At 67.4% G+C, this 114,038-nt stretch carries 93 protein-coding genes and 2 pseudogenes (2 of these 95 running past the window's edge); 55 read left to right on the forward strand and 40 right to left on the reverse strand.

The annotated features are described in order from the left end of the window. The 17 genes from VARPA_RS21090 to VARPA_RS21170 all read left to right on the forward strand — a co-directional run. A protein-coding gene (locus VARPA_RS21090; RefSeq protein WP_013542614.1) for an MFS transporter crosses the window boundary here: on the forward strand, nt 1-829 show its 3' portion. It extends 506 nt beyond the left edge of the window; the window shows 829 of its 1,335 coding nt (coding positions 507-1,335); the start codon falls outside the window, past its left edge; it ends in the stop codon at nt 827-829. A gap of 105 nt (nt 830-934) precedes the next feature. Continuing rightward, entirely contained in the window at nt 935-1,702 is a 768-nt protein-coding gene (locus VARPA_RS21095) for a GntR family transcriptional regulator (RefSeq protein ID WP_013542615.1), read from the forward strand. Beyond that, nucleotides 1,699-2,499 (forward strand): transporter substrate-binding domain-containing protein, encoded by an 801-nt coding sequence (locus VARPA_RS21100; RefSeq protein ID WP_013542616.1) that lies wholly within the window; start codon nt 1,699-1,701, stop codon nt 2,497-2,499. Before VARPA_RS21095 ends, VARPA_RS21100 begins: the two co-directional genes overlap by 4 nt. A 15-nt stretch (nt 2,500-2,514) precedes the next feature. After that, nucleotides 2,515-3,177, forward strand: a complete 663-nt coding sequence (locus VARPA_RS21105; protein WP_013542617.1) for an amino acid ABC transporter permease — start codon at nt 2,515-2,517, stop codon at nt 3,175-3,177. Nucleotides 3,178-3,203: 26 nt separating this feature from the next. Next, nucleotides 3,204-3,857: an amino acid ABC transporter permease gene (locus VARPA_RS21110; RefSeq protein ID WP_013542618.1), complete on the forward strand. Its 654-nt coding sequence runs from the start codon at nt 3,204-3,206 to the stop codon at nt 3,855-3,857. Then, nucleotides 3,841-4,626, forward strand: a complete 786-nt coding sequence (locus VARPA_RS21115) for an amino acid ABC transporter ATP-binding protein (RefSeq protein ID WP_013542619.1) — start codon at nt 3,841-3,843, stop codon at nt 4,624-4,626. Before VARPA_RS21110 ends, VARPA_RS21115 begins: the two co-directional genes overlap by 17 nt. A 193-nt stretch (nt 4,627-4,819) precedes the next feature. Then, complete coding sequence (locus VARPA_RS21120) at nt 4,820-5,305, forward strand: AAA family ATPase (protein ID WP_013542620.1); 486 nt, start codon at nt 4,820-4,822, stop codon at nt 5,303-5,305. A gap of 15 nt (nt 5,306-5,320) precedes the next feature. After that, on the forward strand, nt 5,321-5,830 hold the full coding sequence (locus VARPA_RS21125) for a GNAT family N-acetyltransferase (protein ID WP_013542621.1): 510 nt from the start codon (nt 5,321-5,323) through the stop codon (nt 5,828-5,830). 54 nt (nt 5,831-5,884) lie between these two features. Then, nucleotides 5,885-6,466, forward strand: coding sequence for a DUF1439 domain-containing protein (locus VARPA_RS21130; protein WP_041942982.1), 582 nt, complete (start codon nt 5,885-5,887; stop codon nt 6,464-6,466). After that, on the forward strand, nt 6,463-7,455 hold the full coding sequence (locus tag VARPA_RS21135) for a glycerophosphodiester phosphodiesterase (RefSeq protein ID WP_013542623.1): 993 nt from the start codon (nt 6,463-6,465) through the stop codon (nt 7,453-7,455). The genes VARPA_RS21130 and VARPA_RS21135 overlap by 4 nt, the downstream gene beginning before the upstream one ends. Next, entirely contained in the window at nt 7,452-7,730 is a 279-nt protein-coding gene (locus tag VARPA_RS21140; protein ID WP_013542624.1) for a hypothetical protein, read from the forward strand. Before VARPA_RS21135 ends, VARPA_RS21140 begins: the two co-directional genes overlap by 4 nt. A 24-nt stretch (nt 7,731-7,754) precedes the next feature. Beyond that, a complete protein-coding gene (locus VARPA_RS21145) occupies nt 7,755-8,180 on the forward strand; it encodes a hypothetical protein (RefSeq protein WP_013542625.1) in 426 nt (141 codons plus the stop codon). A 77-nt stretch (nt 8,181-8,257) separates the two neighbouring features. Then, nucleotides 8,258-9,727, forward strand: a complete 1,470-nt coding sequence (locus tag VARPA_RS21150; RefSeq protein WP_013542626.1) for a TolC family protein — start codon at nt 8,258-8,260, stop codon at nt 9,725-9,727. 139 nt (nt 9,728-9,866) lie between these two features. Then, nucleotides 9,867-11,246: a multicopper oxidase family protein gene (locus VARPA_RS21155; RefSeq protein WP_013542627.1), complete on the forward strand. Its 1,380-nt coding sequence runs from the start codon at nt 9,867-9,869 to the stop codon at nt 11,244-11,246. Nucleotides 11,247-11,277: 31 nt separating this feature from the next. After that, complete coding sequence (locus VARPA_RS21160; RefSeq protein ID WP_013542628.1) at nt 11,278-11,793, forward strand: cupredoxin domain-containing protein; 516 nt, start codon at nt 11,278-11,280, stop codon at nt 11,791-11,793. Between the two features lie 34 nt (nt 11,794-11,827). Then, complete coding sequence (locus tag VARPA_RS21165) at nt 11,828-12,295, forward strand: DUF411 domain-containing protein (protein WP_013542629.1); 468 nt, start codon at nt 11,828-11,830, stop codon at nt 12,293-12,295. A gap of 12 nt (nt 12,296-12,307) precedes the next feature. Further along, on the forward strand, nt 12,308-12,604 hold the full coding sequence (locus VARPA_RS21170) for a copper-binding protein (protein ID WP_013542630.1): 297 nt from the start codon (nt 12,308-12,310) through the stop codon (nt 12,602-12,604). Here the strand turns inward: VARPA_RS21170 and VARPA_RS21175 are convergent. Then, complete coding sequence (locus VARPA_RS21175; protein ID WP_049794544.1) at nt 12,597-13,904, reverse strand: NAD(P)/FAD-dependent oxidoreductase; 1,308 nt, start codon at nt 13,902-13,904, stop codon at nt 12,597-12,599. The two genes, VARPA_RS21170 and VARPA_RS21175, sit on opposite strands and share 8 nt — an antisense overlap. Nucleotides 13,905-13,952: 48 nt before the next feature. Between VARPA_RS21175 and VARPA_RS21180 the strand changes: the two genes are divergently transcribed. The 5 genes and pseudogenes from VARPA_RS21180 (at nt 13,953) to VARPA_RS21205 (ending at nt 19,129) form a co-directional block, all read left to right on the forward strand. Beyond that, nucleotides 13,953-14,987 carry a P1 family peptidase gene (locus VARPA_RS21180; RefSeq protein WP_013542632.1) on the forward strand — a complete coding sequence of 345 codons (1,035 nt, stop codon included), beginning with the start codon at nt 13,953-13,955 and terminating at the stop codon, nt 14,985-14,987. A gap of 25 nt (nt 14,988-15,012) precedes the next feature. Continuing rightward, nucleotides 15,013-16,413, forward strand: coding sequence for a TAXI family TRAP transporter solute-binding subunit (locus VARPA_RS21185; RefSeq protein ID WP_013542633.1), 1,401 nt, complete (start codon nt 15,013-15,015; stop codon nt 16,411-16,413). A gap of 4 nt (nt 16,414-16,417) precedes the next feature. Next, a pseudogene (pabB, locus tag VARPA_RS30290) lies at nt 16,418-18,186 on the forward strand (aminodeoxychorismate synthase component I). Nucleotides 18,187-18,237: 51 nt separating this feature from the next. Further along, nucleotides 18,238-18,756 carry a MerR family transcriptional regulator gene (locus VARPA_RS21200; protein WP_013542634.1) on the forward strand — a complete coding sequence of 173 codons (519 nt, stop codon included), beginning with the start codon at nt 18,238-18,240 and terminating at the stop codon, nt 18,754-18,756. Next, on the forward strand, nt 18,671-19,129 hold the full coding sequence (locus VARPA_RS21205) for a carboxymuconolactone decarboxylase family protein (protein WP_013542635.1): 459 nt from the start codon (nt 18,671-18,673) through the stop codon (nt 19,127-19,129). Before VARPA_RS21200 ends, VARPA_RS21205 begins: the two co-directional genes overlap by 86 nt. Nucleotides 19,130-19,132: 3 nt before the next feature. On the opposite strand, the gene ettA is transcribed toward VARPA_RS21205, so the two are convergent. Next, nucleotides 19,133-20,794: an energy-dependent translational throttle protein EttA gene (ettA, locus tag VARPA_RS21210; RefSeq protein ID WP_013542636.1), complete on the reverse strand. Its 1,662-nt coding sequence runs from the start codon at nt 20,792-20,794 to the stop codon at nt 19,133-19,135. Nucleotides 20,795-21,094: 300 nt separating this feature from the next. Here ettA and VARPA_RS21215 point away from each other — a divergent pair, with 300 nt between their 5' ends. Beyond that, on the forward strand, nt 21,095-22,912 hold the full coding sequence (locus tag VARPA_RS21215) for a DEAD/DEAH box helicase (RefSeq protein WP_013542637.1): 1,818 nt from the start codon (nt 21,095-21,097) through the stop codon (nt 22,910-22,912). Nucleotides 22,913-22,998: 86 nt separating this feature from the next. Continuing rightward, complete coding sequence (locus VARPA_RS21220) at nt 22,999-24,039, forward strand: endonuclease/exonuclease/phosphatase family protein (protein WP_013542638.1); 1,041 nt, start codon at nt 22,999-23,001, stop codon at nt 24,037-24,039. 18 nt (nt 24,040-24,057) lie between these two features. Here VARPA_RS21220 and VARPA_RS21225 read toward each other — a convergent pair whose 3' ends face one another. From VARPA_RS21225 to VARPA_RS21245, 5 genes are all read right to left on the reverse strand, one after another. After that, nucleotides 24,058-25,131 (reverse strand): ABC transporter ATP-binding protein, encoded by a 1,074-nt coding sequence (locus VARPA_RS21225; RefSeq protein ID WP_013542639.1) that lies wholly within the window; start codon nt 25,129-25,131, stop codon nt 24,058-24,060. 19 nt (nt 25,132-25,150) lie between these two features. Further along, nucleotides 25,151-26,002 (reverse strand): carbohydrate ABC transporter permease, encoded by an 852-nt coding sequence (locus VARPA_RS21230; protein ID WP_013542640.1) that lies wholly within the window; start codon nt 26,000-26,002, stop codon nt 25,151-25,153. Between the two features lie 82 nt (nt 26,003-26,084). After that, nucleotides 26,085-26,957 (reverse strand): carbohydrate ABC transporter permease, encoded by an 873-nt coding sequence (locus VARPA_RS21235; RefSeq protein WP_013542641.1) that lies wholly within the window; start codon nt 26,955-26,957, stop codon nt 26,085-26,087. Between the two features lie 59 nt (nt 26,958-27,016). Further along, the gene (locus VARPA_RS21240) at nt 27,017-28,402 is read right to left on the reverse strand and encodes an ABC transporter substrate-binding protein (RefSeq protein WP_013542642.1); all 1,386 of its coding nucleotides are present in this window, start codon (nt 28,400-28,402) and stop codon (nt 27,017-27,019) included. Between the two features lie 106 nt (nt 28,403-28,508). Continuing rightward, nucleotides 28,509-29,258 (reverse strand): FadR/GntR family transcriptional regulator, encoded by a 750-nt coding sequence (locus VARPA_RS21245; protein ID WP_013542643.1) that lies wholly within the window; start codon nt 29,256-29,258, stop codon nt 28,509-28,511. 152 nt (nt 29,259-29,410) lie between these two features. On the opposite strand from VARPA_RS21245, the gene VARPA_RS21250 reads away from it, so the two are divergent. From VARPA_RS21250 to VARPA_RS21270, 5 genes and pseudogenes are all read left to right on the forward strand, one after another. Continuing rightward, nucleotides 29,411-31,147 carry an IlvD/Edd family dehydratase gene (locus tag VARPA_RS21250; RefSeq protein WP_013542644.1) on the forward strand — a complete coding sequence of 579 codons (1,737 nt, stop codon included), beginning with the start codon at nt 29,411-29,413 and terminating at the stop codon, nt 31,145-31,147. Nucleotide 31,148: 1 nt separating this feature from the next. Next, nucleotides 31,149-32,066: a 2-dehydro-3-deoxygalactonokinase gene (locus VARPA_RS21255; protein WP_013542645.1), complete on the forward strand. Its 918-nt coding sequence runs from the start codon at nt 31,149-31,151 to the stop codon at nt 32,064-32,066. Then, nucleotides 32,063-32,710 (forward strand): 2-dehydro-3-deoxy-6-phosphogalactonate aldolase, encoded by a 648-nt coding sequence (locus tag VARPA_RS21260; protein WP_013542646.1) that lies wholly within the window; start codon nt 32,063-32,065, stop codon nt 32,708-32,710. Before VARPA_RS21255 ends, VARPA_RS21260 begins: the two co-directional genes overlap by 4 nt. A 46-nt stretch (nt 32,711-32,756) precedes the next feature. Then, nucleotides 32,757-33,497, forward strand: a pseudogene (locus VARPA_RS21265) (aldolase); the annotation flags it as partial. Between the two features lie 244 nt (nt 33,498-33,741). Beyond that, nucleotides 33,742-34,062 (forward strand): hypothetical protein, encoded by a 321-nt coding sequence (locus VARPA_RS21270; RefSeq protein ID WP_013542648.1) that lies wholly within the window; start codon nt 33,742-33,744, stop codon nt 34,060-34,062. Nucleotides 34,063-34,125: 63 nt separating this feature from the next. On the opposite strand, the gene VARPA_RS21275 is transcribed toward VARPA_RS21270, so the two are convergent. The 3 genes from VARPA_RS21275 to VARPA_RS21285 form a co-directional block, all read right to left on the reverse strand. Further along, a complete protein-coding gene (locus tag VARPA_RS21275) occupies nt 34,126-35,544 on the reverse strand; it encodes an MATE family efflux transporter (protein WP_013542649.1) in 1,419 nt (472 codons plus the stop codon). A 19-nt stretch (nt 35,545-35,563) separates the two neighbouring features. Further along, nucleotides 35,564-36,883: an MFS transporter gene (locus VARPA_RS21280; protein ID WP_013542650.1), complete on the reverse strand. Its 1,320-nt coding sequence runs from the start codon at nt 36,881-36,883 to the stop codon at nt 35,564-35,566. A 94-nt stretch (nt 36,884-36,977) separates the two neighbouring features. Then, entirely contained in the window at nt 36,978-37,433 is a 456-nt protein-coding gene (locus VARPA_RS21285) for a MarR family winged helix-turn-helix transcriptional regulator (protein WP_013542651.1), read from the reverse strand. A gap of 75 nt (nt 37,434-37,508) precedes the next feature. Between VARPA_RS21285 and VARPA_RS21290 the strand changes: the two genes are divergently transcribed. Beyond that, a complete protein-coding gene (locus VARPA_RS21290; RefSeq protein WP_013542652.1) occupies nt 37,509-38,057 on the forward strand; it encodes a PaaI family thioesterase in 549 nt (182 codons plus the stop codon). 229 nt (nt 38,058-38,286) lie between these two features. After that, nucleotides 38,287-39,042, forward strand: coding sequence for a hypothetical protein (locus tag VARPA_RS30730; RefSeq protein WP_013542653.1), 756 nt, complete (start codon nt 38,287-38,289; stop codon nt 39,040-39,042). A 33-nt stretch (nt 39,043-39,075) separates the two neighbouring features. Here VARPA_RS30730 and VARPA_RS21295 read toward each other — a convergent pair whose 3' ends face one another. Both VARPA_RS21295 and VARPA_RS21300 read right to left on the reverse strand, forming a co-directional pair. Next, the gene (locus VARPA_RS21295) at nt 39,076-40,209 is read right to left on the reverse strand and encodes a PAS domain-containing sensor histidine kinase (protein WP_013542654.1); all 1,134 of its coding nucleotides are present in this window, start codon (nt 40,207-40,209) and stop codon (nt 39,076-39,078) included. Further along, nucleotides 40,206-41,021, reverse strand: coding sequence for an alpha/beta fold hydrolase (locus VARPA_RS21300; RefSeq protein WP_013542655.1), 816 nt, complete (start codon nt 41,019-41,021; stop codon nt 40,206-40,208). Before VARPA_RS21300 ends, VARPA_RS21295 begins: the two co-directional genes overlap by 4 nt. 232 nt (nt 41,022-41,253) lie before the next feature. On the opposite strand from VARPA_RS21300, the gene VARPA_RS21305 reads away from it, so the two are divergent. The 6 genes from VARPA_RS21305 to VARPA_RS21330 all read left to right on the forward strand — a co-directional run bounded on the left by VARPA_RS21305 (nt 41,254) and on the right by VARPA_RS21330 (nt 46,589). Further along, the gene (locus VARPA_RS21305; protein WP_013542656.1) at nt 41,254-42,324 is read left to right on the forward strand and encodes a Fe(3+) ABC transporter substrate-binding protein; all 1,071 of its coding nucleotides are present in this window, start codon (nt 41,254-41,256) and stop codon (nt 42,322-42,324) included. A 46-nt stretch (nt 42,325-42,370) separates the two neighbouring features. After that, nucleotides 42,371-44,044 (forward strand): ABC transporter permease, encoded by a 1,674-nt coding sequence (locus VARPA_RS21310; protein WP_086011065.1) that lies wholly within the window; start codon nt 42,371-42,373, stop codon nt 44,042-44,044. Continuing rightward, a complete protein-coding gene (locus VARPA_RS21315; protein ID WP_013542658.1) occupies nt 44,041-44,724 on the forward strand; it encodes an ABC transporter ATP-binding protein in 684 nt (227 codons plus the stop codon). The genes VARPA_RS21310 and VARPA_RS21315 overlap by 4 nt, the downstream gene beginning before the upstream one ends. 101 nt (nt 44,725-44,825) lie before the next feature. Further along, the gene (locus tag VARPA_RS21320) at nt 44,826-45,524 is read left to right on the forward strand and encodes a glutathione S-transferase family protein (RefSeq protein ID WP_013542659.1); all 699 of its coding nucleotides are present in this window, start codon (nt 44,826-44,828) and stop codon (nt 45,522-45,524) included. 63 nt (nt 45,525-45,587) lie between these two features. Beyond that, nucleotides 45,588-46,001, forward strand: coding sequence for a lactoylglutathione lyase (gene gloA, locus VARPA_RS21325; RefSeq protein WP_013542660.1), 414 nt, complete (start codon nt 45,588-45,590; stop codon nt 45,999-46,001). An 18-nt stretch (nt 46,002-46,019) separates the two neighbouring features. After that, nucleotides 46,020-46,589: a DUF1697 domain-containing protein gene (locus tag VARPA_RS21330; protein WP_013542661.1), complete on the forward strand. Its 570-nt coding sequence runs from the start codon at nt 46,020-46,022 to the stop codon at nt 46,587-46,589. Here the strand turns inward: VARPA_RS21330 and VARPA_RS21335 are convergent, their stop codons facing one another. The 5 genes from VARPA_RS21335 to VARPA_RS21355 all read right to left on the reverse strand — a co-directional run bounded on the left by VARPA_RS21335 (nt 46,590) and on the right by VARPA_RS21355 (nt 52,025). After that, a complete protein-coding gene (locus VARPA_RS21335) occupies nt 46,590-47,318 on the reverse strand; it encodes a haloacid dehalogenase type II (RefSeq protein ID WP_013542662.1) in 729 nt (242 codons plus the stop codon). It abuts the gene before it with no gap. Between the two features lies 1 nt (nt 47,319). Then, nucleotides 47,320-47,964, reverse strand: coding sequence for a bifunctional 4-hydroxy-2-oxoglutarate aldolase/2-dehydro-3-deoxy-phosphogluconate aldolase (gene eda / locus VARPA_RS21340; RefSeq protein WP_013542663.1), 645 nt, complete (start codon nt 47,962-47,964; stop codon nt 47,320-47,322). Continuing rightward, complete coding sequence (gene edd, locus VARPA_RS21345) at nt 47,955-49,790, reverse strand: phosphogluconate dehydratase (protein WP_013542664.1); 1,836 nt, start codon at nt 49,788-49,790, stop codon at nt 47,955-47,957. Before edd ends, eda begins: the two co-directional genes overlap by 10 nt. A gap of 157 nt (nt 49,791-49,947) precedes the next feature. Then, complete coding sequence (gene chrA / locus VARPA_RS21350) at nt 49,948-51,330, reverse strand: chromate efflux transporter (protein ID WP_013542665.1); 1,383 nt, start codon at nt 51,328-51,330, stop codon at nt 49,948-49,950. Between the two features lie 134 nt (nt 51,331-51,464). Further along, complete coding sequence (locus tag VARPA_RS21355; protein ID WP_013542666.1) at nt 51,465-52,025, reverse strand: OmpA family protein; 561 nt, start codon at nt 52,023-52,025, stop codon at nt 51,465-51,467. 135 nt (nt 52,026-52,160) lie between these two features. Between VARPA_RS21355 and VARPA_RS21360 the strand changes: the two genes are divergently transcribed. Continuing rightward, on the forward strand, nt 52,161-52,889 hold the full coding sequence (locus VARPA_RS21360) for a gamma-glutamylcyclotransferase (RefSeq protein WP_013542667.1): 729 nt from the start codon (nt 52,161-52,163) through the stop codon (nt 52,887-52,889). Further along, complete coding sequence (locus tag VARPA_RS21365; RefSeq protein ID WP_013542668.1) at nt 52,886-53,425, forward strand: superoxide dismutase family protein; 540 nt, start codon at nt 52,886-52,888, stop codon at nt 53,423-53,425. Before VARPA_RS21360 ends, VARPA_RS21365 begins: the two co-directional genes overlap by 4 nt. Nucleotides 53,426-53,434: 9 nt before the next feature. Here VARPA_RS21365 and VARPA_RS21370 read toward each other — a convergent pair whose 3' ends face one another. After that, nucleotides 53,435-54,010, reverse strand: a complete 576-nt coding sequence (locus tag VARPA_RS21370) for a nucleotidyltransferase family protein (RefSeq protein ID WP_013542669.1) — start codon at nt 54,008-54,010, stop codon at nt 53,435-53,437. 29 nt (nt 54,011-54,039) lie between these two features. Here VARPA_RS21370 and pdxH point away from each other — a divergent pair, with 29 nt between their 5' ends. Then, entirely contained in the window at nt 54,040-54,693 is a 654-nt protein-coding gene (gene pdxH, locus VARPA_RS21375; RefSeq protein ID WP_013542670.1) for a pyridoxamine 5'-phosphate oxidase, read from the forward strand. A gap of 6 nt (nt 54,694-54,699) precedes the next feature. Here pdxH and VARPA_RS21380 read toward each other — a convergent pair whose 3' ends face one another. Next, entirely contained in the window at nt 54,700-55,908 is a 1,209-nt protein-coding gene (locus VARPA_RS21380) for an OmpA family protein (protein ID WP_013542671.1), read from the reverse strand. A gap of 24 nt (nt 55,909-55,932) precedes the next feature. Between VARPA_RS21380 and VARPA_RS21385 the strand changes: the two genes are divergently transcribed. Further along, nucleotides 55,933-56,298 carry a hypothetical protein gene (locus tag VARPA_RS21385; RefSeq protein WP_041942987.1) on the forward strand — a complete coding sequence of 122 codons (366 nt, stop codon included), beginning with the start codon at nt 55,933-55,935 and terminating at the stop codon, nt 56,296-56,298. Between the two features lie 158 nt (nt 56,299-56,456). On the opposite strand, the gene VARPA_RS21390 is transcribed toward VARPA_RS21385, so the two are convergent. From VARPA_RS21390 to msrA, 4 genes are all read right to left on the reverse strand, one after another. Then, nucleotides 56,457-57,407 carry an AEC family transporter gene (locus VARPA_RS21390; protein ID WP_013542672.1) on the reverse strand — a complete coding sequence of 317 codons (951 nt, stop codon included), beginning with the start codon at nt 57,405-57,407 and terminating at the stop codon, nt 56,457-56,459. 160 nt (nt 57,408-57,567) lie between these two features. Beyond that, the gene (locus tag VARPA_RS21395; RefSeq protein WP_013542673.1) at nt 57,568-59,673 is read right to left on the reverse strand and encodes a TonB-dependent receptor; all 2,106 of its coding nucleotides are present in this window, start codon (nt 59,671-59,673) and stop codon (nt 57,568-57,570) included. 78 nt (nt 59,674-59,751) lie between these two features. Next, nucleotides 59,752-60,138 (reverse strand): hypothetical protein, encoded by a 387-nt coding sequence (locus VARPA_RS21400; RefSeq protein ID WP_013542674.1) that lies wholly within the window; start codon nt 60,136-60,138, stop codon nt 59,752-59,754. A gap of 20 nt (nt 60,139-60,158) precedes the next feature. Further along, a complete protein-coding gene (gene msrA / locus VARPA_RS21405) occupies nt 60,159-60,710 on the reverse strand; it encodes a peptide-methionine (S)-S-oxide reductase MsrA (protein WP_013542675.1) in 552 nt (183 codons plus the stop codon). Between the two features lie 105 nt (nt 60,711-60,815). On the opposite strand from msrA, the gene VARPA_RS21410 reads away from it, so the two are divergent. From VARPA_RS21410 to VARPA_RS21425, 4 genes are all read left to right on the forward strand, one after another. Beyond that, on the forward strand, nt 60,816-61,493 hold the full coding sequence (locus VARPA_RS21410) for a TetR/AcrR family transcriptional regulator (protein ID WP_013542676.1): 678 nt from the start codon (nt 60,816-60,818) through the stop codon (nt 61,491-61,493). Nucleotides 61,494-61,585: 92 nt separating this feature from the next. Further along, entirely contained in the window at nt 61,586-62,263 is a 678-nt protein-coding gene (locus tag VARPA_RS21415) for a protein-L-isoaspartate O-methyltransferase family protein (protein ID WP_013542677.1), read from the forward strand. Between the two features lie 13 nt (nt 62,264-62,276). Then, on the forward strand, nt 62,277-62,612 hold the full coding sequence (locus VARPA_RS21420) for a rhodanese-like domain-containing protein (RefSeq protein ID WP_013542678.1): 336 nt from the start codon (nt 62,277-62,279) through the stop codon (nt 62,610-62,612). Nucleotides 62,613-62,634: 22 nt separating this feature from the next. Next, nucleotides 62,635-64,182 carry a TolC family outer membrane protein gene (locus VARPA_RS21425; protein WP_013542679.1) on the forward strand — a complete coding sequence of 516 codons (1,548 nt, stop codon included), beginning with the start codon at nt 62,635-62,637 and terminating at the stop codon, nt 64,180-64,182. A gap of 57 nt (nt 64,183-64,239) precedes the next feature. On the opposite strand, the gene VARPA_RS21430 is transcribed toward VARPA_RS21425, so the two are convergent. The 3 genes from VARPA_RS21430 to VARPA_RS21440 all read right to left on the reverse strand — a co-directional run bounded on the left by VARPA_RS21430 (nt 64,240) and on the right by VARPA_RS21440 (nt 68,254). Continuing rightward, nucleotides 64,240-65,205 (reverse strand): IS110 family transposase, encoded by a 966-nt coding sequence (locus tag VARPA_RS21430; protein WP_013541048.1) that lies wholly within the window; start codon nt 65,203-65,205, stop codon nt 64,240-64,242. A gap of 281 nt (nt 65,206-65,486) precedes the next feature. Then, entirely contained in the window at nt 65,487-66,866 is a 1,380-nt protein-coding gene (locus VARPA_RS21435; RefSeq protein WP_013542680.1) for a 3-deoxy-D-manno-octulosonic acid transferase, read from the reverse strand. 5 nt (nt 66,867-66,871) lie between these two features. After that, the gene (locus VARPA_RS21440) at nt 66,872-68,254 is read right to left on the reverse strand and encodes a phosphomannomutase/phosphoglucomutase (RefSeq protein WP_013542681.1); all 1,383 of its coding nucleotides are present in this window, start codon (nt 68,252-68,254) and stop codon (nt 66,872-66,874) included. Between the two features lie 110 nt (nt 68,255-68,364). Between VARPA_RS21440 and VARPA_RS21445 the strand changes: the two genes are divergently transcribed. From VARPA_RS21445 to VARPA_RS21455, 3 genes are read left to right on the forward strand one after another with little or no spacing between them, the layout of a single operon-like run. Then, on the forward strand, nt 68,365-69,963 hold the full coding sequence (locus VARPA_RS21445; protein ID WP_013542682.1) for a DNA-3-methyladenine glycosylase 2 family protein: 1,599 nt from the start codon (nt 68,365-68,367) through the stop codon (nt 69,961-69,963). 6 nt (nt 69,964-69,969) lie between these two features. Beyond that, nucleotides 69,970-70,467, forward strand: a complete 498-nt coding sequence (locus VARPA_RS21450; protein WP_013542683.1) for a methylated-DNA--[protein]-cysteine S-methyltransferase — start codon at nt 69,970-69,972, stop codon at nt 70,465-70,467. Between the two features lie 18 nt (nt 70,468-70,485). Then, nucleotides 70,486-71,418, forward strand: coding sequence for a DMT family transporter (locus VARPA_RS21455; protein WP_013542684.1), 933 nt, complete (start codon nt 70,486-70,488; stop codon nt 71,416-71,418). A gap of 9 nt (nt 71,419-71,427) precedes the next feature. Here VARPA_RS21455 and VARPA_RS21460 read toward each other — a convergent pair whose 3' ends face one another. Further along, complete coding sequence (locus VARPA_RS21460; RefSeq protein ID WP_013542685.1) at nt 71,428-72,081, reverse strand: DUF1345 domain-containing protein; 654 nt, start codon at nt 72,079-72,081, stop codon at nt 71,428-71,430. Nucleotides 72,082-72,243: 162 nt separating this feature from the next. Here VARPA_RS21460 and VARPA_RS21465 point away from each other — a divergent pair, with 162 nt between their 5' ends. Then, complete coding sequence (locus VARPA_RS21465) at nt 72,244-73,083, forward strand: hypothetical protein (protein ID WP_013542686.1); 840 nt, start codon at nt 72,244-72,246, stop codon at nt 73,081-73,083. Between the two features lie 153 nt (nt 73,084-73,236). After that, entirely contained in the window at nt 73,237-74,853 is a 1,617-nt protein-coding gene (locus VARPA_RS21470; protein WP_013542687.1) for a class I adenylate-forming enzyme family protein, read from the forward strand. Here VARPA_RS21470 and VARPA_RS21475 read toward each other — a convergent pair. The 4 genes from VARPA_RS21475 to VARPA_RS21490 form a co-directional block, all read right to left on the reverse strand. Continuing rightward, a complete protein-coding gene (locus VARPA_RS21475) occupies nt 74,838-75,851 on the reverse strand; it encodes a LysR substrate-binding domain-containing protein (RefSeq protein WP_013542688.1) in 1,014 nt (337 codons plus the stop codon). The genes VARPA_RS21470 and VARPA_RS21475 overlap by 16 nt on opposite strands. An 80-nt stretch (nt 75,852-75,931) precedes the next feature. Beyond that, entirely contained in the window at nt 75,932-77,569 is a 1,638-nt protein-coding gene (locus VARPA_RS21480; protein WP_013542689.1) for a tannase/feruloyl esterase family alpha/beta hydrolase, read from the reverse strand. 3 nt (nt 77,570-77,572) lie between these two features. Next, complete coding sequence (locus VARPA_RS21485; protein WP_013542690.1) at nt 77,573-79,021, reverse strand: FAD-binding oxidoreductase; 1,449 nt, start codon at nt 79,019-79,021, stop codon at nt 77,573-77,575. A gap of 67 nt (nt 79,022-79,088) precedes the next feature. Continuing rightward, nucleotides 79,089-80,408: an MFS transporter gene (locus tag VARPA_RS21490; RefSeq protein ID WP_041942988.1), complete on the reverse strand. Its 1,320-nt coding sequence runs from the start codon at nt 80,406-80,408 to the stop codon at nt 79,089-79,091. 255 nt (nt 80,409-80,663) lie between these two features. On the opposite strand from VARPA_RS21490, the gene VARPA_RS21495 reads away from it, so the two are divergent. Together VARPA_RS21495 and VARPA_RS21500 are read left to right on the forward strand one after the other, a co-directional pair. Further along, on the forward strand, nt 80,664-81,500 hold the full coding sequence (locus VARPA_RS21495; RefSeq protein ID WP_013542692.1) for a phosphate/phosphite/phosphonate ABC transporter substrate-binding protein: 837 nt from the start codon (nt 80,664-80,666) through the stop codon (nt 81,498-81,500). A 66-nt stretch (nt 81,501-81,566) separates the two neighbouring features. Next, nucleotides 81,567-82,271 carry a glutathione S-transferase N-terminal domain-containing protein gene (locus tag VARPA_RS21500; RefSeq protein ID WP_013542693.1) on the forward strand — a complete coding sequence of 235 codons (705 nt, stop codon included), beginning with the start codon at nt 81,567-81,569 and terminating at the stop codon, nt 82,269-82,271. Between the two features lie 25 nt (nt 82,272-82,296). Here the strand turns inward: VARPA_RS21500 and VARPA_RS21505 are convergent, their stop codons facing one another. The 7 genes from VARPA_RS21505 to VARPA_RS21535 form a co-directional block, all read right to left on the reverse strand. Continuing rightward, nucleotides 82,297-84,747, reverse strand: coding sequence for a penicillin acylase family protein (locus VARPA_RS21505; protein ID WP_234974804.1), 2,451 nt, complete (start codon nt 84,745-84,747; stop codon nt 82,297-82,299). Between the two features lie 58 nt (nt 84,748-84,805). Next, nucleotides 84,806-85,045 (reverse strand): hypothetical protein, encoded by a 240-nt coding sequence (locus VARPA_RS21510; protein ID WP_013542695.1) that lies wholly within the window; start codon nt 85,043-85,045, stop codon nt 84,806-84,808. 140 nt (nt 85,046-85,185) lie between these two features. Then, nucleotides 85,186-86,616 (reverse strand): efflux transporter outer membrane subunit, encoded by a 1,431-nt coding sequence (locus VARPA_RS21515; RefSeq protein WP_013542696.1) that lies wholly within the window; start codon nt 86,614-86,616, stop codon nt 85,186-85,188. Between the two features lie 17 nt (nt 86,617-86,633). Continuing rightward, the gene (locus tag VARPA_RS21520; RefSeq protein ID WP_013542697.1) at nt 86,634-88,640 is read right to left on the reverse strand and encodes a MacB family efflux pump subunit; all 2,007 of its coding nucleotides are present in this window, start codon (nt 88,638-88,640) and stop codon (nt 86,634-86,636) included. Then, nucleotides 88,637-89,785: an efflux RND transporter periplasmic adaptor subunit gene (locus VARPA_RS21525; RefSeq protein WP_013542698.1), complete on the reverse strand. Its 1,149-nt coding sequence runs from the start codon at nt 89,783-89,785 to the stop codon at nt 88,637-88,639. The genes VARPA_RS21520 and VARPA_RS21525 overlap by 4 nt, the downstream gene beginning before the upstream one ends. Nucleotides 89,786-89,873: 88 nt before the next feature. Then, nucleotides 89,874-91,175 carry a lysine N(6)-hydroxylase/L-ornithine N(5)-oxygenase family protein gene (locus tag VARPA_RS21530; RefSeq protein WP_013542699.1) on the reverse strand — a complete coding sequence of 434 codons (1,302 nt, stop codon included), beginning with the start codon at nt 91,173-91,175 and terminating at the stop codon, nt 89,874-89,876. A 50-nt stretch (nt 91,176-91,225) separates the two neighbouring features. Further along, nucleotides 91,226-92,905 (reverse strand): cyclic peptide export ABC transporter, encoded by a 1,680-nt coding sequence (locus VARPA_RS21535; RefSeq protein WP_013542700.1) that lies wholly within the window; start codon nt 92,903-92,905, stop codon nt 91,226-91,228. Between the two features lie 281 nt (nt 92,906-93,186). On the opposite strand from VARPA_RS21535, the gene fhuF reads away from it, so the two are divergent. From fhuF to VARPA_RS21550, 3 genes are all read left to right on the forward strand, one after another. Further along, nucleotides 93,187-93,981 (forward strand): siderophore-iron reductase FhuF, encoded by a 795-nt coding sequence (gene fhuF, locus VARPA_RS21540; RefSeq protein WP_041942989.1) that lies wholly within the window; start codon nt 93,187-93,189, stop codon nt 93,979-93,981. A 121-nt stretch (nt 93,982-94,102) separates the two neighbouring features. Further along, nucleotides 94,103-94,945, forward strand: a complete 843-nt coding sequence (locus VARPA_RS21545; RefSeq protein WP_013542702.1) for a hypothetical protein — start codon at nt 94,103-94,105, stop codon at nt 94,943-94,945. A 323-nt stretch (nt 94,946-95,268) separates the two neighbouring features. After that, the gene (locus VARPA_RS21550; protein WP_234974805.1) at nt 95,269-97,332 is read left to right on the forward strand and encodes a TonB-dependent siderophore receptor; all 2,064 of its coding nucleotides are present in this window, start codon (nt 95,269-95,271) and stop codon (nt 97,330-97,332) included. A gap of 120 nt (nt 97,333-97,452) precedes the next feature. Here VARPA_RS21550 and VARPA_RS31710 read toward each other — a convergent pair whose 3' ends face one another. Together VARPA_RS31710 and VARPA_RS21560 are read right to left on the reverse strand one after the other, a co-directional pair. Beyond that, on the reverse strand, nt 97,453-111,354 hold the full coding sequence (locus VARPA_RS31710) for a non-ribosomal peptide synthetase (protein WP_013542704.1): 13,902 nt from the start codon (nt 111,352-111,354) through the stop codon (nt 97,453-97,455). Then, nucleotides 111,354-114,038: the 3' end of a non-ribosomal peptide synthase/polyketide synthase gene (locus VARPA_RS21560; protein ID WP_013542705.1), read on the reverse strand. Its footprint extends 10,257 nt past the window's final position; the window shows 2,685 of its 12,942 coding nt (coding positions 10,258-12,942); its start codon lies off the right edge, out of view — the gene reads right to left on this strand; its stop codon occupies nt 111,354-111,356. The genes VARPA_RS31710 and VARPA_RS21560 overlap by 1 nt, the downstream gene beginning before the upstream one ends.

The raw sequence follows: 114,038 nt of genomic DNA on the forward strand, positions 1-114,038 counted from the left end.
GATCGTCGCGGGGCCTATCGCCGGGCTCACGATGACCTACCTCGACGGGGTGCTCGCGCTGCGTGGCTGGCAGTGGCTGTTTCTGCTCGAAGGGCTGCCGAGCGTGCTGCTGGGCATTGCGGCCTTCCGCTGGCTCTCGAACAGCCCGGCGCAGGCGCCATGGCTCACCGCCACCGAGAAGCAGCGCGTGGCGCGTCTGCTGGCCGAGGACCAGGCCGCGCACGGTGCCGCCGAGCGGCACACCTTCGGTGCGGCCATGCGCGACGGGCGCGTCTGGCTGATCGGCTTCATGTCGTTCCTGATCATCCTGGGCATCTATGCGCTGTCGTTCTGGCAGCCGACCATCCTGAAATCGATGGGGCTGAGCGTGCTGCAGATCGGCTTCTATTCGGTCATTCCGGCGGTCGCGGGCATCGCGGCCAACATCGTGGTCGGGCGGCATTCCGACCGGAAGAAGGAACGGCGCTGGCACTTCGCCATCGGTGCGCTGGTGGGTGCGGCGGGCCTCGCGCTGACCACGCTCTTCATGCAGAGCCCGTTCGCGGCCGTGCTGTGCCTGGCGCTGGCGTCGATGGGCATCTCGAGCGCGTTCACCGTGCTGTGGGCCATTCCGGGCAACTTCATGTCCAGGAGCGCGGCGGCCGCGGGCATTGCGCTCATCAGCACCATCGGCGGCAGCGCGGGGCTGGTCGCACCGATGATGGTCGGCGCGCTCAAGACACTGACGGGCGGCTTCACGGCCAGCCTTTATGTGCTGAGCGGAGCACTGGTGCTGTCGGCGCTGTTGATGTTGCTGGCCCTGCCCGCGAGCGCCGTGGCCAAACGGTAGCGCGCACGCGGCGCACGCGCCGCACCAACGGCGCCCGGCACCGATCCATTTCGGTGCACAGATCTTGCATACCAGTTGGCACAAAAGCTGCTGGTATGCAGGCGAATGTCTACATCCGCATCCGAAATCAGTGCACGCATCGTCGAAGCGGTGATGGCGCAGAAGCTCGCGCCGGGCTCGCGCCTGGGCGAGCAGCAACTGGCCATGCTCTTCGACTGCAGCCGCACCATCGTGCGCGAGGCCCTCACCCGGCTGGCGGCGCGCGGCATCGTCACCGTGAGCGCCCGGCGCGGCTGGTTCGTGATCGAACCCTCGCAGGAAGAAGCACGCGAAGCCTTCGAGGCGCGGCGCGTCATCGAGCTGGGCCTCATCCGAAGCGCAGGCACCACCGGCAAGCTCGACAAGACGGCCCTGCGCCAATTGAAGGCGCACCTTCAGCGTGAAAAGGCCGCACTGAAAGAGAGCGACGTCGGCAACCGCAGCTTCTTGCTCGGCGATTTTCACGTGTGCCTGGCCGAGTGCCTGGGCAACACGCTCCTGGCCGACACGCTGCGCGACTTCACCGCGCGCACCACGTTGATCGCCATGCTCTACCAGAGCACGCACGACGCGGTGCAGTCGTGCGAAGACCACGTGCAGATCGTCGCGGCGCTGGAGCGCGGCGACCATGCCGCCGCCGAGGCGCTGATGGCCACGCACATCGGCACGGTGCAGTCGGCGCTGCGCGTGCAGGCGCCGACCGATCCGCTCGCGCAACTGCGCGATGCGCTGGCACCGCTGCAGAACACGGCTTCGACGAAACCCAAGCGCCGCAAGCCCTCGCCTTCCACCAACGACCCCGATTCATCGACTTACCTAGGAGCCCTGCTATGACTTTCTCTGCATCGAAACGCCACCTCGCCCTCGCGTTCGCTTCCGTCGCCCTGCTGGCCACGGCCGGCGGCGCGCACGCCCAGAACGCGCTGGACAACGTGCTCAAGGCCAAGACCATCAAGATCGCCGTGCCGACCGACTACCCGCCCTACGGCTCGGTCGACAAGAACATGAAGCCGCAGGGCCTGGACGTGGAAATGGCCGAGCTCATCGCCACCAAGCTGGGCGTGAAGATCGAGTTGGTGCCCGTGACCAGCGCCAACCGCATTCCGTACCTGCAGACGCGCAAGGCCGACCTCGTGATCTCCACGCTCGGCAAGAACCCCGAGCGCGAGAAGGTGATCGAGTTCTCCTCGGCCTATGCGCCCTTCTTCCAGGCCGTGTACGCCGCCAAGAGCATGAAGCTCACCGCCTTTTCCGACATGGCCGGCAAGACCGTCGCCGTGACGCGCGGCGCGATGGAAGACCAGGAGCTGAACAAGGTGGCGCCGGCGAACGTCGACTACCGCCGCTTCGAGGACAACAACGCGACCATCGCGGCCTTCGTGGCCGGCCAGACGCAAACCCTCGCAACCAGCGCGGCGGTCGCCGGCGACATGCTCGCCAAGAATCCGAAGGTCAGCGCCGAGTTCAAGCTGCTGCTGAAAGACAGCCCCTGCTTCGTGGGTGTCGCCAAGGGCGAAACCGCCTTGAAGACCAAGGTCAACGAGATCATTGCCGCCGCCAAGAAGGACGGCACGCTGGACGCCATGTCGAAGAAGTGGCTCGGCAAGGCAGCCGGCGACCTGCCGGTCTGATCGAGCCACGCGGCCATGAACATCGAGTTTGACTTTGGCGCGGTGCTCGCCGAATGGCCGCTGCTGCTGCGCGGCGTGGCGTGGACCGTCGGCCTCACCGCCATCGGCACCGTGCTCGGCATGATCGTGGGCACACTCTGCGCCTGGGCCCGCTCGGGCGGGCCGGCGTGGCTGCGCGCCATCGTGGGCACTTACGTGGAGCTGATCCGCAACACGCCCTTCATCGTGCAGTTGTTCTTCATCTTCTTCGGGCTGCCGGCGGCGGGCGTGAAGCTCTCGCCCGAGGTGGCGTCGGTGATCGCGATGGTGATGAACCTGGGCGCCTATTCGACCGAGATCATCCGCGCGGGCATCGAGGCCACGCCGAAAGGTCAGATCGAAGCGGCCGTGAGTCTCGCGCTCAGCAAGTCGCAGGTGTTCCTGCGCGTGGTGCTGCCGCCCGCGCTCAAGAAGGTGTGGCCCTCGATGGTGAGCCAGATCATCATCGTGATGCTGGGCTCGGCGGTGTGCGGCCAGATCTCGACCGAGGAGCTGAGCTACGCGGCCAACCTGATCCAGAGCCGCAACTTCCGCGCGTTCGAGGCTTTCATCATCGCCACGCTGATCTATCTCGCGCTGTCGGTGGCGCTGCGGCGTTTGCTCAATTGGGCGGGGCCGAAGTTCTTCTTCGGCCGCTGAACGCACACAGAAGGAAACCCATCGTCATGAGTGATTTTTCTCTGTGGGACATCCTGCGCAACCTGCTGATGGCGCTGCGCTGGACCGTCGTGCTCTCGCTGATCGCCTTCGTCGGCGGCGGCATCGTGGGCGGGCTGCTGCTGTTCCTGCGGCTGCGCGGCGGCAAGATCGCCGGCACGGCCGTCGGCCTCTACGTGCAGCTCTTCCAGGGCACGCCGCTGCTGATGCAGCTGTTTCTCGCCTACTTCGGCATTGCGCTGTTCGGCATCGACGTCTCGGCGTGGACCGCGGCGAGCGTGGCGCTCACGCTCTACACCAGCGCCTTTCTCACTGAAATCTGGCGCGGCTGCGTGGCCTCGATCCCGAAGGGCCAGTGGGAAGCCTCGGGCAGCCTGGCCTTGAGCTTCGGCGAACAGATGCGCCATGTGATCCTGCCGCAGGCCGTGAAGATCGCGATCGCACCGACCGTCGGTTTTCTGGTGCAGGTCATCAAAGGAACTGCGCTCGCCTCGGTGATCGGCTTTGTCGAACTCACCAAGGCCGGCAGCATGATTTCGAATGCCACCTTCCAGCCCTTCGTGGTGTTCAGCTGCGTGGCGCTGCTTTACTTCGTGCTGTGCTTTCCCGTGAGCCTGTACGCCAAGAACCTCGAGAGGAAGACCCATGGCCGCCGTGCTTGACCAACCCCACACCGAAGCCGCGAACACGTTCGCAGCGCCCATCGTGCGCATCACGGCGCTGCGCAAGTCCTATGGCACGAACGAAGTGCTGAAGGGCATCGACCTCGACGTGAAGCGCGGCGAGGTGATCGCCATCATCGGCAAGAGCGGCTCGGGCAAGAGCACGCTGCTGCGCTGCATCAACGGGCTGGAGGTGTTCCAGGAAGGCTCGCTCACCGTCGACAGCAAGCCGCTGCTGCACGAGAGCGCGATGGCCATGCGCGAGCTGCGCCAGCGCGTCGGGATGATCTTCCAGAGCTTCAATCTTTTTCCGCACCTCACGGTCGGCAAGAACGTGATGCTCGCGCCCACGCTGGTGAAGAAGCGCGGGTCGATGGAAGCCGCCTCGCAGGCGCGCAAGCTGCTCGACCGCGTCGGCCTCGCCGAGAAGTTCGATGCCATGCCCGACCAGCTTTCGGGCGGCCAGCAGCAGCGCGTGGCGATCGCCCGCGCGCTCGCGATGGAGCCGGCCGTGCTGCTGTGCGACGAGATCACCTCGGCGCTCGACCCCGAACTGGTGGGCGAGGTGCTGCGCGTGGTGGAGTCGCTGGCCGACGAAGGCATGACGCTTTTGATGGTGACGCACGAGATGAGCTTCGCGCGCAAGGTGAGCGACCGGGTGATCTTCATGCACCAGGGGCGCGTGCACGAGATGGGGCCGCCGGCGGAGCTGTTCGGGAATCCGCAGACGGCGGAGTTGAAGCAGTTTCTTTCTTCTCTGCACGACTGAGGGTTTCGCCTCCGACGGGCCTCGGCTATTCTCGGCCCATGGCCTTTGTGCAGAACGCGTCGATTATTCGCACCATCGAAAAGATGGTGGGTTAGCGCGCGATCCGAAAGAAATTCACGCCATGCAACCCGCCCCACGAGGCGGGTTTCTTTTTGCCTCCTGGGGTCTTGATCCACGTCACAGGAGAAAAGAAATGACCCCCATGCTCCACATGGTCTGCGGCAAGATCGGCGCCGGAAAATCGACGCTCACCCGGCGCCTGGCGGATGCACCCGCCACGGTGCTCATCAGCGAGGATGCGTGGCTTGCCGCGCTGTACCCCGGAGAAATCGTCGACCTGCCCGACTACGTGCGGACCTCAACCCGGCTCAAGCAGGTCATGGCGGAGCACGTCGTGGCGCTCCTGGCAGCCGGGGTGTCCGTGGTGCTCGACTTTCCCGCCAACACCGCGAGCAGCCGGGCCTGGGCGCGCGGCATCTTCGAGAAGGCGGGGGTGGCGCACCGGCTCCATTTCCTGGATGTGCCCGACGAGGTCTGCAAGGCGCGGCTTCGCGCGCGCAATGCAAGCGGCGAGCACCCTTTCGAGACGACCGATGCCGAGTTCGACCTCATCACCCGCCACTTCGTTGCGCCCTCGGAGGCGGAAGGCTTTCACGTGGTCCACGCCGCGCAAGCCTGATTAAGATCCGCCGCGATGCACATCGACCAAGCCTTCCCTGCCGAAGCGGCCACCGTCGCCGCCGTCCTCGACGAAGCCGCCCAATGGCTCGCCGCCGAAGGCCGCCCGCTATGGTCGGCTGCCGATGTCGACATCGAACGCGTGCAGCGCGACACCGATGCCGGCCGCTATTTCATCGCTCGCGAGAACGGCGACGTGGCCGGGGTCGTGCGGATCGACATGGAAGACCCGTTCTTCTGGCCCGAGATCGAACCCGGAAGCTCCGCGTTCGTGCACAAGCTGGCTGTTCGCAGGTCTTGGGGCGGCAAGGGCGTGTCGACCACCCTCCTGGCCTTCGCGCGCGAACGCACCTGCAGCCTGGGCCGCCCGTACCTGCGCCTACTCGATTGCGTGGCCGACCGGCAGGCGTTGCGCACGCTCTACGAGGGCTTCGGCTTCGTGCTGCACAGCGTCATCCAGAAGGGAAACGGGTCCTTCGCCCGCTATGAATTGCGCATCGACGGCTCACCGTCCGACAGGCGGTAGCGCCGCCCAGGCGCTGGCGGGAACGCGTCGGCCTGTGGCAAGCTCGGAATCCCTATGAACCTCCGCACTCCGTCCCTCACCTCCCGTCGCCGGATGCTGCAGGCCCTGCTCGGCACGGCCGCCCTGCAGGCCCCGTTCGCGGCGCTGGCCGGCTTCAACTTCTTCACCAGCGAATACACCGCGAGCCGCGATGAGCTGCAGGCGATGATCGCCAAGCGCTTTCCGGTGGCCGAGCGCTATGCCGAGATCTTCATGGTCGGGCTGCGCGATCCGCAACTGGGGCTGGATGCCGGTGCCAACCGCGCGGCGCTTACCGCCACGCTGACGATCGCAAGCCCCCTCTTGGCCGCGTCGCCGGTGCAGGGTGTCGTATCGATGAGCAGCGCGCTGCGCTACGACGCGCCCACGCGCACCCTGCGGCTCGATCACCCGAAGTCCGAGCGCCTCGAACTGCAGGGCGTGGAGGGCCGCGATGCCGAGCGGCTGCAGAAGGTCGGCTCGATCGTCGCGCAGGAATTGCTGCAGGGCCAGGTGCTGCGCAGCTTCACCGCCGACGAACTCACCGTGGGCCGCAAGACCTACGAGATCGGTGACATCACCGTGCAAGACAACGGCATCAAGGTGCAGCTCAAATGAAATACCCCCTGCTCGTCGCCGCGCTGTTGATTGCGGGCTGTGCCGCCATCGTCCCCACCGCGAAGCAGCACTTCGACCTGCAGGCGCACCGCGGCGGCCGCGGGCTCGCACCCGAGAACACGCTGGCGGCGTTCTCGAACGCGATCGACCTCGGCGTGACCACGCTGGAGCTGGACATCGGGCTCACCGCCGACAACGTGGTCGTGATCTCGCACGACACTGCGCTCAACCCCGATCACACACGCGATGCCGGTGGCAACTGGCTCGCGGCGAAGAGCGGTGCCGCGGTGCGCTCGCTCACCCTCGCGCAATTGCAGACCTACGACGTAGGACGCCTGAACCCCGCGAGCAACTACGGCAAGCAGTTCGCGCTGCAGCAGCCGCGCGACGGCGAGCGCATCCCGACACTCGCTTCGCTCTTCGCGATGGTGCAGGCACGCGGCGCCGCGGCGGCGACGGTGCGCTTCAACATCGAGACCAAGATCGATCCGAACAAACCCGACGAAACCGCTGCGCCCGAGCCCATGGTGCGCGCGCTGCTCGCCGAAATCGACAAGGCGAAGATGGCCGACCGCGTGACCATCCAGAGCTTCGACTGGCGCACGTTGGCGCTGGTCGGCCAGCTCGCGCCGCAGTTGCCGCGCGCCTACCTCAGCACGGCTCGCACGTTGAAGGACAGCCGCTGGACCGCGGGCCTCGATGCGGCCGGCTTCGCTTCGGTGCCGCAGTTGGTCCAGGCCGCTGCGGGCAAGAGCGCAGGTCCCGTGATCTGGTCGCCGGCCTATGCGGACCTGACGCCCGCCGTCATCAAGGAAGCGCAGAAGCTCGGCATGAAAGTGCTGCCCTGGACCGTGAACCAGCGCGCCGACATGCTGCGGCTGATGGACTGGGGCGCGGACGGGATCATCACGGACTACCCCGACGTGCTGCGCGACCTGATGCGCGAGCGCGGGCTGTCGACGCCGCCCTCGGGAAAGGCATCGTCATGAGCAGCGCGACACAGCAGCTCGACGCCATCGCCGTACGCATCGCCGCGCTCGGCGGCGGCAGCGGATCGGTCACCGCGCTATCGGACGAAGCACTCGGCAGTACCGAACTGCTCGGCGCCCTGCCGCCGCGCTATGGCGAGGTCTTGCTGAACCTGCTCGATCGGCTCGAATCGAGCGCGCTCTTCAGCGAAGAGAGTTGTTCCTTCAGCCAGAAGGACCTGCTGGACAACCTGCAGGTGTGGGTCGACAAGGCCCGCGGGCAACTGGTGTCTTAGGGCACCCGTTTATCATCCCGCCCCATGCGCACCCTGCTGCTCGCCCTCATGATCGCCCTGCTGCCCATCCGCGGCTGGCTCGGCGATGCGATGGCGGTGGAGATGGTGCGGCACTCGCTGCCGGCCGCGTCGCTCGTCGCACAAGAGGCCTCCCCGGCCTCGGTGGCAGCGGATGCGCATTGCCATGAAGCCATGGGCGCAGCCGACGACAGCGGCATGGACACCATGGCGCACCACCATGACGACGGCAACAGCAGCGGCAATGACCACGGCACCGACCACCAGGGCTGCGGCACCTGCACCGCCTGCCAGGTCTGCCACACGGTGGCGCTCGGCGGCATGCCTCTGGTCGACATTGCACACAGCGCCCCCCAGGCGCCGCCGGCCGCCCGTGCGGCCCGCTTCGCGAGCGCAGAGCCCGTCCTGGGCCTGAAGCCGCCCATTTCCTGATCTCCCTGCCCGTAGTCCGTCCGCAGTGAGCCTTTTCCGGCTCTCGGCGTTGGTCGTATTGCTCATGGAGATCGAGCGTGAACCCCTTTGTCCGCCGGCAGCTTGCCGGCCCCCTTTGCTATCGAAGAAGTAGCAGCGCACTGCTCAAGCGCGCCGCCGCACTCGGCAGCGCTTTCGTGCTGGCCGGCTGCGCCAGCCTTTCGCCCGACGGCGGCGCTGCCGATGTGCAGGCGCTGGTCGGCAACAACCCGCTGATGGCGGGCAGCACCGCGCAACGCGTGCCCGACGAGGCCTCGCAGAAGAACGTCGACGCGCTGCTCGCCAAGCCGCTCGACGCCGAGGCAGCCGTGCGCATCGCGCTAGTCAACAGCCCGCGTGTGCAGGACGCCTTTGCCACGCTGCAGATCAGCGATGCCGACCGCGTGCAGGCCGCGAGCCTGCCGAACCCGGTGCTCTCGTTCAGCCGCCTCGCGCAAGGCCGCGAGCGCGAGTTCGAGCGGATGCTGAGCTTCAACGTGATCGGGCTGGTCACGCTGCCGTGGCAGGCCCGCTGGGCCGGCCAGCGGCACGAGGCCGCCAAGCTGCAGGCCGCGCAGAGCGTGCTGCTGCTGGCCGCCGACACGCGCCGTGCCTGGGTGCGCGCGGTGTCAGCGCAGCAGAGCGTCGCGTACCTGCGCGATGCGAAGGACGCGGCCGAAGCCGGCGCCGAGCTCGCGCACCGCATGGCCCAGGTCGGCAACTGGAGCGCGCTGCAGCGCACGCGCGAACAGCTGCTGCTGGCCGACGCGGCAGCGCAACTCGCGCGCGCCGAGCAGACCGCCGTTGCCATGCGCGAGCAGCTGACGCGGCTGCTCGGCCTCCGCGGCGAGCGCATCGGCTACACGCTGCCCGATCGCCTGCCCCCGCTGCCGCAATCCGCGCCCGACTTGGGCGACGTGCAGGCCCGCGCGCTGCGCGACCGGCTCGACGTGCGCTCGGCGCAAGCGCAGAACACGGCGGTGGCCGATTCACTCGGCCTCACGCGCGCCACCCGCGTGATCAACGCGATGGAGATCGGCGTGGTGCGCAACACCACGTTCGAGAACGACGCCGACCGCTCGCGCTCGACGCAGCGCGGCTTCGAGTTGGACCTGCCGCTGCCGCTGTTCGACTGGGGCCAGGCCCGCACCGGCCGTGCCGAGGCGCAGTACATGCAGTCGGCCGCCCGCGTGCGCGATGTCGGCGTGCTGGCCGCGAGCGAGGCGCGCGAGGCTTGGCAAGGCTGGAACACGTCGTACGCCCTGGCGCGCCGCTACCGCGACGAAGTGCTGCCGCTGCGCAAGAAGATCAACGAGGAAATGGTGCTGCGCTACAACGGCATGCTCGCGAGCGTGTGGGAGTTGCTCGGCGAAACCCGCGCGAGCATGCTCGTGGTGAATGCGGGCATGGAGGCGCAGCGTGATTTCTGGCTCGCCGACACCGACCTGCAATTCGCGCTCACGGGCAGTTCGCCCGGCGGCATGACGGCGCTGCAGACGGCCGCCTCGACAGGAGGGCCCACCCAATGAGCCCCGTGCATTCGCATTCGCTCCCTCCCCCTCTGGGGGAGGGCTGGGGTGGGGGCAAGCGGCCTTCGCACCGCCAACAAACCAACCGCCGCCGAGCCCCCATCCCAACCTTCCCCCAGAGGGGGAAGGAGCAAACACCATGAACCGCCGCAACTTCTTCGCGGGCACGGCAACGGCCGTCGCCGCGACCACCGTCAGCCGTGTCGCGATGGCCGCGTTGCCCGAGCCCGTGACGCAAAGCTCCACCGCCACCGCGCCACCGCTCGCGCCGCCGAACGGCCGTCCCTACAACCCCGTCGTCACCCTCAACGGCTGGACGCTCCCCTGGCGCATGAACGCCGGCGTCAAGGAATTCCACCTCGTCGCCGAACCCGTTGTGCGCGAGATGGCGCCCGGCTTCAAGGTCAACATGTGGGGCTACAACGGTCAGTCGCCGGGGCCGACCATCGAGGTGGTCGAAGGCGACCGCGTGCGCATCTACGTGACCAACAAGCTGCCCGAGCACACGACGGTGCACTGGCACGGCCAGCGCCTGCCCAACGGCATGGATGGCGTGGGCGGCATCACGCAGCCGCACATTCCGCCGGGCAAGACCTTCGTCTACGAGTTCACCGCGCGCCGCCCCGGCACCTTCATGTACCACCCGCATGCCGACGAGATGGTGCAGATGGCGATGGGGATGATGGGCTTCTGGGTCACGCATCCGAAGGAAAACCATCCGCTCATCGAGCCCGTGCAGCGCGACTTCTGCTTTTTGCTCGGCAGCTTCGACGTGGAGCCCGGGAGTGCGACGCCCAAGGTCAACACCATGACCGACTTCAACATCTGGAGCTTCAACAGCCGCGTGTTCCCGGGCATCGACACGCTCAATGTGCGCAAGGGCGACCGCGTGCGCATCCGCGTGGGCAACCTCACGATGACCAACCACCCGATTCATATCCACGGCCACGAGTTCGAGGTGACCGGCACCGACGGCGGCCCCGTGCCGCGCAGCGCGCGCTGGCCCGAGGTGTCGGTAGACGTGGCAGTGGGCCAGATGCGGCAGATGGAATTCATCGCCGACGAGGAAGGCGACTGGTCGCTGCACTGCCACAAGGCGCACCACACCATGGGACCGATGGGCCACGAGGTGCCCACCATGATCGGCGTGGACCACAAGGGCGTGGCCGAGAAGATCAGGAAGCTCGTGCCCGACTACATGGTGATGGGCGACAAGGGCATGGCCGACATGGGCGCGATGGAGATGCCCATTCCCGACAACACGATGCCGATGATGACCGGCGCGGGCCCGTTCGGCTCGGCGGAGATGGGCGGCATGTTCACGCTCTTGAAGGTGCGGCGCGACCAGAAGCCCGGGGACTACAAGGACCCGGGCTGGTTCAAGCACCCGGCCGGCACGGTGGCGCGCGAAGTGCCCGGTGCCGCCGTGCCGCCGGCCACGCGCAATGCGCCATCGCCGGGCAGCAGCAACAACACCGATGCCACCGTGCGCAAGCCCTCGGGCGGGCACAACCACTGACCTCATTCACTTTCATTCTGGAGTTCAACTCATGAACAAGACCTTCAAGTCCATCGCCCTGTGCGTCGCGCTAGCAGCCGCTGCGACCGCTTCGCAAGCCCATGAAAACCACACGCCGAAACCGAAGGGCACGGCCACGCTCGCCCCAGAGCAAAAGCCCTGGGGCATCGAGGGCAAGGCGAGCAACGTGCGCCGCACCATCGACATCGCGATGGCCGACGACATGACCTTCACGCCGTCGGTCATCGAAGTGCGCGAGGGCGACACCATCCGCCTGCGCCTGAAGAACAAGGGCAAGGAACTGCACGAACTCGTGCTCGGCACCGAGTCGGAGATCGCGAACCACGCGGCCATGATGAAGAAGTTTCCGGACATGGAGCACGACGATCCGTGGATGGTGCATGTGCCCGCGGGCAAGACCGGCGAAATGGTCTGGACCTTCAACCGCGCCGGCGACTTCGACTTCGCCTGCCTCGTGAAAGACCACTTCGAACTCGGCATGGCCGGCCGCATCCGCGTGCTGGCGGCCGCGCCCAAGAAATCCTGAACGAATGAACGAACGAACCAAGGAGATCACCACCATGCAACGACGAACCCTCTTGAAGCGTGCAGCACCGCTGTTTGCGCTCGCATCCACCGCCACCTTGCCGCTCGCCGCTTTTGCCGCAGCACCGATGGTCGAGATCTGGAAAGACCCGAACTGCGGCTGCTGCCAGGACTGGGTAAAGCACCTCAACAAGAACGGCTTCGCCACCAAGGTGCACGACGAAGGCAACACGGCCGCGCGCACGCGGCTCGGCGTGCCCGCCAAGCTGGGCTCGTGCCACACGGGCCTCATCGGCGGATACGCCCTCGAAGGCCACGTGCCCGCACGCGAAGTGCAGCGTTTGCTGAAGGAAAAGCCCAAGGCCGTCGGCCTTGCAGTGCCCGGCATGCCGGTCGGCTCGCCCGGCATGGACGGTCCGGCCTACGGCGACCAGCGCGATCCGTACGACGTGCTGCTCGTGCTGGCCGATGGCAGCACGCGCGTCTATCAAAGCTATCGCTGAGGGAAGACGACCATGAAAAAACTCCTCACCGCCCTTTCCGCAACCCTTCTCGCTGCAGCCGCCTTCGCGCAGGCCGCCCTGCCCGCCGTCGAAGGCGAGGTGCGCAAGATCGACACCGACGCGAAGAAGATCACGCTCGAGCACGGCGACATCCCGAACCTCGAGATGACCGGCATGACGATGGTCTTCCGTGTGAAAGACCCCGAGCTGCTGAGCAAGGTGAAGCCGGGGGACAAGGTGCGCTTTACGGCCGACAAGGTCGATGGGGCGCTCACGGTGTTGTCGATCGAGCCGGAACCGGCTAGCTGAAGCGTCGCAGGTCGAATGGCGCAAGCGGCGTCTCGGGTTCGATCCCTGCCAGCAACTGCGCCGCCAGTCGGCCCGTGCGCGCCGAGCCGCACAGCCCCACATGCCCATGGCCGAACGCGAGCACGATGTCCGCGCTTGCGGCCGAGGGCCCGATGCAGGGCAATCCGTCGGGCAGGCTGGGGCGGCGGCCGAGCCAGTGGTTGAAGGTCTTGGCGCCGCCCCTTTCTGTTGTTGCAAGCGCGGGAAACATCGACAGCAGATGGCGGTGCAGGATCTCCGCGCGGCGCCAGTCGGGCTCTGCGTCCAGTCCGCCGATCTCGACCTGGCCCGCTGCGCGCAGGCCGCCATCCATCCAGTGCGCGATGAGCTTGCCGTCGGCCACCATCACCGGCGTGCGCGGGCCGACGGTCGCGTCGTCGATCACCACGTGGTAGCCGCGTTCGGTGTCGAGCGGCACGGAAGAACCCGCAGCCGCGGCCAGCGGGCCGGAATACGCGCCGGCGCAGATGGCGGCTGCATCGCAGGCGATCTCGCCGTCGTTCGTGCGCACCGCGCGCAGCCGGCCGCCTTCGATGCGAAAGCCCGTGGCGCGGCCGAAGACCCGTTCCGCTCCAGCGTTCACCGCGTGCTGCGCCAACGCGGCCACATAGGCGCCCGGATCCCGGCAGTGGCCGGCCTCGGGCACGAAGATGCCGAGCGTGTAGCGCGCATCGAGGTCGGGCTCGCGGCGGCGTAGCTCGTCGGCCGACCACTCGTCCCACTGCACGCCCACGCGCCCGCGCACGCGCCAGCCCAGTGCGTCGTCTTCGAACTCGGCGCGCGAGCGATAGGCATGCAGCAGTCCGCGCCGTTCGATGAGCTCCGACACGCCGGCCTCGGCCGCGAGTTGCGCATGCAGCGCGGGCGCATCCACCAGCAGGGTGCGCAGCGCATCGGCGGTGCGCTGCACGCGCGCCTCGGTCCAGCCTGAAGCCAGGTAGCGCAGCAGCCACGGCAGCGCGCGCGGCAGATAACGCCAACGCACCGCGAGCGGCCCCAGCGGATCGGCCAGCCAGCCCGGCACCTTGCGCCAGGCGCCGGGGAGCGCGGGCGGCACCACCGAATGCGACGAGAGCCAGCCCGCGTTGCCATAGCTCGTCGCGTGCAGGCCGCCGGGTGCCTCGGGTTCGAGGAGAGTCACGCGCAGTCCCGCGCGCAACGCCTCGATGGCCGTGGCGCAGCCCACCGCGCCCGCGCCGATCACCACCACGTGGCGGCGCGCATCGCCCCCGGGGGCGAAACCACTTCTTGCAACTGTCATGGCGCCCATCGTAGAGGGCGCGAAGGTGCGGTCCCATAATCGGCCGCCATGCCAGCCCCGTCTTCCCCCTCTTCCTCCTCCCATCCCGCCGGTGCCATCACCGACGTCGCCGGCATCGAAGTCGGTCATTTTTCCGACACCCGCCGCCCCACGGGCTGCACCGTCGTCATGGCGCGCGAAGGCGCGGTGGCCGGTGTCGATGTGCGCGGCGCCGCTCCCGGCACGCGCGAGACCGACCTGCTCTCGCCCGGCAACCTCGTGCAGCAGGTGCATGCGGTGATGCTCGCGGGCGGCAGCGCCTGGGGCCTGGCGGCCGCGGAAGGCGCGATGCGCTGGCTCGAGGAACGCGACATCGGCATGGACGTGCGCTTCGGCACCCTGCCCATCGTGCCCGCGGCCGTGCTGTTCGATTTGCCGATGGGCGATGCGCGCATCCGCCCCGATGCGGCGGCCGGCTATGCAGCTTGCGATGCGGCCTCGAACGCCGCGCCGGCCGAAGGCAACGTGGGCGCCGGCAGCGGTGCGCTGGTGGGCAAGCTCTTCGGCGTGCACCGCGCGATGAAGGGCGGCATCGGCACCGCATCGGTCACCGTCGGCGGCGTCACGGTGGGTGCGCTGATCGCGGTCAATTCGCTGGGCGACGTGATCGACCACAACACCGCGCAGCCCGTGGCCGGCGCGCGCACCGAAGACGGCACCGCCTTGCTCGACACCCGCCGCGCCCTGCTGCGCGGCGACCTGCCCAAGCCCCTGCTCGCAGGCACCAACACCACGCTGGGCGTGGTCGCGACCGACGCGGTGCTCACCAAGGTGCAGGCCAATCGCCTGGCCAATGTGGCGCACGACGGCCTCGCGCGCGCCATCAACCCGGTGCACACGATGAGCGACGGCGACACGCTGTTCGCGCTGGCCACCGGCCGCGTGCCGCTCCAAGGCAACGCACCGGGCATGACGGTGCTCGGCACCATGGCGGCCGAAGCCGTGGCCATTGCCACGCTGCGCGCCGTGCGCGCGGCGCAATCGGTGACTGTGGGCGACCTGCACATTCCGTCGGCGACCGACTTCGCCGCAGCGCACCCCTGACGCATCCAACAAAGAAAGGACCACCATGGCGTTCCCCAGAACCCTGAAGCTGATCCTGCTGTCGATCCGCGACCTGATCGCCTCGGCCGGGCCCATCATCTTTCTCGTGATCGGCCTGCTGATTGCCGCTTACTGGTACCTGCAGCCGCAGCCGCCCAAGCACGTGACGCTGGCCACCGGCCCCACCGGCAGCGCCTATGCGGAGTTCGGCAAGCGCTATGCGGCGGCGCTCAAGGCCAGCGGCATCACGGTCGAGCTCAAGCCCACCTCGGGCTCCTCGGAAAACCTGGAGCTGCTGCGCAAGGGCGGTGCTGACGTGGGTTTCGTGCGCGGCGGCGGCAGCGCCGACCCGGTGGCCGACGAAGAGGCGGGGCTCAGCTCGCTCGGCAGCCTGTTCTTCGAGCCGATCTGGCTCTTCTACCGTGCCGACAGCGCGCTGAAGGTCGACAAGAAGACCGGCACGCTGACCTCGCTGACGCAACTGCGCGGCCTGCGCGTGAACGTCGACATGGCCGGCAGCGGGCTGCCCGAGATCATGGAACGGCTCTTCAAGGCCAACCGGATCGGGCCCGACGACGTGCTGCTGTCGAATCTTGAGCAAGCCGCAGCCGCCGAGGCGCTGCAGGCCGGACTGCTCGATGCGATCGTGCTGTCTTCGGCGCCGCAATCGCCGCAGGTGCAGCGGCTCTTGCGCGCAGGCGACATCAAGCTGATGGACTTCGGCCAGGCCGATGCGTACTCGCGGCGCTTCCCGTTCCTCTCGGCGGTGACGCTGCCGCGCGGCGTGGTCGACCTGTCGAAAGACCTGCCGCCGTCGGACGTCTCGCTGCTCGCGGCCACCACCTCGCTGCTGTCGCGCGAGGAAACCCACCCTGCCCTGCGCCAGCTGTTCGCGCAATCGGCGCAGACGGTGCACAGCGACGCGGGCTGGTTCAACCGGGCGCGCGATTTTCCGAACACGCGCACCAGCGAACTGCCGGTAAGCCCCGAGGGTGACCGCGCGATCAACGGCACGCCGCCCTTCTGGCAGCGCTACCTGCCCTTCTGGGCCAGCAACCTCGTCGAGCGCATGTGGCTGGTGCTCGGCGGTCTGCTGGTGCTGATGCTGCCGCTGAGCCGCGTGATTCCGCCGCTCTACCAGTTTCGCGTGCGGCGGCGCGTGTTCCGCTGGTATGCGCGGCTGCGCGACATCGAGGGCAAGGTCGATGGCAAGACGGGCGAGCGCGACACGCTGCTGAAGGAACTCGATGACCTCGATCGCGTGGTCAACAAGGTGGCGGTGCCGCTGTCGTATGCGGACGAGCTCTATGCGCTGCGCAACAACATCTACGCGGTGCGCAAGCGCGTGCTGGCCGGTTCGGCCAAGGGCGCCGCCGCATCGACGGAAGCGCCTGCCGTGCCGCCGAAGCCTGCGGAATCTGTCTGACGCCTTGGTCTTTCAAACGCTGATCGATTTCGCCGAGCCGCGCGGCGACGGCGCGACGCGGCTGCGCGTGGCTTTCGGCGCTCCTTCGCGGGTGTTCGTTGCGCGCACCGCTGAAGAAGTGAAGCCGGTGCTGGAGGCCGTCGAGGCGCTGTCGCGCGAGGGGCGCTGGTGCGTGGGCTATCTGCGCTACGAGGCAGCTGCGGCTTTCGACGATGCATTCGCGGTGCATGCGGGCGACGGCCCGCTGGCGTGGTTCGGTGTGCACGATGCCGCCGAGCCCTGGCCCGAATCCGTGGCCGGCGATGTGCCTGCCGTCGATTGGCAAGCCGGCCTGTCGCGGGCCAGCTTCGACCGGAACATGCAGGCCATCCACCGCGCAATCGCGAACGGCGAGCTGTACCAGCTCAACTACACCGCGCCGCTGCGCGCCGAATTCCGGGGCGACGCGCGCGACTGGTTCGCGAGTTTGCTGAAGGCGCAACCCGATGGCTACGCCGCCTTCATCGACACCGGCGACGAGCAGGTGCTGTCGGTGTCGCCCGAGCTGTTCTTCGACTGGCAAGGCGACCGGATCCTCGCCCGCCCCATGAAGGGCACCGCCCCGCGCGGCGCGACCGCCGCAGAAGACGAAGCAATGGCGCAGCGGCTGCGCACTGTGCCCAAGGAGCGCGCCGAGAACGTGATGATCGTGGACCTGATCCGCAACGATCTCTCGCGCATCTCTCAACCTTTTTCGGTGCGCGTGCCGCGGCTCTTTCATACCGAGGCGCTGCCCACTGTGTGGCAGATGACATCCGACGTCGAGGCGCGAGTGCGCGATGGCGTCACGTTGGTGGAGGTGTTCTCGGCGCTGTTCCCCTGCGGCTCGATCACGGGCGCGCCCAAGGTCAGTGCGATGCGCATGATCCGCGAACTGGAGCCCGAGGCACGTGGCGTGTACTGCGGCGCTGTCGGCGTGGTGCGGCCCGGCGGTCATGCGACCTTCAACGTGCCGATCCGCACCGTGACGCTGCGCGGCAGCCAGGCGCGCTGCGGCATCGGCAGCGGCATCACCGCCGATGCGCAGGCGGATGCGGAGTGGGATGAGTGGCGGCACAAGCGAGCCTTCCTGGCACAGCGCCACGCGCCTGTATCGTCCAAGCCATGAGTTCTTTCGAATTGCTCGAAACCCTTGCACTGATCGACGGTGCGTTGCGCGATGCGCCCGCGCATCTGGTGCGAATGCAGAAGGCGGCTGCGCATTTTGTTTATGCATGGAACGAGGCAGACGTGACGGCATGTCTGGGTCGCCTGACCGACGCGCATTCGACGGGTTCATGGCGCGTGCGCCTTCTGCTCGATGCGCAAGGCCAACCGCGCGCAGAAGCCTTCGCAATGGACGTACCACCGCCCCGCGTGCAACTGCAACTGGCGGCCCGCGCATTCGACGAGGCCCACAGCGAGTTCTCCCGCTTCAAGACCACGCGCCGCGCGCACTACGAGGCTTTCGCGCCCACATCGACGGGCGTCTTCGACACCTTGCTTTGGAACCGCCACGGCGAGATCACCGAATGCACGCGCGGCAACATCGCCCTGCGGATCGACGGCCGCTGGGTCACGCCGCCGCTGCGCTGCGGGCTACTCGATGGCATCGGCCGCGCCCATCGCCTGCACAGCGGCGAGCTTGCCGAAACCGTCGTGCGGGTGGACGATCTGCCCCGCGTGCAGGCTTTCGCCTTCGTCAACAGCCTGCGCGGCTGGCTCGATGCCGATCTTCTGGCCCCGCAAAAATAGTTCGCTAAAGCGCTTGACTTAGAGCGCGCTCCAACTTTGAGAATCGATGCCATGGAAACCAGCCTGACCATCGCGGAAGTCGCGCAGCGCACCGGCCTCACGGCCCACACGCTGCGCTACTACGAGCGCATCGGCCTGATCGCCGCGGTGTCTCGCGCACCCGGCGGCCAGCGCCGCTATGCGAGCGCCGACATGGACTGGCTGGCCTTCCTGTTGCGCCTGCGCGAGACCGGCATGCCCATCCAGGGCATGCAGGCCTTCGCCGGGCTTCGAAGCCAGGGGGACGCCAGCGTCGGCGAACGGCGCGAGATGCTCGAAGCGCATCTCGCCGAGGTCCAGGCCCGGGTGGAGGCGCTGCAGCAATCGATGCAGGTGCTTTCGACCAAGATCGCGCACTACCGCGCGATCGAGGCCAAGGTCAAGACCACGCCAAAGACGAAGCGTCCCTCGTTGTCGGGCACTGCCCCGGAAAGAAAGACGAGCGATGACGAACACACAAGCAAACCAGACCAACAACGGCAACCTGCGCTACGAGCGCGGGCTGGCCAAGCTGCAGGAAATCGACGGTGAAGGCGGCGTCAAGGTCGTCGAGAGCCTGGCGGACATCGCGCCCGACTTCGCCCGCCTGCTGATCGAATTTCCCTTCGGCGACGTCTACTCGCGCCCCGGTCTGGACCTGCGCTCCCGCGAGATCGCGGTGGTGGCAGCGCTCACGGCCATGGGCAATGCGGCGCCGCAACTGAAGGTGCATATCCAGGGCGCGCTGAATGTCGGCGTCACGCGCACCGAAGTGATCGAAATCATCATGCAGATGGCGGTGTACGCGGGCTTTCCAGCGGCGCTCAACGGCATCACCGCGGCGCGCGAGGTGTTCGCGGCGGACGATGAAAAAAGCGCGCAGTCCCTTGCGGAACCGCGCGCTCTTGCTGAAGAAGCGATCTGAGGCTTACTTGAGGGCCTTGTAGCGCATGCGCTTGGGCTTCGCGCCTTCTTCGCCGAGACGCTTCTTCTTGTCGGCTTCGTACTCCTGGTAGTTGCCGTCGAAGAAGGTCCACTGGCTGTCGCCTTCGGCCGCGAGGATGTGGGTGGCGATGCGGTCGAGGAACCAGCGGTCATGGCTGATCACCATGACCGTGCCGGCGAACTCGAGCAGCGCGTCTTCGAGCGCGCGCAGGGTTTCGACGTCCAGGTCGTTCGAGGGTTCGTCCAGCAGCAGCACGTTGCCGCCCGCGATCAGGGTCTTGGCCAGGTGCAGGCGGCCGCGTTCACCGCCCGACAGCGTGCCGACCTTCTTCTGCTGGTCCGCGCCGTTGAAGTTGAAACGGCCCGCATATGCGCGGCTGGCCATCTGGAACTTGCCGACATTGATGATGTCCAGGCCGTTCGAGATGTCTTCCCACACGGTCTTGTTGTTGGCGAGTTCGTCGCGGTGCTGGTCCACGAAGGCCATCTTGACCGTCGAGCCGATGACGACCTCGCCGGTGTCCGGCTTTTCCTTGCCCGCGAGCAGCTTGAAGAGCGTCGACTTGCCGGCGCCGTTCGGGCCGATGATGCCGACGATCGCGCCCGGCGGCACGGTGAAGCTCAAATTGTCGATCAGCATGCGGTCGCCGAAGGACTTGCTGACGCCGTGGAACTCGAACACCTGCTGGCCCAGTCGCTCGGCCACAGGAATGAAGATTTCCTGGGTTTCGTTGCGCTTCTGGTATTCCATGTCGCTCAGCTCTTCGAAGCGGGCGAGACGCGACTTGCTCTTGGCCTGGCGCGCCTTCGGGTTCTGGCGCGACCATTCCAGTTCCTTCTTCAGGGCCTTGGCGTGGGCTTCTTCGCTCTTCTGCTCCTGCGCCAGGCGTTCGCCCTTCTGCTCGAGCCAGGTGCTGTAGTTGCCCTTCCATGGAATGCCGCGACCGCGGTCCATTTCCAGGATCCACTCGGCCGCGTTGTCCAGGAAGTAGCGATCGTGGGTGATGGCCACCACGGTGCCGGTGAAGCGCTGCAGGAACACTTCGAGCCACTCCACCGATTCGGCGTCCAAGTGGTTGGTCGGTTCGTCGAGCAGCAGCATGTCGGGCTTGGACAGCAAGAGGCGGCAAAGCGCCACACGGCGCTTTTCGCCGCCTGACAAGAGGCCGATCTTCGCGTCCCACGGCGGGAGGCGCAGCGCGTCGGCGGCGATTTCCAGCTGATGCTCGGAATCGGTGCCGGCCGTGGCGATGATGGCTTCGAGCTGGGCCTGTTCGGCTGCCAGTGCGTCGAAGTCGGCGTCTTCGGCGCCGTAGGCGATGTACACCTCTTCGAGGCGCGCCTTGGCCGCGAACACCGCGCCCATGGACTCCTCGACCGATTCGCGCACCGTGTGCTCGGTGTTGAGCTTGGGTTCCTGCTCCAGGTAGCCGATCGTCATTCCCGGCATGGGCAGCGCTTCGCCCTCGAATTCCTTGTCCACACCCGCCATGATCTTGAGCAGCGTGGACTTGCCCGAGCCGTTCAGGCCGAGCACGCCGATCTTGGCGCCGGGGAAGAAAGAGAGCGAAATGTCTTTCAAGAGCTGCCGCTTGGGCGGCACGGTCTTGCTGACACGGTTCATCGAATAGACGTATTGAGCCATCTGTGGATAGTTACCTTGGGTACAAAGATCAGGGGAAAGCGCGGGTGCCGGAACAAGGCATTCGGGGATGCATTCGGGCGCGGCAAACCACCGATTATCGACTCATGCGACAATTGGCACCGTTGCCGGGTCCAGTTGCCCGCAACACCGGCTCTCTGCCGGGGACGAAGAAGACCCTTCTTGCAACGGGTTTTCCGGCTCCCACCCCTGACCTTCATCTGCCTTGACTGGCTCGGCGTCCACGATAAGACGCCAAGCGGGCCGATGCCACTGCGCCGTGTATGGCGCTTATTGTTTCCAATGAATTTTGATGAACTGAAGCTGGCTCCCGCCATCTTGAAGGCTGTGCACGAGCACGGTTACGACACCCCCACCCCCATCCAGGCGCAAGCCATCCCCGCCGTTCTCGAAGGCCACGACCTGCTCGGCGGCGCCCAGACCGGCACCGGCAAGACCGCAGCCTTCACGCTGCCGATGCTGCACAAGCTCACCATGAGCCGCAGCGCCACCAACAAGTTCGGCGGCGTCGGCATCCGCGCCCTGGTGCTGACCCCCACCCGCGAACTCGCGGCCCAGGTCGAGGAATCCGTCCGTACCTACGGCAAATACCTGCAGCTCGACTCGACCGTGATCTTCGGCGGCGTCGGCATGAACCCGCAGATCAGCAAGCTCAAGAAGGGCGTCGACATCCTCGTGGCCACCCCCGGCCGCCTGCTCGACCTGCAGCAGCAAGGCATGCTGGACCTGAGCCAGGTCCAGATGCTCATCCTGGACGAAGCCGACCGCATGCTGGACATGGGCTTCATCCACGACGTGAAGAAGATCCTCGCGCTCGTGCCCAAGGAAAAGCAGAGCCTGCTGTTCTCGGCCACCTTCAGCGACGAAATCCGCGACCTCGCGGCCACGCTCCTGAAGAACCCGCAGAGCATCCAGGTCACGCCGCGCAACACCACGGTGCAGCGCATCACCCAGGTGATCCACCCCGTGGGCCGCGGCAAGAAGAAGGCGCTGCTCGCGCACATCATCAACGAGAACAAGTGGAGCCAGGTGCTCGTGTTCACGCGCACCAAGTTCGGCGCCAACAGCGTGGCCGAATTCCTCACCAAGAACGGCATCGAGGCGATGGCGCTGCACGGCAACAAGAGCCAGAGCGCCCGCACGCAGGCCCTGGCCGGCTTCAAGAGCGGCGACATTCGCGCGCTGGTGGCTACCGACATTGCGGCCCGCGGCATCGACATCGACGAGCTGCCGCACGTCGTGAACTACGAAATCCCGAACGTCAGCGAAGACTACGTGCACCGCATCGGCCGCACCGGCCGCGCCGGTTCGAGCGGCGAGGCCGTGAGCTTCGTGTGCCTGGACGAAGAAGGCTTCATGCAGGAAATCGAACGCTTCACCAAGCAGACGATTCCAGTGCAGATCGTCGAGGGCTACGGTCCTGAAGACGGCGAACGCGCCGAGCCGATCGCCATGGGTCGCCAGACGATCTGGGGCGGTGCCGGCCGTCCGCCGAGCCGCGACGTGATGCAGGCGGCCGCCAAGGCTGCGCGCACCGAAATGCTGTCGCGCATCCGCGAGAACAAGGCCGGCCAAGGCGGCGGTGAACGCGCTGGCGGTGGTGGTGGCGGCAACGGCGGCGGTCAACGCCGTGGTGGCGGCCAAGGTGGTGGCGGTGGTCAAGGCCGCAACGCCAATGGCGGTGGTCAAGGCCAGGGCCCGCGCGGCCAGGGCGCACGTCCGGCGCAAGGCCGTGGCCCGCAAGGACCGGCACGCACGCCGCACCACGCACCCCAGCATCAACAACAGAACCATCTGCCGCACGACGAGCGCCAACCGCGCCATCACGGCAACAGCCACAGCCCGACGCAAGCCAACCAGGTCGCGCACCTGCGTGCCGAAGCGGTCGCCGGTGGCGACGGCCAGCCGGATCCGTTGCGCACGAGCGTCGACCACATGGGTGGCGGACGCGGTCGCGGCCGCCCGGGTGGCGGTGGTGGTGGCTACGGCGGCAATCGCTCGGGCGGCGGTGGCCGTTCGGGTGGTGGCGGTGGTTACGGCGGCGGTGGCGGTGGCAACCGTTCCGGCGGTGGCGGCGGTGGCCGCTCCTTCGGGCGCTGAGCACTGCGGGCAGGGACACCTGCCGCGGAAATGAACAAGGGCACTTCGGTGCCCTTTTCTTTTGGGCAAGACACAATCGTCAAGCCATGCAATACATCCCCCCCAACTACGCCACCCTCTTCGTAGCCACCTGCAACCTGCTCAACCTCGCGAACCCGAACCGGGTGTACTACGAGAACCAGGACGCCTACAACGAGCGTGAGTACGAGCGAAAGATCGACTGGATCGGCGAGCGCTTCCATGCGCTCAACGCCGACGTGCTCGCGGTGCAGGAGGTGTGGGACGAAGCGGCGCTGAAAGCCGCCATCGCGCGCAGCGGCCTGCGCTACGACTTCGTTTCGGTGCCCGGTGCCGAGAACACGCCGCCGCCCGGCAGCCCGCCGGGCACCCCGCCCAGAGCAGGCGCACAAGGCACTCCGCGCGTGGGCATCGCGACGCGGCTGCAGGTGGACAACGTCCAGTCCTTCGTCGATTTCCCGCCGGCCTTCGGCGTGGACGTGCCGGGCCTCGGTCCGCACACGCGCTTCGAGCGCCCGCCTCTCCTGGCCACGCTGCGCATGAAGCACGGCCAGCAGGTGCATGTGCTGACGGTGCACCTCAAGTCCAAGCGCCCCAAGTTCCTGCAGGACGCACAGGGCAACCACCTGGAGGACCGCGACGACCGCAAGGTCGGCGTGATGGCTTCGCTGCGCTCCCTGCTGATGCGCGGTGCCGAGGCCGCCGCCCTGCGCTGCATCGTCATCGACCTGCTGCAGGGCACGAACACGCCGCTGGTGGTGATGGGCGACTTCAACGACAACCCGCACAGCGTGACCACGCAGCTGGTGGCCGCTACCTCCGAGGTGGCCTACGACAAGGCCGCGCGCGACGTGGCGCTGTTCAATGCCTACGAGATGCAGGGCGAGTCGGCGCTGAAGAAGGACGTGGCCTATTCGCACATCCACCAGGGTTTTCCGGACGTGCTCGACCAGATCCTGGTGAGCGAGGAATTCATCGCCAGCAGCCGGCACAGCCTGGGCGACGTGCGGCGGGTCGACTACTTCAACGACCACCTGCACGAAGGCCGCGACCGCTCGCGCTCGGACCACGGCTTCGTGCGCGCACTGCTGAGGCTGCGCACGGACTGACGCTCCTGGGGTCGGCGTTCAGCGGCCCATGCGCTTGCCGGTCTGCCGGTCGAACAGGTGCACGGCCTCGACGTCGATGGCCAGGCCCACGGTTTCGTCGGGCTTCGCATCGACGCGGCCATGCACGGCCAGCACCAGCTTCGCCTCGCCGACCTGCACGAGCAGTTCGGTCTCGGCGCCCGTGGGTTCGACCACGACCACCTGCGCGTTCACGCCGCTGCCGGCCGCGCCCAGGGTGATGTCGCCCGGCCGGATACCGTAGTGCACCGGCTGGCCATCGGCGGCCGACGTGCCCGCCGGCACGGGCCAGCGCGCACCCTGCGCCTCGACATGGCATTCGCCGCCCGAGCGCCGCACCGTGCCCTCGATCACGTTCATCGACGGCGAGCCGATGAACTGCGCGACGAACAGGTTGTCGGGCCGGTCGTACAGGTCCAGCGGCGTGCCGATCTGCTCGACGATGCCGTCGTGCATCACCACGATGCGGTCGGCCATGGTCATGGCCTCGATCTGGTCGTGCGTGACGTAGACGGTGGTGGTCTTCAGCCGCTGGTGCAGCGCCTTGATCTCGGCGCGCATCGCCACGCGCAGCTTCGCGTCCAGGTTGGAGAGCGGCTCGTCGAACAGAAACACCTTCGGGTCGCGCACGATGGCGCGTCCCATCGCCACGCGCTGGCGCTGCCCGCCCGAGAGCTCGCGCGGATAACGGCCGAGGAGCGCATCGAGGTTCAGGATCTTTGCCGCGCGCATCACGCGCTCGTCGGTCACCGACTTCTCGGCGTTGCGCAGGCGCAGGCTGAAGCCCATGTTCTCGCCCACCGTCATGTGCGGATAGAGCGCGTAGCTCTGGAACACCATGGCGATGTCGCGGTCCTTCGACTCGAGGTCGTTGACCACGCGGCCGTCGATCAGGATCTCGCCGCCGCTGATGTCCTCCAGGCCCGCGAGCATGCGCAAGAGCGTCGACTTGCCGCAGCCCGAAGGCCCGACCAGCACCACGAACTCGCCGTCGACGATGTCGAAGCTCAGGCCCTGGATGATCTGGACCTTGCCGAAGGATTTCTGGATATTGCGAAAGGATACGGATGCCATTTGTGATTCCTGGGTTCGCTCAGCTCTTGACCGCACCGGCAGTGAGGCCGCCGACCATGTAGCGTTTGAATGCGTAGTAGATGGCCGCGGGCGGCAATGCGTAGATCAGCCCCGTGGCCATCAGCAGCTCCCACGGTGAGTCGTCGGCCGAGAGGAAATTGCCGAGTGCGACCGCCAGCGTCACGCTCTTGTCGTTCGACAGCAGCAGGAACGCATAGAGGTACTCGTTCCACGCGAGCAGCAGCGAGTACGTGCCCACCGCCACGAGCGACGGCACCATCAGCGGCAGGTACACGAGGCGAAACAGCTGCAGCGGCGAAGCGCCGTCCATGCGCGCGGCTTCGTCCAGTTCGTAGGGCAGCTTGTCCGACGCCTGCTTCAGCACCCAGATGCAGTAGGGCGAGGCGATCGTCACCATCGCGAGGATCAGCGCCCACTGGCTGTTGAGCAGGCCGTAGTTGCCCATGGTCTTGTACATGGGCACCGCGAGGAAAGCCGCGGGAATGAAGTAGGTGAAAAGCGCGAGGTTCATCACCGTGCGCCCGCCGCGCACGCGCAGCCGGCTGATCGCGAATGCCGCGGTGGTCGCGACGAAGAGCGTGAGCGCGCCCACCGACACCGCGATCAGCAGCGAGTTCCACAGCTGCAGCCAGAAGTGGTCGAGGTAGAAGTGCTTCTGCTGGAACACGATGCGGAAGTTGTCCAGCGTCGGGGTCTTGGGCCACAAGTGGCCCGAGGTCGCGGAGTCTTTCGACGAGATCGCGAAGAGCACCATGTGGTAGACCGGGATCAGCGTCCACAGCAGCACCGGAATGCCGATGAGCAGCAGCTTGGCCTCGGTCGCGACGGCCTTGGGGGTCCAGCGCTTCATTTCGCCCTCCGACGAGCCGCCTCTAGGAGGGCGAGCGCCCCCTTGGGGGGCAGCGAATACACGAAGTGATGAGCGTGGGGGTTCATTTCGAGAGCCTCTTCATCATGAAGTACACGAGCGGTAATACGAGCGGCATCGCCACCACGATGGAAGCCATCGACAGGTCCACCTGGTCGAGCCGCAGGTAGCGGATGCCCAGCGTGGCGAGCACATGCGTCAGGTCGGCAGGCCCGCCGCCGGTGAGCAGGTAGACGCTGTTGAAGTCGCCCAGCGTCCAGATCATCGAGAGGATGAGCGAGGTGATGTAGAGCGTCTTCAGCGCGGGCCAGCTCACGAAGCGGAACTTCTGCCAGTTCGAGGCGCCGTCCACCGACGCGGCCTCGTACTGTTCGGAGGGAATGGCCAGCCGCCCCGCCACCAGGATCAGCGTCCAGAACGGCAGCGACTTCCAGATATGCACCACCATCGCGAAGGCCAGCGCCAGCGAGGGGTCGTTGAGCCAGTTGGGGCCATCGGCCCCTGTCAGGCGAAAGATCGTGCTGTTGATCACGCCCCACTCCGGGTTCAGCATGAAGCGGATCGACAGGATGGTCGGAATCGAGGGCATCGCCCAGGGCAGGATGAAGATCGCCGAGACGATCTTGATCCACCAGCGCGAGGTCACGAAGAAGCCCGAGAGCACCAGCGCCACGATCATCTTCAGGTTGATCGCCACGACCAGGAAGATGGCCGTGTTGATCACCGATCGAAAGAAGATCGGGTCTTCCACCAGCTTCACGTAGCTCTGCGGATGGCGTGCGAGCCAGAGCCCGTACCCCACCGGATAGAGCACGAACACCACGAACACCAGCAGGTAGGGCACGACCATCACAGCGCCCCAGAACTGCCAGCGCGCGTGACGCGCTCCGAGATTGGCAACAGGCGCCGAAGCCGGCGCGGCGGTGGTAGTGCTCATGCAGTTCGCCTCATGGAAGCTGGTGTCCGTGACTTACTTCGGTGATGCCCGCGTGCGGCTTACTGCGCCGCCACCGTCTTGATGCGCGCGATCATCTCGTCGACCGCCTTGTCCACCGGCAGCTTGTCGGTGACGACGCGGCTCATGGCCTTGGCCCAGACGTTCTCGTTGTTCAGCACGGTGAACTTGTAGTTCTTCGTGAATTCGAAGGTCACGGTGCCCGCGGCGTACTGGTTGAACACCGACAGGCGATGCCGGTCCGCCTTCCAGAACTCGCTCGCCTGCCCGGCCTTGGTGACCGGGAACCAGCGGCCCAGCGAACCCTCGACGTACGGCGTGAGGTTTTCCTCCTGCATGAGGAAGGCTACGAACTCCTTGGCGCGCGCCTTGTTCTTCGCGTCCTTGAACACCACGCCGGTCTTCACCGCGGTGCGATAGACCATCTTGCTGCCGTCAGGCTTGTTGGGGAAGCCGGCCGTGTGGATGCGCTCGGTGTAGTTCTTGCGGGCTTCCTCGCGCTGCTCGGGCGTGAGCGTGGCGTTGTTGGAATCGTCGAGCCACTTGGCGGCGATCGAGATGGTCGCGTTGTGCGTCATCACGGTCGTCTTGTTGTGGAACGCGACGTTGTTGTCCGGGTCCTTCCAGCTCGTCGACGACGGCGGCGTGCAGCCCGTGAGGTAGGGCTTGGTGTAGTCGGTCACGGCGCTGATCAGGCCGGCGCGCACCTTCGGGTCGTCGACCAGCAGCTTGCCGTTGTCGTCCACCAGCTTGACGTTGTAGGCGTCCATGAAGGTCAGGAACGAATAGAAGGAATCGCTCGAATCCACGCCCATCGGCTGGCCGATGGCGAAGGTGCGCTTGCCGCTGGCCTTGCGGCTGGCGGGCTGGACCTTCTCGCACCAGAACGACCAGTAGTCTTTCCATGTGGTGGGGATGTCGGACTCCTTGAAGCCGGCCTCCGTCAGCATGTCGTTCCAGTACTCGATGTGCATCGTCTGCTGCTTGATCGGGAACGCGTAGTACGCCTTCTTCTTGGTCTGCTCGTTGTAGAGGAAGGTGGTCTCCAGCGTGTTGGGCGCGAAGCGGTCCTTCATGGGCGTGAGCACGCTGCCGATGTCCTCGAGCTTGCCGTCGTAGGCCCACTTGCCGGTGACCTGGAAGTCGTACACGTCGGCATAGGCAACGTCGGGCGGGCTGCCCGAGTCGAGCGCGGACACGGTCTTGGGGATCATGTCCTGGATCGGGTACTGCGACAGCTCGATCTTCACGTTCTTGTTCTTGTCCTCGAACTTCTTGATCGCGGCGAAGAGCGCTTCGTCCTCCGCCTTGTAGAAGCCCTTGACCCACCAGACGGTGAGTTTTTCCTGCGCGGCGGCAGGGCCCGCCGATGCGAGCAATCCCAGCGCGATCAACGTCGGCGCTATCAGCGATTTCACGACTCTCATGGTGTCTCCTTCTTCTTGGGTTGGTGGTGCTCGGGGGTGCGAGCGTTGGGTGGAAAACAAATGCGATCGATGTGCGCTGGCCGGTGCCGCAAGCCGCGGCGGCCGGCTAGCTGGCCTTGAGTCGTGGAGGCGGGCGGCTGAGCCGCGGCAGGCGCCGGCGCCCGCGCGAACCGAGCACGTCCTCGATGTCCTGGCGCGCGCCGTCGATGAGGCGAATGACCGCGCGCTCGGCCTTGTCGGGGTTGCGCAGGATCACCGCATCGAGCACCGCGCGGTGCATCGGCAGCGAGAGCGCGGGCCCGTCGGGCTTGGCGGTCGATATCTCGAAGCTGGTGCGCAGCAGCGCGTTGAGCGCCTTGCTCATCTGCGCCAGCATGCGGTTGCGCGCGGCGCTCAACAGGCCGTTGTGAAAGCGCAGGTCGAAGGTGACGTAGTCGCCGCCGTTCTCGATGGCCTCTTTCATGCCCGCGTAGGCGCGCTCGATTTCCTCGATGTCCTTCTCTTCGGCCCGCTCGGCTGCGAGCCGCACGGCCGCCGGTTCCACCACGCGGCGCAGGTCCTGCAGGTCGCGCAGGAACTCGGGCGTGAGCCCCGCGCGCGATTGCCAGGTGATGACGTCGGGATCGAACCAGTTCCACTTGTCCTGCGGCAGCACGCGCGTGCCGACCTTGGGCCCCGTGACGATCAAACCCTTGGCCGCGAGCGACTTGATGGCCTCGCGCACCACGGTGCGGCTCACGCCGAGTTCTTCACCGAGCACGGGCTCGGAAGGTATCGACGCACCGATCGCATAACGACCCGCCACGATGGCTTCGCCGAGCAATTCGAGCGTGCGACCGTGGATGTTCTTGATCATGGGTGCGATGTGAATTTCGATATCCCGGAGGCTGAAAACATCAAGGCTCCGGGCCTGTCTCAACTCTTATCATATGATGATTGAAAACGCGATTCGGCAGGACAAACCCTGAGGTTTGCCTTCGAAATCGGCAACAAAGAGAGACAAGACCGATGAGCAATTCCCCCAAGAAAAAGGCGAGCGAACTGCGCAGCCAGCAATGGTTCGGCCGCCACGACCGCGACGGCTTCATCTACCGAAGCTGGATGAAAGGCAAGGGCGTTCCGCACGACCAGTTCGATGGTCGCCCGGTCATCGGCATCTGCAACACCTTCAGCGAACTCACGCCTTGCAACTCGCACTTCCGCACGCTCGCCGAGCAGGTGAAGATCGGCGTGTACGAAGCGGGCGGCTTCCCGCTCGAGTTCCCTGTGATGTCGCTCGGCGAGACGCTGCTGCGCCCCACCGCCATGCTGTATCGCAACCTTGCGAGCATGGACGTGGAAGAAAGCATTCGCGGCAATCCGCTCGATGGCGTGGTGCTGCTCATGGGCTGCGACAAGACCACGCCCGCATTGATGATGGGCGCGGCCAGCGTCGACCTTCCGACCATCGGCGTCTCGGGCGGCCCGATGCTCTCGGGCAAATGGCGCGGACAAGAGCTGGGCTCGGGCACCGGCGTGTGGCAGATGAGCGAGCAGGTGCGCGCCGGCACGCTCAAGCTGCAGGACTTCTTCGAGGCCGAGAGCTGCATGCACCGAAGCCACGGCCACTGCATGACGATGGGCACCGCGAGCACCATGGCCTGCATGGTCGAGGCGCTGGGCATTGGGCTGCCGGGCAATGCGGCCTACCCTGCCGTCGACGGTCGCCGCAACGTGCTGGCGCGGCAGGCGGGCCGGCGCATCGTGGACATGGTGCATGAGGACATGAACATGTCGAAGATCCTCACGCGCCAGGCCATCGAGAACGCGATCAAGGTGAACGCGGCCGTGGGCGGCTCGACCAACCTCGTGATCCATCTCCTGGCCATCGCGGGCCGCATCGGCGTGGACCTCACGCTCGACGACTTCGACCGCCTCGCCTCCGAGCTGCCCTGCCTCGTGAACCTGCAGCCCTCGGGCCAGTTCCTGATGGAAGACTTCTGCTATGCGGGCGGCCTGCCGGTGGTCATCAAGGAAATCGCGGAGCACCTGCACAAGGACATCCTCACAGTCACCGGCCAGAGCCTCTGGGACAACGTGAAGGACGCCGAGAACTACGGTCCGCAGGTCATCCGCCCGCTGGCCGAGCCCTTCAAGGAAAACGCCGGCATCTGCGTGCTGCGCGGCAACCTCGCGCCCAACGGCGCCATCATCAAGCCGAGCGCCGCCACGCCCGAGCTGCTGGTGCACAAGGGCCGCGCGGTGGTGTTCGAAAGCGCCGACGACCTGCACAAGCGCATCGACGACGAGGACCTCGACATCGACGAGCACTGCATCATGGTGCTCAAGAACTGCGGCCCCAAGGGCTACCCCGGCATGGCCGAGGCCGGCAACATGCCGCTGCCGCCGAAGGTTCTGCGCAAGGGCATCACCGACATGGTCCGCATCAGCGATGCGCGCATGAGCGGCACGGCCTACGGCACGGTGGTGCTGCACACGGCGCCCGAAGCTGCGGCCGGTGGTCCGCTCGCGCTGGTGCAGAACGGCGACATCGTCGAACTCGATGTGCCCAACCGCAAGCTGCATCTGCATGTGAGCGACGAAGAACTGGCGAAACGCCGCGAAAAATGGGTCGCACCGAAGGCACCACTCGACTCGGGCTACTGGAAGCTCTACGTCGACACGGTGCTGCAGGCCGACCAGGGCGCGGACCTGGCTTTCCTGCGCGGACGAAGGGGGGCATTCGTACCGCGCGACAATCATTGAGATGACAAGACTGGTAGCAATCGACTGGGGAACGAGTTCCCTGCGCGGCGCCTTGCTGGATGCAGACGGCAAGGTGATCGAAGAACGCAGCGATGCGCGCGGCATCCTCAAGGTCCCCGAAGGCGGATTCCCCGCGGTCTTCGAGGCGCTGTTCGGCGACTGGATGCGCCTCGAAGGCGCGCAGTGCCTCATCTCCGGCATGGCCGGCAGCAAGCAGGGCTGGGTCGAGGCGCCGTACTGCGCCTGCCCCGCGGGCCGCGTCGAGGTGGGCCGCAAGATCATCCGCATCGACGCCGTTCCCGGTGCGCGCATCGCGATCGTGCCGGGCCTCAGCGACGAGCACGACGGCGTGCCCGACGTGATGCGCGGCGAAGAGGTGCAGATCTTCGGCGCCATGGCGCTCACCGGCGCGAGCGACGGCCTCTTCGTGCTGCCCGGCACCCACAACAAATGGGCCACCGTTCGCAAGGGCCGCGTCGCGGGTTTCCGCACCTGCATGACGGGCGAGTTCTACGCGTTGCTGAGCCAGCACTCGATCCTCGCGCGCACGCTCGATGCCGCGGCGCCGCTCGACGAAGCGGCGTTCCTTCAGGGCGTGACCCAATCCGAAAACGGCCACGGCCTGCTGCACAACGCCTTCGGCGCGCGCACGCTCGCGCTGTTCGAGCGCATGCCGAAGGAGGAGCTGTCGAGCTACCTTTCGGGCCTTCTCATCGGCGAAGAGCTGCGCACCCAGTCACTGCAGGCCGTCGGTGAAGTGGTGCTGATCGGCTCGCCCGTGCTCACCGAGCGCTACACCCTGGCCCTGCGCGCCGCCGGCGTTGCCACGCGCACGCTCGGCGCCGAAGCCACCTGGGCCGGACTGCATGCGCTGTCCGGCTTTCTCGCAGCAGCAGACAGCAACGGAATCCAGCCATGACCACCCCCACCCCCCTCGAAAAATTCAACGCCGCGGTGCGCGACCTGCCGCTCGTAGCCATCCTTCGCGGCCTCACGCCGGCCGAGGCCGAGGATGTCGGCGACGCCATCGTGGAGCCCGGCTTCCGGCTGCTCGAAGTGCCGCTCAATTCGCCGCAGCCTCTGGACAGCATCGCCTCGATGCGCAAGCGCTTTCCACAGGCGCTGGTCGGCGCGGGCACGGTGCTTGATGCGCAGCAGGTGCGCGATGTGCACGCGGCCGGCGGCGAGCTGATCGTGTCGCCCAACTTCAACGCCGCGGTCATTGCCGAAGCCGTGAAGCTCGGCTTGGTGTGCCTGCCCGGCGTGATGACGCCGACCGAGGCCTTCGGCGCGCTCGCCGCCGGCGCCACGGGGCTCAAGCTCTTCCCCGCCGAGCTGGCTTCGCCCGCAGTGGTGAAGGCGCTGCTCGCGGTGCTCCCGGCCGGCACGCCGGTGATGCCCGTGGGCGGCATCACGCCGCTGAACATGGGCGAGTGGCGCGCGGCGGGCGCCGCCGGCTTCGGCATCGGCTCCGCGCTCTACAAGCCTGGCAAGCAGGCTTCGGCCGTGCGCGACGATGCGAAGAAATTCATCTCGGCCTGGACGGGCACCACGCAATCCTGATCGCACGCCTGATCCAGCACCTGTTCGCAAGAAAAAAGAAGGAGACACGATGACCGCAGAATCCGATTACGCCAGCCCCGCCGTTCGCAAGCTGCGCGAAGACCTCGCGCTGGCCTTGCGCGCCGCCGCCCACCACGGGCTCTCCGAAGGCGTGTGCAACCATTTCAGCGTGATGCTGCCGGGCGCGCAGGACCGCTACCTCATCAACCCGCGCGGACTGCACTGGAGCGAGATCGGCCCCGACGACATCGTGCTGATCGACGTGCACGGCGAAGTGCTTGCCGGCCGCCACCGCGTGGAGCCCACCGCCCTCTTCATCCACGGCGCGGTGCACCGGCTCAGCGGCCATGCGGTCGTGCTGCACTGCCACATGCCCTACGCCACCGCGCTCACGATCACGGTCGACCGCGCGCTCGATCCGACCGCGAGCCAGAACGCGATGCGCTACATGAACCGCATCGCGATCGACGCGGTCTACAACGGCCTCGCGCTCGACGATGCGGAGGGCGAGCGCATCGCCCGTGCGATGGCCGGCAAGGACATCGCATTCCTCGCGAACCACGGCGTGATCGTGGGCGGCGCGACCATCGCCCATGCCTACGACGATCTGTACTACCTCGAACGGGCGTGCCTGCACCAGGTGATCGCGCAATCGACGGGTCGGCCGCTGGTGCCGGTGGACGCCAAGCTGGCCGCGCATGTGGCGGCTCAGATCCAAGGCGAGCGCGAGCAGTCGGACCTGTTCTTCGAAGCGCTGCGCCGCATGCTGCCCGCGCCGCACGCCTGAGAAGGTGTGAGCACGCGCGCGCAAACGGACGTGCACACGGCCTCTCGGCCTACAACCAACGGCACACCTGCGACAGCGCCCGGCGGGCGCACGACGCATTAGCATCGTTGCACGCGCACCGGAGGACGCCACGTCACACGTCTACGGGCTGCTTACAGCTCTTCATCCGATTTCGCCTCAGCCTTACACAAGGTTCACACAAGGCGACGACGATGAGGCTTCCAACCACTCCACGGGAGTTGCCATGAAAAAGCTCACTTTTGCATTCGCCGCAGCCGCACTGATGTCGCTGGCTGCACTCAGCGCACCGGCGCAGGCACAGACCGGTGGCCGCTTCATCCAGGCCCAGGTGTACGTGGTGCCCGCACCGCCGCCCCCGCGCCGCTACTACGCACCGCCGCCCCCGCCGCGCCACTATCACCCGGGCTACTACCGCGATGGCCGTCACTACGACCATGGCCGCCGCTGGGACGACCGCCGCCACTACGGCGGCCGCCGGGACAACGACCGCGACGGCGTGCCCAACCGCTACGACCGCCGGCCGAACAATCCCTACCGTTATTGATCGACCAGAACGAAAAAACCCGGGCCGAGCGCCCGGGTTTTTCTTGATGGATGCGGATCGCGCTCAGGCCTGCGCAACCCGCCGCAGCAAACCCGTCGGCGTGCGTGGCCAGCCCACGCGCCCGAACCAAGCGCCGCCTGCGATCGCCGACGCGATCACGATGCCGTACACCACCAGCGCCACACCTTGCGCAGCGAACACGCCGGTGAGCCCGCCGCCCCAACGCAGCGCAAGCCAGCCGCCCGTGCCCGCCACGGCGAGCCGTGCGATGTTGCCGAGCACCGGCCACATCAGCCGGCCCGCGCCCTGCGAGGCGAAGTACAGGACGAGCCCCACACCGAAGAAGCCATAGAGCGGCCCCACCACGCGCAGGTAGTGCGCGCCGGTCTCCAGCATCGCCGGGTCGTTGCCGAACAGCAGCAGCCAGGGACGCGGGAACAGCGCGGCCGCGAGGCCGATGGTCTCGGTCAGCGCAAAGGCCAGCGCCGCGCCGGCCCAGGTGGCGCGCAGCGCGCGTTCGCGCTGCCCCGCGCCCATGCAGGTGCCGACCATCGCGACCAGCGGCGCGCCCAGGCCGAACACCAGCGGCACCAGCAGGTATTCGAGCCGCGACGCCGTGCCGTAGCCGGCCAGCGCACCCGGGCCGAAGTGCCCCGTGAGCGCGGTCGCAATGCCGATCGACAGATTGGTCGCCACCGTCGACACCGCTCCCACAAGCCCGATGCGCAGGATGTCGCGGAACAGCGCCCACCGCAGCTTCAGCGCCGAAAGCGTCGGCTTGAGCAGGCTGCGCGGCGAACGCAGGTAGACGATGAGTGCGATGGAGCCCAGCAGGTAGTACAGCAGCAGCGCCATCGCGCCGCCCGCGATGCCCATGCCCGGAATCGGACCCCAGCCGAAGATGAGGAGCGGCGACGCCGGAATGAGGAACACCACGCCCACCACCGTCACGTTGGCCGGCACCGACATGTTGCCGGTGCCGCGAATGATTGCGGCGAGCGAGTTGAAGAGCCACACGAGCACCGCGCCCGCGAACACCCAGTTCGAATACGTCAGCGCCGCATCGAGCGAAGCGCCCGCGCCGCCCATGATCCCGTAGAGCCAGCGCCCGCCGAACAGCAGCGCGAGCGTGAAGCACAGGCCGAAGCCCAGCGCGATGACCACCGCATGCCACACGAGCGCATTGGCGTCGTCGCGGCGGCGGGCGCCGAGCGCGCGTGCAATCGAGGCAGCGATGCCGCCGCCGACCGCGCCGCTGGAGGTCATCTGCATCAGCATCACGATCGGGAACACGAGCGCCATGCCGGCGAGCGCGTCGGTGCCGAGCTTGCCGACGAAGTAGGTCTCGATGAGCCCGACGGAAGCTTGCGCCACCATCACGAGCACGTTGGGGGCTGCCAGGCGCAGCAGCGTGGGCACGATGGGCGCTTCGAGCAAGAGGCGCGTGCGCGGGTCGAGCTCGGTGTTGGCGGAGGTGGTCATGGCTGTGGCGTCCCGGTCGTCAGGCGCGTGCGCTTGCCGCGGCGGGCGTCACCGGCGTGCCGGCCTTCGCGGCCGGACGGCGGATCATCATCACGATCACCGCCGCAACGAGGCATGCCGCACCGGCTGCGTACAGCGCCGGCGTGTAGGTCAGGAGCAGCGTGCGTGCAAAGCCCGCGCCGTACGCGGCGGTGGCGGCGCCCAGCTGGTGCGCCGCAAAGATCCAGCCGAACACGAGGCCCACCTTGGCCGGGCCGAAGGTCGCGCCCGCGAGCTTGACGGTCGGCGGCACGGTGGCGATCCAGTCGAGGCCGTAGAACATTGCGAAGAGGCCGAGGCCGTAGATCGTGAATTCCGAATGCGGCAGCCAGAAGAGCGACAAGCCGCGCAGGCCGTAGTACCAGAAGAGCAGCTTGCGGTTGTCGTAGCGATCAGAGAGCCAGCCCGAGAGGATGGTGCCCACGAAGTCGAACGCGCCCATCATCGCGAGCACCGAGGCCGCGGGCACGGCGCCCATGCCGTTGTCGCCGCACAGCGAGATGAAGTGCGTCTGCACGAGGCCGTTGGTGCTGAGGCCGCAGATGAAGAAGGTGCCGGCCAGGATGAGGAAGGTGCGGTTGGTCGCCACCTCCTTCAGCACGCGGAACGGCGTGGCGAAGTTCATCATCACCGCGGGCGCGGCCGGTGTTGCGGGCTGCGTGCCGGGCTTTTCGCCGTAGGGCAGCAGGCCGACATCGGACGGCCGGTTGCGCACCAGGCACAGCGCGAGCACGGCGATCAGCACGCTGCCGATCACGATCGGCACGATGGCCGAGCGCCAGCCCCAGTGCTCGATCATCCAGGCCGCGAACGGCAAAAAGGCCAGCTGTCCCGTCGCCGAGCTGGCCGTGAGCATGCCGATGACCAGCCCGCGACGCGCCACGAACCAGCGATTGGCCACCACCGCGCCGAGCACCAGCGCGGTCATGCCGGTGCCCAGGCCCAGCATCAGGCTCCACAGCACGAAGAGCTGCCAGAGCTGCGAAGCCATCGTGACCAGCGCCATGCCCAGGCCGACCAGCGCAAGGCCGGTGCAGATCACGGCGCGCAGGCCGTAGCGCTCCATCAGCACCGCGGCGAACGGCCCCATGAGGCCGAAGAGCGCAAAGCGCAGCGCGAGCGCCGAGGAGATCTGCTCGGTGCTCCAGCCGAACTCCTTGCCCAGCGGCTGCAGCATCGCGCCCGGCAGGCCGAGCGCGGCCGACATCGTCAGCATGGTCAGGAAGGTGATGGCGGCGACGATCCAGCCGTAGTGGATGCCGCGGCGCTGCAGCCATGCGGAAACTTGGGTGGCGAACATGGGGCCTCTGCTGTTGGAGTGGGGTGTGGAGGAGGAAAGAAAATCCGGTCCGCGCTGCGATCGGCGCGACTGTCTGGTGTGGTTGGGTGCGCCTTCAGTCCTGCAGGTCTGCGGCGTCGTCCGCGCCCAGCAGTTCGAGCGATTCGTCGATGAGCTGGTGCAGCGCCAGCACGCGCTCCACGCCCAGCAGCGCATTGAGCTTCTGCTGCGCGGTCTTCCAGTGATGCTGGGCTTCGCGCCACTTGGCCTCGCCCTCGGGCGTGAGCGCCACGAGGAGGCTGCGCGCATCGGCGCCGGCGCTTTGCACGATCCAGCCGGCGGCGATCAACGGCTGCAGGTTGCGGCTCAACGTGGACGCAGTCATCTTGAGCTCGCCCGCCAGATCGACCGGACGAACGGGGCCCAGTCGCTTGACTTGCGAGAGCAGCGAATACTGCGTGGTCTTGAGACCGCTCTTGGACACCTCGGCGTCGTAGTGCGCCGACAGGCGACGCATGAGCTGTCGCACCTTGAAACTCGTGCAGCCGCGGGGCTTGGTCTGGATGTCCATGGGCGACGATTGTAGGTGCAACTGTTGCATATACAATTCACGACCTCATTCAAAGCCCCCAGGAGCAGCACAGGCATGACGCAACCCACCAGCCAGATCGACGCATGGATCGCCGAGGAACGGGCGATCATCGACCGCCTCGAGGGCGGCCCCGGCCCCGGACTCGCCCGCCCCGAGCAGATCGCCGGCAAGACCGGGCTCGAAGTCATGCAGGCGATGCTGAACGGCGAGATTCCCTATGCAGCCATCGCCAAGACGCTCGACTTCACGATCGTCTCGGTCAGCAAGGGCGTCGCCATCTTCCAGGGCACCCCGCTCGCACAGCACCTGAACCCGCTGGGCACCATCCACGGCGGCTGGGTCGCCACGATGCTCGATTCGGCCCTGGGCTGCTCGGTCCACACCATGATGCCGCCCGGCCGCGGCTACACGACCGCCGAACTGAGCGTGAACTACGTGAAGGGCCTTACGCCGAAGGTGCAGCGGGTGCGCGCCGAAGGCAAGGTGATCCATTGCGGCCGGCAACTCGCGACCGCCGAGGCCCGGCTCGTCGGCGCCGACGGCACGCTGTATGCGCATGCGACGACGACGTGCCTGGTGTTCGAGATTCCTGCGGGCCGCTGAAAATTCGCGCCGCGGCTATTCAATTGGAAGAGCAAGCGGCCTGAATTCCAAAGACTGCGATTTATTCAATTTCTGCTTCAAGCGCTCTCTAAGCATTTCTCTCCTCGCCGGCAATACGGAGCAGCCGCTCCGTCGCTATGATGCACGCGGGAAATCATTGCCCCGCGCGACTTTCAGGTCGCTCGATGCGCCAATGATTTCTGCAATCATAAATACGAGGAGAAACGCAATGCTGAATCGGATTTTTGCAATTGTTTGTTTTTTGATTCTGGCCGGCTGCACCACCGCGCCCGCAATTTCTCCCAATTCCGGGAAAATCGCCAAAGGCTCGAAAATCGGATTGCTGGTCTATATGCCCGCACCAGCGCAGCATATGCACGTCGGCACCACCGTTTTCAATAATTTCTCGACGCCTCATCAATTTCCCTGGAATCCGACCGTCAGAACCTACGAGGCATTTCAATCCGACCTGGAGAAAGCGGGATTTCAGGTCGTCAGACTGACAAGTTACGCAACCACCAGCGTGAATGCTTTGGTCATTGAAAAAGACGGCCGCTGGATTGCCAATCCAAGACAGGAATGGTCAGCGAAGAAATTGAAGGAAGAGCAAATATCGGCCGTGGTCGTGGTGGAGGGAAAAAGAACACTCACCCGAATGGAATGCACCGGTGGACCTTGCGCCGAGAGCTATATGGAAAATTCGGGTCTTTTCACCCGTGGCATGTTTGCATCCACAAGATATTTTGCCGTGCCCGCCATTGAATTGAAAATCTTCACGCTGAATAATCCATTGGAAATCACAGCGTACGAACCGCTGAAAACAATTCAAAGAACCCGAGTGCGGCAATTGAATGATTTTGCGGACCCGCGCGATTTCAAACGTTTGACCTCCAATGAATTCTCGCCAGTGGCCGCCTCTATCGATGGCTATATCAAATCGATTTCCAGAAGCACGGCCCAATCACTTGTTGCCGGTGTGAATTAATTAATTAATTAACCGGCAATCTGGCGCAAGGCGCTAGTCAGCGCGCTGGTGGTGCGTGGGAAATTGCAGCGTGAACACGGTGCCGCCGACAGAAGAGGACGTCACCTCCATCGCGCCGCCGTGCGCCTTCGCGATCTCGTTCACGATGAAAAGGCCGAGGCCGACGCTGCGCTCCGAACTTCCTTCGGTCGCGCCCCGCACCATCGGCTCGAACACCGTGGCGAGCATGTCGGGCGGGATCGGGTCGCCTTCGTTGTGCACCACCACCGTGGCTTTCGGCCCGTTTGTTTCCGAACGCACGGTGACGGGCGTGCCGCGATGGCCGTAGGCCACGGCGTTGCTCACGAGGTTGCCGATGAGCTGCGCCAGCCGATCCGTATCGGCAATGCACGCGCCCGGTCCGCTCTGCAAATGAACGATTCTTGTCGCCGGATAGGCAAGCATCAACTCGTCGATCGCTTGCGCCGCGATCGCATGCAGGTCGGTGGCGCCCGGCTTCACGCTCAAGCCCTTGCCGATGCGCGATTGGGTGAAGTCCAGCAGTTCCTCGATCAGGCGCTGCGCGCGCTCGGCCGAGTTGCGCACATGGCCCAGCACGCGAACCTGGCGCTCGCCTTCCGTCCGCCCCAGCAACTGGATGCCCATGAGGATCGCCGACAGCGGATTGCGCAGATCGTGGCTCACGATGCCCACCATCTGCTCGGCGAAGAGCGCACGGTCTCTCAACAGATGCTGCGTGTCGCGCTCCACCTGCAGCAAGGCGTCTGCCTTCTTGCGCGCGCTCATGAGCTCGCGCTCGTAGCGGTTGCGGTCTTCCGCCACGAAGGCGGCGATCTCGTCGAATTCGCCCGCTTCGCGCTTGCGCCGACGCGCGTTGAGAATCATCGGAATGCCCTGGCCATCGCGATGCCGGACCTCGAACTTCACCTCGGCCAGCGAGCCCTGAAGCTGCAGGGCCGGCGCCCAGTGGGTCTGATGGAAGATGCGGCCGCCCATCGTGAACAGGTCTTGCACGCGCTTCAGGCCGACGAGCTCTTCGCGTGCGAAGCCGACCCAGCCGCAGAAGGTGGCGTTGACCTTGAGGATCGTGCCGTCCAGCGCCGTGACCAGCAGGCCGCAAGGCGCTTCTTCGAAGAGGTCGGCCAGTTCGGGAAGGGGCGGGCTCATTGGGCGAGCGGTTGGCCAAGCGCGCCGAGGAAATCCTCGATCGCTTCGCAGCTCGCGTCGGGCGCGCTCAGGTGAGGGCAATGCCCGGTGTTGACCACCACCCGCAAGGTGCCGTTGGGCAGCGTGCGCTGCATGTACTCGCCGACGGCCAAGGGAGCGATCAGGTCTTCGGACGACTGGATCACGAGCGTGGGCGTCTGCAGCTTCGCCACGTCCTGGCGGTTGTCGGACAGGAAGGTGGCCTTGGCGAACTGCTTGGCGATTTCGGGGTCGGTGCGGCAGAAGCTGGCGGTGAGCTCGGCGCCCAGCTCGGGCCGCTCGGGCACGCCCATGATCGCGGGCGCCATGCTGGAGGCCCAGCCCAGGTAATTGCTCTCCAGCGTGTCGAGCAGCGAATCGATGTCCTCGCGCGTGAAGCCGCCGGTGTAGTCGCCGTCGTTGATGTAGCACGGCGACGGGCCGACCATCATGTGCGCGGCAAAGGTGCCTGGTGCCTTGAGGTCGGCCAGGACACCGATCATGGCGCTCACCGAGTGGCCGACGAACATCACGGGACCGGTCGCGAACTCGTTCGCGATTTCCAGCAGATCGTCGGCGTAGCCCTGGAGGCTCGCGTATTTGGCCTTGTCATAGGCACCGAGGTCCGATTGCCCGGAGCCGACCAGGTCGAAAGTCACCACGCGAAAGCGTTCGGCGAATTTCGAGGCCATGAAGCGCCACATGTTCTGGTCGCAGCCGAATCCGTGGGAAAAGATCATCGTGCGATCTCCAGCGCCGAAGACGTGGACGTTGTTGCGTTGCCGGATGTTCACGGGACGGATCTCAAGCGTCTGAAAAGAGGCATTTTGCCCTCTGGCGCCGCAACGCCTCGACCAGGTGCGATGCCACCGAAAGCCGCGGCGCGCTTCAAGTAGGCCTTCGCCTTGTAAGTCCAAAAGACTCGCCCTTCCCCCCGCCTGCTGATAATCGTTCGCATCGGCACCGCTCGACCGGCTGCCGGTGCCTGTCTCCCCAAGAACACGTTACCGACCTGGAGGATCTCCCATGACCCAACGCTCCGGCGCCTCGACCCGCGCTGCGCACGCCCTGATCGGCGCCACCACCGCCTGGCTCGCCATCACCGCCCTGCCCGCGCACGCCGCCGAAGAGCTCACGCTCTACACGACGCGTGAGCCGGCGCTGATCCAGCCGCTGATCTCCGCCTTCAGCGCGCAGAGCAACATCAAGGTCAACACCGTGTTCGTGAAAGACGGGCTGCTCGAGCGCGTCAAGGCCGAGGGCACTCGCTCGCCGGCCGACGTGCTGATGACGGTGGACATCGGCAACCTGATGGACCTCGTCGATGGCGGCGTGACGCAGCCGGTGAAATCGCCCGCGCTCGAATCGGCCGTTCCGGCCAACCTGCGCGGCGCCGACGGCCAGTGGTTCGCGCTTTCGCTGCGCGCCCGCGTGCTCTACGCCGACAAGGCGCAGCCGCTCACCAGCTTCCGTTATGAAGACCTGGCCAACCCGAAATACAAGGGCAAGGTCTGCATCCGCGCGGGCCAGCACCCCTACAACACGGCCCTGGTCGCGGCACTGATCGCGCACGACGGCGAAGCCAAGGCCGAGCAGTGGCTGCGCGGCGTGAAGGCCAACCTCGCGCGCAAGGCCACGGGCGGCGACCGCGACGTGGCGCGCGACATCCTCGGCGGCATCTGCGACATCGGCATCGCCAACTCGTACTACGTCGGCCAGATGAAGAGCGCCAAGGAAGGCACCGACGCGCGCAAGTGGGGCGATGCGATCAAGGTGATCCGCCCGACGTTCGCCAATGCCAAAACGGGCGGTGCAGGCGGCGGCACGCACGTCAACATCAGCGGCGCGGCCGTAGCGAAGAACGCGCCGCAACGCGCCAACGCGGTCAAGCTGCTCGAGTTCCTGGTGTCCGAGCCGGCGCAGGCGCTCTACGCGCAGACCAACTACGAATACCCGGTGCGCAAGGGCGTGGCGCTCGATCCGATCATCGGCCAGACGATCGGCGAGCTGAAGGTCGATCCGCTGCCGCTCACCGAGATCGCCAGGTACAGGAAGCAAGCCAGTGCGCTCGTCGACAAGGTCGGCTTCGACCAGTGATCGAGAGGGTCGGGCCCGCCTTGCCGGCGCCTGAAGAAAAATGCAAATGACACGGCGCCAGCCACCGGCCCTGCAAGCTGCAGGACCGGTCTGGCGCCTTGCCTCGTTCGCGATCGCCATCGGCGTGCTCGCGCCGGTGCTCACGCTCCTGTGGCTCGCGTTCGGCTCGGGCATCGGGCACTGGGGGCCGCTGTTCGCGCATGTGCTGCCGCAGGCGGCGCTCAACACGGCGCTGTTGCTGGCTGGTGTCGGCACGCTGGTGCTGGTGATCGGCACCGGCTGCGCATGGCTCGTCACCGCGCATGACTTTCCGGGGCGCGGCGTGCTGCATTGGGCGCTGCTGCTGCCGCTGGCGATGCCGACCTACATCGTCGCCTTCGCATATCTCGATCTGCTGCATCCCATCGGCCCGGTGCAGGGCGCGATCCGCTGGGTGCTGGGCTTCGACAGCCCGCGCCAGTTCCGCCTGCCCGACCTGCGCTCGATGCCGGGCGCGATCTTCGTGCTCGGCTTCGTGCTCTATCCGTACGTCTACATGACGGCGCGCGCGATGTTCATGACGCAGCCGGCGCATCTGCTGGAAGCCGCGCGCACGCTGGGCGAGAACCGCCTCGGCGCATTCTTTCGCGTGGCGCTGCCGCTCGCGCGCCCTGCGCTTGCGGTGGGCCTGAGCCTCGCGCTGCTCGAAACGCTGAACGATATCGGCGCGTCGGAATTTCTCGGCGTGAACACGCTCACGGTCGCGGTCTACACGACTTGGATCACGCGCTCCGACCTGGCCGGCGCGGCGCAGATTGCGTGCGCGATGCTGTTCGTGGTGGTGGCGCTGGTCTGGCTCGAACGCAATGGCCGCCGGCACCAGCGCTTCGGCTCGGCGCAGCGCATGCGCGCGGTGCAGCCGCGGCGCCTGCATGGCGGCGCGGGCTGGGCCGCGACGGCGGTCACCGCGCTGCCGGTGCTGATCGGCTTCGTGGCACCGGCCCTGTATCTGGTCTGGGAAAGCGCCAAGCGGCTGCATCAGGGCGGCGGCGTTTCGCAGGGGCTGATCGCAAGCCTCGGCAACACGCTCGCGCTGGCCGCGGGCGTCACCGTGGTGGCCGTGGCTGCGGGATTGGTCGTCGCCTGGGCTGCGCGAAGCCAGGGCTCGGGCATCAACCGCGCGCGCTGGCAGGCACGCGCCGCCACGCTGGGCTACGCGGTGCCGGGCACGGTGCTGGCCATCGGCCTGCTCACGCCGGCGCTGGCCTTCGATGCCGCGCTCGCGACCGCGTTCGGCTGGCAGGGCCTGCCGCTGATGAGCGCGGGCATCGTGCTGGTCGTGGCCTGCGCGATCCGTTTTCTCGCGATGCCGGTCGGCGGCATCGAGGCCGGCCTCGCGCGCATTCCGCCCGCCATCGAGCAGGCCTCGCGCCTCCTCGGCGAAAGCACCGCCGGCACGCTGCGCCGCGTGCACCTGCCGCTGCTGCAGCCCGCCATTGCCGCGGGCGCGCTGCTGGTCTTCGTCGATGCGATGAAGGAGCTGCCCGCCACGCTGCTGCTGCGCCCCGCCAACTTCGACACCCTGGCCACCTGGCTCTATGCCGAGGCCGCGCGCGGCACCTATGAAGAAGGCGCGATCGCGGCGCTCGCCATCGTGCTGGCGGGGCTGCTGCCTGTGGTGCTGCTGGCGCGCAATCAACTGGGCACGACGCCGGCGGCACCCGTTCCGGAAAACACATGAGTTCAGCGCTGCACCTCGAATCGATCCAGCTCGCGTACGACACGCCGCGCGGCCCGCACACCGTCGTCGACGATTTCTCGCTGTCGCTCGCGGCCGGCGACATCGCCTGCCTGTTCGGGCCCTCGGGCTGCGGCAAGACCACGGTGCTGCGCGCCATCGCGGGCTTCGAGCCGCTGCGCGCCGGCACGATCCGCCTCGACGAAGTGGTGCTCTCTTCCGCCCGCTCGCACCTGCCGCCCGAGCAGCGGCGCGTGGGGATGATGTTCCAGGAGTACGCGCTGTTTCCGCACCTGTCGGCCGCGAAGAACGTGGCCTTCGGGCTGCGTCGCCTCGGCCGCGCGGCGCAGCAGTCGCGCGTGGCCGAGATGCTGGCGCTGGTCGGTCTCGCCGATGCGGGCGAGCGCTATCCGCACGAGCTCTCGGGCGGGCAGCAGCAACGCATCGCGCTGGCCCGCGCGCTCGCGCCTTCGCCTGCGTTGTTGCTGCTCGACGAACCTTTTTCCAACCTCGATGGCGCCACGCGCGAACGCCTGACCGCCGAGGTGCGCGGCATCCTGAAGCAGGCCGGCCAGACCGCCATCCTGGTCACGCACAACGAGGCCGAAGCGCACGCGATGGCGGACCGCATCGGGGTGATGCACAACGGGCGCATCACGCACTGGCTGGCAACCGCGACCTAGCACAAGGCGCCGAAAAGGCGAATGGGCTTTCCGGGAAAAGGTTGTTCGGGACCGCAAGAATCGCGGCGACCGAACCACACAACCGAAGACGGAGAGCCCCCATGTCCCAACACGCCCAACCCTCCCAGCCCCTCACCCTCGTCAGCCATCTGCTGTGCCCTTACGTCCAGCGCGCGGCCATCGCGCTCGGTGAAAAAGGCGTGCCCTTCGAGCGCGTCGTGATCGATCTCGCGAACAAGCCCCAGTGGTTTCTCGACATCTCGCCGCTAGGCAAGGTGCCGCTGCTGAAGGTGCAGCGCGCCGACGGCACCGAGGCTGTGCTGTTCGAGAGCAACGTGATCTGCGAGTACCTCGAAGAAACACAACCCGGCGCCCGCCTGCACCCGGAAGACCCGCTCACCCGCGCCGAGCACCGCGCGTGGATGGAGTTCGGCTCGGCCATCCTCGCCGACCTGTGGGGCTACGAGACCACGCAGGATGCGGCGGTGTTCGAGCAGAAGCGCCTCGCGCTGGTCGCGAAGTTCGAGCGCGTCGAGGCTGCGCTCGGCGCCGGCCCCTACTTCGCGGGCAAGAATTTCAGCTTGGTCGATGCCGTGTTCGCGCCGGTGTTCCGCTACTTCGAGGTGTTCGACACGCTCATCGATTCGCGCATCTTCGCCGCGCTGCCCAAGGTCGATGCCTGGCGCAAGGCACTGGCCGTACGCCCGAGCGTGCGCGATGCGGTGGTGCCGGAATATCCGCAGCACCTGATGGAATTCCTCAAGCGCCACGAGGCCCACCTGCTCACGGCGGCGGCTTGATTGACGCGGCGGGAAGCCGACAATAGCGGCTCCCCCTTTCATATAACTACACGGCACCACGAGATGCGATTCCTTCACACCATGCTGCGCGTTGGCAACCTCCAGCGCTCCATCGACTTCTACACAAAGGTGCTCGGCATGAACCTGCTGCGCACCTCCGAGAACCCCGAGTACAAGTACAGCCTCGCCTTCCTTGGCTTCGACAAGGGCAACCCCGACCAGGCCGAGATCGAGCTCACCTACAACTGGGGCACCGAGAGCTACGACCTGGGCACCGCCTACGGCCACATCGCGCTCGGCGTGCCCGATGCGTATGCGGCCTGCGAGAAGATCAAGGCCGCGGGCGGCAACGTGACGCGCGAGGCCGGTCCGGTCAAGGGCGGCACGACGGTGATCGCCTTCGTGACGGACCCCGATGGCTACAAGATCGAGCTGATCCAGCGCGCTGAATCCGCTGAAGGCGCGGGTCTACGCTGAAGCGCTTCGGGTAACGCCATGGCCAGCCCGAAGAAAGAAAAGAAGACGACGACAACATCAACGCGCCACGTCGCATTGCTGCGCGGCGTGAACGTCAACGGCATCACGATCAAGAGCGCCGACTTGAAGGCGCTCTTCGTCGAACTCGGATTCGATGCGGTGCGCACAGTGCTCGCGAGCGGCAACGTGCTCTTTGATACCGACGAGCGCGATGCTGGCGCGTTGCGCACACGCATCGAGCAGGCGCTGCGCAAGCGCTTCGACTACGACGCGTGGATCGTGCTGCTCACGCAGAAGCAGGTGGCCGACATGGCCGCGGCCTATCCCTTCGAGCGCATCGATGAAGAGCGGCATCCGTACCTCGTGTTCGGCTCCGATCCCGCGATGCTCGATGAAGTGATGGAAAAAGCCGGTACCGTCGACCCCAAGCTCGAACGGCTGAAGCAAGGCAAGGGCGTGCTGTACTGGCAATGCCCGCGCGGCGAGAGCACCGACACGCCGGTGGCCAAGCTGCTGGCGAAGACGCGCTACAAATCGAGCACGACGACGCGCAACCTCCGCACGGTCGAGAAACTTCTGACGGACTGATCAGCAGCCCAGCAGATCGGCCAGTTCGTTGATGTCGCGCGCATGCAGGCTGTTGTCCGGCTGCGGCGAAACATCCTTCGGCTGCGCGCGGCCGAACTCGTGGGGGCGCTCGATGTAGGCGGTCTTGAGGCCGCACACGCGTGCGGCGGCCAGGTCGTCGTGGTGCGCCGCGGCCAGCATCACCTGCCCCGGCGTTGCATCGAACACGCCGGCCACGCCGAGGTAGGTGCGCGGATCGGGCTTGTAGGCCTTGAAGACCTCGGCCGACAGCACGCAATCCCAGGGCAGGCCCGCACGCTTGGCCATCTCGGTCAGCAAGCCGATGTTGCCGTTCGAGAGCGTGCAGATGGTGAACTTCTTCTTGAGCCGCGTGAGCCCCGCCACCGAATCGGGCCATGCCGGCAGCCGGTGCCACGCACGGCTCAGGTCGCGCTTGGCGGCGGTGTCCAGGCGGTCGGTCAGGTCGAAGTCGCGCAGCACCTGTTCGAGCATGCTCAGGTGCAGCTCGTCGAGCAGCGTGAAGCCGCCCTCGCCCGCCGCGATGCGCTCCATCACCGCCTTCATCGCGGGCTGGTAGCCGGCGCGCCATGCCAGCGCAAAGGTCGCGCCTTCCACCCCCGGCAGCGCGCGCTCGACTTCGGCGGCAATGCCGCTGTGCCAGTCGACCACCGTGCCGAACACGTCGAACGCGATGACCTTCAGGTCGCTCGCGTCGAATTCGGCGCGCATGTCAGCGGGACAGCTGGCTCGCTGCGCGTGCCAGCTGTTCGATGCGGGACCAGTCGCCGTCGCGGATCGCATCCGTCGGCACGATCCACGAGCCGCCCACGCAGGCCACGTTCGACAACGCGAGGAACTCGGCCGCGTTGCCCGCATGGATGCCGCCCGTGGGGCAGAAGGTGACGTCGCCGAACGGACCTTGCCATGCCTTGAGCATCGGCAGGCCGCCGGCTTGCAGCGCGGGGAAGAACTTGAGCTGGGTGTAGCCGTCCTCCTGCGCCGTCATGATTTCGCTGCCGGTCGCCACGCCGGGCAAGAGCGGCAGGCCGAGGTCGTGGCAGGCCTTGCCGACCGCGCGCGTGTAGCCCGGGCTCACGCCGAACTTCGCGCCGGCCAGTGCCGAGGCCTGCGCATCGGCCGCGCTGCGGATGGTGCCGGCGCCGGCCACGGCCTCGGGCACTTCCTTGGCGATGGCCTCGATGCACTGCAGCGCCTGCGGCGTGCGCAGCGTGACCTCGAGCATGCGGATGCCACCCGCCACCAGCGCGCGCGCCAGCGGAATGGCGTCTTTCACGTCGTTGAGCACGATGACCGGAATGACCGGCGCGTCGCGCATCACGTCGAGGGCGGTGAGTTTGTTGTTGTCTACAGCCATGAGCAGGCTCCTTCTTCAGCGGTGAGTGCATTGCGGCGCATGCCGGCGAACAGTTCGCGGCCGAGGCCGTGTCCGTCGGCGATGCGCTGCGCTTCGGGCAGCGTCGCGGTTTCGCGCGCGGCCCATTCGTCTTCGGGCAGCAGCACGGCGAGCGTACCCGCCACTGCATCGAGGCGGATCACGTCGCCGTCGCGCACCTTGGCCAGCGGGCCGCCCGCGGCCGCTTCGGGCGACACGTGGATGGCCGCCGGAATCTTGCCCGACGCACCGCTCATGCGGCCATCGGTGACCAGCGCGACGCGAAAGCCCTTGCCTTGCAGCACCGAGAGCGGCGGCGTGAGCTTGTGCAGCTCGGGCATGCCATTGGCCTGCGGGCCCTGCCAGCGCACCACGCAGACCACGTCGCGCTCCAGTTCGCCGGCGGTGAAAGCCTTGTGCAGGGCGGCCTGCGAGTCGAACACGCGGGCGGGCGCTTCGATCACATGGCGGTCGTCGGGCACGGAGGAAACCTTGATCACGCTGCGGCCCAGGTTGCCGCTGAGGAGCTTCAGGCCGCCGGTGGCGCTGAACGGCTCGGCCACGGTGCGTGCGACCGCGTCGTTTTTCGACGGGGCGGCGGGCGTCCAGCTCAGGCGCTGCTCGCCGCTGTCGGCCAGCGTCGGAATGTTGGCGAATTCGCGGATGCCACCGGCGCGCACGGTGAGCACGTCGGCGTGCATCAGGCCCGCATCGACCAGCTCGCCGATCACGAAGCCGGGGCCGCCCGCGGCCTGGAACTCGTTCACGTCGGCGCTGCCATTGGGGTACACGCGGGTCAGCAGCGGAATGATGTCCGAGAGCTTCGAGAAGTCGTCCCAGTCGATCACGATGCCCGCGGCGCGGGCCACGGCCACCCAGTGGATCAGATGGTTCGTCGAACCGCCGGTGGCCAGCAGCGCGGCCATCGCATTCACGATGCAGCGCTCGTCGACCATCTCGCCGATGGGCGGGCAGTTGAAGGCAGTCTCGCCCGCCTTGCCCAGCACGGTGCGCACCGCCTCGCGCGTGAGCGTTTCGCGCATCGCATCGCCGGGCTGGATGAAGGCCGTGCCGGGCACATGCAGGCCCATGGCTTCGAGCAACATCTGGTTGCTGTTGGCGGTGCCGTAGAAGGTGCAGGTGCCTACCGTGTGATACGCCGCCATCTCGGCATCGAGCAGCCCCTGCCGGCCCACGAGGCCCTGCGCCGCTTGCTCCCGCACCTTCGACTTGGCATTGTTCGAGAGGCCTGAGGGCATCGGCCCCGCGGGCACGAACACGGTCGGCAGATGGCCGAAGTGCAGCGCGCCGATCAGGAGGCCGGGCACGATCTTGTCGCACACGCCGAGCATCAGCGCGCCGTCGAACATGTCGTGCGTGAGCGCGATCGCGGTGCTCATGGCGATGACGTCGCGGCTGAAGAGGCTCAGCTCCATGCCGGGCGTGCCCTGCGTGACGCCATCGCACATCGCCGGCACGCCGCCCGCGACCTGCGCGGTGGCGCCGAGGCGCCGCGCCTCCTGCTTGATGATGTCCGGGTAGCCCTGGTACGGCGCGTGGGCCGAGAGCATGTCGTTGTAGGCGGTGACGATGCCGAGGTTGGGTGCGCGCTCGGTCACCACCTTGAACTTGTCGTTGGCCGGGATGCCGGCCACGGCATGCGCCACGTTGGCGCAGCCCATGCGCTCGGAACCGCGGTCGCGGCCGCGGATTTCGGCGAGCCGTGCGAGGTAGGCGCTGCGCGTGCCATGGCTGCGCTCGCGGATGCGATCGGTGACGTCGCGGACGGTGGGGTGTGTGCTGCTCATGGGGGTAGATGGCTCTTGCTGCGTGTCGCCGGAGCGACTGGTGGCCTGGAAGCTCATCGTACCAAGGCAGGCGCAAACAGCCGATGAAATCCGGGCGCCAAACGATACGAATTTACTCGGGCATCGCCGGGCGCATGCCCTGCCCCCGATACCGGTGTCAGCGCAGTGCGGGCAGCAACAGGGTCATCGCCAACCCGATGGCCGCGCAGGCCCCGAGCAGCGGCATCACGCCGACCTTGAGGCGGAACAAGGCGACGGCCGCCGCGACGGCGATCAGCGCCGACACGGCGTCGAAGCGGCCGCCGAAGCCCTGCGGCCAGAGCACGTGGTACGCGAAGAAAAGCGCCAGGTTCAGGATCACGCCCACCACCGCCGCCGTGATCGCCGACAGCGGCGCCGTGAAGCCCAGCTTGCCGTGCGTGGCCTCGATGGCGGGTCCGCCGGCGAGGATGAAGATGAACGAGGGCAGGAAGGTGAAGAAGGTCACGACGGTTGCGGCCAGCGCCCCCGCCAGGAACAACGAATCCGGCCCCAGCACCTCTTTCAGCCATCCGCCGACAAAGCCGACGAAGGCCACGACCATGATGAGCGGACCCGGCGTCGTCTCGCCCAGCGCAAGGCCATCGATCATCTGCGCGCCCGACAGCCACTGGTGGTGTTCGACGGCGCCCTGGTAGACGTAGGGCAGCACGGCGTAGGCGCCGCCGAAGGTCAGCAATGCCGCCTTGGTGAAGAACCAGCCCATCTGCGTGAGCGTGCCCTGCAGCCCCTGCGTAGCAACGAGCACGCCCATGGCCAGCAGCCAGAGGCCCAGGCCGATCGCAAGGATCTTGGCGAGGTGCGAGCGCGAGAAGCGCGCGTGCGGCGGCGTCGGCGTGTCGTCGTCGATCAGCGCCGGACCGTAGCTTTGACTGGCACTGCCATGTCCGCCGCCGAGTGCGAAAACCCCGGGCGCCCAACGCGCGCCGAAGTGACCGAGCAGGCCGGCTGCCAGCACGATCGCCGGAAACGGCGTGTCGAACGCGAAGATCGCCACGAACGCGGCGGCGGCAATGCCCCACATCCACCGGTTCTTCAAAGCGCGGCTGCCGATGCGGTGCGCCGCGTGCAGCACCAGTGCGGTGACGGCCGGCTTGATGCCGTAGAAGATACCGGCCACCACCGGCACATGGCCGAAGCGCAGGTAGATCCACGACAGCGCGATCAGGATGAACAGCGAAGGCAGCACGAACAGCGCCCCGGCCACGATGCCACCCCGCGTGCGGTGCATGAGCCAGCCGATATAGGTGGCGAGCTGCTGGGCCTCGGGGCCGGGCAGCAGCATGCAGAAGTTCAGCGCGTGAAGAAAGCGCTTCTCGCTGATCCAGCGCCGCCGCTCGACCAGCTCGGCATGCATGATCGCGATCTGCCCGGCGGGGCCGCCGAAGCTGATGAAGCCGAGCTTGAGCCAGAAGCGGAAAGCCTCTGCGAAGGAAACGGGCTGGAGGGGCGCAGAAAGCGCTGGGGATGCGGAAGGGGCGTCAGAAAAGTCGGTGTCCACGGCAGGATGCTCCGTTGTGCGTCAGCAGCACTTGGACGGGACACCGTCTGTCTTTACAGACCGGGAGGCTGTTTCCCCGGGGCGGCGGATCGTAGCAGCTTGAATCGGGGTGGGGCCTGCTCGGCGGGCAGGCTTCAGTCCACCAGCCTGGCCTCGACGCGGCGCGCCTCGGCGTTGTTGCCCGAACCCGCGGTCACCTCGGGCTTCTGCAGGTCGACCTTGGCGGCCGGAACACCCAGGCCCACGAGCACGTCGCGCACCATCTCGGCCCGCTTCTTCGCCAGCGATTCGTTGATGGCGGCATCGCCGGTGGTGTCGTGGAAGCCCGAGACCACCACCTTGCGGCCGCTCTCCACGCCCTTGATGACTGCGGCCAGCGCCTCGGCGGCGCCCGGTGCGAGGTCGGCGCTGCCGGTCGCGAAGTAGAAGTTCACCACGCCGTTGACCACGCGGATGCTCGCGCCGTCGGGGATCGTGACCGTCACCGTCTCGGTCACTTCGGCCAGCTTGGGCGCTTCGCCGGGTGCGGGCGACGAGATCACCACGGCCGCTGGCTTGCCCTGTGCGGCGACCGCGGCACCGGAGGCACTGTGGCCCTTGTGCCAGATGACGATGCCGACCACGAAGAAGATCACCAACGCGATCAGCGCCATGAGAAAGCCGAGGATGAAATTCTGCTGGCCGTCGTCGCTCATGGGTGGGCGTGTTCCGTAATCGAGGGGTCGGTAAATAATGGTGCGGTGAACCATGATTCCGAAATTGTAGGCGGCGCTCCTGACAGGCCCGTGTCGGACCCCGCGCCGAATCCGGGACCGCCCGGCCTCGATCCCATGCCCAAGCCCCTGCGCGATCCGCAACCCATGCTCGAGCGCGCGATTGCCGACTGGGGCGGCCACGACGACCTCTGGCTGTTCGGCTACGGCTCGCTGATCTGGCGGCCGGAGTTCGGCTTCATCGAGCGGCGCCCGGCCTGGGTGCACGGCTGGCACCGGGCGCTCAAGATGTGGAGCCGGGTCAACCGCGGCAGTGTGCAGACGCCGGGCCTCGTGTTCGGCCTGCTCTCGGGCGGCAGTTGCCGCGGCATGGTGTTCCGGATTCCCAAGGCCGAGGGCCTGGAAACATTGAAGCGCCTCTGGCTGCGCGAGATGCCCACCGGCGTGTACGACCCCAAGTGGCTGCACTGCCACACCGCCGAGGGCCCGGTGCGCGCTTTGGCCTTCACGCTCTCGCGGCGCAGCCCCAACTTCACCGGCGAGTTGAGCGAGGAGCGCTACCGCCACATCTTCGCCAACGCGGTCGGCCGCTACGGCAGCTCGCTCGACTATGCGCAGCAGACGCTGCTCGAGCTGCAGCGGCATTCGATCCACGATGCGGCGCTGGCGCGGCTGCTGGCGCTGGCCGAGGCGAAGCAGGAACTGCAGGCGCAACAACAGGCATCCGCGGCAGCCGCTGATTGCGACACGCCCCCGCCTTCGGTATATGTTCCGGGGTCTTCCGACAATTCTTCTTCCCAACCTTCATCCGGGCCCTCGTCCGGACCGTCCAAGGAAAAACCATGAACCATCGTCGTCTCTTCGCCACCGGCACCGCCCTCCTCGCCACCGCCGTGCTGGCTGCCTGCGGCAGCATGGGCGGCAAGCCCAGCACGGCCGTCGAGCTGGTGCCGACCGCCGCGATCACGCCCAACCCGACGCGCGGCACGGTCAAGCTCACCGCGCTGGATCACGGCGTGCGCGTCTCGGGCGAAGTGCGCGGCCTCGTGCCGGGCAGCGAGCACGGCTTCCACATCCATGAAAAGGGCGACTGCGGCGACAACGGCAACGCCTCGGGCGGCCACTTCAACCCGACCGGCGGTACGCACGGCAAGTTCGCCGCGCCGGGAAGCCATGCCGGCGAACTGCCAAGCCTGGTGGCCGATGCCGGCGGCGTGGCGCGCTTCAGCGTGGACGACCACTCGATCTCGCTGACCGACGGCGCCGCCAACAACGTGGTGGGCCGCGCGCTGGTGGTGCACCGCGACCGCGACGACTTCACGACGCAGCCGGCCGGCAACTCGGGCCCGCGCATCGCCTGCGCGGTGATTCCGAAGGGCTGATCCGCCCGATCAGCGCGCTGCGCGTTCGAGCCACAGGGCCTCGGCGCGCGCCAGGGCCTCGGGCGTGTCGATGTCGGTGACGATGCCGGCATCGTCCACCGCGAGGTCGGCGACCGAATCGATGGCCCGCATGGCGCGCAGCACCGGCGCCGCGCCCAGGTTTCCCTCCAGCGCCGCGAGCTGTGCGCGGCATCCGGCGGCAAAAGCGACCGGATGGCCCCGCTCTCCCATGAACTGCGGCTGCACGGCGTTCACCCGGCCGTTGAGCGCAGCAGCCACCGCCTGCAATGTCTCGGGCCGCACCAGTGGCAGATCGCCCGGCAGGATCAGCCAGCCGACAGCATCGGGCGTGGCGCGCACCGCGGCGGCAATCGAGTCGCCCATGCCCGGATGGCCCACGTCTTCCAGGTGCCACGGCAGACCGCTCGCGCGCACCGCATCGAGCGTGTGCTCCAGCACCGGCTTGCCCGCGAGCAGGGCCTTCAGTTTGGAGCCCGTGCCGCCGGCGGCAATGAAGCGCTCGCCCCGGCCCGAGGCCAGCACGATCACCAAGGGAGAGTTCGCTTTTGTCGCCTTCATCGTCATGGGCGGAGTATGTGCGCAACAATCCCGGCATGACTTCCCCTCTCTCCAACGAAGCGCTCGCCGCGCTGCGCAAGAGCTACGAGCGCGCCGAGCTCGGCGAGGCCCACAGCGCGGGCGATCCACTGAAGCAGTTCGAACGCTGGCTCACCGAGGCCATCGATGCGCAGGTGCCCGAACCCAATGCGATGACGCTGTGCACCGTCGGCAGCGACCTTCGGCCCTCCAGCCGCATCGTGCTCATCAAGGGCTACGACGCGCGCGGCATCGTCTGGTACACCAACTACGAAAGCCGCAAGGGCCGCGAGCTCTCGGGCAATCCGTATGCATCGCTGCAGTTCCACTGGGTCGAACTCGAGCGCGTGGTGCGCATTGAAGGCCGCGTCGAGAAGGCCAGTGCCGACGAGAGCGACGCCTACTTCGCGAGCCGCCCGCTCGATTCGCGCATCGGCGCCTGGGCCAGCCCGCAGAGCGAAGTGATCAGCGGACGCGATGTGCTGGTGAAGAACGCAGCCGTGGCCGCGGCGAAGCACCTGCTCTCGCCGCCGCGCCCGCCGCACTGGGGCGGCTACCGGCTGGTGCCGGATCGGTGGGAGTTCTGGCAGGGCCGCAAGAGCCGGCTGCACGACCGGCTGCGCTACCGGCTCGAAGGCAGCGACTGGGTGCGCGAGCGGCTCGCGCCCTGAGTTGCGTCAAGCCTCGCAGCCGACGACCTTGAATTCGACGCGACGATCCAGAGCGTCGCTCGCATCGTCGGCTCCGGTGCCGACGATGTTCTCCCTGAAGCCCATGCCCGACTCCCGCAGCTTCTTCGCGAGCGGCGGCGCCTCGGTCACCAGCTTCGACTTGACACTCACCGCGCGCTGCAGCGACAGCCGCTCGTTGACCGACTCCGAGCCCGTGCGGCTCGTGTGCCCCGTCACCACCACGCACGAATCGATCTGCGCCGCCTGGCGTGCGATCTGGCGCAGCCACATCGGATAGGCGGCGCTGATCTTCGGGTCGCCGAGGAAATCGGTCGAGCCCGGCTTGAACAGGAACTTGACGCTCAGGTTGTTCGTTTCCAGGCCCAGGCGCGCGATGGTGCCGAAGGTCTTTTCCGCATCGGCCGTGCGGCCCAGTTGCGACTGCGTGAGATACAGCCCGCTGTAGATGCGCAACTGCTGCCCGTCGGGCCGCTTCGACGCCGCCTCGTAGCGGCCCAGCGCTTCGCTCATGCGCCCGGCCTCGTACGCGGCAGTTGCTTCCTGCAGCACGGTCGATGTCGGCAAGCGTTCGAGGTACAGCGCATCGGCCGCTTGCCCCGGCTGGGTTTCGGCGGTGCGGATGTAGCCCTCCACGCCGCGGTCCTTGCCGTTCACCGGGCTGTCGCGAAAGAACGCGGTGGGCCGGGTGTCGAGCGTCGCGTCGCTGATGCGCGCGACCGACTGCGCGATCACCATGCCGCTCTTGATTTCGGTGAGCGCGAGGTTCAGGCGGTAGCGTCCGCCGGCGGTGGCGTCCTTGTCGCGCATCAGCGTGCCGTTGAGCACGTACTGCGCGCTGCCGAGTTCGGCGGTGTTGAACGGCGTCACGGTGAACTGCTTGAACTGCGCCTGCATGCGCTGCACGATGCGCTGCTCGGCCACGCGCGTCACCTCGGTCTGCTGGCCGCTCGCGCCCTCGAGCAACGGGTCGATCACGATGCGGCGCTGCGAGAGCGACTCCACCTTCGCAAGAAAAGCCGGCAGCTTCTGTGTCTGCACGATCAGGTCGTCCACTGCCTGGTTGACGGCCTGGTCGAAGGGCATCGCGTTGCTGGGCGCGGGGCGGTTCGCGCAGGCGGCGGCGAGCGCGGCGGCGCACAGGGTCAACACGCGCAGCGCGGTGCGGACCCGTCGAGTGGTGGTGGTGTTCATCATCAGCACTGGCTCCTCAATGTCTTCATGTCTTCGTCCGACAGCGGCACGCCGACGGCGGCACGCATGTTGATGTCGGTGCAGCGTTTCGAAGGCGCAGGCCTTTTCGCCATCGGTTCTCTCGGCGCTTCGTGTTGCTGCTGCTGCGGTGCGGGCGCGGCCGACGCGGTGGCCTGCGGCCTGGGCCTGGTCCTTTCAGCGGGCCTGGGCGCAGGTGCGGGCTTCGCGTCGGCCTCTGCCGGCCTGTCGGGCTTCTCGCGCGGCACGCCGGCCGAAAGGCACGGCGTCCTGCACGGCTTGGCATCGGCCGCCGCCTGCGCGGTGGGGCCGAAGAGCGCGATCACCGTCGCGACCACCGCCATAGCAACAAGGGGCGAAGAGCACGCCGGGTAAATCATCAGCCGGCAAATGTAGGGCGATGGGCGCCGCGCGCCATCTCACCAAATGGCCACCCCTGCCAAACGGCATAGGGAGCCGCGGGCGGCCGATAAAGCGAAAGGCCGCGAGCCGGCTAGTGGCGAGAACCGAAGGACTCAAACGCTGAAACGCACTCAGGGCAGCCACTGCACCCAGATCATCACGAGCGTGAGCGTGCCCAGCGCCAGCACCGTCGACACGGCCACGCTGGCCGTGACGAGGTCTTCGGCCGTGCGGTAGCGCTGCGAGAACAGGAACACGTTGGCGCCGATGGGCAACGCCGCCGCCACCACCATCACGGTGAGCGGGATGCCGCGCACGCCGAGCAGCCAGCCGATGCCGGCGACCAGCAGCGGATGCAGCAGGTTTTTCACGAGCGCCTGCACCAGCGCGCCGCGCCAGTGCCGCCCGATGGGCGTGAGCGCGAGCGTGATACCCACCATGACGAGCGCCACCGGGCCGAAGGCCTGGCCGAGCAACTGGATGGGCTTGTCGATCACCTCGGGCATCACGAGCCCGGTCTGCGCGAACAGCAGGCCCGCAATGATCGGCAGCGGCACCGGGTGGATGATGGCGTTGCGCAAGGCACGCAGCACGGTGCGCGCCATCGAGCGTTTCTCTTCGCCGCTCACCACCGCATGCTCACGCGCGACGGCCAGTTCGAGCACAAGCGTGGCACTGGTCATGAGCACCAGCGAATGCAGCGAGATGAGCGTCAGCAGCACCACCATGCCTGCCTCGCCATAGGCGAGGCCGACGAGCGCGATGCCGATCATCACGGTGTTGCTGTAGGTGTTGGCGAGCGCGAGCACCGCGGCCGTGCGGTTGAATCCGCGCAACGCGAGCGTGCCGGCGAACAGCAGGCCCGAGGCGATGAAGTAGGCGGCGACCGGCTTGAGGCTGAGCTCCTGCACATGCACCGTGCTCATCGCGCGGAACAGCAGCGCGGGCGCGAGCAGCAGGAAGATGAGGTTCGACAGGTCCTTCACCGCGTTAGCGCCGATCCATCGGCGCCTGCCGGCCAGGTAGCCCGCGGCGATGAGGATGACGACGGGGAGCAGCGAGGAGATGACGAAGGAGTTCACGCGGCGAGGATAGCCGAGCGATTTCTGTTGTCTTGCTCCTTCCCCTTCCGGGGGAAGGCCGGGATGGGGGCAAGCGGCGCTTGTGGAAGCTGCGGCCTCATCACAGGCCGCGAGCCCCCACCCCTGCCCTCCCCCGAAAGGGGAGGGAGAAAGGCCTCGATCAGAACGTCACGCGCAGCCCGACCTTCAGCGAACGCCCCGGCAACGGCGAGTTCGGATACACCGTCGTCGTCAGGATCGACGTCGGGCTGTAGGCCAGCTTGTTGGTGATGTTGTCGACGCGCGCATACCAGGTGAGGTTCGCGCGCTGCACCTTCATGCGGTAGGAAATCGCGGCGTTCCACAGCGTGTAGGCGTCGGTCTCGCGCGCGCCGACGCTGGGCACATGGCGCTGCGCGGCGTTGTAGTCGAAGCCGAAACGCGCGCTCCACGGACCGTTGCCGTAGACCAGCGTCGCACCCGTGCGGAACGGCGCGATGCGCGGCAGCGGCTCGCCGGTGTCCAGGTTCTTCGCGCGCACCACGTCGCCGCGCCATTCGAGATCGAGCGTCGACGCATCGGGCATCGGCGCGAAACCGTCGTCGCCCAAAAGGCGCAGGTTGCCGCTCGCCTCGATGCCGGTGAAGCGCGCGCGCACGCCGCTGTAGACGTACTCGGCCAGCGTGTCGGTGGCGGCCGGGTCGGTCACCACCTGGCCTTCTTCATCGAGCGTGCGGCCCGAGGCGGTGAGGCCGATGTAGTTGCTGAAGCGCGTGACGTAGGCATTCACGCGTGCGGTGTTCGGACCCGACTTCCATTGCGCGCCGAGGTCGAAGCCCGTCGACTTTTCCTTCTTCAGGTTCGGGTCGCCGACTTCCCACGCGGCCGTCGCCACGTGCGGGCCGTTGGCGAGCAGTTCGTAGTCCTTCGGTGCGCGCTCGGTGTAGGCGAGGTTCGAGGTCAACTGCCACTGCGGCGTGAGGTTGACCAGCGCACCGAACGCCGCGCTGTGCGGATTGAAGGTGCGCTCGCCGATCGCGAAGCGGGTGACCGACGGATCGTCCGGATAGCCCAGCGAGCGGATGCGGACCTTCTCGGTGCGCGCGCCGAAGCTCAGCTTGCCCCACGAGGCGCCGTACTCTTCATAGAGGAAGAGCGCGTTGGAGCGCGTTCGGCTGTGCGGGGCGAATGCCTCCTCGCCGTCGGCGGCGAAGCGGTTGGTCTCGCTGCTGAAGCCCACGAGGCCTTCGAAGTTGCCGATCTTCTGGTGGCGCGCCTCGATGCGCAGGTCGTTGCTCATGTTCGAGAAGGTGGTGCCGGCCTCGGGACCTTCGAACTCGGTGTGGCGGTAGTTGGTGTGGCTCACCTTCGCGTGGATGCTGCTGATGATGCCGCCCGGGCGCCACTCGCCTTCGAGCGCGTAGCGGTCGGACTTCATGCGGATGGTCACGTCGTCCTCGGCCACGGTGCCGTAGTTGCTGCGGTAGGTGCTGGCGGAGGCGCCGATCCAGCCCTGGTCGAAGAACAGCGTGCCGCCGACCGCGCCGCCGTTCGCCTCGTTGGCCGAGTTGCAGATCTTGCGGGCGCGCCAGGGCGAGCCGGGCTTCTCGCAGTTCAGGTCGATGGGCACCGAGACGTCTTTCGAGTCGCGGTTGAAGGCATCGACGTGCAGCGCGAAGCGGTCGTTGCCGCCTTCGAGCACCACGCCGCCGTTCTTTTCCTTGTTGCCGGTGGAAAAGCCCAGGTCGGCGCGGCCGCCGAAGCCGTTGATGGGTTCGGTCGGGATGCGGTTGTCGATCACGTTGACCACGCCGCCCACGGCGCTGCCGCCGTATTGCAGCGCCGAGGGGCCGCGCAGCACTTCGATGCGGTCGGTGACCAGCGCGTCGACCGGCACCGCGTGGTCGTAGCTCAGCGCCGAGGCGTCGGGCGCGCCGCCGCCGTTCTGCAGGATGCGGATGCGATCGCCGTCCTGCCCGCGGATGATCGGGCGGCTCGCGTTGGGGCCGAAGTAGCTGCTGCTCACGCCGGGCAGGTTGTTGAGCGTTTCGCCGAGCGTCGAGTCGGAACGCAGCAGGAGTTTTTCGCCCGAGAGCGTGACAGTCGGCGCGATCAGGTCGCTGGCGCCGAGCGGATTGCCGGTGACGGTGACCGCGGGCAGGCTGGCCGCATCGGCGGGCTGGGCCTGAACCTGGACTTGGGTGGTGTCCTGTGCGTGGGACGCAGCGGCGAAGGCGAGCGAAAGAACGGCGACGCCGATGGCGTTGCGACGGAAATTGGGAATCATGGTGAACACTCGTTGAATCAATGGACGGCACGCCGTTGCCCGCACAAGGCAGGCACGGCGACCGGAACACGGGGGGATTCAGCGAGTGGAAGGCGGGCCGCGCGCGTCGAACAGCGCAACCCAGCGGGCGATGGCTTCGCCCTGCAGATAGGCAAAAGTGGCCGAGGGCAGCAGCACCGGCAGCACCACCAGCGGCACGCCGGGGGCGCTCGATCCGTGCGAGAGCTGGTCGTACAAACGGCACTCGGCGTCGGTGTGGTCGCCGAAGAGGCTGACGACGCCGTGGCCCGCATGCACATGAGCGCCCTTGTCGGCCTGGACCGTGGCCGCGGCGGCCGGCAAACCGGGCACGTGCAGCGAGCGGTGCATCACGCCCAGCGTGCCCGCGAACCACAGCGCGATCGCCAGCACGGCGAGGATCGCGCGGGTCGAGAAGCGGGGGGATTGGCGGGTAGCGAGCTGCACGGAAACGGAGGGCTGGCGGATCAGGCCTTGACGCGCGAGGCGAAGGTCTTCTGGAACTTCTCGACCTTGGGGCCGACGACGAACGCGCAGTAACCTTGGTTCGGGTTGTTCAGGAAGTAGTCCTGGTGGTAGGGCTCGGCAGCCGAGTAGTTGGCGAGCTGCGCCACCTCGGTGACGACGGGTGCGCTATAGGTCTTGCTGGCTTCGATTTCGCGGATCACGTCTTCGGCCACCTGCTTTTGGGCATCGCTTGTGTAGTAGATGCCGCTGCGGTATTGCGTGCCGACGTCGTTGCCCTGGCGGTTGAGCGTTGTCGGGTCATGCACGACGAAGAAGATTTCCAGAATTTCGCGCAGGCTGATCTGGGCGGGATCGAATTCGAGCTTCACGACTTCGGCATGGCCGGTGCGGCCGGTGCAGACCTGCTCGTAGGTCGGGTTGACCACCTGACCGTTGCAATAACCCGACTCCACGTCGAGTACGCCCTGCACACGGTCGAAGACCGCTTCGGTGCACCAGAAGCAGCCCCCGCCAATCACGATGGTTTCGGTGGACGACGGTGAAGAAGACATGGGCACGGCTCCGGCTGGGTTGGAAAACGGCGAACCCGATATTGTCGCGGCTTGACGTGACGGATGCCGGTCACTACATTACTAACCCGCGAGTCATTAACCCACATGCCCACTCCCCGTTCCCTTGTCGACAAGTTCTGTCCGGTCCGCTCCAAGCGCGAACGCCGGAAGGAAGCGCGCCCCGGCGAACTGCTGGCCGCCGCGCTCGACCTGTTCGTCGAAAAAGGCTTTGCCGCCACCCGTTCGGAAGAAGTGGCGGCGCGTGCCGGGGTCTCCAAGGGCACGCTCTTTCTGTATTTTCCGAGCAAGGAAGAGCTCTTCAAGGCCGTGATCATGGAGAACCTCGGCGGCCGCTTCACCGAGTGGAACGCCGAGTTCGAGGCTTTCGAGGGCACCACCGCCGAGATGCTGCGCTACTGCATGAATGTGTGGTGGGAGCGCGTGGGCCTGACCAAGGCCTCCGGCCTGACCAAGCTCATGATGAGCGAAGGCGGCAACTTCCCCGATCTGGCGGAGTTCTATCGCGAGCAGGTGGTGCGCCCCGGCCACGACCTGCTGCGGCGCATCCTTCAGCGCGGCATCGACCGCGGCGAATTCGCGCCGGTCGACATCGACCATGCGATCTATTCGGTGATCGCGCCCATGGTCTTCCTGATGCTCTGGAAGCATTCGGCCATGGTCTGCGTCGACGGGGAAAGCGCCCTGGACCCCGAGAAATTCCTCGCCACCCAGGCCGAGACGGTGCTCTACGGGCTCAGCGTGCGCCCGGGAGACAAGGCATGAAGAAGTCGTTTGTATGGCCGAGCGGCCCGATGGCGTCATCCGGGCCACCTAAAATTGAAGGTTTGTCCTGAGCCCACAAGGAAAGCCACGCCATGAACCCCACCCCCACCCTCGAGCGCTTGCGCTTCAACATGATCGAACAGCAGATCCGCCCCTGGGATGTGCTGGACCTGGACATCCTCGACCTGCTGGCCACCATCCACCGGGAAGACTACGTGCCGGAAGCCCACCGCACGCTCTCCTTCTTCGACATGGAGCTGCCCCTCCTCGACGGCTCCGTGCCCGGCGAGATCATGCTGTCCCCCAAGGTCGAGGCCCGCATGCTGCACGACCTGAAAGTGCAGAAACATGAGTCGGTGCTCGAAATCGGCACCGGCTCGGGCTTCATGGCAGCCCTCCTCGGCGCCCGCGCCGCCCAGGTGCTGTCGCTCGAAATCAATCCCGTGCTGGCCGCCCGCGCCGCCGAGACGCTGCGCCAGAACGGCGTGAGCAACGTCGAAGTGCGCCACGCCGACGGCGCCGTGCCCCTGCCCAGCGGCCCGAGCTTCGACGTGATCGTGCTGAGCGGCTCGGTCGCCCGCATTCCGCAGAACCTGCTGGGATCGCTCAAGGTCGGCGGCCGCCTCGCCGCCATCGTGGGCGAAGAGCCGATGATGCGCGCCCACTTCGTCACCCGCTCGAGCGAAAGCAAGTGGGACACGGTCCAGCCCTGGGACACCGTGGCGCCGCGCCTCCTGAACTTCCCCGAGCCCTCGCGCTTCTCGTTCTGAGCGGGCCGCACGAATGATCGACCAAGTCCGCCCCGCCGACCTTGCCGCCTGGTTCGCCCAGGACGCCGATGCCACCCCGGTGCTGCTCGATGTGCGCGAACCGTGGGAGCTGCAGACGGCGAGCGTCGCGCCCGCGGGCTTCACGCTGGTGGCGATCCCGATGAACGAGATCCCCGGCCGCCTCGCTGAGTTGGGCGAAGGCCAGCGCATTGCCTGTCTCTGCCACCACGGCGCGCGCAGCCAGCGCGTGGCCGCGTTTTTGAACCAGAACGGCTTTGACCAGCTCGCCAACGTGGCGGGCGGCATCGACGCCTGGTCGTCGCACGACCCTACGGTCCCGCGCTACTGATTCTTTCCCTCAAGGACGTTCAATGCCTCCAAGGCCCCGGCTTCTGCCACTTTCCGCAGCACTCGCCAGCGTTATCGCGACTCTGCTTGCACTGCCGGCCCAAGGCCAGACACTGAACGAACTCTATGACTCCGCCCGCGGCTACGACGCCACGTACCAGGGCGCCCGGGCGCAGTACGACGCGAACGTCGCGCGCGCCGCGCAGGCCAAGGCCGGCATCCTGCCGGCCGTCGGGCTCACGGCCGGCGTGAACCGCAGCAGCCTGGACATCGACACCCTCACGGGCACCAGCCGAGGTGCCAGCGCCTCGCGCGACTTCAACACGCAGAACGTCGGCATCAACGCCACGCAGCCGCTCTACCGCCCCGCCAACTGGGCCACCTACGAGCAGGGCAAGCGCCAGACGGAGATCGCGCTGGCGGTGCTCACCACCGCCGAGCAGGACCTGATCGTGCGCGTGAGCCAGGCGTACTTCGATGTGCTCGCAAGCCAGGACAGTCTGGCGCTGGTGCGTGCGCAAAAGGTCGCCGTGGCCGAACAGCTCGCGTCGGCCAAGCGCAACTTCGAAGTCGGCACCTCCACCATCACCGACTCGCGCGAAGCCCAGGCCCGCTACGACCTGGTGATCGCGCAGGAGATCGCCGCCGAGAACGACCTGCAGGTCAAGAAGATCGTGCTCGACCAACTCGTCGGCCGCCCCGGCAGCGTGCCGGTGCCGCTGGCCGTGCCGGTCGTGCTGCCGACTGCCCAACCCGCGGACATCAACGCCTGGGTCGCGCAGGCCGACGAGGTGCATCCCGCGATCCAGCAGGCGCGCCTCGGACTCGATGTGGCTGGGCTCGAAGTGCAGAAGGCGCAGGCCGGCCACAAGCCCACGCTCGACGCCAACCTGGGCTACAACGTCACGCGCAACCCGACGGGCACCAGTACCAGCACCGTGGGCACGCGCGTCAACGCCGCCACGGTCGGTGTCACGTTCAACCTGCCGCTCTTCGCGGGCTTTGCGACCGAGAACCGCATCAAGGAAACACTGGCGCTCGAAGACCAGTCGCGCAGCGTGCTCGACGGCACCCGGCGCAGCGTGGCCCAGGCCACGCGCGCGGCGTACCTCGGCCTCGTGTCGGGTGCGGGCCAGGTGAAAGCGCTGGAAGCGGCCGAGGCCTCGAGCCAGAGCGCGCTCGATGCCAACAAGCTCGGCTACCAGGTGGGCGTGCGCATCAACATCGACGTGCTCAACTCGCAGAGCCAGCTGTTCCAGACCAAGCGCGATCTCGCGCAGGCGCGCTACAACGTGCTGCTGGGCAACCTGAAGCTGCGCCAGGCCAACGGCACGCTGACGACGGCGGACATGAACGCGATCAACGCGACGCTGGCGAGCAACGGGAGCACGCCGGCGGTGCCCTCGGTCACGACGACGCCGGATCGTTCGCCTGCGCCGTCTTCGACGACGGTGACGCCGCCCAGCATTCCGGTGGTGCCGCCAGTGCCGGTGCAGCCGTTCAACCCGACGCCTCCGACGATGCCGACGGCTCCGGTGCCGCCGGTGATCGTGAATCCGCCGGTGCGCTGAACGAGGGTTAGGTCTTTTCTTCTCCCTCCCCTTCCGGGGGAGCAACCGTGTCAATACCTACCGAGCAATCGGGTCAGTGCGCCAGGGCTGCTCGGACTTGAGCATGGCGTTGAGAATGACGAGCAGCTTGCGCATGCAGGCGGTGATGGCAACCTTGAAGGGCTTGCCGGCAGCGCGCAGGCGCTCGTACATCGCCTTGATCACGGGGTTGCATCGCGCTGCGCTGAGCGCGGCCATGTACAGCACGCAGCGCACGTCTGCGCGCCCGCCCTGGATGTACCTCTGGCCACGGCGCTTGCCGCTGTCGTCGGCAAACGGGGCGACGCCCGCCAGCGCAGCGATGCGCTTTCTCTCCAGCGTGCCCAGCTCGGGCATGCGGCTGAGCAAGGTGGTGATCGTCACCCGTCCCACGCCCGGCACGCTGTCCAGAAGGTCGTATTTGGGCCGATACAGAGGCGAGTCCTTCAAGCGCCCGTCCAGGTCACGCTCGATCTGCCTGATGCGTGCATCGAGCCACGCGATGTGCTCGCGCACGCTCTTGCGCGCAACCGGCTTGACCGTGGTCAGGCGCGCCTTCTCCTGCGCTCGCATCGCCACCAGTTGCGCGCGCCGGTCCACCAGCTCGGTAAGTTCCTGCTGCGCCTCGTCAGGCAGTGCATGCACCTGCGGGCGCATGCGTTGGGCAAATACCGCAAGCACCTGCGCGTCCAGCTTGTCGGTCTTGGCCAGGATGCCCGCGGCGCGGGCAAAGTCGCGCACCCGCTTCGGATTGACCACCGCCACGGGAACGCCGGCCAGGCACAACTGGCTTGCCAGCGCAGTTTCAAAGCCACCCGTGGCTTCCAGCACCACCAGCGTGGGTCGCAGCCGTTTGAGTTGCTCCACGAGAACGGCACGGGCACCATCCTCGTTGTCCACGCGCAAAGCAAATGCACTGGCTTCACCTGCAGCCAAGGCGGGCACTTGTGCCACGTCCAGCCAGGCCTTGCATACGTCGATACCGATAAAGATTTCGTCGTTCATGACACAGCGCCCTTCCTTGTGTTCGATGCGGTCTCTCAGACCTCACAACCGTTCGGGCTGTCTGTTCACTACGAACCGAGGTCGGCCGGCACGACCCTCGCTCCCCCTCGGTATGACCATGAAGGCCTACCCTGGGTCGATCGGCCTGTGCCGGCCAAGCGCTACTTTGCTACATACAAGGGTCGGGGTGGGGGCACGACGGCTACGACCCCTACACAGCGCTCGTTGGGCGCTTGCCCCCATCCCAGCCTTCCCCCTGAAGGGGAAGGAGCAAAGCGGGTTCAGTCCAGAGTTGGTTCCGCGCGCTCGGGTTCGGCCAACGGCACGCCCTCCGCCACCACAGGCTCCGCCGCCTGCGCAATCGCCAGCACAGCCGCCGCCGTGCGCTCGGCCGCTCCGCGGTTCGACGACGAGAACGCCAGCGCAGCCTCCGCCATCGCCGCTCGCCGCTCGGGGTTCTCGACCAGCTTCAGCGCCGCCGTCACCGCCTGCTCCATGCCTTCGACGCGCAGCGACGCACCGGCCGCCAGCGACAGCTGCGCCGCCTCGGCGAAATTGAAGGTCGAGGGGCCCATCACCACCGGGCAGCCGCAGGCGGCCGGCTCGATGAGGTTCTGCCCGCCCAGCGGCTCGAAGCTGCCGCCAAGCAGCGCCACGTCGGCCAGGCCGTAGTACAGCGCCATCTCGCCGAGCGAATCGCCGAGCCAGATCTCCGCATCCGTCGGTTGGCCCGCGGCGCTGCGGCGTGCGACCGCGAAACCTTGCGATTCGATGAGCGCCGCCACTTCATCGAAACGTTGCGGATGGCGCGGCACGATCATCCATTGCACGTCATGCACGCGCTTGGCGATCGAGCGGATCGCGCCCTGCTCGGGCGGAACCGGCGAGGTGGCGCCGAAGCGCTTGAGCACCTCGAGCAGCAGCCGCTCCTCACCGTCGCGCGAACTCGCGAGCACGACCATGGGCTTGGGCAGGCGCTCGCGCAGCGAGGTCGCGGCGGTGAGCTGCCGCGCATCCGGCGTCGCATCGAACTTGAGGTTGCCGTAGATGCCGGCCACCTTGGCGCCGAGCGACACGAGCCGGTGCGCGTCGGCCTCGGTCTGCGCCCACACGGCCGCGAGCGCCGAGTACGCGGGCCGCGCGAGCCAGCCCAGGCGCTCGGCCGCGGCCAGCGATTTCTCGTTGAGCCGCGCATTGGCCAGCACCAGCGGAATGCGGCGCTCGGCGCAGACCGCGGCCATCTCGGGCCAGACCTCGGTTTCCATCAGCACGCCGATGCGCGGCTTGAAGCGATCGAGAAAGCGCGCGACGGCACCCGGCGTGTCCCACGGCTGCCAGACCTGCGTGTCGCCGGGCTCGAGCAGCTTGGCGCCCTCTTCGCGGCCAGTGGCGGTGCCGTGCGTGAGCAGGATCGGAATGCCCGGGTACTGCCGCCGCAGTTCGGCAATGAGGATGGCGGCCGCGCGCGTTTCGCCGAGCGACACCGCGTGTACCCAGCACTGGGCCTCGCCGGTGATGGATTCGTCGTAGTGGCCGAAGCGCTCCTCGACGGCCACGGCATAGCCAGGCTCGGCCTCCGCGCGGCGCCGCAACTTGCGGCGCACCAGCGGTTGCACGACGGTGGTGAAGGCGCCGTACAGGCGCAGCAGCAGGGAACGCACAGGTGTCAGTGGGAAGCTTCGGCCAGCTTGGCGTCGGGTTTGGCGGTGCGCAGCAGCGCGAGCATTTCGGCCTGGATGCGCTGGAGCGCGGCATCGGTCTGGCCTTCGAAGCGCAGCACCAGCACGGGCGTGGTGTTGGAAGCGCGGATCAGCCCGAAGCCATCGGGCCAGTCCACGCGCAGGCCGTCGATGGTCGAGACCTTGGCGGGTGCCGCGAAACTCGCGCCCTTCACGAGCGTGTCGACCACCGTGTGCGGCTCGCCTTCGGCGCAGGCCACGTTGAGTTCGGGCGTCGAGAAGCTGGTGGGCAGCGCGTTGAGCACCTCACTCGCGTCCGGGCTCTTGCTCAAGATTTCCAGCAGGCGGCAGCCGGCGTAAGTGCCGTCGTCGAAGCCGAACCAGCGTTCCTTGAAGAAGATGTGGCCGCTCATCTCGCCGCCCAGCGGCGAATCGATTTCCTTCATCTTCGCCTTGATGAGCGAGTGGCCGGTCTTGTAGATCATCGGCTTGCCGCCCGCGGCCTCGATGGCAGGCGCCAAGCGCTGCGAGCACTTCACGTCGTAGACGATGGTGCCGCCGGGCACGCGCGAGAGCACGTCCTGTGCGAAGAGCTGCATCTGGCGATCCGGGAAGATGTTCTGGCCGTCCTTGGTGACGATGCCCAGGCGGTCGCCGTCGCCGTCGAAGGCCAGGCCCAGTTCGGCTTCGCCCTTGGCCAGTTCGGCCATCAGGTCCTTGAGGTTCTCCAGCTTGCTCGGATCGGGGTGGTGGTTGGGGAAATCGCCGTCGACCTCGCTGAAGAGCTCGACCACCTCGCAGCCTATGGCGCGGAAGATGGCGGGGGCCGTGGCACCCGCGATGCCGTTGCCCGAATCGACCACGATCTTCATCGGGCGCGCCAGCTTGATGTCGCCCGCGATGCGCTTGACGTAGGCGTCGGTCACATCGACCTTGCGCACGCTGCCGCCGGGGGCGAGCCTGGCGGTGCCGTCTTCCATGGTCTTGCGCAGGCCCTGGATCTCGTCGCCGTAGATCGCGCGGCCGGCCAGCACCATTTTGAAGCCGTTGTAGTCCTTGGGGTTGTGGCTGCCGGTGACCTGGATGCCGCTCGTGCACAGCGTGTGGGCCGCAAAGTAGAGCATCGGCGTGGTCACCGCGCCCACGTCGATCACCTCGACGCCGGTGGCCACCAGGCCCTTGATCAGCGCCTCGGCGAGTGCGGGGCCCGACAGGCGTCCATCACGTCCCACGGCCACCGTCTTCTCGCCAGCGGCGCGGGCGGCGCTGCCGAACGCGCGCCCGAGGGCTTCGGCCACCTCGGCATCGAGGGTGACGGGCACGACGCCGCGGATGTCATAGGCCTTGAAGATCGACGCGCTGAGTTGCATGAAAGGCGTTTCCCTGTGGGTTTTTGGAACGGGGATTGTAGGCAACGCCCCGCGTGCCCACATGTCCGAAAACGGCCAGTTGAAACGACTCGAAACCGTATCATTTGTCCATGCCTTCCACCCAAGCCCCCTCTGAAGCGCTCGAGAGCGACGCCTGCTACCTGGCGATGAAGACGCACGATGCGCGCTTCGACGGCTCGTTCTTCACCGCCGTGACCTCCACCGGCATCTATTGCCGGCCGGTCTGCCGCGTCAAGCTGCCACGGCGCGAGAACTGCCGGTTCTTCGTGCATGCGGCGCAGGCCGAGGCCGAGGGCTTCCGTCCGTGCCTGCGCTGCCGGCCCGAGCTGGCGCCGCGCGCGGCCAGCTGGTCGACCGAAGACTCTTCCCGCATCCTCGCGCTGCAGGCCGCGCGGCTGATCGACGAGCCCGACGCATGGACCCACGGCGATGACAACGGCCCCGGTGCGGCGCAGATCGCGGCGCGCCTGGGCGTGAGCGACCGGCACCTGCGGCGCATCTTCGAGGCGCAGTTCGGCGTCTCCCCGCTGCAATACCTGCAGACGCGGCGCCTGCTGGCCGCCAAGCAGCTGATCGCCGACACGCGCCTGCCGATGACGCAGGTGGCGCTGGCCAGCGGCTTTGCGAGCGTGCGCCGCTTCAATGCCGCCTTCGTCGAGCATTACGGCCTCAACCCGAGTGCGCTGCGGCGCGCGGGCGGCACGCAGGGCGGCGAAGGCAAGGCGATCGAAGTGCGGCTGGGCTTTCGTCCGCCTTACGACGTGAGCGCGATGCTCGGCTTCTTCGCGCGCCGCGCCCTGCGCGGTGTCGAGGTGGCGACCACGGCCGACGGCAAGGTGCCCGCCAAGGGCGGCACGCCGACCTATGTGCGCCTGGCCCGCACATTGCGCGTGCAGCAAGGCGGGCAGGCCCACGCCGGATGGCTGCAGCTGCGCTTCGACCTCGAACGCGAGCAGATGCTGCTGTCGGTCAGCGATTCGCTCGCCGCGGTGCTGCCGATCGTGATCAGCCGGGCACGCGCCATGCTCGATCTCGACGCCGAGCCGATGGCGATCAACGCGGCGCTGCATGCGGCCTTTCCGCATGGCGATGGACTGCGCGTGCCCGGCACGGTCGACGGCTTCGAGCTTGCGGTGCGCGCGGTGCTGGGCCAGCAGATCACGGTGGCCGCGGCGCGCACGCTGGGCTCGCGGCTGGTCGAGGCGTTCGGCGAACCGATCGCCACGCCCATCGACGGGCTGGACAAGCTGTTTCCCACGCCCGCGGCTCTGGCGGCGGCGAGCGGCGATGCGCTGGGGCAGCTCGGCATCGTGCGGCAACGCCAGGCCGCCCTGCAGGCCATCGCGCGCGAAGTGGCGGCCGGCAAGCTGGCGCTGCATGCGGGCGCCGACGTGCCCGCGACCATCGCCGCGCTGCAGGAACTCCCCGGCATCGGCGCCTGGACCGCGCAGTACATCGCGATGCGCGCGCTGCGCTGGCCCGATGCATTTCCGGCGGGCGACGTCGCGCTGCAGAAGGCGTTGGGCGTGACCACCGCGCGCGCGGCCAGCGAGGCCTCGCAGGCATGGCGGCCCTGGCGCAGCTATGCGGTGCTGCGGGCCTGGCACGCGCCCTCTTCTCCCCCAGCCGCCACAGAAGAAGCGGCGGTGGATTCTTCCCACATCACAACGGCAGGCGTCGCAGCCTGAAATGTCATGAAGTTCAAGAGCAAGGCCATCTACACCTCGCACATCGACACGCCGCTCGGCGGCATCACGATGGCGGCCACCGACCAGGGCCTGGCCGGCGTCTGGTTCGACCAGCAGCGCCACTGGCCCGACACCACGGGCTGGATCGCGAAGGACGACCATCCGGCGCTCATCGAGGCCGGCACGCAGCTGCGCGACTACTTCGCAGGCAAGCGCGGTGATTTCGACATGCCACTCGACCTGTCGCACGGCACCGCCTTCCAGCAGAGCGTGTGGCAGGCGCTGCTCGCGATTCCCGCGGGCAAGACGATGACCTACGGCGCGCTCAGCGTGCATGTGGGCAACCCGGCCGCGGTGCGCGCGGTGGGCGCGGCCGTGGGGCGCAACCCGATCAGCGTGATCGTTCCGTGCCACCGCGTGCTCGGCTCCGACGGTTCGCTGACCGGTTACGCTGGCGGGCTTCACCGCAAGACCGCCCTCCTCGAACTGGAAGGCGCGAGATAAGAAAAGACCGAGAGACGCATGAGCACAACAACACAGAACAACACTGCCACCAGCATCGCCAAGCCCTGGCTCATCGACCTCGTGCTGCTCGGTGCGCTCTGGGGCGCATCCTTTCTCTTCATGCGCATTGGTGCGGCCGAGTTCGGCGCGTTGCCGACGGCCGCGGTGCGGGTGGCGATCGCCGCGCTGTTCCTGCTGCCGATCGCGCTCGTGCGCGGCCAGGGGCCGGCCATCGCCAAGCACTGGAAGGCCACCTTCGGCGTCGGCGTCTTCAACTCGGGAATGCCGTTCGCGCTCTTCTGCTTTGCGCTCCTGACCATCAACTCCGGCCTCGCGGCCGTCATCAACGCCACCGTGCCGATGTTCGGCGCGCTGGTTGCATGGGCGTGGTTCCGCGAGCGGCCGAGCGGCTCGCGCATCGTCGGCCTCGTTATCGGCTTTACCGGCGTCGCGATGCTCGCGAGCCGCAGCGCCGGCCTGCACGCCGGCGCGAGCAGCAACGCCGCGCTGTGGGCTGTCATCGCCTGCCTCGGGGCGTGCCTGTGCTACGGCATCTCGGCCAGCGCCACCCGGCGCTACCTGGGCGGTGTGCCGCCGCTGGCCACCGCGACGGGCAGCCAGCTGGGCGCCACGCTCTTCCTCGCGCTGCCGGCCATCTGGCTCTGGCCCGCGCAGATGCCGAGCCTGCGCGCATGGCTCGCGCTGCTGGCGCTGGGCATCGCCTGCACGGGCGTGGCGTACATCCTGTTCTTCCGCCTGATCGAACGCGCCGGCCCGGCCCGCGCACTGACCGTGACCTTCCTGGTGCCGGTGTTCGCGCTCTTCTACGGCGCGGTGTTCCTCGGTGAAAGCATCACGCAGTGGATGCTGATTTCCGCCGTGGTGATCGTGTGCGGCGTGGCGCTCTCCACCGGCGTGGTCCGGCTCGGCCCCAAACCCAAGACGGTTTGATGGCGGCGATCAGATAGCGCCAGCCACGACGTTGACGGAGAGCGCCAGCACCAGCATGTTGAATGCGAAGGCCAGCACGCTGTGGACCAGCGTGATGCGCCGCATCTCGCGCGACGTGGCCTGCACGTCGGACACCTGCGAGGTCATGCCGATCACGTACGAGTAGTAGAGAAAGTCGAAGTAGTCCGGGTCGTCCTTGCCCGGAAAGTCGAGGCCGCCATCGGGCGAGCCGCCCTTCTGGTCGATGTAGTAGCGGTGCGCGTAGTGAAAGGCGTAGATCGTGTGCATCATCAGCCAGGAGCCGACCAGCGCCACCACGCCGAGCACGACGTGGCCCGCGCGCTCCCAGCCCGTCAGTTGCTTCACCTGCTGCAGCAGCATCGCGATGGCGATCACGCTCACGGCGACCACCACCAGCATCGACACCAGGATCATCAGGTTGGGCTGGTCCAGCGACTGCGCCCGCTCGCGCGTGCGCCGCGCGTCGAAGGTCTCGATCAGCCACCAGGTCAGCACCTGGTACACCAGCACCCCCGCGCACCAGCCCGCCAGCCCCCGCGCCATGCCGCCGACGGGCCACGGTGCCAGCGCCACGGCGGCCCCGACAACGGAGCCGTAGAGAAGACGCTGCGGGCCCGTGGTCGTGGAGAGGTGTTTGCGCATGCGGCACTGTAGCGCCGCCCCCGCACCATCAAGAAATTCCTACAAGAAGAGCCGCATTCCGCGCATTCGACGCGTTGTGCCGCCTCACTAAGGTACTGCGGTTCAAGGGAGTCTGGCCCCGAGGCAATGCCCGGGGCTTCTTCAATTTCCGAAGGATTCTTCATGCTGTCGTTCCGCTCCCGTCCGCTCGACTGGACGTTCAGATTCGGCGCCCTCGGTGCGCTGGTGGGTTCCGGTTTTCTTTTCGCCACCGCACCCGCGCTGGCCGACCCTTCGCCGGCGCTGGACCGGTTCAGTCTCTCGGTGGGCGGCTTCAACGCCGATCCGAAGCTCGAGGCCTCCGTGGCCACTCCCTACGGAACGCTGCAGACGGGCGACATCAAGCCCGGCCGCGTGACCATGCCCCGCATCACCGCCGACCTGCTGCTGGGCGACAGCCAGGGCATATCCTTCGACTACTACCAGTACAAGCGCGACTACGGCGGCCAGTTCGGCAACAACACCTCTCTCGGCCCCTTCGGCACGCTGAGCACTCTCGGCAACGCGAACCTCAACACCAAGCTCGACTTCGCCAAGCTCTCGTACAAGTGGTGGCTCGGCTCGGGCAACACGGTGTTCGGCCTCGGTGCCGGCGCGGCCTACTACCGCGCGACGCTGGGCATCACCGCGCTCGCCGGGGTGAACGGACAGGTCGGCACGCTGAACGAAAGCTCGAGCGACAACGCGGTCGCGCCGCTGCTCGAAATTGGCGTGCGCCACGCCATCACGCCCGACCTGCGCCTGTTCGCCGACGCCTCGGGCGTGTGGAAGAGCAGCGGCCGCTTCCACGGCAACATCTACAACGCCTCGGCCGGCGTCGAGTGGTTCCCGGTGAAGAATGTGGGCCTCGTGGTCTCCTATGGCGTGACGAACATCGACCTGACCCGCGACGGCAGCACTGCCGACTCTCGGCTCAAGGTGCGGCTGCAAGGGCCCTCGGCGTTCCTGAAGGCGCGCTTCTGACGCGAGGTCGAGCCGGGTCCTGAATCGGCAGCGGCCCGCTTCGGCGGGCCTTTCTTCGTGTAGCCACTCTTCGCAAGACGCGGCGCCGGGCGGGCCTTAGCCTCTGGCCGCGAGATCGATCAACGACCGACCGAAGACCTGAGACACGAAGCCATGCCCGCAGTCCGCCCCGCGCCCACACCTCAGCCATCCCCCTCCATTGCACGCATCTCGCGCATCGCGCTGGGCGATGTGCTCCACCGTTCCGCGCGTCGCTTCGGCGCGCGCACCGCGTTGATCGACGGGGCGCACCGCATGACCTACAGCGAGCTCGACGCCGCATCGAACCGCTTCGCGCACCACCTGCTGGGCCTCGGCCTTCCGAGCGGGGAGCGCGTGGGCATGCTGTGCAACAACTCGATCCAGATGGTCGTCGCGATGCTCGGCATCCAGAAGGCCGGAATGGTGTGGGTGCCGATCAACACCGCGCTCGCGGTCGATGCCATCGGCTACATCCTCGCGCATGCGGAGATACGCCACATCGTGATCGACACGGCCCTGCACGCCAAGCCCGCGCTGCGCGATCTGCTGCAGGACCAAGGCGTCGCGCCGATGCTCTGCGTGCTCGATGGCGATGCGCCGCCCGAGGGGATTCCCACCGTCGCGGAAGCGATCGCTACGGGCGCCGCCACGCTGCCCGACGTGGACATCGACAGCACGCAGCTTGCGCTCATCATGTACACGAGCGGCACCACCGGCCGGCAGAAAGGCGTGATGCATTCGCACGCCTCGGTGCACTCGGTGCTGCTGAGCAACATGGTCGAGTGGGGCAGCAGCCCCGAGCGCTGCGACGTGTGGAGCAGCGTGCTGCCGCTCTTTCATTGCGGCCAGCACACGGTGCTGATGTCGGCGCTCGCGGTCGGCGGCGCGCTCGTCATCTTTCGCGGCTTCGATCCCGGCGCGGTGCTCGAAGCCATCGAGCGCCACCGCATCACCGTCGTGGTCGGCCTGCCGATGATGTACGGCGCGCTGCTCGCGCATCCGCAGCGCGCGGCGCGCGACCTCTCGAGCCTGCGCCTGTGCGTCTACGCGATGGCGCCGATGTCCCGCACGCTGCTGCTGCACCTGCTCGACGAGTTCTGCCAGAACTTCGCATTGGTCTCCGGCCAGACCGAGATGTACCCCGGCGCCACCATCTTCGAGGTGCACGAGCAGCGACAGCGCTTCGGCTCCTACTGGGGCGTGGGCACGCTGGTGAACGAGGTCGCGGTGATGGGCGACGGCGGCGAGCTGCTCGGCGCGAACCAGGTCGGCGAAATCGTCTTTCGCGGTCCCAACGTGATGCTCGGCTACTACAAGGACCCCGAGGCGACGGCGAACGCGCAGCGCTTCGGCTGGCACCACTCGGGCGACCTCGGCAAGCTCGACGACGACGGCCAGTTGATCTTCCTCGACCGGCTGAAGGACATGGTGAAGTCGGGCGGCGAAAACGTGCCATCGCTCAAGGTCGAGGAGGTGTTGCTGCGGCATCCCGCCGTGCTCAATGCGGCGGTGGTCGGGCTGCCGCACGACCACTGGGGCGAAGCCATCACCGCCTTCGTCACGCGGCGGCCCGATGCGGCGGCGGAGCTCACCGCGGCGGATCTCGCCGCGCATTGCAGGGAACACCTCGGCGGCTTCGAGGTGCCCAAGGAAATCGTCTTCCTGCCCGCGCTGCCGATGACCTCGACCGGAAAGATCCAGAAGTTCGAACTGCGCCAGGCGCACCAGGAACACTATCGGCGCGGCTGAAGCGGTGAAGGCGGTCGCGGTGCAGAGGCGCGCACTTCCTTTCTCGCCTTGCCTGCGGGCGCCGCGAGCCGCGTGCCTTCCCATTGGCCGCTGGTGCAGAGGTCGCGGATCACGTCGCCGATCAGGTTGCAGATCGCACGCTTCGCATTCGTCGTGGGCAGGTGCACCGACACGCACAACCCGAGCGTGCGGAACATCGCAGGCGAATCGATGCGGTGCGCCCTCAACCGGTCTTCGCGCACTTCGCGCTGCGCCAGGCCGAGCGGCATGATCGTCGCGCCGAGCCCCGCCTCCACCGCCGCCTTCAGCGTGTAGACCGAGTTGATTTCCGCCGCCACGCGCGCCGGCGGCTGGCCGGCCGCCTCGAGCACCGCATCCACCAGCCAGCGTGTGCAATGGCCATGCGCATTGGCAGGCCACACCAGAGGACGCGCCGTGGCCTCTTCGATGCTCACGTCGCCCGGCGGCAGCGCGCGCGGGTCCTGCGGCGATTCGAGAAAGACGAAATCCTCCTCGACGAGCGGCGTAAAGGCGATATCTTCCGCGGGCATGGTGGGCGAGAAGATCGCCACGTCGACGCGCCCGCGCAGCAACTGGTCGGCCATGTTGCCGGTGAGTTCCTCGTTGAGGTGAAACACCACGTCCGGGTAGCGCCTGGCGGCCGCGCGCATCAACGGCAGCGCGATCATCGGCGACACGCTCTGCGGCAGCGCCGCCACCACCGAACCGACCACCGAATCCGCCGCCACGTGCACCGCGGCCTTCGCATCGCCGACCTGCTTGGTGATGCCCTGCGCGTATTCGTAGAACACCTTGCCTGCTTCGGTCACCGTGACGCCGTTGCGGCTGCGCAGCAGCAGCGGCGTGCCCAGTTCGCCTTCGAGTTCGGCCATCTGCTTGCTGAGCGCCGACTGCGCCACGAAGAGCTGCTGCGCCGCGCGCGAGAGGCTGCCGCAATCCACGATGGCGACGAAATACTTGAACTGGCGCAACTCCATCGGCGTGTCTCCGGCCGCCCGCTGCGGGGGTGCAGCGGGCGGCCGGTCATTCTAGGACCGCACTTTCGGCCAACCGCTCGTCAGCTCACGCAATCGAAGCTCGCCGCATCGTTCACGTCGCCCGCGCCCTTGTAGCGCGGGTACGCGGGGTACTTGCACATCGGGCGCGCCATCGTGGTGGCGCCTGCGCCATCGACCTTGCGGTGCACCAGCTTCTGCGCCGAGGCGGGCACGCCCTGCTCCACCCAGGTGGACATCGCCTTCAGCAGGTCGACCTTGGCGGGCCCCGCGCCGCCGTAGCAGTGGCCCACGCCGGGCGCGAGGAACAGCTCGACCGTCTCGTCGGCCTTCTGCGCGCCAAGGGTGCCGACGACCTGCTCGTAGTAGCGCGCGTTGTCGCGTGCGCTCACCGAGGTGTCGTTGGTGCCGTTCCACATGATCAGCTTCGCGCCGCGCGCATGCAGGCGCCCCAGGTCCGCATCGGCCGCGCTGAACATGCCGCCGATGATTCCCATGCGCGAAAGCCACTGGTCGGGGTTCCAGGTGGAGGTGTCGAATGCCGGATCGCGCGTGATGAACGAGCGCACGAAGCCGTCCGAGAACAGGCCTTGCACCGACGCGCCACCGAACGCTGCCTGCGGCCAGATGTACTCGCCCCAGCCCTTGGGCGAGTTCTCCGCGCCGAAGTTGTAGCCCGTGTGCGACCACGCGCCGTCGGACGTGGCGATCGGCGAGGTGATGGTGTTCACCGTGGCGATCTGGGCATCGGACAGGCAGCTGTCGCCGGTGTCCGCGCCGCCCGCGCAGCGCAGCGCCGTCGCGTTGAAGGTGCACGCCGCCGGCTTGGAGATGATGCCGTCGGCCACGCCGTCCAGCCCGTCGCACTGCGCCAGCACCGCGTCGGCGAGCAGCGTCTGCTTTGCTGGATTCAGCGTGTTGGCGGGCACGCGCACCTGCTTGGCGATGCGGTTGAACTGCATGAAGAGGCCCATGATGTTGCCCGCCGGCGCGCGCGCCACGATGCCATCGAAGTCTTCGGGAAAGCGCTGGGCCTGCATCATCGCGTCGTGCCCGCCCATCGAGCAGCCTTCGAAATAACTGCGCGTGGGCGCGGTGCCGAAGAACTGCGCGATCACCTCCTTGCCCGGCGGCAGGGCGCGGTGTTCCGACTGCTGCGTGAAGTCCAGCAGCTTGACCGGATCGAGTGCGAACTCGCCCTTGAAGTAGTTGAGATCGGTGGCGCCGGGATAGTCGTAGCCGCCGTTGGTGCCGACGGTCGCGTAGCGCTCGGTGAAGATCGATTCGCTGAACTGCGCAGCGGTGGCCGTGGGCATCTGGCCGTCGAAGCCGCCACCGCCGATGAAGGCGAGCTTGCCGTTCCAGCCGGAGGTCGGCAGGCGCGCCTCGAAGCGCAGCGTGGAGCCCTTGAAGCTCGCGGTCACCACGCAGTACTCGGGCTGCGGTGCCGAAGCGGCGACGACCTTGGCGTCGTCGATGGCGACGGCGCCTGCGGCCAGCGTCTGCCCCTTCAACGTGGGGCACTTTTCGGCGAGCGACATCGCCGGCGGCGGCGGTGCTGCGGGGGGAGGAGAGGCAGGTGCGGGAGGAGCGGCCGGAAGCAGCACTGGCGAGAAGCCCCCGTTGGCCCCGCCTCCGCCGCAACCGGCCGCAAACGTGACAACCGCGATCGAGACCAGCGTGCGCCTGGTGTTGTTCATTTCTTATGTCTCCTGGTGGGTATGGACAGCCTCGGCCGGGCCGATGATCTTTCCGGGGTTGAAGATGTCGTGCGGGTCCAGCGCCTGCTTGATCGCGCGCATCAGCCCGACGGTGTGCACGCCGTGTTCCTCGAGGAGGTACTGCATCTTGTGAAGCCCCACGCCGTGCTCGCCGGTCGATGTGCCGCCGTGGCGCAGCGCGCGCTGCACGAGCCGGTGGCTGAAGGCCTCGGCCGCTTCGTTCTCTGCCGCATCGTTCGGATCGACCAGCACGAGGCAATGGAAATTGCCGTCGCCGACGTGGCCGAACACGGGTGCGAGCAGGCCGTGCGCGGCGATATCCGCCTGCGTTTCTTCCACGCACTGCGCCAGGGCCGACAGCGGCACGCAGGCATCGGTGGTCAGGCTGCGGCTGCCGGCCTTCAATTGCAGGCACGCGAAGTAAGCGTGATGACGCGGCGTCCACAGGCGCGAGCGCTCTTCCTGCAGATTGGCCCACTGAAATTCGCCGCCGCCGTGATTGGCCGCGATCTCGCGAACGATGTCCGACTGCTCGTCGATCTGCGCCTTGCTCGCGCCGAATTCGAGGAAGAGCGTGGGGCTTTCGTGCAGCGCGGTGCGGCTGTGCGCGTTGACGGCGCGGATGGTGAGCGCATCCAGCATCTCGGCGCGCGCGAGCGGCACGCCCATCTGGATCGACTCGATCACGCAATCGACCGCCGCGGCCACCGTCGGGAAATGCACCACCGCCGCCGCATAGGCCTCGGGGTGCGGATGCAGCCGCACGGTCGCTTCGGTGATGAGGCCCAGCGTGCCTTCGGAGCCGCAATAGAGCTGCGTGAGGTTGTAGCCCGCCGAGCTCTTGCGCGCCTGCGATGCGGTGCGCACCACGTCGCCGTTCGCGGTGACCACGGTAAGGCTCACGAGGTTGTCGCGCATCGTGCCGTAGCGCACGGTGTTCGTGCCCGAGGCGGCCGTCGCGACCATGCCGCCGATGGACGCGTCGGCTCCCGGATCGACCGAGAAGAAGAAGCCGGTTTCCAGCAGCGCCGTGTTCAGTTGCCCACGCGTCACACCGGCCTCGACGGTGGCCGTGAGGTCGTCGGAACGAATCGCCAGCACCTTGTTCATCTGCGAGAAGTCGACGCACACGCCGCCTTCCACCGCGAGCAGATGCCCTTCGACCGACGAGCCCACGCCGAAGCCGATGACCGGCACGCGCTCCCGCGCACAAGCCCTGACGACGAAGGCCACCTCGTCGGTGCTCTGCACGAAGACGACCGCATCGGGCGGCTGCGGCAGGTAGGCCGATTCGTCGGTGCCGTGCTGCAGCAGCACGGCCTGGCTGGTCGAGCAGCGTTCGCCGAAGCGGCGCTGCAGCTGCGCGAGCAGTTCGCTCGAGGGTGCGCGGCGTTTTTTCGCGCGCGCAGGGGGACTCACAACCGCATCCATGGGGTCTTCTTTCCTGAACTCTGGGAAAGCACCGCGGGCGAATGCCGCGGTGCGGGGAACGTACGCCTCAGCGCTTCTTCGAAGAAGCGGCTTGTGGCTTGACGAAGAGCACGAGCACCGCGCCGATGACGAGCAGCGCGGCCAGCATGTGGAGGCCCGCGTCGGTGCTCTGGGTCGCGTCCTTGATCAAGCCGATCATGAAAGGCGCGCTGAAGCCCGAGAGGTTGCCGAACGAGTTGATGAAGGCAATGCCCGCCGCGGCCGCCGCACCGCCGAGGAACGCGGTCGGCATGCCCCAGAAGATAGGCAGCGTGGCCATGATCCCCATCGTGGCGAGCGTGAGCCCGGCCATCGCATACACGGCGTTGCCATGGAAGGCCACGCTCAGCACCAGTCCGACGGCGCCGACTACGGCCGCGATGGCGCTGTGCCAGCGGTACTCGAGCCGGCGGTCGGCGCTGCGCGCCACCAGGTACATCGCGACAACGCCGAAGGCCCAGGGAATCGCGCTGACGAGGCCGATATCGAGCGCGCCCTTCACGCCGATCGCCTTGATGATGCTCGGCAGCCAGAACGAGATGCCGTAGAGCCCCGAGACGAACGAGAAGTACACCAGCGCCAAGAGCCACACGCGGGGGTTGGCGAGCACGGTGAGGATCTTCGCTTCGGACTTGCCAGCGTCTTCCGCCGCGATGTCGCGTGCGATGAGCTCGCGCTCGGCCGGTATGAGCCATTGCGCGTCTTTCACGCGGTCGTCGAGGTAGCGCCACACGACCACGCCCAGCGCCACGGTCGGCAGGCCTTGCAGCAGGAAGAGCCACTGCCATCCGGCCCAGCCATGCACGCCGCTCATGCCCTGCAAGATCCAGCCCGAGATCGGCCCGCCCAGGATGCCCGCGAACGGAATCGCCGCGAGAAAGAGCGAGGTCGCCTTGCCGCGCCGCGCGGCGGGGTACCAGTAGGTGAGGTACAGGATGATTCCGGGGAAGAAGCCCGCCTCGGCCGCGCCGAGCAAAAAGCGGATCACGTAGAACGACATCGGCGAACTCACGAACATGGTCGCCGCCGACAGCAGCCCCCAGGTGACCATGATCCGCGCGATCCAGCGGCGCGCGCCCACGCGGTGCAGCACCACGTTGCTCGGCACCTCGAAGAGGAAATAGCCGACGAAGAAGATGCCAGCGCCCAGGCCATACACCGCCTCGCTGAACTGCAGGTCGCCCTGCATCTGCAGCTTGGCGAAGCCGACGTTCACGCGGTCCAGGTAGGCCACGATGTAGCAGAGGAAGAGCAGCGGAATCAGGCGCCAGCTGACCTTACGGTAGACCGCGTCGGAGCTGCTGTCGAAGCGCCCCTCGTAGGGCTGGGTCATTGCGGGAGTGCTCATGGGGTTTTGTGTCTCGCTTTCGGTGTGGAGACGATGGTCGCGGCGCCGGGCAGCCTCGCCGCAGCGGGTTAACACGCAAGATTCATATGGATTGAAGACCTGCATATCTCCGAACGAGATGGCTGGAGGCGTTGCCCGTGCGCATCAGAAATGTGCACCTTGGTACTAACCCGTGAGGGCGCAAACCTTTCGGCTGTCTATGATCGAATTCAACATGTTGTAACAATCTTGGACCGCTCTGAAAGAAAGCCCCCGATGGAATTCCGCACCCTCCCCTCGTCGCTTCGCATGGCCGCACGCGGGCTCGCGGCGCTCCTGCTCACGACCGGCGCCTCGGCCCATGCGCTCGTGATCGGTGTCACCGAAGGCGTGAGCTACCAGGTCACCGAGGCGCAGATCGCCCCACGTTTCGAGCCGATTGCCGAGGCCTTGAGCAAGGCGCTCAAGCAGCCGGTGACGATCAAGGTGCTGATCTCGTACAACCTGGCACGCGAGGCGCTGAAGAAGAAAGAGGTGGATCTGGTGTTCATCCACCCGGCCCACGTCGCGCTCGAAGCGGTGAAGTCGGGCAACTACAAGGCACTGGCCTTCACCGCGGGCTACACCGACTACAAGGTCTCGTTCCTGTGCAAGCAGGCCCAGCCCATCTCCGACTGGAAGACTGTCGCGGGCAAGAACCTGGTGCTGCCCGAGGTGGACTCGATCACCTCGGTGATCACGCGCGCGATGCTGCGCGAGCACGGCGTTGCGGAGTCCGCGGTCAAGGTGACCAACACGCGCTTCCAGGAGGCCGTGCCCTTCTACGTGACCAACGGCTTCGCCGCGTATGGCGCGACCGCATCGGCCGGCGTGATCAAGACCTGGACCGACGGCGGCGGCAAGGTCTGCGCGGAATCGCGCGGCGTGCCGATCAAGCAGTGGCTCATGTCCACCAAGACCGATGCCGCCACCGTGGCGACCGTGCGCGAGACGCTGCTCGGGCTCAGCCAGAGCGATGCCGGCAAGCGTGCGCTCGCAGCCTCGAACTACACGGGGTTCGTCGCGCCCACGAACGACTCGGAAGCGGACCTGATGCGCTGGCTGGGCATCTGAAGCCCGGCGTCTGAAAAACCACAGGCGGGGGCAGAATCCCCCGCTTGCGCTTTTTCAGGAACACCCATGACCGATCTCTCGAGCTTCCCCATCACGGCCAAGTGGCCCGCCCAGCACCCTGACCGCCTGCAGCTCTATTCGCTGCCCACGCCCAACGGCGTGAAGGTGTCGATCATGCTGGAGGAAACCGGCCTCGCCTACGAGCCGCACCTGGTGAGCTTCGAGACCCAGGACCAGATGTCGCCGGAGTTCCTGTCGCTCAACCCGAACAACAAGATCCCGGCGATCCTCGATCCCGACGGCCCCGGCGGCAAGCCGCTCGCGCTGTTCGAGTCGGGCGCGATCCTGATCTACCTCGCAGAAAAAACCGGCAAGTTCATCCCGAAGGATGCCGCCGGCCGCTACGAAACCATCCAGTGGGTGATGTTCCAGATGGGCGGCATCGGCCCCATGTTTGGCCAGCTCGGCTTCTTCAACAAGTTCGCCGGCAAGGACTACGAAGACAAGCGCCCGCGCGACCGCTACGTGGCCGAATCGAAGCGCCTCCTCGGCGTGCTCGACAAGCACCTCGCGAACCGCGCATGGATCATGGGCGACGAGTACACGATTGCGGACATCGCCTCGTTCCCTTGGATCCGCAACCTGATCGGGTTCTATGAGGCGGGCGAGCTGGTGGGGTTCAGCGAGTTCAAGAACGTGGCGCGGGTGCTCGAGGCGTTCGTGGCGCGGCCTGCGGTGGTGAAGGGGCTCAATATTCCCAAGCGGGGCTGAGAACCCGGCGACCGGCTGGCCCTCATCAGGGCTGCAGCGTCTGCCGCACCAGCGACGGATCGCGCGCGATGTCTTCCTCGCGGAACGGGAAGCGCAGCCAGTCCTTCTTCGCGTAACGCACCACCGGTGCGGCGCCCGGCCCGTTCGTTACCGCGGTTTCCTTTTCACCGTGCGCGAGCAGCGTGCGGGCATGCACGCCGCGCCGGTCGAAGTACACGACCTGCAGATAGGTGTTGCCGTGGGAGCGATCGCCCATGGTGTAGTCGCCTTCGTTGGCACAGGCGATGGTGAAATAGCCTTCGGCATCGCAGCCGCCCGACAGCGGCACCTGGCGCCCTTCGCTGCGCACGAAGCGGCGCTCGCCGAGCAGCGTGTCGAGCGCCCATCCCTTCCTCGCCATCTCTTCGACCGCACTGGCCAGCGCACGCGCCACGCGCGGGTCGGCGGCGTTGATGCTCGACGGCGTGGTGAGCGGCGCGCTCGCCGAGAAGGGCGTTGTGTAGAGCTCCTTCGCGGGAATCTTCAGCACGCGGGTCCAGAAGGCATCCCACAGCAGCGCGCCGCGGTCGCCGGCATCAGCGCGGTTCGACCAGTTGCGCAGCACCTGGCAGGCTTGCCGCACATCGACTGTCGTGCGGGCCTTGGACGCGGCCTCTTCGGCCGGCAAGTCCACCGAACCCGACGCGCAGCTCGCATCGACCAGCGCGGGTTTGAAACGGTCGGCGGTGTACGAACGCGCTTCCAGCGTCTTCTGCATCACGCGGTTCGCGAGGCCCCGGCTGGAGGTTTCGCCCGCCGCCGCGAGTTCGCCTGCGATGCGATGCCCTTCCCTGCCACGCATCGAGAGTGCCCGGCCCTCGCCGCCGAGCACCGAGGCGAAGCCGGTCAATGGCTGCGCGGGGTTCGTGAGCCAGAAACTGTCGTTCATGTTCGCGACGTAGTCCTCGCGCAGCAGGCTGGGCATGCTGTCGGCGGCCAGCGTGCCGGCCTGCACCGCGCCCTTCGCCGTCTGCCACTCGCAGGCGGAGCGGCTGCCGTCGAGCATGGGCGTGGCCGGATCGAGCGCGGCGAAAGCCTTGGACAGCGGCGTGGTGCATGAAGCGCGCAACGCGTCGGACACGCCCGGCACCGCGCCAACGTCGGCGTACCACACACGGCCATCGCCGCGCCCGATGGCCGCGGTGTTCACCCACGGCATCGCGAGCTCCTCGCGCTGGATGCGGATGAATTCGTCGAGCGAGCGCGCCTGGTCCCAGCGGAAGAAGTTGCGGAAGATGCGCGGGTTATCGGCATTGATATCGCGGATGGCGACCGCCTTGCGGGCGCTCCAACCCAGCGCGGCATTGCGCGCTCCGAGGTCGACCACCGGGCCGAAGCGCGTGCGGTAAAGCGTGCGGTGCACCAGGTCCACCGAGCCGTCGGCACGGCGCACCGCCACGGCGAGCGGCTGGGCTCGCATGGGCTCGGAGCGGCCGTCGACGAGGTAGCGCGTCGGGTCGGCCGGGTCCAGCGTCAGGTCGAACATGCCGAAACGCCGCGCGGCCGACACCGTGTGGCTCCAGGCCACGTCGTTGTTGAAGCCGATCATGATGACCGGGATGCCGAGGAAGGACACGCCGGCGACGTCCAGCTTGCCGGGCAGCCTGAGGTGAGCTTGGTAGAAGCGGTCCGGCCCGCCCCAGTACCAGTGCGGATTGCCGAACAGCACGCTGCCGCCGCGCTCGCCGGTGGCCGCCTGGCCGAAGGCCAGCACGTTGCTGCCGATGCCGTGCGCATCGCCGACGGGAATGTCGAGCCGCGTGGACAGCGAGAACTTGTCGGCTGGCGCAGGCGGCGCCTCCGCGGCGGGTCCGGCCTTCGCGATCTCGGCGACGAACTGCGTGTAGCCGCCCGCCAGCCCGGCAGCGAGCATGCGGCGGTAGATATCTTCAGGCCCGATGGTGCGCACCCAGGGCGCGTCCACGCAGGCATGTGGCGCATCGCCTCGACGTTTTTGGCCGGCCTGCAGCGCGCGCACATGGCGGTTGTAGCCTTCGGCGAAACCGGCAATGAGTTCGTTGAGTTCGGCCGGCTGCTCGCGCTTCAGGGCTTCGACCGCATCGGCGCCTGCGAAGGCCTGGAAGAAGAAGTCCAGGTCGAGGTTGGCCGGCGTGCCGAACGTGGATCGCGTCTGCGGCTTGGCCTCGGCGCCGAAGTAAAGCGAGCGCTGGCCGCTGAAAGTGACGAAGGCATCGGCCAGCGTGCACAGCGCGTCCTCGGCCTGCGCCTGTCCATAGCCGACGCCCAGGCCGCGCCAGGTGGTGGCGCGGATGTGGGGGATGCCGTCAGCGGTGCGGCGGATCTCGATGCCGGCGGCGGGCGATGGCGAATCGCGGCGCGCCCATGCGGGCGCGGTGCCCAGAACGGCACTGCCCAGGGCAATGGCGACCACGCAGTGGCCCCATCGCGGAATGCGAGAGGTGGTTGAGGTGTTCACGGGTGTCGGCGTCTGTCGGGTCTGGGAATCTGGGGACAACAGCGCTGGCGTCAGCGACCTATTGCAGGTCGGGACCGCAGCGCTTCGCCTCTTCGAGCACGGGCTTCACCAGCGCGGCGCCCGCAAGCGCCCACAGAGTGAGCGCCTCGTCGAACGCACGCACATGTCGGGGGTCTTCGCCCAGCCAGTGGACGAGCCGCTCTGCGTGAACGTGCGAGGGCACATCGTGAAACTGGCAAAAAAGCGCCCAGGCCGTATCGACGGCAGTCGCTGCGGAAACAGAAGTTCTGGTGGCCATCGTCGACTGCGTTGGTTCTGTGCCGGGGTTGGCTTCGTCTTTCGTATTGACGCAGCACCCGCGCATATGTTCATTTCGGAGACTTCCGAAGAAGCAGGCGCTCACCTGACGGGCGATTCGAGCGCAGCCGCGCAGGGTCCTCAGCGCTCGCCCTGCGCGAGCACGCTGGCCTCGTCGCGCCATCCGCCACCCAGCGCGCGATACAACGCAACGCGTGCCTGCAGTCGGCCCTGGCGCAGTTGGACGTCCAGATCCTGTGCGCTGTACAGCACACGTTGCGCATCGAGCAGGACAAGCAGCGTCTCGGCACCGGCCCGGTATCGCAGCTCGGAGAGTTCCGCCGCGCGGCGCGCCTGCAGCAGTTCCTCGACCTGTGCCGATGCCTGCGCATCGGAGCCCGCCACCGCGTCGAGCGCTGTCTGCGCATCCGCGAAGGCGCCGATGATGGCCGCGCGGTAGGCGCCGAGCAATTCCTCGCGCCTCGCTACGGCAAGGTCGCGTTCGCCCGCCAGCCGCCCGCCGTCGAAGATGGGCGCCGCCAGGCCGGCAGCGAGGCTGTAGATCGGGTTGTCGAACAACCCGCCGGCAGCCTGCCCTTGCAGGCCGACAGATGCCGTCAGCGTGACGCGCGGCAGCATCGCAGCACGTGCCGCCCGCACGTTCGCATCGGCAGCCGCGAGCCGCGCTTCGGCTTGCGTGAGATCGGGACGGCGCACCAGCAGTTGCGACGGCAGTCCCGCCGAGATGGGAGAAATCCGCAGTGCTTCGAGCCGCGTCCGCTCCGCAGCCGATGTCGCTGTGGGTTCGGGCAGGCCGAGCAAAAGAGCCAGCGCGGTCTCGGCATGGCGCGCCTGCTGCTGCAGGCGCGCGAGTTCGCGCTCCCGCGTTGCCGCCAGGCCGCGCTGCTGGGCAAGGTCCAGCGGCGTGGCTGCACCGGCGCGGCCGCGCGATTCCACCAGTCGCAGGACGCGCTGCGCATTCTCGAGATTGCTGCACGCGATCGCAACGCGCTCGCGCAAGCCCACCATCTGCAGCCAGGACGACGCGACTTCGGCCGTCACGCTGAGCTGCACCGCGTCGCGCTCGAACACGCTGGCACGCAGGCCTTGCTGCGCCTCGCGATGCAGCGCGCCCTGGCGCCCCCACAGGTCGAGTTCGTAGCGCGCCGCGAAGCCGATCGCGTGCGCGTTGCCGTCGACCGCCGCCTGTCCGCCCATGCGGCCCTGGCGGCTTGTGTCGATCTGGCCTGTCAGTTCGGGCAGCCGCTGCGCGCCCGCGATGCGCGCCTGCGCTCTCGCGCCATCGACACGGGCGAGCGCCATCGCCAGGTCCTGGTTGCGCGCCTGCGCCTGTGCGATCAGCGTGTCGAGTTCGGTGCTGCCGAGCTGGCTCCACCAGCGTGCATCGACGGGCGAGGCGTTCGCATCGGGCTGCGCGCGTTGCCAGGATGCGGGCGGCGCCACAGCGTGCGGCGGCGGATCGCCAGGCACGGCACAACCCGCGAGCCACAACGCGCCCACCCACGTCACGGGCGAGAGGCGCCGCAGCCAACGCATTTGAATTTTCTGCATGGTGCTATCTGTTGCAACTATTGCGAGGCCAGCGCCACGACGGGGTCCAGCCGGGCCGCATTTCTCGCGGGCATGAAGCCGAAGATCAGGCCGGTCAACACGGCGCAGCCGAAGGCACCGAGGCTCGCAAGGAGCGAGAAGACCACCGGCACGCCAGCCAGCATCAGCACCGCGACGATCGCGAGCCCCACGACCACGCCCACGGTGCCGCCGACCGAAGTCACGAGCACGGCCTCGGTCATGAACTGCCGCAGGATGTCGGTCTGGCGCGCGCCGGTCGCCATGCGGATGCCGACCTCGCGGGTGCGCTCGCGCACCGTCATCAGCATCACGTTCATCACGCCGATGCCACCCACGACCAGCGAGATCGTGGCGATGAGGCCCAGCATCATCGTCATCGCGTGCGCCGTGGCCGATTGCATGCGAATCGCCTCGACCCGGTTCCAGACGCGCACGTCGCGCACGCGCCGCTGCTCGGCCAGCCGCGTCTCGATCATCTCGGCCGTGGCAAGGGCCTGTTCCATGCTGCGAACCTTCACGGCGATCCAGGTCGGGTTGCGATGGCCGAAGAGCCGCGCCGCGGCGGCGGAAAACGGCACGATCACGCGATCGTCCTGATCTTCGCCATCGGTGCTTCCCTTGGCCGCCAGCACTGCGACGACTTGGAACGGCACCTTGTCGACCAGGATGTCCTGCCCGACGGGGTCGCTGCCGTCGGCGAACAGGGCTTTGCGCACCGTCTCTCCTATGACGGCGACCTTGGCCGCGCTCGCCTCGTCGGCTGCATCGAACATCCGGCCTTCGCTGGTCGTCCACCCCAGCACCTCGGCGAACCCGACCGTGGTGCCCCCGCCCTCCGTCGAATGATCGACGTTGCCGCGGCGCACCACGACGCGGTCCTCGACGTACGGCGCGACGGCCTCCACGTTCGGCAGGCCGCCGATGGTCTCGGCGTCGTTCATCGTCAGCGGCGCAGCGGGCGCGCGCACGCTGCCCGCCCGCGCGGCGACGAACATGGTGCGCACTCCGAAGGTCTCGAACTGTGCGAGCACCTGCCGCTGCGAGCCGCCGCCAACTGCCAGCATCGCGATGACCGAAGCGACGCCGATGACGATGCCCAGCAAGGTCAGGCCGGTGCGAAAGCGGTTGCTCCACATCACGCGCCATGCTGCGCGGGTCGCTTCGTGCAAGTCGGCGGCCAGGGAAGCATGGGCGTTGGGGGTGCGGCCGAGGCCGGGACCGGACAGAGGTGCGATCACGCCTCCCGCCGGCGCAGCCGGAGCAAGGCCATCGCCCGAATCCGCCACGATCTGCCCGTCGCGAATCTCGATCACGCGGCGCGCCTGCGCCGCCACATCGCGGTCGTGCGTGATCAGGATCACCGTGTGCCCCGCATCCGCCAGCTCGTGCAGCAGCTTCATGACTTCCGCACCGCTCTGGCTGTCCAGCGCGCCGGTGGGCTCGTCGGCCAGGATGATGCGGCCGCCGTTCATCAGCGCCCGGGCAATCGCCACGCGCTGCTGCTGTCCCCCCGACAACTGGTTCGGCCGATGGTCCAGCCGCGCGCCCATGGCCAGGCGCTCGAGCAGCGCAGTGGCGCGCACACGGCGCTCGGCTTCGGGCATCCCGGCGTAGAGCGCGGGAATCTCGACGTTCTCGCGCGCCGACTCGGTCGCCACGAGGTGATAGCCCTGGAAGACGAAGCCAAAGGCCTCGCGGCGCAGCCAGGCCAGTGCATCGGCATCGAAGGCCGAAACGTCCTGCCCCTCGAACAGGTAGCGTCCACTGCTCGGTCGGTCGAGACAACCGAGGATGTTCATGAGCGTGGACTTGCCCGATCCGGAAGCGCCGACGATGGCGACGAACTCGCCCGCGTACAGCCGCAGCGAGATGCCGCGCAGCACCAGCGCGGGGGCGAGGCCGTCGGCATCGGTCTCGTGCGACGGACCGTAGGACTTGCGGATGTCCTGCAGTTCGATCAGCGGCACGGCCGATACAAGGGGTGCAACTGCCGTCGGCGTCATGGCTTCACGACGTCACCGGTGACGATGCGATCGCCGACCTGCGCACCGTGGACGACTTCGGCCAGCACCCGGTTGCGCACACCGATGCGCAACGGCCGGACCTCGTGCGTGCCGTCGTCGCGCAGCACCCGCGCGGTGAAGCGGTCGCTGCCGCCACCGACTACCGGCACGAGCGCGGCCGTGGGAACAGTGGCCACGTCTTTGGCGGAGGCTTCGACGAAGGCGACCTGGGCCGTCATCTGTGGCATCAGTGCGCCATCGGCGTTGTCGACATCGAACAGCGCGGTGTAGACCACGACCTTGCTGCCCGCCGCCGATGGCGTGGCGCCGCTTTCGCTGCCGCCGGCCTTGGGCGCCGGGGTCGGCGGCGCGGGCAGCAACTGGCGCACCGTGCCCTGCCAGCGACGCTGGTCGGCGCCCAGCGTGGTGAAGTACACCGGCATGCCCGGCTTGACGCGCCGCACGTCGGCCTCCGACACCTCGGACCACACCGTCATGGACGACAGGTCCGCGATGCGCAGCACGTTGGGCGTCTGGTAGGTGGCATTGAGGGTCTGGCCTTCCCGCGCTTCCACGGAAACGACCGTACCGGCCATCGGCGCATAGATGCGCGTGTAGCCCAGGCGCGCCTCGTCGGCCTTGAGCGTGGCCTGGGTCTGTGCGATCTGGGCATCGAGGTTGTCGATGCGCGCGGCGGCGGAAGCCAGGGTGGCTTCGGCACCTTGCACGTCTTCCTCGCGCGTGGCGCCGTCGGAGGCCATCTGGCGCTGACGCGCATGCTGCTGCCCGGCCAGGCGATGCTGGGCGCGCTGGTCTGCGAGCTGTGCGCGCAAACCGGCCAGCGAAGCCCGGCCCGCATCGACGGTGGCGCGCTGCACGCTGGGGTCGATCTCGACCAGCAACTGCCCCTTGGTCACGACGTCGCCGGGCTGCACTTGCAGGCGCAGGATCTGCCCCGACACCTGGGCACCGACATCGACATAGCGCCGCGGCTGGAGCACGCCGAGCGCGGTGACGCTGGATTCGATGGTCGCGCGCACCACCGGCACGGACTCGACCGCGGCGGCGGGACGGCGCGCCCAGAGGAGGCTGCCGCCAACCACGGCCAGAAGAAGAACAAGAACGAGAGGAACGATTCTGCGCATGTCGGGAGACGGGGCGTTCGAACGGCCCCGTCGCCAAAGCGGGGACGCTTCGCGACAGGGAGAAAAATCCGCGACCGGGGCGTGGGTTCTAGATCTGGACGGCCTGCGACGCGTCGCGCACTGCGCTGCGCGCGCGCGACTGGGCCGCGAGCAGCGCGTTGCCGATCTCGCCGGTGCGAACGGAGGTCACGGACAGCAGCGTGTCGCTCAGGCCATGGCTGTCTTCGCACGCGCCCTGCAGGTAGATGCCCGGATGGAAATCGGGCGTAGCCTTCAGGCGGTAATAGCGATCGACGTCGTAGTCGCCGAGGTACGGCGCGAGGGGCATCAGCAGGTCCTTGTGCTGATCGCGCGCATAGCCGGTCGCCAGCACCACGGCGTCGTAGCGGACCGTGCTCTCGCGCCCGGCGTCCTGGTCCCACAGCGTGAGGTGGATGCCGTCGGCGGCGGCGCGCACTGCCCGCACGTCGTGCTGCCGCAGCATGCGCAAGCGGTTTCCGCGCATCACCTTCTGGTCGTAGAAGACCTTGAAGATCTGCTGAATCAGGTCGAGGTCGGCCACCGCGTAGTTGGTCTGCGCGAACTCGTCGAGCAGTGCGGCGCGCTCGTCGATGTCGCGGCTGTACATGTAGTCTGTGAAATCGGCGTTGAAGACTTCGTTCACGAAAGGGCTGTCGTCCGACGGGCGGATGGAACGCGCACGCATGATGAAGTCGACCTGCGGTGCGCCCGGGCGCCCCTGCAAGTCCATGAAGATCTCGGCCGCGCTCTGGCCCGCGCCGATGATGGCGACCTTGCGTGCCTGCGGATGGCGCGCCATGTCCTTCAGGTAGCTGCTGGAATGGAAGACGCGCGCATCGCCGCGCAGTTCGCGGAAGCTCTCGGGAATGTTGGGCGTGCCGCCGATGCTGACGACGAGGTTGCGCGCCAGCCGTTCCTGCACCTTGCCGCCCTCGCCGCGCGAGCGCACGCGCAGCAGCGGCACCTCGCCGCCCTGCTTCTCGGGCACCACCTCAAACACCTCCTCGCCGTAGCGGCAGGCATCCTCGAACTGGCTCGCGGCCCAACCCAGGTAGTCGTTGAACTCGTGGCGGCTCGGGAAAAAACTCTTGAGGTTGATGAAGTCCGTGAGCCGTCCTTGCTCGTGCAGGTAGTTCACGAAGGTGAAGCGGCTGGTGGGATTGCGCAGCGTCGCGAGGTCTTTCAGGAACGATATCTGCATGTGCGCCTGGTCCAGCAGCATGTGCGGATGCCAGGCGAAGCTGGGTTGCCGCTCGATGAACAGGGAGTCCAACGGCTTGCCGCCATGGCGCTTCTCGTCAAGCGCGATGGCCAGCGCGACGTTCGACGGGCCGAACCCGATCCCGATCAGGTCATGGATGTGCTGCATGGATGGTCAACTCCTGTGTGTGTTGGATGCGATCGAAAAGGCGCGGGCCTTCACGCGGCGAGGCTTGTCGGGGCGCGGGCCCGGTCTTCTGCAATGCGTCCGGCCTTCATGGTGATCACGCGATCGGCCAGGTGGAAGTAGCGGTCGTCGTGCGAGATGACCACCAGCAGGTGGCCCTTGGCACGCAGCTCGGGCAACAGCTCGGTATAGAAGAGATGGCGGAAGGTCGGGTCCTGGTCGGCCGCCCATTCGTCGAACACCAGCACCGGCCGGCCTTCGAGGTAGGCATGCACCAGTGCCAGCCGCTTGCGCTGGCCGGTCGACAGATCCACGGTGCTGAAGGAGCCGTCCTTGATGCTCACCTTGTGGGCGATTTCCAGGCGCTGCAGGTAGGGCAGCGCGGCCTGCGGCAATGCATGCATGCCCTCTTCGCCCTTCTCGTTCGCGACCAGGTCCTCAAACAGATAGAAATCGGCGAACACAGTCGTGAACAGTTGCCGGTAGTCGTCGCGGGCCTCGGGCGTGACCACAACACCGTCGATCAGCACATCGCCCTGCTGCGGCGCGTAGAGGCCCAGCAGCAGCTTGATCAACGTGGTCTTGCCGGAGCCGTTGTCGCCCACCACGAACACCATTTCGCCGCGGCGAAGCTCCAGGTCGATCGGCCCGAGCACGAAGGGCTCGCCGCCATCGGGTGCATCGAAGGCATAGCGCACGCCGCGCATGCCGATGTCGCGGGTGACCGTGGCGCCGCTGCCCGGTCGCTCCAGGTGCAGATGGGGCTCGGGCGTGGCGAAGCGCGCCGACAGGTCGGCGATGCGCTGGAACGCGACCTTGGCGCGTCCCACGTTGGGCAGCGTGCCGGCGATCTGGTCGATCGGCCCCTTCAGGAACAGCATCACCAGCACGAAACCGCTGAGCACCACGGGCTCGGTGCTGCGAAACGCGGCCCAGCCCAGGATCAGCGCGATCAGCAGGAAGAACAGGGCAGAGCCGAAGGCGGTGGCGATCACATAGGTGTTGATGGCACGACCGTTGACGCTGCGGATCTTGTCGACGATGTGCTCGATCTGCTCGCCGAACATGCGCGTGCGGCGCTCGCGGTGCATGCGCAGTTCCTTCGCACCCTCGCTGATCGAGCGGTAGGCCTTGTGCAGCTGGTCTTCGTGTTCGCGCGCCTTCCAGAAGCCGACCTCGGCGCGGGTCTGCGCCAGGATCTGGATGGTGGCGCCGAGCACCAGCGCCAGCATCAGAAGGCCGAACAGCGGCAGCGACAGCCAGGCGAGATAGACCAGGCACCCCAGCGCAACGGCCACCGCGATCAGCGTGGAAGAAAGCACGAAGGCCGCATCGCTGATCATGTCCACGTCCTGCGACAGCACGGGCATCAGGCGGTGAGTGCGGTAGCGCTCCAGCGCGTCGATGGGCGCCGAAAGAATCTTCTGCGCCAGGCTCTTGCGCACCTGGGCCACCAGGCGCTGGCCGACGAAATTGGTCGAGACGTCCGAGGCCATGCGACCGAACAGCGCCAGCAGGCACAGGCTGATGAAGGTCAGCAACAGCCCCCCGGCCATGCCGCCTTCCTGATTCAGCACTTCGTTGATGGTGCGCAGCAGGGCGACCGTGGCAATGCCCGAGCAGATGCCGGTGACCGCGGACAGCACGATCCATGGCACGAAGGGTTTCAGCAGGTGCGAGGCTTCTGCGGCGGTGCCGCTTTTGGATGTCATGCAAGGACTCTTTCCGCCCTGAAGGCGACTACGACTGCGCTCCGGCCGCGCGAAATGCTCGCCGCCGAGCCGGAACTGCCTGGAGGAACCCTGTCCGGCGCGGACACGGATTCCGGACGGCACGACGCCGTCCATTGGGTAGACGGTTGGGCCTCGCCGATGTTCATCGGCGACCGCGGCCAGGGCCGACGCACGGAAGCAGGATGAACATGCGACGCGCCAGAACGTCTTGTCTAGATGCATCGCGCGCATTGCTTCAACACATTTCCGCAGGCCGGCTCTTGATCCCGCTGCTGAAGCCCATCTTCCAGGGTGCGCTGGCACCGTTCGGCGAAAAATTGCAGTGCGCGGCAACCGCTCCCTCAGACGCCGTGCGCATCGAGGACCTGCTGCAGCACGACACGCTCCTTGCACTGATGCATCGGCAGGCCGGGTTCAGGCGCAGCACGGGCAGCGACCTGCGGGCCGTGGCATCCGCATGGACCCTGGAATACCTCGGGGCCTTGCTGCCGCCGGTCGTGGCGGCCGCCAGCGTGCTGCAGCATGTCTTTCCGATGTCGGCTTCGCAGGTCTGGGTCCGACTGGATGGCGATGGCGACCCCGTGACCTTTCACATCCGGGACATGGGCGAGTCCCGCGCCGGCACCGGTACCGCGCAACGGTACGGGCCCTTGCTGTGGCTGCATCTGCAGCCGCTCTTCACGGCGCTCGGCGAACTGACGCGCGTGGCCCCGAAGATCCTGTGGGGCAATGCGGCGCGCAACTTCGAGTCCGTCCTGGACCAGGCACTGGCGCTCACCGGCGCGGCGGCGCCCATTCTTCGGGACAGGGAGCACCTGCTGCAAAGTCCCGACTGGCCGCAGGATCGCGAGGGCCGACCATGCACCAATCCTCTGCATGGCCGACAGCGCGTGGTCCATCGGCTGCAGGAAGGTCGGCACGCCCCCCTGAAGCTGCATCGGCAATGCTGCCTCAACCACCTGCTGCCCGGCGAGCGGCACTGCGGCGCCTGTCCGCTGGCTCCCCAGTATCGTCAGGGCGAAGACCAAGGCGAGATCGACGCCCCGGTGGTCTGAACACGGTCGCGATGAACAGATCGCGGGCTGTTGCGTCTTTCCTGAAGGAGCCGGCACAGGCCCCGTGCTTCCTCACGCCCGTTCGCCGAACCGGCATTCATCCACTCACATCGCAACTCCCATGTCCAAGGCAAAGCTCGTATACATCCTGTCCTTGAGAAACGCCGCCGCCGACAAGGCCGGCCAGTACATCGACTTCAAGGGCGAGCAGCGCTACATGAAGTCGCCGCTCGAATACCTGGCCGAGGCGCTCGACACCACACCGCTGGGCGATGCTTATTCGCTCGAGGGCATCGTGTACGACGACGACGAGCAGTCGCCGCGCGACCAGGCAGTGCTGGCGGACTACGGCTTCGCATGGCACCCCGACCGGAAATGGATCTTTCCGAAAGACCTGCAGGCCCAGGGCAAGCTGCTGCGCAACATGCTGCATGCCGTTCCCTCGGCCTACCGGCGTCTGCCGCTGGATTCGGACGATCGGGTCCCGGCGAAGAGCGCCTACGAGCGCACCCTGCTCGACAAGCTGCTGACCCTGCAGGCCGACGTGGTCGTGCTCGACGGCCTCCTGATCATCCTGGACGAGCTGGTGCGGCCCGGCGCGCACTTCCATCGGAAGATGGTCAACATCCACCCCGGCATCACGCGCATCGAGTCGCCGTACGAGCGCCGCGGCGCCTGCGCGACGCTGGATGCGCTGCACGGCGTGCAGGGCCGGAAGGTGGTGAACTGGACCACGATGGAAAAGGTGCCGGCACCCACCATCACGAAGACCGGCGCCTCGCTGCACTACGTGGACAACGGCATCGATTCAGGTGAAGTCATCTTCGACGTGCTCGGCACTGACATCGAGCCCGGCGACTCGATCCTCGAGCTGCGTTGGAACAACTTCAATCTCAGCCTCTTCCCCGCACTCCACCAGGGCTTGGACTTGTTGTCACCTCACGTCCGACGCGCGGCGCAATAAGCGCGCATGCATAGCCAAGACCATCCACATCCGCAAACGGAAAGAGCAGCGCACTCAACGATACGGTGCTTGGTCGAGGGGCAACGCCCAAAAACGTTGTGCCATCACAACCATGCTGTGCGATTTTGATAAACGAATAAGAACCATTCTCATTAGAATCCGCCCGGTTCAATACTTACTAAGTCCTCCTTATGCGCACTCTTGCCCTGCCCCGCCAACGCTTGTTGAGTGCTTCGCTCGCGGCGGCTTTCGGAACTGCCTCGGCCTTTTGGGGGCCCTACGCTGCGGCCCAGACCTCAGCCACGCCACCCGCGTCCAGCGCGATGCTGCCCGCCGTGACCGTGAGCGCCGACTCGGAGGACTCCGGCACGGGTCATGTGAACGGCTACGTGGCCAAGCGCAGCACCACGGGCTCCAAGACCGACACGCCGATCATCGAGACGCCGCAATCGATCTCCGTCATCACGGCCGACCAGATCAGCACCATGGGCGCATCGCGCCTGACCGATGCCCTGGCCTACACCGCGGGCGTGAAGAACTTCGACGGCTACGACAGCCGCTACGACTGGCTCACGCTGCGCGGCTTCGACGCCTACTCGCCCGGGTTCTACCTGGACGGCATGCAGATGCGCAACAACGCCGGCTACTCGGTGTGGCGCCTCGAAGGCTACGGCGCCGAGCGCATCGAAGTCCTGCGCGGCCCCTCGTCGGTGCTGTATGGACAGGGCGGTCCCGGCGGCATGATCAACGTCGTCAGCAAGCGCCCGACCGCAGAGCCCCTGCGCGAGATCCAGGTTCAGGTGGGCAACCATTCGCAGCGCCAGGTCGCATTCGATTTCTCTGGACCTATCGATGCCGAGGGCAAGCTGTTGTATCGCCTCACCGGCCTGGGCCTGGACAGCAACACCCAGGTCAACTACGTCGGCGACAAGCGGCAGTTCCTCGCACCCTCGCTGACCTGGCGCCCTTCGGGCGATACCTCGCTCACGGTGCTCGCCCACTACGCGAAAGTCAACGCCGGCAACTCGTACGGCTTCCTCCCCCCGCAGGCCTCGCTGCTCTCGTCGCCCAACGGCCGCATTCCGACGTCGACCTTCGTCGGCGAGCCCGGCTTCGACCGCTTCAAGCAGAACCAGTGGGACATCGGCTACCTCTTCGAGCACCGCTTCAACGACACCTGGACCGTGCGGCAGAACGCCCGCTACGGCCAGATCAAGACCGACTATCGCCAGATCTACGCCAACGGCTTCGTCACCAACAATCCCGACGATCCCGCAGACCCCTCCAACTTCCGGACCATCAACCGGTCCGTCTTCGCCAGCAGCCCGGAGCAGGGCAAGGTCTTCAACCTCGACAACCAGGTGCAGGCCAAGGTTCGCGCGGGCGATTGGCAGCACACGGTACTGCTCGGCGTGGACTACCAGCGCAGCGTCTTCGACCAGGTGATGTACTACGGCGAAGCGCCGACGCTCGACGTCTTCGCGCCCGTGTACGGCCAGTCCTTCACCATGCCCGACCCGAATGTCAGCGCACGGGTGAAGCTGGTCCAGACCGGCATCTACCTGCAGGACCAGATCAAGTGGAACGACCGCTGGGTCGCCACCTTCGGCGGACGCTACGACCGGGCCACCGTCGCCACCGACAACCACCTGGACGAAAGCACGTCGCGCCAGTCCGACCACAAGTTCAGCGGGCGCGCGGGACTGGTCTACCTGGCGCCCAACGGCCTGGCGCCCTACGTCAGCTACTCGGAGTCGTTCTCGCCTTCGACCACGCTCAATCCGGAAACCAAGCAACCGTTCAAGCCCGAAACCGGCAAGCAGTACGAAGCGGGCCTGCGCTACCAGCCGCCGGGCACCAAGGACAGCTACAGCGCGGCCATCTTCGACCTGCGCCGCAAGAACATCGTGACCTTCGATACGGACGCCACGGCCCGGCAGACCGGCGAGGTCCGGGTGCGCGGACTGGAACTCGAGGCGACGTTCCAGCCGATCTCCAGGCTCAACGTGATCCTTGCCTATTCCTGGACGCCGTCCGCCAAGATCACGGCCGACAGCAACCCGAAAAAGCTCGGCAAGCAGCTCATCGCCACGCCGAGGAACCAGCTTTCGGCATGGACCGACTACCGCTTCAGCAATGGCGTGAAGGTCGGCTTGGGTGCCCGCTTCGTCGGGGCTACGCATGGAGGCAACAGCTCTTCGCCGGCCAAGATTCCGTCGGTCACCTTGTTCGACGCCATGCTGGGCTATGACTTCGAGCGCTGGAGCCTCGCGCTCAACGCGCGCAACCTCACGGACAGGATTTACGTCGGCCGCAGCTGCGACACCTACAGCTGCGGTTATGGCGAGCGCCGCAAGCTGATCGCCACCGCGACCTACCGCTGGTAAATGCCGGCCGCAGGCCGTCGCAGGCGACATCGCCTGCGACGGCCTGCGATCAAAATTGCGGATGCAATGGCGATCGCAGGCGAAAGCGCAACAGGCATGCGCTTCGCCACTCTCTCCTCTCTAGACCCGACCGCGATCCCGTGACGGATCGAGCAGCACCGACAGATCGGCCAACAGCACCTCGCTGGCGACGATCTCGAGGTGGTTGGCATCGACGCGCTTGTGCGAGACCCGGTCCGGGCCGAGCTGCAGCGCCAGCCCCTGAACCAGGGATTCCGGACGGTCCTTCACCCACCAGCAATTCGCCTGTGCATTCAGCGGCGCGACCTGCCCGTTGGAGCGCAGCGTCGTTTCGCTGAGGCTTCGGCTGACCACGAACAGCCGCACGAGTTCCGCAGCGCTGACGTTGCTGTATCTGCTGTCGTCGGGCAGGAGACCTTCCTTCATCCGTAGATCGACCCAGGCCTGCAAGGCAGCCTCGGTTTGCAGCGGATCATCGACGTATTCCGGTATGCGGATCGAGGGGTCGAGGTGGACGTTGATCGACGCCAGGAACTCGACGAAATCGGTGCGCCAGTCGTCCAGCGTGTACGGGGCGTCGTCCAGGGCCACATAGGAGTCGACCAGACCCAGGAAATGAACCGCCTGCCCCTGCGCTTCCAGCTTCGCCGTCATTCGCGCGGCCAGTGTGCCGCCGAGAGACCAGCCCAGCAGGTGGTAGGGACCGGAAGGCTGGACGGCACGGATCATCGCCACATAGTCGCCCGCCATCTGGTCCAGAGACTCGTCCCTGTGCGCAGGATTGGCAAGGGTCCTGCAGGCCAGGCCATAGACCGCCCGTGAACCGTTGAATTTCTGCGCGATCGACAGATAACCGAGCACGGTGCCCAGGCCGGAATGGATGCAGAACAACGGAGGAACCGTGTCGACGGCCTTGTTCAGAAGGGTCAGCGCCGACGACTTCAGGTGGTCCTGACGCGAGGCATCGACGATGCCGCCGATGGTCGGATGCGTCATCAACACCTGCAGGTTGAGCTCGAGTCCCGGCAGGTCGCGCACACCGGGATGGGTGATCACGCGCAGTGCGAGCAGCGAGTGCCCGCCGAGCTCGAAGAAGTTGTCGCCTCGCCCCACACGCGCCACGCCCAGCACCTCGGCCCAGATGGCCGCCAGCGCTTCTTCCACCGCCCCTTCGGGCGCCTCGTAGACCTGCTCGCTCGCAACCTGCGCATCCGGCAGCGCCTTGCGGTCGACCTTGCCGTTGGCATTCAGCGGCAACCCTTGGAGCACCACCAGTGCCGAGGGCACCATGTAGTCCGGCAAGGTCTGCGCCAGCCGCTCGCGCAGCCCCACGGTCTCGATGGCCAGGCCCGCATGCGCGGACACATACCCCACCAGCCGCGCACCACCGCCGCCTTCGCGTGCCACCACCACGGCTTCGCGCACCTCGGGCTGCGCCAGCAGCTGCGCCTCGATCTCCCCCAGTTCGATGCGGAAGCCCCGCACCTTCACCTGGTGGTCGATGCGACCCAGGTATTCCAGTTGGCCCTCCACGTTCCAGCGCACCAGGTCGCCCGTGCGATAGAGCCGCTGGCCCTGCGCTGTCGCAATGAAGCGCTCGGCAGTCAGCCCCGCCCGGTTCAGATAGCCCCGCGCAAGGTTGACGCCGCCCAGGTACAACTCTCCCGCCACGCCCGCGGGCACTTCGTTGAGCTGCGCATCCAGCACGCAGGCCTGCGTGTCACTGATGGGCCGACCAATCGGCACCTGGCTCTGCCCATCGTCGCGACAGTGCCAGTGCGTCACGTCGATGGCCGCCTCGGTGGGTCCATACAGGTTGTAGAGCGACGCCTGCGGCAGTCGCCTGAACACCTCGTTCTGTCCTTCGGCCGACAAGGCCTCGCCACTGCACACGATGCGTCGCAGGCAGGTGCACGCCTCAACGCCCTCCTGCGCCAGGAAGGCCTGCAGCATCGAAGGCACGAAGTGCAAGGTCGTGACCCGGTGCTGCGCGATCAGGGTGCGCAGGCGTGCGGGGTCGCGGTGATCGCCCGGAAGCGCAACGGCCAGCCGGGCGCCGAACATCAAGGGCCAGAGGAATTCCCACACCGACACGTCGAAACTGAAGGGGGTCTTCTGCAGCACGGTGTCGTCGTCGCCGAGCGCATAGGCCTGCTGCATCCACGCGAGGCGGTTGTACAGCGCGCGGTGGCGGTTGGCTGCGCCCTTGGGTTTTCCAGTGGAGCCGGAGGTGTAGATGACGTAGGCCAGGTTCTCGCCGCTCAATGCAACCTGCGGGTCGGCGTCGGATGCGTGGCCGGTGTCCAGCGCATCGAGCGCCAGCACCTGCAGCGCTTCGGTGCCGGGCACGCTCAGGTGACTTTGCGTCAGCAACAAGGAGACGCCGCTGTCGGCCACCATGTAGGCCAGCCGCTCCACCGGGTACTCCGGGTCCAGCGGCACGTACGCACCGCCGGCCTTCAGGATCGCCAGGATCCCCACCACCATCTCCAGGGAGCGCTCCACCGCGATCCCCACCTTGGCCTCGGGCTTCACGCCCAGCGCGATCAGGTGATGCGCCAGCCGATTGGCTCTCGCATTGAGCTCGCCGTAGCCCAGCGTCTGCTCTCCGAAGCTCAGCGCCGGTGCATCCGGCGTGCGCCTGGCCTGCTGCTCGATCAGCCGGTGCACCGGCTGCACATCCTCGTAGCGGCGCGGGTTCACCCCCCAGGCCGCAAGCTCATCCGTCTCCCCAGCGGGCATCAGCGCCAGCTCGCACACCGGGCGCTGCGGCTGATCCTGCAGCGCCTGCACGATCCCGCTCAACGCCGCATGCATGAAGCCGCACACGCGCTGCGCATCCACCGCCTCATGGATCTGCGCCACCAGCGCGAAGCCCTCTCCCTCGTCATCCACCGACAACGTCACCGGGTAGTTCGTGCGCTCCTCGCCGCCCAGCACCTCCATGCCCTCCCAGGCCGAGGTCTTGCGTTCTTGTTCTTCGCCATCGCCATCGCCATCGCCATCGCCGGCATCGGCCTTGGGCGTGTAGCGGTAGTTCAGCATCGCCGAGAACAGCGGCGTGCCCCCGGGCAACCCGCTGCAGCGCTGCGCCAGCGCCAGGCTTGCATGCTCGTGATGCAGCAGCTGCGTCAGCGCCGCATGCGTCTCGCGCAGGCTCGCCTGCACACCGCGCGCTCCCAGGCGCACGCGCAACGGCAAGGTGTTGATGAACAACCCCAGCGCCCGCTCGGCCCCCTCCCCGCCCTGCATGCGCCCGAACAGCACCGTGCCGAACACCACGTCGTCCTTGCCCGTGGCCTTGCCCAGCACCAGCGCCCACGCCAGGTGGAACAAGGTCGCAGCGCTCACGCCGTGACGCTGCGCCTGGCCACGGATCTGCACGGCCAGCTCCGCCTCCAGCGGCAGGCGCACCTCCTCGATGCGCGTGCCGTCGCCCTGCACGTCCAGCAGGTTGAACGGCGCTGTCGGTTCGTCCACGTCGCCCAGCATCTCGCTGAAGAACGCCTCGTGCTCGGCCTGGCTCACGCCCAGACGCGCCTGCGCCACGTAGCGGCGGAACGGCACCGGCTCGGGCAGCTCGTGCTGGCGGCCCTGCTGGATCAGCGCGATCTCCTCGACCAGCAGCTCCAGCGTGGTGTGGTCCAGCACCATGTGGTGGTTGGGCAACTGCAGCAGCCAGCGCTGGCCCACGGGGTCGTGCGCCGCGATGGCGCGCACCATGGGCGCCTGGCGCACGTCGATGCGGTAGTGCGCCGGGTTCACGTGCGCGTTCAGCCGCTCTTCGACGCTGCCGGCCTCGTTGCTCCCCGCTTCGCTGTCGCTGCCGGCCTGCAACCACTGCAGCGGCAGCTTCGCCTGCCGGTGCACCACCTGCACGGCCGCCGCAAGGCCTTCCCACAGCACGGCGGTGCGCAGGATGTCATGGCGCGCGATCACCTGGTCGAAGCTGTCGATGAACTGCTCCAGCCGCTCGCGGCTGTCGAAGCTCAGCAACTGCGGCGTGACGTAGGCGTCGCCCGCGCTTTGCAGCAGGTGATGGAACAGCATGCCCTCCTGCAGCGGGGCCAGCGGGTAGATGTCCTGGATGTTCGCTGCGCCGCCGGGCACATCCGCTTCGATGCGCGCGATCTGCGCCGCATCGAGCTCGACCAGGGTCAGCATGGCCGGCTGGATCGCCTCGCAGCCCTCGGGGATCAGATTGGGCGGCACGACCACCTCCCGGTGGCCCTGCGCCTGCGCCTGCAGCAGCGCCTGGGCGAAGGCGCCCAGCTGCGGGTGCTGGAACAAGGTGCGCACCTGCACCGGCCAGCCCTGGCCGCGCACGCGCTCCAGCAGGCGCAGTGCGAGCAGCGAGTGCCCGCCGAGCTCGAAGAAGTTGTCGCCTCGCCCCACACGCGCCACGCCCAGCACCTCGGCCCAGATGGCCGCCAGCGCTTCTTCCACCGCCCCTTCGGGCGCCTCGTAGACCTGCTCGCTCGCAACCTGCGCATCCGGCAGCGCCTTGCGGTCGACCTTGCCGTTGGCATTCAGCGGCAACCCTTGGAGCACCACCAGTGCCGAGGGCACCATGTAGTCCGGCAAGGTCTGCGCCAGCCGCTCGCGCAGCGCGCCCGTCTCGATGGACTGGCCTCCATGCACCGACACGTAGCCCACCAGGCGCGTGCCGCCGGGGCCCTCCCGGGCCAGCACGATCGCCTCCCTGAGTTCGGGCTGCGCCAGCAACTGCGCCTCGATCTCCCCCAGCTCGATGCGGAAGCCCCGCACCTTCACCTGGTGGTCGATGCGGCCCAGGTACTCCAGCTGGCCTTCGCCGCTCCAGCGCACCAGGTCGCCCGTGCGGTACAGCCGCTGCCCATGGTCCGTCGCCACGAAGCGCTCGGCCGTCAGCCCCGCGCGGTTCAGATAGCCGCGCGCCAGGCCTTCGCCCGACACATGCAGCTCCCCGGCCACACCGATCGGCACCCGGTTCAACTGCGCATCGAGCACGCACAGGCCCAGGTCCGGAATGGCCAAGCCCACCGGGCTGCGCTGCTGGCCAAGGTCGGCCACAGTGATCCGGCGATAGGTCACATGCACCGTCGTCTCGGTGATGCCGTACATGTTGATCAGCTGCGGCTTGTCGTCGCCAAAGCGTTCCATCCAGGTGCGAAGGCTGTTGGGCTCCAGGGCTTCTCCGCCGAAGATCACATGACGCAGCGCCAGGTCCTCGGTATCCGCCAAACCCGGCGTGTGGATCAGCTGGCCGAAGGCCGAGGGCGTCTGGTTGAGTACGGTCACTTGCTGCGCGCGCAGCAGCCCCAGGAAGTCCTCGGGCGAGCGGCTCACCCAGAACGGCACCACCACCAGCTTGCCGCCTGTGCACAGCGCGCCGAACATCTCCCACACGGAGAAGTCGAAGGCGTAGGAGTGGAACATCGTCCACACGTCCTCGGGTCCGAAGTGGAACCACGGCTCTGTCGCATCGAGCAGCCGCGTCACGTTGCGATGGCACAGCTGCGCGCCCTTGGGGCGGCCGGTGGAGCCGGAGGTGTAGATGACGTAGGCCAGGTTCTCGCCGCTCAACGCAACCTGCGGGTCGGCGTCGGACTCATGGCCGGTGTCCAGCGCATCGAGCGCCAGTACCTGCAGCGCTTGGGTGCCGGGCACGCTCAGGTGGCTTTGCGTCAGCACCAGGGCAACGCCACTGTCGGCCACCATGTAGGCCAGGCGCTCGGCCGGGTACGCCGGGTCCAGCGGCACGTACGCACCGCCGGCCTTCAGGATCGCAAGGATCCCCACCACCATCGCAATCGAACGCTCCACCGCGATCCCCACCTTGGCCTCGGGCTTCACGCCCAGCGCGATCAGGTGGTGCGCCAGCCGGTTGGCCCTCGCATTGAGCTCGCCGTAGCTCAGCGCCCGGTCCTCGTACACCAGCGCCGTCGCCTGCGGCTGCGCCTTGGCCTGATGCTCGATCAGGCCGTGCACTGTCTGCGCGCTCTCGAAATCCTGCTTGCGCTCGCCCCAAGACGCAAGCTGCGCCTTCTCCTGCGCCGCCATCAGGTCGAGTTCGCAAACCAGCCGCGCCGGCTGCTTCGCCAGTGCATCGACGATGCCGTCGATCGCGGCGCGCATGAAGCCGCAGACGCGCTGTGCATTCACCGCCTCGTGGATCTGCGCCACCAGTTCGAATCCTTCGCCCAGGTCGTCCACCGACATGCCGAAGGGGTAGTTGGTCCGCTCCTCGCCGCCCAGCGACTCCATGCCCTCCCAGGCTGAAGCCCGGCCATCGTCCTGGACCGGCGCCATTTCCGGGCTGTAGCGATAGTTCAACAGCGCCGAGAACAGCGGCGTGCCACCCGGCAGCGCGCTGCAACGCTGCGCCAGCGACAGGTTGGCGTGCTCATGGTGCAGCAAGCCGGTCAGCGCCGCATGTGCATGCCGCACGCAGGCCTCCACGCTTTGCGCGCCCAGTCGCACGCGCAACGGCAAGGTGTTGATGAACAACCCCAGCGCCCGCTCGGCCCCCTCCCCGCCCTGCATGCGACCGAACAGCACCGTGCCGAACACCACGTCGTCTTTGCCCGTGGCCTTGCCCAGCACCAGCGCCCACGCCAGGTGGAACAGCGTCGCCGCGCTCACACCGTAGCGCTGCGCCTGGCTGCGCACCTGCCCCGCGAGCTGCGGCGCCAGCCGCAGGCGCGCTTCCTTCACCTGCGTGCCGTTGCCCTGCACATCCAGCAGGTCGAACGGCGCTGTCGGTTCGTCCACGTCGCCCAGCATCTCGCTGAAGAACGCCTCGTGCTCTGCCTGGCTCACGCCCAGGCGCGCCTGCGCCACGTAGCGGCGGAACGGCACCGGCTCGGGCAACTCGTGCTGGCGGCCCTGCTGGATCAGGGTGATCTCTTCGACCAGCAGCGCGAGCGTGGTGTGGTCCAGCACCATGTGGTGGCTGGGCAGTTGCAGCAGCCAGCGCCCGTGCACGGCGTCATGCGCGGCAGCGGCCCGGATCAGCGGCGCCCGCTGCAGGTCGATGCGGTAGTGCGCAGGATCCACATGCGCTTGCAGACGCTCTGCGGCACCTGGCGCTTCGGCACCGCCCACCGCGTCCGCCACCCATTGCAGTTGCAGCTTCGCCTTGCGCTGCACCACTTGCACCGGGTCCGGCAGGTGCTCCCACAACACGGCCGTGCGCAGGATGTCGTGGCGCTCTATCACCTGGTTGAAGCTGTCGATGAACCGCTCCAGCCGCTCGCGGCTGTCGAAACCCATGGCATGCGAGGTGATGTAGGCATCGCCCTCGGCCTGCATCAGGTGATGGAACAGCATGCCCTCCTGCAGCGGGGCCAGCGGATAGATATCCTGGATGTTGGATGCACCGCCCTCCACCGCGGTCTCGATGCGCGCAAGCTGTGCGGCATCGAGATCGATCAGCGTGAGCATGGCGGGCTCGATCGACGCGCACCCGGCGGGAATCAGGTTTGGCGGCACGACCACTTCGCGTCGCCCCTGCTCCTGCACGAGCGCAGCCGCGAAAGCAGCCAGCTGCGGCTGCTGGAACAGCGTGCGCACCTGCGCCTTCCATCCCTGCGAACGCACCTGCTCCAGCAGGCGCAACGCGAGCAGCGAGTGCCCGCCGAGTTCGAAGAAGTTGTCGTTGCGACCCACGCGCGCCACGCCCAGCACCTCGGCCCAGATGGCCGCCAGCGCCTGCTCCACCACGCCCTCGGGCGCCTCGTACGCCCGCTCGCTCGTGAACTCCGCACGCGGCAGCGCCTTGCGGTCCACCTTGCCGTTGGCATTCAGCGGCAGGCGCTCAAGCACCATCACCACGCCCGGCACCATGTAGTCGGGCAGCGCCCGACCCAGCCGGCCGCGCAGCACGGTCACGTCGATCGCTTGGCCCGCGTGCGCCGATACATAGCCAACAAGCCGCGCGCCCGATGGACCTTCGTCGGCCACCACAACCGCTTCACGCACCTCGGGCTGCGCCAGCAACTGCGCCTCGATCTCGCCCAGTTCGATGCGAAAACCGCGCACCTTCACCTGGTGGTCGATGCGGCCGAGATACTCGATCTGGCCTTCCGCATTCCAGCGCACGAGGTCGCCCGTGCGGTACAGCCGCTGGCCGTTGTTCGTGGCCACGAAGCGCTCGGACGTCAGGCCCGCGCGACGCAGATAGCCCCGTGCGAGGTTGATCCCGCCCAGGTACAGCTCACCCGCCACGCCCGCGGGCACTTCGTTGAGCTGCGCATCGAGCACGTACGCCTGCGTGTCGCTGATGGGCCGGCCGATCGGCACCTGGTTCAGCCCGTCGTCGCGACAGGTCCACTGCGTGACGTGGATGGTGGTCTCGGTCGGGCCGTACAGGTTCTGCAGCGAGGCGCCCTTCAGGCGCTGCAGGGCTTCGCGCTGCGTGGCCGCGGGCATGGCCTCGCCGCCGCAGATGATGTAGCGCAGCCGCGTGGTGGCCTCGATACCCTCGTGGGCCAGGAAGGCCTGCAGCATCGAGGGCACGAAGTTCAGGGTGGTGATCTGGTGCCTCTGGATCAGTTGCACCAGCCGCTCGGGGTCGCGGTGGTCGCCGGGGTTGGCAATCACCAGCCGCACGCCGGTGGTCAGCGGCCAGAACATCTCCCAGCACGAGACGTCGAAGCCGAACGGCGCCTTGTGCAGCACGGTGTCGGCCTCGGTGAGGCGGTAGGTCTCCTGCATCCAGGCCATGCAGCTGTACAGGGCGTCGTGGCGGATCGCCGCGCCCTTGGGCTTGCCGGTGGAGCCGGAGGTGTAGATGACGTAGGCCAGGTGCTCGCCGTGCAGCGCGACCTTCGGATCGGCGGCAGATTCGGTGCCGACATCGAGGGTGTCGAGTTCGAGTACCCGCAATGCATCGCCTGCGGGCAGCAGCGGCCGCAGGTGGCGCTGGGTCAGCAGCAGCGCGATGCCGCTGTCTTCAACCATGTAGGCCAGGCGGTCGGCCGGGTACTCGGGGTCCAGCGGCACGTAGGCGCCACCGGCCTTCAGGATCGCGAGGATGCCCACCATCATTTCCACCGAGCGGTCGACCACGATGCCCACGAGGGCCTCGGGCTTCACGCCCAGCGCGATCAGGTGGTGGGCCAGACGGTTGGCCCGGGCGTTGAGCTCGCCATAGCTCAGCGCTTCATCGCCGAACAGCAGCGCGGTCGCATCGGGCGTTTGCCGTGCGTGCTGCTCGATCTGCCGGTGCACCGGCTGCGCGCCTTCGTGCCTCCGCGTGTTCTCGCTCCACGACGCAAGCTGCAGTCGCTCCCATTCGGACATCACGTCGATCTCGGAGGCGAGTTGCTCCGGCTTTTCCGCCAATGCGTCGACCACGCCCCGAATCGCGGCATGCATGTAGCCGCACACGCGCGCCACGTCGATGGCTTCATGGACCTGCGCCACCAGCTCGAAGCCTTCGCCCAGGTCGTCCACCGACATGCCGAGCGGATAGTTGGTACGTTCTTCGCCGCCCAGCACCTCCATGCCGTCCCATGCAAAGGCATCTTCCGTCTGCACGACCTGCGGGCTGTAGCGGTAGTTGAGCAGCGCCGAGAACAGTGGCGTACCGCCCGGCAAGGCGCTGCAGCGCTGCGCCAGCGACAAGCTTGCATGCTCGTGATGCAGCAGCCCGGTCAGCGCGGCGTGCGTCTGCCGCAGGCACTGCACCATGTCCTGCGCGCCCAGCCGGATGCGCACCGGCAGCGTGTTGATGAACAGGCCGAGCGCCCGGTCGCCGCCCTCGCCACCCTCCATGCGTCCGAACAGCACCGTGCCGAACACCACGTCGTCCTTGCCCGTGGTCTTGGCCAGCACCAGAGCCCAGGCCAAGTGGAACAGCGTGGCCGGGGTCACCCCATGGCGCTGTGCCTGCTGGCGAATCCGCGCGGCCAGCGGTGCTTCCAGCAGCTGTCGGCCTTCTTCGACGCGCGTGCCGTCGCCCTGCACATCCAGCAGGTCGAACGGTGCCGTTGGCTCGTCCACGTCGCCCAGCATCTGGCCGAAGAAGGCCTCGTGTTCCGCACGGCTCACGCCCAGGCGGGTCTGCGCCACGTAACGCCGGAAAGGCACCTGCGCGGGCAGTTCGTGCGACCTGCCCTGCTGGACCATCGCGATCTCTTCGACCAGCAGGTCCAGCGTGGCATGGTCCAGCACCAGGTGGTGGCTGGGCAGTTGCAACAGCCAGCGCTGCCCTGCAGGGTCGTGCGCAGCCACGGCATGGATCATCGGCGCACTGCGCACGTCGATGCGGTAATGGGCAGGGTCCACATGGGCATTCAGCCGTTCGGCCACCGTCGACGGGCCGTCGCCCATCACCAGCCACTGCAGCTGCATCCGCGCCTGTCGATGCACCACCTGCACCGGCTCCTTCAGTCCTTCCCACAGCACGGCCGTGCGCAGGATGTCGTGCCGTGCAATCACCCGATTGAGGCTGTCGACGAAGCGCTCCAGGCGTTCCTTGCCATCGAAGCTGAGCGCAAGCGGCGTGACGTAGGTATCGCCTTCCGTCTGCAGCAGGTGATGGAACAGCATGCCCTCTTGCAGCGGCGCGAGCGGGTAGATGTCCTGGATGCTGGAGGCGCCGCCCGGCACGGCCGCCTCGATCCGCGCGATCTGCCCGGCATCGAGTTCGATCAGCGTGAGCATCCCGGGCTCGATCGCCTCGCAACCCGGGGGGATGAGGTTGGGCGGCACGACCACTTCGCGCCGTCCCTGCTCCTGCACCAGCGCCTGTGCAAAGGCGGCGAGCTGCGGATGCTGGAACAGCGTGCGCACCTGCACCGACCAACCCTGGCCGCGCACGCGCTCCAGCAGGCGCAGCGCAAGCAGCGAATGCCCGCCGAGTTCGAAGAAATTGTCGTTGCGGCCCACACGGGCAACTCCGAGCACCTCGGCCCAGATGGCCGAGAGCTTCTGTTCCGCCTCGCCGGCAGGCGTTTCATAGGTCTTGTCGTTGATGAACTCGGGCGCGGGCAGCGCCTTGCGATCCACCTTGCCGTTGGCGTTCTGTGGCAGCGCATCGAGCGCCACCAGCACCGCGGGCACCATGTAGTTGGGCAGCATCTCGCCGAGCTTCTGCCGCAGCCGTGCCGCGTCGATGCCTTGCCCCGACACGTAGCCCACCAAGCGCGCGCCCGAAGGGCCTTCGTTCGCGACCACCACGGCTTCGCGCACTTCCGGCTGCGCCAGCAGGCTGGCCTCGACTTCTCCCAGTTCGACCCGGAAACCGCGGATCTTCACCTGGTGGTCGATGCGGCCGAGGTACTCCAGCTGGCCCTGCGAGTTCCATCGCACCAGGTCGCCGGTGCGATAGAGTCGCCCGCCCTGCGCGTCGAACGAATCGGCAACGAAGCGCTCCGCGCTCAGTCCCGGGCGCCCCAGGTAGCCGCGCGCCAGCAGCGCGCCACCGATGCACAGTTCTCCGGCCGCGCCTTGCGGCACGAGGCTGAAATCGGCGCCTACCACGCGCAGCGCGCGGCCCGCCAGCGGCACGCCGATCGGCATGCGCTGCGGCAGTTCGCGGCCGGCCTCCAGGTAGGGTGCACAGTCCAGAATCGAGGCGGTCACTGTCGCCTCGGTCGGTCCGTAGGTGTTGAGCAGCGTGATCCCCGCCAGCCCCGCCTTGCGCCAGGCATTGAGCCCTTCGGGCGGCATGGCTTCGCCGCCCGCATGAACCTGTCGCAGCGCGCCGTACGAGCGGACGCCGTGGCGTGCGAAATCCTGCGCGAGCAACAGCCAGTAGGCCGTGGTGAGGTCGGCCACGCTGATCTGCTTGCCGATCAACTCGCGGTAGAAAGTGTCGCTGTCCCAGAGAACCGGCCCGCGCAACACGATCGCGGCGCCCGCGACCAGCGGAGGAAACGCCTGTTCGACGAAACCGTCGAAATTCAGCGTCGAGAACTGAAGCATGCGGTCCGCCGGCGTGAGGCCGAAGAAGCGGACGGACTCCTGGGCATGCTGCACCAGGGCATGGTGCGCAATGCCGACGCCCTTGGGCCTGCCGGTGGAACCCGAGGTGTAGATCAGATAGGCGAGGCTCTCGCGGTGCAGCGCGACCTGCGGATCGTGCGCGGGCAGCGCGTGCAGGTCCAGCGCATCGAGCGCGAGCGTTGCCAGCGAGCGGCCGAACGACAGACGTGCCGCAATGTGCGATTGCGTGAGGAGCAGCCCGATGCCACTGTCCTCGACCATGTAGGCCAGGCGATCGGCGGGGTACTCGGGGTCCAGCGGCACGTAGGCGCCGCCAGCCTTCAGGATCGCGAGGATGCCCACCATCATTTCCACCGAACGCTCCACCGCGATGCCCACGCGGTGCTCGGGCTTCACGCCCCGTGCGATCAGGTGATGCGCCAGGCGATTGGCTCTGGCATTGAGTTCGCCATAGCTCAGCGCCTGCTCGCCGAAGAGCAACGCGGGCGCATGGGGCCGCTGCGCCGCATGGTGCTCGAAGAGGCGGTGCACTGGCTGCGCGTCGTCGTAGGCCTGCGCGTTCACGCCCCACGTCGACAGCTGCGAACGCTCGGCTTCGCCCAGCAGCGGCACATCGCCCACGGCCTGATCCGGCCGCTCCGACAGGGCCTGCAGCACGGCCAGATAGTGCCCGACCATCCGCACCATCGTCTGCGTATCGAACAGCTCGCGGGCATAGCTGAAACTCGCCAGCACCCGGCCGTCCGTGCCTTCGGTCGTGTCGAGGGTGAGTTCGAACTGCGCCGCCTGCACACCCAGGCCGTGTTCCGCCAGCGTGAGGCCGGGCAGGCTCTCCAGCGAACGGAAGTCCGCGCGCTGGTGGTTGAACATCACCTGGAACAACGGACTGGTGCTCAGGCTGCGCTCGGGTTGCGACGCCTCCACGAGCTGCTCGAACGGCAGGTCCTGGTGCGCCTGCGCGCCCAGTGCCGCCTCGCGCGCCTGCAACAGCACCTGCGACAGGCTCGCACGCCCGTCCACCACGTTGCGCAGCACCTGCGTGTTCACGAAGAAGCCGATGACGCCTTCGGTCTCCACCCGGTGCCGGTTCGCAATGGGCACACCCACGCGGATGTCCCGCTGGCCGGTATGGCGGCCGAGCAGCACCTGGAAGCCCGCGAGCAGCGCCATGAACAGCGTCGCGCCCTGGCCCTGGACCCGCTTCTGCAGGCCCTTGACCAGCTCGCGCGGCAGCTCGAAGTTCTGTTGCGCCGCACGATAGTCGCCATCGGCCCGCCGTGCATGGTCCACCGGCAGCTGAAGCACCGGATGCTCGGTACCCAGCTGCTCCTTCCAATAGGAGAGCTGCCTGTCCTTCTCCCCGGCCTCCAGCCAGTTGCGCTGCCACACCGCATAGTCCGCGTACTGGATCGGCAGGGGCTGCAGGTCGGATTCCTCGGCACACGCATGCGACCGGTACTGGGTCACGAACTCGTCGACGACTACTTGCATCGACCAGCCGTCGGACACGATGTGGTGCATCACCACCACGAGCAGGTGGTCGTCGACCGCCAGGCGGATCAGGCCGACGCGCAGCAACGGCCCGGCGCTCAGGTCGAAGGGCAGCGCATTCAGCTGGCGGGCGGCCTCGTCGGCGCGCGCCTCGCGCGCTTCCGATGCCACGTCGCCCAGGTCCACCCGCTGCATGTCGAAGCGGCTGTCCTCGCGGATCACCTGCTCGGCCAGGCCATCGGCGTTGGCGCGAAACACCGTTCGCAACGATTCATGCCGCGCCACCAGCGCCGCGAAACTCGCCTGCACGGCCTCCGCGTCGAGCGTGCCCTTGAGCCTCAGTGCACCGCTGATGTGGTACGCCGTGCTCTGCGGATCCAACTGCCAGAGGAACCACTGCCGCAGTTGCGCATACGAGAGATGGCAGCGATCGAGGGCCGATGCGTCCCTGACAAGAATCGGAAACTGGCCGATGGTCAGGCCTTCGGCACGGATCTTCTCGTAGACCGCCCGGCGCTGCTCGGAAGTCAGTCGAGAAAAGCGTTCCGCAATGCGGCGAGTCGCCGTGGTTTCCATCAAGCTGTCTCCATGCTGTCAATGAATGCGTCGATGTCCAGGAGGGACTCGTCGGTTGGTTTTTTCCTGCCGGCTGCCGCGATCAGGGCGGCCATGCCAAGCAGCGTCGGATTCGGGAAGATGTCCTGGATCCGCAGGTCGGCATGCATCGCGGCCTGCACGCGCGACGCCACCTGGACGGCGAGCAGCGAGTGCCCGCCGAGTTCGAAGAAGTTGTCACTGCGGCCGATGCGCGCAATGCCGAGCAGCTCGGACCAGATCGCCGCCAGCGCTTCTTCCACTTCGCCTTCGGGCGCTTCGTAGGCTCGATCGCTCGTGAACTCCGCCTCCGGCAGCGCCTTGCGGTCGACCTTGCCGTTGCCGTTCAACGGCAGGCGGTCGAGCACGACGATGGCGGCCGGCACCATGTAGTCGGGCAGCGTCACCGCCAGCCGATCGCGCAGCACCGCCGTGTCGACATGCGCCTGGGCATGCAGCGCGATGTAGGCCGCGAGCCGCGAGCCGCTCGCGCTTTCGCGTGCCACCACCACGGCTTCGCGCACCTCGGGCTGCGCCAGCAGCTGCGCCTCGATCTCTCCCAGTTCGATGCGGAAGCCCCGCACCTTCACCTGGTGGTCGATGCGACCCAGGTATTCCAGTTGGCCCTCCACGTTCCAGCGCACCAGGTCGCCCGTGCGGTAGAGCCGCTGGCCGTGGTCCGTGGCGACGAAGCGTTCGGAGGTCAGCCCCGCGCGTTCGAAGTAACCGCGCGCCAGACCGATCCCGCCCAGGAACAACTCGCCCGGCACGCCCGCGGGCGTCGGGTTCAGTGATCCGTCCAGCACATGAAGCTGCGTGGCCGCGATCGGTCCGCCGATGCGAGGGCCGCCGCGAACCTCGGCCGCCGTCGACCAGATCGTCGTTTCGGTGGGACCGTACATGTTCCAGAGTTCGACGCCCAGCGCCTGCAGGTCCTGCGCGAGGTCCGCCTGCAGCGCTTCACCGCCGCACAGGCCCTTGAACTTCGCCAGCCGGCTGCCGTTCCATCCGCCGGCCCGCAGAAGTCGCCAGCCCGCGGGCGTGGACTGGAGCACCGTGGCACCGCACGCGTCCATCAGTTCCCCGAGCGCGCTTCCGCTTCGCACCACATCCCTGGACGCGAGCACGAGGTGCGCACCGCTCAGCAGCGGCAGGTAGAGCTCGAGAGCAGCGATGTCGAACGACAGGGACGTGACCGCGACCAGCACGTCGTCCGATGTCAGGCCCGGCGCATCCTTCATGCTCAGCATGAAGTGGCTGAGCGACAGGTGGCGCACCATGACGCCCTTGGGTTTTCCAGTGGAGCCGGAGGTGTAGATGACGTAGGCCAGGTTCTCGCCGTCGATCGCGACCTGCGGATCGGTGTCGGATTGGTTGTTCGTGTCCAGCGTGTCCACCGCCAGCACCACCAGGCTCGGATCGGCGGGAATCTGGTCCTTGATGCGGCTCTGCGTCAGCAACAAGGAGACGCCGCTGTCGGCCACCATGTAGGCCAGCCGCTCCACCGGGTACTCCGGGTCCAGCGGCACGTACGCACCGCCAGCCTTCAGGATCGCCAGTATCCCCACCACCATCTCCAGGGAGCGCTCCACCGCGATCCCAACCTTGGCCTCGGGCTTCACGCCCAGCGCGATCAGGTGATGCGCCAGCCGATTGGCTCTCGCATTGAGCTCGCCGTAGCCCAGCGTCTGCTCTCCGAAGCTCAGCGCCGGTGCATCCGGCGTGCGCCTGGCCTGCTGCTCGATCAACCGGTGCACCGGCTGCACATCCTCGTAGCGGCGCGGGTTCACCCCCCAGGCCGCAAGCTCATCCGTCTCCCCAGCGGGCATCAGCGCCAGCTCGCACACCGGGCGCTGCGGCTGATCCTGCAGCGCCTGCACGATCCCGCTCAACGCCGCATGCATGAAGCCGCACACGCGCTGCGCATCCACCGCCTCATGGATCTGCGCCACCAGCGCGAAGCCCTCTCCCTCGTCATCCACCGACAACGTCACCGGGTAGTTCGTGCGCTCCTCGCCGCCCAGCACCTCCATGCCCTCCCAGGCCGAGGTCTTGCGTTCTTGTTCTTCGCCATCGCCATCGCCATCGCCGGCATCGGCCTTGGGCGTGTAGCGGTAGTTCAGCATCGCCGAGAACAGCGGCGTGCCCCCGGGCAACCCGCTGCAGCGCTGCGCCAGCGCCAGGCTTGCATGCTCGTGATGCAGCAGCTGCGTCAGCGCCGCATGCGTCTCGCGCAGGCTCGCCTGCACACCGCGCGCTCCCAGGCGCACGCGCAACGGCAAGGTGTTGATGAACAACCCCAGCGCCCGCTCGGCCCCCTCCCCGCCCTGCATGCGCCCGAACAGCACCGTGCCGAACACCACGTCGTCCTTGCCCGTGGCCTTGCCCAGCACCAGCGCCCACGCCAGGTGGAACAAGGTCGCAGCGCTCACGCCGTGACGCTGCGCCTGGCCACGGATCTGCACGGCCAGCTCCGCCTCCAGCGGCAGGCGCACCTCCTCGATGCGCGTGCCGTCGCCCTGCACGTCCAGCAGGTTGAACGGCGCTGTCGGTTCGTCCACGTCGCCCAGCATCTCGCTGAAGAACGCCTCGTGCTCGGCCTGGCTCACGCCCAGACGCGCCTGCGCCACGTAGCGGCGGAACGGCACCGGCTCGGGCAGCTCGTG

This window comes from Variovorax paradoxus EPS (assembly GCF_000184745.1).
In the GTDB taxonomy this organism is placed as follows: domain Bacteria; phylum Pseudomonadota; class Gammaproteobacteria; order Burkholderiales; family Burkholderiaceae_C; genus Variovorax; species Variovorax paradoxus_C.

What these genes read in the sequence shown, in the direction of transcription:
- VARPA_RS21470 (WP_013542687.1), top strand. Translation starts at nt 73,237, where the DNA reads ATGCCCGCAGTCCGCCCCGCGCCCACACCTCAGCCATCCCCCTCCATT.
- VARPA_RS21370 (WP_013542669.1), bottom strand. Translation starts at nt 54,010, where the DNA reads ATGACGATGAAGGCGACAAAAGCGAACTCTCCCTTGGTGATCGTGCTG.
- VARPA_RS21450 (WP_013542683.1), top strand. Translation starts at nt 69,970, where the DNA reads ATGAAGTTCAAGAGCAAGGCCATCTACACCTCGCACATCGACACGCCG.
- VARPA_RS21255 (WP_013542645.1), top strand. Translation starts at nt 31,149, where the DNA reads ATGACAAGACTGGTAGCAATCGACTGGGGAACGAGTTCCCTGCGCGGC.
- VARPA_RS21110 (WP_013542618.1), top strand. Translation starts at nt 3,204, where the DNA reads ATGAGTGATTTTTCTCTGTGGGACATCCTGCGCAACCTGCTGATGGCG.
- VARPA_RS21305 (WP_013542656.1), top strand. Translation starts at nt 41,254, where the DNA reads ATGACCCAACGCTCCGGCGCCTCGACCCGCGCTGCGCACGCCCTGATC.
- VARPA_RS31710 (WP_013542704.1), bottom strand. Translation starts at nt 111,354, where the DNA reads ATGGAAACCACGGCGACTCGCCGCATTGCGGAACGCTTTTCTCGACTG.
- VARPA_RS21095 (WP_013542615.1), top strand. Translation starts at nt 935, where the DNA reads ATGTCTACATCCGCATCCGAAATCAGTGCACGCATCGTCGAAGCGGTG.
- VARPA_RS21295 (WP_013542654.1), bottom strand. Translation starts at nt 40,209, where the DNA reads ATGAGCCCGCCCCTTCCCGAACTGGCCGACCTCTTCGAAGAAGCGCCT.
- VARPA_RS21175 (WP_049794544.1), bottom strand. Translation starts at nt 13,904, where the DNA reads ATGACAGTTGCAAGAAGTGGTTTCGCCCCCGGGGGCGATGCGCGCCGC.
- VARPA_RS21480 (WP_013542689.1), bottom strand. Translation starts at nt 77,569, where the DNA reads ATGAACAACACCAGGCGCACGCTGGTCTCGATCGCGGTTGTCACGTTT.
- gloA (WP_013542660.1), top strand. Translation starts at nt 45,588, where the DNA reads ATGCGATTCCTTCACACCATGCTGCGCGTTGGCAACCTCCAGCGCTCC.
- edd (WP_013542664.1), bottom strand. Translation starts at nt 49,790, where the DNA reads ATGAGCAGCACACACCCCACCGTCCGCGACGTCACCGATCGCATCCGC.
- VARPA_RS21160 (WP_013542628.1), top strand. Translation starts at nt 11,278, where the DNA reads ATGAACAAGACCTTCAAGTCCATCGCCCTGTGCGTCGCGCTAGCAGCC.
- VARPA_RS21225 (WP_013542639.1), bottom strand. Translation starts at nt 25,131, where the DNA reads ATGGCATCCGTATCCTTTCGCAATATCCAGAAATCCTTCGGCAAGGTC.
- VARPA_RS21140 (WP_013542624.1), top strand. Translation starts at nt 7,452, where the DNA reads ATGAGCAGCGCGACACAGCAGCTCGACGCCATCGCCGTACGCATCGCC.
- VARPA_RS21410 (WP_013542676.1), top strand. Translation starts at nt 60,816, where the DNA reads ATGCCCACTCCCCGTTCCCTTGTCGACAAGTTCTGTCCGGTCCGCTCC.
- VARPA_RS21395 (WP_013542673.1), bottom strand. Translation starts at nt 59,673, where the DNA reads ATGATTCCCAATTTCCGTCGCAACGCCATCGGCGTCGCCGTTCTTTCG.
- ettA (WP_013542636.1), bottom strand. Translation starts at nt 20,794, where the DNA reads ATGGCTCAATACGTCTATTCGATGAACCGTGTCAGCAAGACCGTGCCG.
- VARPA_RS21230 (WP_013542640.1), bottom strand. Translation starts at nt 26,002, where the DNA reads ATGAAGCGCTGGACCCCCAAGGCCGTCGCGACCGAGGCCAAGCTGCTG.
- VARPA_RS21220 (WP_013542638.1), top strand. Translation starts at nt 22,999, where the DNA reads ATGCAATACATCCCCCCCAACTACGCCACCCTCTTCGTAGCCACCTGC.
- VARPA_RS21460 (WP_013542685.1), bottom strand. Translation starts at nt 72,081, where the DNA reads ATGCGCAAACACCTCTCCACGACCACGGGCCCGCAGCGTCTTCTCTAC.
- VARPA_RS21310 (WP_086011065.1), top strand. Translation starts at nt 42,371, where the DNA reads ATGACACGGCGCCAGCCACCGGCCCTGCAAGCTGCAGGACCGGTCTGG.
- VARPA_RS21485 (WP_013542690.1), bottom strand. Translation starts at nt 79,021, where the DNA reads ATGGATGCGGTTGTGAGTCCCCCTGCGCGCGCGAAAAAACGCCGCGCA.
- VARPA_RS21200 (WP_013542634.1), top strand. Translation starts at nt 18,238, where the DNA reads ATGGAAACCAGCCTGACCATCGCGGAAGTCGCGCAGCGCACCGGCCTC.
- VARPA_RS21330 (WP_013542661.1), top strand. Translation starts at nt 46,020, where the DNA reads ATGGCCAGCCCGAAGAAAGAAAAGAAGACGACGACAACATCAACGCGC.
- VARPA_RS21275 (WP_013542649.1), bottom strand. Translation starts at nt 35,544, where the DNA reads ATGACCACCTCCGCCAACACCGAGCTCGACCCGCGCACGCGCCTCTTG.
- VARPA_RS21535 (WP_013542700.1), bottom strand. Translation starts at nt 92,905, where the DNA reads ATGACATCCAAAAGCGGCACCGCCGCAGAAGCCTCGCACCTGCTGAAA.
- VARPA_RS21185 (WP_013542633.1), top strand. Translation starts at nt 15,013, where the DNA reads ATGGCGTTCCCCAGAACCCTGAAGCTGATCCTGCTGTCGATCCGCGAC.
- VARPA_RS21115 (WP_013542619.1), top strand. Translation starts at nt 3,841, where the DNA reads ATGGCCGCCGTGCTTGACCAACCCCACACCGAAGCCGCGAACACGTTC.
- VARPA_RS21145 (WP_013542625.1), top strand. Translation starts at nt 7,755, where the DNA reads ATGCGCACCCTGCTGCTCGCCCTCATGATCGCCCTGCTGCCCATCCGC.
- msrA (WP_013542675.1), bottom strand. Translation starts at nt 60,710, where the DNA reads ATGTCTTCTTCACCGTCGTCCACCGAAACCATCGTGATTGGCGGGGGC.
- VARPA_RS21425 (WP_013542679.1), top strand. Translation starts at nt 62,635, where the DNA reads ATGCCTCCAAGGCCCCGGCTTCTGCCACTTTCCGCAGCACTCGCCAGC.
- VARPA_RS21525 (WP_013542698.1), bottom strand. Translation starts at nt 89,785, where the DNA reads ATGCGCAGAATCGTTCCTCTCGTTCTTGTTCTTCTTCTGGCCGTGGTT.
- VARPA_RS21385 (WP_041942987.1), top strand. Translation starts at nt 55,933, where the DNA reads ATGTCTTCGTCCGACAGCGGCACGCCGACGGCGGCACGCATGTTGATG.
- VARPA_RS21495 (WP_013542692.1), top strand. Translation starts at nt 80,664, where the DNA reads ATGGAATTCCGCACCCTCCCCTCGTCGCTTCGCATGGCCGCACGCGGG.
- VARPA_RS21445 (WP_013542682.1), top strand. Translation starts at nt 68,365, where the DNA reads ATGCCTTCCACCCAAGCCCCCTCTGAAGCGCTCGAGAGCGACGCCTGC.
- VARPA_RS21120 (WP_013542620.1), top strand. Translation starts at nt 4,820, where the DNA reads ATGACCCCCATGCTCCACATGGTCTGCGGCAAGATCGGCGCCGGAAAA.
- VARPA_RS21155 (WP_013542627.1), top strand. Translation starts at nt 9,867, where the DNA reads ATGAACCGCCGCAACTTCTTCGCGGGCACGGCAACGGCCGTCGCCGCG.
- VARPA_RS21100 (WP_013542616.1), top strand. Translation starts at nt 1,699, where the DNA reads ATGACTTTCTCTGCATCGAAACGCCACCTCGCCCTCGCGTTCGCTTCC.
- VARPA_RS21205 (WP_013542635.1), top strand. Translation starts at nt 18,671, where the DNA reads ATGACGAACACACAAGCAAACCAGACCAACAACGGCAACCTGCGCTAC.
- VARPA_RS21530 (WP_013542699.1), bottom strand. Translation starts at nt 91,175, where the DNA reads ATGCAGCACATCCATGACCTGATCGGGATCGGGTTCGGCCCGTCGAAC.
- VARPA_RS21320 (WP_013542659.1), top strand. Translation starts at nt 44,826, where the DNA reads ATGTCCCAACACGCCCAACCCTCCCAGCCCCTCACCCTCGTCAGCCAT.
- VARPA_RS21500 (WP_013542693.1), top strand. Translation starts at nt 81,567, where the DNA reads ATGACCGATCTCTCGAGCTTCCCCATCACGGCCAAGTGGCCCGCCCAG.
- VARPA_RS21135 (WP_013542623.1), top strand. Translation starts at nt 6,463, where the DNA reads ATGAAATACCCCCTGCTCGTCGCCGCGCTGTTGATTGCGGGCTGTGCC.
- VARPA_RS21260 (WP_013542646.1), top strand. Translation starts at nt 32,063, where the DNA reads ATGACCACCCCCACCCCCCTCGAAAAATTCAACGCCGCGGTGCGCGAC.
- VARPA_RS21215 (WP_013542637.1), top strand. Translation starts at nt 21,095, where the DNA reads ATGAATTTTGATGAACTGAAGCTGGCTCCCGCCATCTTGAAGGCTGTG.
- VARPA_RS21280 (WP_013542650.1), bottom strand. Translation starts at nt 36,883, where the DNA reads ATGTTCGCCACCCAAGTTTCCGCATGGCTGCAGCGCCGCGGCATCCAC.
- VARPA_RS21240 (WP_013542642.1), bottom strand. Translation starts at nt 28,402, where the DNA reads ATGAGAGTCGTGAAATCGCTGATAGCGCCGACGTTGATCGCGCTGGGA.
- VARPA_RS21440 (WP_013542681.1), bottom strand. Translation starts at nt 68,254, where the DNA reads ATGCAACTCAGCGCGTCGATCTTCAAGGCCTATGACATCCGCGGCGTC.
- VARPA_RS21520 (WP_013542697.1), bottom strand. Translation starts at nt 88,640, where the DNA reads ATGACGCCGACGGCAGTTGCACCCCTTGTATCGGCCGTGCCGCTGATC.
- VARPA_RS21290 (WP_013542652.1), top strand. Translation starts at nt 37,509, where the DNA reads ATGACGCAACCCACCAGCCAGATCGACGCATGGATCGCCGAGGAACGG.
- VARPA_RS21335 (WP_013542662.1), bottom strand. Translation starts at nt 47,318, where the DNA reads ATGCGCGCCGAATTCGACGCGAGCGACCTGAAGGTCATCGCGTTCGAC.
- VARPA_RS21360 (WP_013542667.1), top strand. Translation starts at nt 52,161, where the DNA reads ATGCCCAAGCCCCTGCGCGATCCGCAACCCATGCTCGAGCGCGCGATT.
- VARPA_RS21510 (WP_013542695.1), bottom strand. Translation starts at nt 85,045, where the DNA reads ATGGCCACCAGAACTTCTGTTTCCGCAGCGACTGCCGTCGATACGGCC.
- VARPA_RS21165 (WP_013542629.1), top strand. Translation starts at nt 11,828, where the DNA reads ATGCAACGACGAACCCTCTTGAAGCGTGCAGCACCGCTGTTTGCGCTC.
- VARPA_RS21420 (WP_013542678.1), top strand. Translation starts at nt 62,277, where the DNA reads ATGATCGACCAAGTCCGCCCCGCCGACCTTGCCGCCTGGTTCGCCCAG.
- VARPA_RS21430 (WP_013541048.1), bottom strand. Translation starts at nt 65,205, where the DNA reads ATGAACGACGAAATCTTTATCGGTATCGACGTATGCAAGGCCTGGCTG.
- VARPA_RS21550 (WP_234974805.1), top strand. Translation starts at nt 95,269, where the DNA reads ATGCTGCCCGCCGTGACCGTGAGCGCCGACTCGGAGGACTCCGGCACG.
- VARPA_RS21490 (WP_041942988.1), bottom strand. Translation starts at nt 80,408, where the DNA reads ATGAGCACTCCCGCAATGACCCAGCCCTACGAGGGGCGCTTCGACAGC.
- eda (WP_013542663.1), bottom strand. Translation starts at nt 47,964, where the DNA reads ATGGCTGTAGACAACAACAAACTCACCGCCCTCGACGTGATGCGCGAC.
- VARPA_RS21415 (WP_013542677.1), top strand. Translation starts at nt 61,586, where the DNA reads ATGAACCCCACCCCCACCCTCGAGCGCTTGCGCTTCAACATGATCGAA.
- VARPA_RS21455 (WP_013542684.1), top strand. Translation starts at nt 70,486, where the DNA reads ATGAGCACAACAACACAGAACAACACTGCCACCAGCATCGCCAAGCCC.
- VARPA_RS21285 (WP_013542651.1), bottom strand. Translation starts at nt 37,433, where the DNA reads ATGGACATCCAGACCAAGCCCCGCGGCTGCACGAGTTTCAAGGTGCGA.
- VARPA_RS21465 (WP_013542686.1), top strand. Translation starts at nt 72,244, where the DNA reads ATGCTGTCGTTCCGCTCCCGTCCGCTCGACTGGACGTTCAGATTCGGC.
- VARPA_RS21170 (WP_013542630.1), top strand. Translation starts at nt 12,308, where the DNA reads ATGAAAAAACTCCTCACCGCCCTTTCCGCAACCCTTCTCGCTGCAGCC.
- VARPA_RS21105 (WP_013542617.1), top strand. Translation starts at nt 2,515, where the DNA reads ATGAACATCGAGTTTGACTTTGGCGCGGTGCTCGCCGAATGGCCGCTG.
- pdxH (WP_013542670.1), top strand. Translation starts at nt 54,040, where the DNA reads ATGACTTCCCCTCTCTCCAACGAAGCGCTCGCCGCGCTGCGCAAGAGC.
- VARPA_RS21130 (WP_041942982.1), top strand. Translation starts at nt 5,885, where the DNA reads ATGAACCTCCGCACTCCGTCCCTCACCTCCCGTCGCCGGATGCTGCAG.
- VARPA_RS21125 (WP_013542621.1), top strand. Translation starts at nt 5,321, where the DNA reads ATGCACATCGACCAAGCCTTCCCTGCCGAAGCGGCCACCGTCGCCGCC.
- VARPA_RS21355 (WP_013542666.1), bottom strand. Translation starts at nt 52,025, where the DNA reads ATGAGCGACGACGGCCAGCAGAATTTCATCCTCGGCTTTCTCATGGCG.
- VARPA_RS21235 (WP_013542641.1), bottom strand. Translation starts at nt 26,957, where the DNA reads ATGAGCACTACCACCGCCGCGCCGGCTTCGGCGCCTGTTGCCAATCTC.
- VARPA_RS21315 (WP_013542658.1), top strand. Translation starts at nt 44,041, where the DNA reads ATGAGTTCAGCGCTGCACCTCGAATCGATCCAGCTCGCGTACGACACG.
- VARPA_RS21250 (WP_013542644.1), top strand. Translation starts at nt 29,411, where the DNA reads ATGAGCAATTCCCCCAAGAAAAAGGCGAGCGAACTGCGCAGCCAGCAA.
- VARPA_RS21545 (WP_013542702.1), top strand. Translation starts at nt 94,103, where the DNA reads ATGTCCAAGGCAAAGCTCGTATACATCCTGTCCTTGAGAAACGCCGCC.
- VARPA_RS21245 (WP_013542643.1), bottom strand. Translation starts at nt 29,258, where the DNA reads ATGATCAAGAACATCCACGGTCGCACGCTCGAATTGCTCGGCGAAGCC.
- VARPA_RS21475 (WP_013542688.1), bottom strand. Translation starts at nt 75,851, where the DNA reads ATGGAGTTGCGCCAGTTCAAGTATTTCGTCGCCATCGTGGATTGCGGC.
- VARPA_RS21270 (WP_013542648.1), top strand. Translation starts at nt 33,742, where the DNA reads ATGAAAAAGCTCACTTTTGCATTCGCCGCAGCCGCACTGATGTCGCTG.
- VARPA_RS21365 (WP_013542668.1), top strand. Translation starts at nt 52,886, where the DNA reads ATGAACCATCGTCGTCTCTTCGCCACCGGCACCGCCCTCCTCGCCACC.
- VARPA_RS30730 (WP_013542653.1), top strand. Translation starts at nt 38,287, where the DNA reads ATGCTGAATCGGATTTTTGCAATTGTTTGTTTTTTGATTCTGGCCGGC.
- VARPA_RS21180 (WP_013542632.1), top strand. Translation starts at nt 13,953, where the DNA reads ATGCCAGCCCCGTCTTCCCCCTCTTCCTCCTCCCATCCCGCCGGTGCC.
- VARPA_RS21515 (WP_013542696.1), bottom strand. Translation starts at nt 86,616, where the DNA reads ATGCAGAAAATTCAAATGCGTTGGCTGCGGCGCCTCTCGCCCGTGACG.
- VARPA_RS21380 (WP_013542671.1), bottom strand. Translation starts at nt 55,908, where the DNA reads ATGATGAACACCACCACCACTCGACGGGTCCGCACCGCGCTGCGCGTG.